This window comes from Pseudofrankia coriaricola, assembly GCF_032027725.1.
Lineage (GTDB): Bacteria > Actinomycetota > Actinomycetes > Frankiales > Frankiaceae > Pseudofrankia.
On sequence record NZ_JASNFO010000002.1, the window covers coordinates 57,672 to 173,014 of the forward strand.

General features: G+C 72.3%; 85 protein-coding genes (2 of these 85 cut by a window edge). 29 read left to right on the top strand and 56 right to left on the bottom strand.

Features of this window, described 5'->3' with window-relative positions:
* The 3 genes in view from QOZ89_RS02365 to QOZ89_RS02375 are tightly spaced (at most 1 nt apart) and all read right to left on the bottom strand, a layout consistent with a single transcriptional unit that may run on beyond the window.
* Nucleotides 1-5: the beginning of a hypothetical protein gene (locus QOZ89_RS02365; protein ID WP_116271769.1), read on the bottom strand. It extends 556 nt beyond the left edge of the window; 5 of the gene's 561 nt are visible here — the first part of the coding sequence; it begins with the start codon at nt 3-5; its stop codon lies off the left edge, out of view.
* On the bottom strand, nt 5-1,651 hold the full coding sequence (locus QOZ89_RS02370) for a hypothetical protein (protein WP_312622869.1): 1,647 nt from the start codon (nt 1,649-1,651) through the stop codon (nt 5-7). Before QOZ89_RS02370 ends, QOZ89_RS02365 begins: the two co-directional genes overlap by 1 nt.
* A gap of 1 nt (nt 1,652) precedes the next feature.
* Nucleotides 1,653-3,038: a serine/threonine-protein kinase gene (locus QOZ89_RS02375; RefSeq protein WP_071052730.1), complete on the bottom strand. Its 1,386-nt coding sequence runs from the start codon at nt 3,036-3,038 to the stop codon at nt 1,653-1,655.
* A 682-nt stretch (nt 3,039-3,720) separates the two neighbouring features.
* Here QOZ89_RS02375 and QOZ89_RS02380 point away from each other — a divergent pair.
* Entirely contained in the window at nt 3,721-5,469 is a 1,749-nt protein-coding gene (locus QOZ89_RS02380) for a serine/threonine-protein kinase (RefSeq protein WP_312622870.1), read from the top strand.
* Between the two features lie 5 nt (nt 5,470-5,474).
* Here QOZ89_RS02380 and upp read toward each other — a convergent pair whose 3' ends face one another.
* Nucleotides 5,475-6,098, bottom strand: coding sequence for a uracil phosphoribosyltransferase (gene upp / locus QOZ89_RS02385; protein WP_071052732.1), 624 nt, complete (start codon nt 6,096-6,098; stop codon nt 5,475-5,477).
* A gap of 143 nt (nt 6,099-6,241) precedes the next feature.
* Between upp and deoC the strand changes: the two genes are divergently transcribed.
* Entirely contained in the window at nt 6,242-7,042 is an 801-nt protein-coding gene (gene deoC, locus QOZ89_RS02390) for a deoxyribose-phosphate aldolase (RefSeq protein ID WP_071052733.1), read from the top strand.
* Nucleotides 7,043-7,499: 457 nt separating this feature from the next.
* Here deoC and QOZ89_RS02395 read toward each other — a convergent pair whose 3' ends face one another.
* On the bottom strand, nt 7,500-8,195 hold the full coding sequence (locus tag QOZ89_RS02395; protein ID WP_071052734.1) for a hypothetical protein: 696 nt from the start codon (nt 8,193-8,195) through the stop codon (nt 7,500-7,502).
* Nucleotides 8,196-8,382: 187 nt separating this feature from the next.
* Between QOZ89_RS02395 and QOZ89_RS02400 the strand changes: the two genes are divergently transcribed.
* Both QOZ89_RS02400 and QOZ89_RS02405 read left to right on the top strand, forming a co-directional pair.
* Nucleotides 8,383-10,716: a sensor histidine kinase gene (locus QOZ89_RS02400; RefSeq protein WP_083419672.1), complete on the top strand. Its 2,334-nt coding sequence runs from the start codon at nt 8,383-8,385 to the stop codon at nt 10,714-10,716.
* Nucleotides 10,713-11,366, top strand: a complete 654-nt coding sequence (locus QOZ89_RS02405) for a response regulator transcription factor (RefSeq protein WP_071052735.1) — start codon at nt 10,713-10,715, stop codon at nt 11,364-11,366. The genes QOZ89_RS02400 and QOZ89_RS02405 overlap by 4 nt, the downstream gene beginning before the upstream one ends.
* Nucleotides 11,367-11,445: 79 nt before the next feature.
* On the opposite strand, the gene QOZ89_RS02410 is transcribed toward QOZ89_RS02405, so the two are convergent.
* Entirely contained in the window at nt 11,446-12,021 is a 576-nt protein-coding gene (locus QOZ89_RS02410) for a TetR/AcrR family transcriptional regulator (protein WP_241842242.1), read from the bottom strand.
* 70 nt (nt 12,022-12,091) lie between these two features.
* Between QOZ89_RS02410 and QOZ89_RS02415 the strand changes: the two genes are divergently transcribed.
* Nucleotides 12,092-12,601, top strand: a complete 510-nt coding sequence (locus tag QOZ89_RS02415) for a GNAT family N-acetyltransferase (protein WP_071052760.1) — start codon at nt 12,092-12,094, stop codon at nt 12,599-12,601.
* A 26-nt stretch (nt 12,602-12,627) separates the two neighbouring features.
* Here the strand turns inward: QOZ89_RS02415 and QOZ89_RS02420 are convergent, their stop codons facing one another.
* Both QOZ89_RS02420 and QOZ89_RS02425 read right to left on the bottom strand, forming a co-directional pair.
* A complete protein-coding gene (locus tag QOZ89_RS02420; RefSeq protein WP_312622872.1) occupies nt 12,628-13,242 on the bottom strand; it encodes a DNA-3-methyladenine glycosylase I in 615 nt (204 codons plus the stop codon).
* 259 nt (nt 13,243-13,501) lie between these two features.
* Nucleotides 13,502-14,611, bottom strand: a complete 1,110-nt coding sequence (locus QOZ89_RS02425; RefSeq protein WP_071052737.1) for an adenosine deaminase — start codon at nt 14,609-14,611, stop codon at nt 13,502-13,504.
* 209 nt (nt 14,612-14,820) lie between these two features.
* Here QOZ89_RS02425 and QOZ89_RS02430 point away from each other — a divergent pair, with 209 nt between their 5' ends.
* Together QOZ89_RS02430 and QOZ89_RS02435 are read left to right on the top strand one after the other, a co-directional pair.
* The gene (locus tag QOZ89_RS02430) at nt 14,821-17,379 is read left to right on the top strand and encodes a serine/threonine-protein kinase (protein WP_312622873.1); all 2,559 of its coding nucleotides are present in this window, start codon (nt 14,821-14,823) and stop codon (nt 17,377-17,379) included.
* Nucleotides 17,380-17,679: 300 nt separating this feature from the next.
* The gene (locus QOZ89_RS02435) at nt 17,680-19,143 is read left to right on the top strand and encodes a serine/threonine-protein kinase (RefSeq protein ID WP_397428662.1); all 1,464 of its coding nucleotides are present in this window, start codon (nt 17,680-17,682) and stop codon (nt 19,141-19,143) included.
* Nucleotides 19,144-19,406: 263 nt separating this feature from the next.
* Here QOZ89_RS02435 and QOZ89_RS02440 read toward each other — a convergent pair whose 3' ends face one another.
* From QOZ89_RS02440 to QOZ89_RS02450, 3 genes are all read right to left on the bottom strand, one after another.
* Nucleotides 19,407-19,775, bottom strand: coding sequence for a hypothetical protein (locus QOZ89_RS02440; RefSeq protein ID WP_312622875.1), 369 nt, complete (start codon nt 19,773-19,775; stop codon nt 19,407-19,409).
* 867 nt (nt 19,776-20,642) lie between these two features.
* On the bottom strand, nt 20,643-21,137 hold the full coding sequence (locus QOZ89_RS02445; RefSeq protein ID WP_071052741.1) for a GNAT family N-acetyltransferase: 495 nt from the start codon (nt 21,135-21,137) through the stop codon (nt 20,643-20,645).
* 55 nt (nt 21,138-21,192) lie between these two features.
* Nucleotides 21,193-23,814 carry a RecQ family ATP-dependent DNA helicase gene (locus QOZ89_RS02450; RefSeq protein ID WP_198543523.1) on the bottom strand — a complete coding sequence of 874 codons (2,622 nt, stop codon included), beginning with the start codon at nt 23,812-23,814 and terminating at the stop codon, nt 21,193-21,195.
* A gap of 154 nt (nt 23,815-23,968) precedes the next feature.
* Here QOZ89_RS02450 and QOZ89_RS02455 point away from each other — a divergent pair, with 154 nt between their 5' ends.
* Nucleotides 23,969-24,592: a LysE family translocator gene (locus QOZ89_RS02455; protein ID WP_312622876.1), complete on the top strand. Its 624-nt coding sequence runs from the start codon at nt 23,969-23,971 to the stop codon at nt 24,590-24,592.
* Here the strand turns inward: QOZ89_RS02455 and QOZ89_RS02460 are convergent.
* The 4 genes from QOZ89_RS02460 to QOZ89_RS02475 form a co-directional block, all read right to left on the bottom strand.
* Complete coding sequence (locus QOZ89_RS02460; protein WP_312622877.1) at nt 24,564-24,839, bottom strand: SCO4848 family membrane protein; 276 nt, start codon at nt 24,837-24,839, stop codon at nt 24,564-24,566. The two genes, QOZ89_RS02455 and QOZ89_RS02460, sit on opposite strands and share 29 nt — an antisense overlap.
* A 241-nt stretch (nt 24,840-25,080) precedes the next feature.
* On the bottom strand, nt 25,081-26,631 hold the full coding sequence (locus tag QOZ89_RS02465; protein WP_312622878.1) for a D-alanyl-D-alanine carboxypeptidase family protein: 1,551 nt from the start codon (nt 26,629-26,631) through the stop codon (nt 25,081-25,083).
* A gap of 108 nt (nt 26,632-26,739) precedes the next feature.
* On the bottom strand, nt 26,740-27,558 hold the full coding sequence (locus tag QOZ89_RS02470; RefSeq protein ID WP_312622879.1) for a DUF1003 domain-containing protein: 819 nt from the start codon (nt 27,556-27,558) through the stop codon (nt 26,740-26,742).
* 574 nt (nt 27,559-28,132) lie between these two features.
* The gene (locus QOZ89_RS02475; RefSeq protein WP_083419677.1) at nt 28,133-29,509 is read right to left on the bottom strand and encodes an NAD(P)/FAD-dependent oxidoreductase; all 1,377 of its coding nucleotides are present in this window, start codon (nt 29,507-29,509) and stop codon (nt 28,133-28,135) included.
* A gap of 300 nt (nt 29,510-29,809) precedes the next feature.
* On the opposite strand from QOZ89_RS02475, the gene QOZ89_RS02480 reads away from it, so the two are divergent.
* Together QOZ89_RS02480 and QOZ89_RS02485 are read left to right on the top strand one after the other, a co-directional pair.
* Complete coding sequence (locus QOZ89_RS02480) at nt 29,810-30,640, top strand: serine hydrolase domain-containing protein (RefSeq protein ID WP_312622969.1); 831 nt, start codon at nt 29,810-29,812, stop codon at nt 30,638-30,640.
* 113 nt (nt 30,641-30,753) lie between these two features.
* The gene (locus QOZ89_RS02485) at nt 30,754-32,064 is read left to right on the top strand and encodes a YhjD/YihY/BrkB family envelope integrity protein (RefSeq protein WP_083419117.1); all 1,311 of its coding nucleotides are present in this window, start codon (nt 30,754-30,756) and stop codon (nt 32,062-32,064) included.
* Nucleotides 32,065-32,155: 91 nt separating this feature from the next.
* On the opposite strand, the gene QOZ89_RS02490 is transcribed toward QOZ89_RS02485, so the two are convergent.
* Nucleotides 32,156-34,378, bottom strand: a complete 2,223-nt coding sequence (locus tag QOZ89_RS02490; protein WP_071050669.1) for an NADP-dependent isocitrate dehydrogenase — start codon at nt 34,376-34,378, stop codon at nt 32,156-32,158.
* A 276-nt stretch (nt 34,379-34,654) separates the two neighbouring features.
* Nucleotides 34,655-35,107 carry a DUF3017 domain-containing protein gene (locus QOZ89_RS02495; protein ID WP_312622880.1) on the bottom strand — a complete coding sequence of 151 codons (453 nt, stop codon included), beginning with the start codon at nt 35,105-35,107 and terminating at the stop codon, nt 34,655-34,657.
* Nucleotides 35,108-35,321: 214 nt separating this feature from the next.
* Between QOZ89_RS02495 and QOZ89_RS02500 the strand changes: the two genes are divergently transcribed.
* Entirely contained in the window at nt 35,322-35,663 is a 342-nt protein-coding gene (locus QOZ89_RS02500; RefSeq protein ID WP_071050670.1) for a hypothetical protein, read from the top strand.
* A gap of 390 nt (nt 35,664-36,053) precedes the next feature.
* Here QOZ89_RS02500 and purH read toward each other — a convergent pair whose 3' ends face one another.
* The 8 genes from purH to QOZ89_RS02540 all read right to left on the bottom strand — a co-directional run bounded on the left by purH (nt 36,054) and on the right by QOZ89_RS02540 (nt 46,944).
* Complete coding sequence (gene purH, locus QOZ89_RS02505; protein WP_312622881.1) at nt 36,054-37,724, bottom strand: bifunctional phosphoribosylaminoimidazolecarboxamide formyltransferase/IMP cyclohydrolase; 1,671 nt, start codon at nt 37,722-37,724, stop codon at nt 36,054-36,056.
* 64 nt (nt 37,725-37,788) lie between these two features.
* A complete protein-coding gene (purN, locus tag QOZ89_RS02510; protein ID WP_312622882.1) occupies nt 37,789-38,397 on the bottom strand; it encodes a phosphoribosylglycinamide formyltransferase in 609 nt (202 codons plus the stop codon).
* 191 nt (nt 38,398-38,588) lie between these two features.
* Nucleotides 38,589-39,110, bottom strand: a complete 522-nt coding sequence (locus QOZ89_RS02515; RefSeq protein ID WP_312622883.1) for a helix-turn-helix domain-containing protein — start codon at nt 39,108-39,110, stop codon at nt 38,589-38,591.
* 268 nt (nt 39,111-39,378) lie between these two features.
* Nucleotides 39,379-40,728, bottom strand: a complete 1,350-nt coding sequence (locus QOZ89_RS02520; RefSeq protein WP_312622884.1) for a cell division protein PerM — start codon at nt 40,726-40,728, stop codon at nt 39,379-39,381.
* 304 nt (nt 40,729-41,032) lie between these two features.
* Nucleotides 41,033-41,842, bottom strand: a complete 810-nt coding sequence (locus QOZ89_RS02525; protein ID WP_083419118.1) for a hypothetical protein — start codon at nt 41,840-41,842, stop codon at nt 41,033-41,035.
* 619 nt (nt 41,843-42,461) lie between these two features.
* Nucleotides 42,462-43,334 (bottom strand): succinate--CoA ligase subunit alpha, encoded by an 873-nt coding sequence (sucD, locus tag QOZ89_RS02530; RefSeq protein WP_071050673.1) that lies wholly within the window; start codon nt 43,332-43,334, stop codon nt 42,462-42,464.
* A 79-nt stretch (nt 43,335-43,413) separates the two neighbouring features.
* Nucleotides 43,414-44,580, bottom strand: coding sequence for an ADP-forming succinate--CoA ligase subunit beta (sucC, locus tag QOZ89_RS02535; protein WP_071050674.1), 1,167 nt, complete (start codon nt 44,578-44,580; stop codon nt 43,414-43,416).
* Nucleotides 44,581-44,991: 411 nt separating this feature from the next.
* Nucleotides 44,992-46,944, bottom strand: coding sequence for a protein kinase domain-containing protein (locus QOZ89_RS02540; RefSeq protein ID WP_312622886.1), 1,953 nt, complete (start codon nt 46,942-46,944; stop codon nt 44,992-44,994).
* Between the two features lie 484 nt (nt 46,945-47,428).
* On the opposite strand from QOZ89_RS02540, the gene QOZ89_RS02545 reads away from it, so the two are divergent.
* The 4 genes from QOZ89_RS02545 (at nt 47,429) to groL (ending at nt 52,857) form a co-directional block, all read left to right on the top strand.
* Entirely contained in the window at nt 47,429-49,075 is a 1,647-nt protein-coding gene (locus tag QOZ89_RS02545; RefSeq protein ID WP_198543369.1) for a carboxyl transferase domain-containing protein, read from the top strand.
* Between the two features lie 100 nt (nt 49,076-49,175).
* Nucleotides 49,176-50,174 (top strand): alpha/beta fold hydrolase, encoded by a 999-nt coding sequence (locus QOZ89_RS02550; RefSeq protein ID WP_083419119.1) that lies wholly within the window; start codon nt 49,176-49,178, stop codon nt 50,172-50,174.
* Nucleotides 50,175-50,696: 522 nt separating this feature from the next.
* The gene (gene groES / locus QOZ89_RS02555) at nt 50,697-51,002 is read left to right on the top strand and encodes a co-chaperone GroES (protein WP_007517139.1); all 306 of its coding nucleotides are present in this window, start codon (nt 50,697-50,699) and stop codon (nt 51,000-51,002) included.
* 211 nt (nt 51,003-51,213) lie between these two features.
* Nucleotides 51,214-52,857 (top strand): chaperonin GroEL, encoded by a 1,644-nt coding sequence (gene groL / locus QOZ89_RS02560; protein WP_071050679.1) that lies wholly within the window; start codon nt 51,214-51,216, stop codon nt 52,855-52,857.
* 1,008 nt (nt 52,858-53,865) lie between these two features.
* Here groL and QOZ89_RS02565 read toward each other — a convergent pair.
* A complete protein-coding gene (locus QOZ89_RS02565) occupies nt 53,866-54,351 on the bottom strand; it encodes a WhiB family transcriptional regulator (RefSeq protein ID WP_083419120.1) in 486 nt (161 codons plus the stop codon).
* 398 nt (nt 54,352-54,749) lie between these two features.
* On the opposite strand from QOZ89_RS02565, the gene QOZ89_RS02570 reads away from it, so the two are divergent.
* From QOZ89_RS02570 to QOZ89_RS02595, 6 genes are all read left to right on the top strand, one after another.
* Nucleotides 54,750-55,157 (top strand): DUF5319 domain-containing protein, encoded by a 408-nt coding sequence (locus QOZ89_RS02570; RefSeq protein ID WP_116271645.1) that lies wholly within the window; start codon nt 54,750-54,752, stop codon nt 55,155-55,157.
* A gap of 240 nt (nt 55,158-55,397) precedes the next feature.
* A complete protein-coding gene (gene guaB / locus QOZ89_RS02575; RefSeq protein WP_071050680.1) occupies nt 55,398-57,038 on the top strand; it encodes an IMP dehydrogenase in 1,641 nt (546 codons plus the stop codon).
* A gap of 477 nt (nt 57,039-57,515) precedes the next feature.
* Nucleotides 57,516-58,640 carry a GuaB3 family IMP dehydrogenase-related protein gene (locus QOZ89_RS02580; protein WP_071050681.1) on the top strand — a complete coding sequence of 375 codons (1,125 nt, stop codon included), beginning with the start codon at nt 57,516-57,518 and terminating at the stop codon, nt 58,638-58,640.
* Nucleotides 58,641-58,716: 76 nt separating this feature from the next.
* Nucleotides 58,717-60,366: a hypothetical protein gene (locus QOZ89_RS02585; protein WP_312622888.1), complete on the top strand. Its 1,650-nt coding sequence runs from the start codon at nt 58,717-58,719 to the stop codon at nt 60,364-60,366.
* Nucleotides 60,367-62,874: 2,508 nt separating this feature from the next.
* Complete coding sequence (locus QOZ89_RS02590) at nt 62,875-64,326, top strand: hypothetical protein (RefSeq protein WP_071050684.1); 1,452 nt, start codon at nt 62,875-62,877, stop codon at nt 64,324-64,326.
* Between the two features lie 165 nt (nt 64,327-64,491).
* Nucleotides 64,492-66,030, top strand: coding sequence for an ABC transporter substrate-binding protein (locus QOZ89_RS02595; RefSeq protein WP_071050685.1), 1,539 nt, complete (start codon nt 64,492-64,494; stop codon nt 66,028-66,030).
* Between the two features lie 194 nt (nt 66,031-66,224).
* On the opposite strand, the gene QOZ89_RS02600 is transcribed toward QOZ89_RS02595, so the two are convergent.
* From QOZ89_RS02600 to QOZ89_RS02615, 4 genes are read right to left on the bottom strand one after another with little or no spacing between them, the layout of a single operon-like run.
* On the bottom strand, nt 66,225-66,821 hold the full coding sequence (locus QOZ89_RS02600; protein ID WP_007518658.1) for a GTP-binding protein: 597 nt from the start codon (nt 66,819-66,821) through the stop codon (nt 66,225-66,227).
* On the bottom strand, nt 66,802-67,149 hold the full coding sequence (locus QOZ89_RS02605; protein WP_035925779.1) for a DUF742 domain-containing protein: 348 nt from the start codon (nt 67,147-67,149) through the stop codon (nt 66,802-66,804). The genes QOZ89_RS02600 and QOZ89_RS02605 overlap by 20 nt, the downstream gene beginning before the upstream one ends.
* Nucleotides 67,150-67,204: 55 nt before the next feature.
* Nucleotides 67,205-67,627: a roadblock/LC7 domain-containing protein gene (locus QOZ89_RS02610; protein WP_071050686.1), complete on the bottom strand. Its 423-nt coding sequence runs from the start codon at nt 67,625-67,627 to the stop codon at nt 67,205-67,207.
* A complete protein-coding gene (locus tag QOZ89_RS02615) occupies nt 67,624-71,472 on the bottom strand; it encodes a nitrate- and nitrite sensing domain-containing protein (protein WP_071050687.1) in 3,849 nt (1,282 codons plus the stop codon). The genes QOZ89_RS02610 and QOZ89_RS02615 overlap by 4 nt, the downstream gene beginning before the upstream one ends.
* A gap of 614 nt (nt 71,473-72,086) precedes the next feature.
* Between QOZ89_RS02615 and guaA the strand changes: the two genes are divergently transcribed.
* Entirely contained in the window at nt 72,087-73,670 is a 1,584-nt protein-coding gene (gene guaA, locus QOZ89_RS02620; RefSeq protein ID WP_312622890.1) for a glutamine-hydrolyzing GMP synthase, read from the top strand.
* Nucleotides 73,671-74,252: 582 nt separating this feature from the next.
* Complete coding sequence (locus QOZ89_RS02625) at nt 74,253-75,533, top strand: threonine ammonia-lyase (RefSeq protein ID WP_083419122.1); 1,281 nt, start codon at nt 74,253-74,255, stop codon at nt 75,531-75,533.
* Nucleotides 75,534-75,794: 261 nt separating this feature from the next.
* On the opposite strand, the gene pcrA is transcribed toward QOZ89_RS02625, so the two are convergent.
* Both pcrA and QOZ89_RS02635 read right to left on the bottom strand, forming a co-directional pair.
* Nucleotides 75,795-78,368 (bottom strand): DNA helicase PcrA, encoded by a 2,574-nt coding sequence (pcrA, locus tag QOZ89_RS02630; protein ID WP_312622891.1) that lies wholly within the window; start codon nt 78,366-78,368, stop codon nt 75,795-75,797.
* A gap of 268 nt (nt 78,369-78,636) precedes the next feature.
* The gene (locus tag QOZ89_RS02635) at nt 78,637-79,341 is read right to left on the bottom strand and encodes a DNA alkylation repair protein (protein ID WP_312622892.1); all 705 of its coding nucleotides are present in this window, start codon (nt 79,339-79,341) and stop codon (nt 78,637-78,639) included.
* 216 nt (nt 79,342-79,557) lie between these two features.
* Here QOZ89_RS02635 and QOZ89_RS02640 point away from each other — a divergent pair, with 216 nt between their 5' ends.
* From QOZ89_RS02640 to QOZ89_RS02650, 3 genes are all read left to right on the top strand, one after another.
* Nucleotides 79,558-81,225, top strand: coding sequence for a hypothetical protein (locus QOZ89_RS02640; RefSeq protein WP_131804099.1), 1,668 nt, complete (start codon nt 79,558-79,560; stop codon nt 81,223-81,225).
* Between the two features lie 43 nt (nt 81,226-81,268).
* The gene (locus QOZ89_RS02645; protein ID WP_312622893.1) at nt 81,269-82,930 is read left to right on the top strand and encodes an NAD(P)H-hydrate dehydratase; all 1,662 of its coding nucleotides are present in this window, start codon (nt 81,269-81,271) and stop codon (nt 82,928-82,930) included.
* Between the two features lie 128 nt (nt 82,931-83,058).
* Nucleotides 83,059-84,279, top strand: a complete 1,221-nt coding sequence (locus tag QOZ89_RS02650; protein ID WP_312622894.1) for an alpha/beta fold hydrolase — start codon at nt 83,059-83,061, stop codon at nt 84,277-84,279.
* Here QOZ89_RS02650 and tsaD read toward each other — a convergent pair.
* The 5 genes from tsaD to QOZ89_RS02675 all read right to left on the bottom strand — a co-directional run bounded on the left by tsaD (nt 84,256) and on the right by QOZ89_RS02675 (nt 87,762).
* A complete protein-coding gene (tsaD, locus tag QOZ89_RS02655; protein WP_071050693.1) occupies nt 84,256-85,341 on the bottom strand; it encodes a tRNA (adenosine(37)-N6)-threonylcarbamoyltransferase complex transferase subunit TsaD in 1,086 nt (361 codons plus the stop codon). The two genes, QOZ89_RS02650 and tsaD, sit on opposite strands and share 24 nt — an antisense overlap.
* Complete coding sequence (gene rimI / locus QOZ89_RS02660) at nt 85,338-85,964, bottom strand: ribosomal protein S18-alanine N-acetyltransferase (protein ID WP_312622895.1); 627 nt, start codon at nt 85,962-85,964, stop codon at nt 85,338-85,340. Before rimI ends, tsaD begins: the two co-directional genes overlap by 4 nt.
* Nucleotides 85,961-86,665: a tRNA (adenosine(37)-N6)-threonylcarbamoyltransferase complex dimerization subunit type 1 TsaB gene (gene tsaB, locus QOZ89_RS02665; protein WP_397428663.1), complete on the bottom strand. Its 705-nt coding sequence runs from the start codon at nt 86,663-86,665 to the stop codon at nt 85,961-85,963. The genes rimI and tsaB overlap by 4 nt, the downstream gene beginning before the upstream one ends.
* A gap of 116 nt (nt 86,666-86,781) precedes the next feature.
* The gene (tsaE, locus tag QOZ89_RS02670; RefSeq protein ID WP_312622897.1) at nt 86,782-87,318 is read right to left on the bottom strand and encodes a tRNA (adenosine(37)-N6)-threonylcarbamoyltransferase complex ATPase subunit type 1 TsaE; all 537 of its coding nucleotides are present in this window, start codon (nt 87,316-87,318) and stop codon (nt 86,782-86,784) included.
* A 138-nt stretch (nt 87,319-87,456) separates the two neighbouring features.
* On the bottom strand, nt 87,457-87,762 hold the full coding sequence (locus tag QOZ89_RS02675) for a hypothetical protein (RefSeq protein ID WP_312622898.1): 306 nt from the start codon (nt 87,760-87,762) through the stop codon (nt 87,457-87,459).
* A gap of 232 nt (nt 87,763-87,994) precedes the next feature.
* Between QOZ89_RS02675 and QOZ89_RS02680 the strand changes: the two genes are divergently transcribed.
* Nucleotides 87,995-89,593 carry a hypothetical protein gene (locus tag QOZ89_RS02680; protein WP_071050697.1) on the top strand — a complete coding sequence of 533 codons (1,599 nt, stop codon included), beginning with the start codon at nt 87,995-87,997 and terminating at the stop codon, nt 89,591-89,593.
* 132 nt (nt 89,594-89,725) lie between these two features.
* On the opposite strand, the gene QOZ89_RS02685 is transcribed toward QOZ89_RS02680, so the two are convergent.
* The 4 genes from QOZ89_RS02685 to QOZ89_RS02700 all read right to left on the bottom strand — a co-directional run bounded on the left by QOZ89_RS02685 (nt 89,726) and on the right by QOZ89_RS02700 (nt 97,105).
* Nucleotides 89,726-92,284: a D-alanine--D-alanine ligase family protein gene (locus QOZ89_RS02685; protein WP_312622899.1), complete on the bottom strand. Its 2,559-nt coding sequence runs from the start codon at nt 92,282-92,284 to the stop codon at nt 89,726-89,728.
* A gap of 479 nt (nt 92,285-92,763) precedes the next feature.
* Complete coding sequence (gene alr, locus QOZ89_RS02690; RefSeq protein WP_312622901.1) at nt 92,764-95,265, bottom strand: alanine racemase; 2,502 nt, start codon at nt 95,263-95,265, stop codon at nt 92,764-92,766.
* 197 nt (nt 95,266-95,462) lie between these two features.
* The gene (locus QOZ89_RS02695) at nt 95,463-96,617 is read right to left on the bottom strand and encodes an aminotransferase class I/II-fold pyridoxal phosphate-dependent enzyme (RefSeq protein WP_071050700.1); all 1,155 of its coding nucleotides are present in this window, start codon (nt 96,615-96,617) and stop codon (nt 95,463-95,465) included.
* On the bottom strand, nt 96,614-97,105 hold the full coding sequence (locus QOZ89_RS02700; protein WP_312622902.1) for an Lrp/AsnC family transcriptional regulator: 492 nt from the start codon (nt 97,103-97,105) through the stop codon (nt 96,614-96,616). Before QOZ89_RS02700 ends, QOZ89_RS02695 begins: the two co-directional genes overlap by 4 nt.
* A 534-nt stretch (nt 97,106-97,639) precedes the next feature.
* On the opposite strand from QOZ89_RS02700, the gene QOZ89_RS02705 reads away from it, so the two are divergent.
* Nucleotides 97,640-98,164, top strand: coding sequence for an SWIM zinc finger family protein (locus QOZ89_RS02705; RefSeq protein ID WP_071050702.1), 525 nt, complete (start codon nt 97,640-97,642; stop codon nt 98,162-98,164).
* Between the two features lie 140 nt (nt 98,165-98,304).
* On the opposite strand, the gene glmS is transcribed toward QOZ89_RS02705, so the two are convergent.
* From glmS to rplM, 4 genes are all read right to left on the bottom strand, one after another.
* Nucleotides 98,305-100,284, bottom strand: a complete 1,980-nt coding sequence (gene glmS / locus QOZ89_RS02710; protein WP_071050739.1) for a glutamine--fructose-6-phosphate transaminase (isomerizing) — start codon at nt 100,282-100,284, stop codon at nt 98,305-98,307.
* 143 nt (nt 100,285-100,427) lie between these two features.
* Entirely contained in the window at nt 100,428-101,795 is a 1,368-nt protein-coding gene (gene glmM / locus QOZ89_RS02715; RefSeq protein ID WP_071050703.1) for a phosphoglucosamine mutase, read from the bottom strand.
* A gap of 490 nt (nt 101,796-102,285) precedes the next feature.
* Complete coding sequence (rpsI, locus tag QOZ89_RS02720) at nt 102,286-102,693, bottom strand: 30S ribosomal protein S9 (protein ID WP_071050704.1); 408 nt, start codon at nt 102,691-102,693, stop codon at nt 102,286-102,288.
* Between the two features lie 216 nt (nt 102,694-102,909).
* Nucleotides 102,910-103,353: a 50S ribosomal protein L13 gene (rplM, locus tag QOZ89_RS02725; protein WP_312622903.1), complete on the bottom strand. Its 444-nt coding sequence runs from the start codon at nt 103,351-103,353 to the stop codon at nt 102,910-102,912.
* Nucleotides 103,354-103,653: 300 nt separating this feature from the next.
* Between rplM and QOZ89_RS02730 the strand changes: the two genes are divergently transcribed.
* The gene (locus tag QOZ89_RS02730) at nt 103,654-105,240 is read left to right on the top strand and encodes a hypothetical protein (RefSeq protein ID WP_312622904.1); all 1,587 of its coding nucleotides are present in this window, start codon (nt 103,654-103,656) and stop codon (nt 105,238-105,240) included.
* 25 nt (nt 105,241-105,265) lie between these two features.
* On the opposite strand, the gene truA is transcribed toward QOZ89_RS02730, so the two are convergent.
* From truA to secY, 11 genes are all read right to left on the bottom strand, one after another.
* Nucleotides 105,266-106,102: a tRNA pseudouridine(38-40) synthase TruA gene (gene truA / locus QOZ89_RS02735; protein ID WP_071050707.1), complete on the bottom strand. Its 837-nt coding sequence runs from the start codon at nt 106,100-106,102 to the stop codon at nt 105,266-105,268.
* A gap of 390 nt (nt 106,103-106,492) precedes the next feature.
* Nucleotides 106,493-107,107, bottom strand: coding sequence for a 50S ribosomal protein L17 (gene rplQ / locus QOZ89_RS02740; RefSeq protein ID WP_071050708.1), 615 nt, complete (start codon nt 107,105-107,107; stop codon nt 106,493-106,495).
* Nucleotides 107,108-107,601: 494 nt separating this feature from the next.
* Nucleotides 107,602-108,654: a DNA-directed RNA polymerase subunit alpha gene (locus QOZ89_RS02745; RefSeq protein WP_071050709.1), complete on the bottom strand. Its 1,053-nt coding sequence runs from the start codon at nt 108,652-108,654 to the stop codon at nt 107,602-107,604.
* A 499-nt stretch (nt 108,655-109,153) separates the two neighbouring features.
* Nucleotides 109,154-109,780, bottom strand: coding sequence for a 30S ribosomal protein S4 (rpsD, locus tag QOZ89_RS02750; protein ID WP_071050710.1), 627 nt, complete (start codon nt 109,778-109,780; stop codon nt 109,154-109,156).
* A gap of 38 nt (nt 109,781-109,818) precedes the next feature.
* Nucleotides 109,819-110,229, bottom strand: a complete 411-nt coding sequence (gene rpsK, locus QOZ89_RS02755) for a 30S ribosomal protein S11 (RefSeq protein WP_071050711.1) — start codon at nt 110,227-110,229, stop codon at nt 109,819-109,821.
* Nucleotides 110,230-110,397: 168 nt separating this feature from the next.
* Nucleotides 110,398-110,778 (bottom strand): 30S ribosomal protein S13, encoded by a 381-nt coding sequence (rpsM, locus tag QOZ89_RS02760; protein WP_071050712.1) that lies wholly within the window; start codon nt 110,776-110,778, stop codon nt 110,398-110,400.
* A gap of 277 nt (nt 110,779-111,055) precedes the next feature.
* Nucleotides 111,056-111,286 carry a 50S ribosomal protein L36 gene (gene rpmJ / locus QOZ89_RS48185; RefSeq protein ID WP_491723638.1) on the bottom strand — a complete coding sequence of 77 codons (231 nt, stop codon included), beginning with the start codon at nt 111,284-111,286 and terminating at the stop codon, nt 111,056-111,058.
* Between the two features lie 204 nt (nt 111,287-111,490).
* Entirely contained in the window at nt 111,491-111,712 is a 222-nt protein-coding gene (gene infA, locus QOZ89_RS02770; protein WP_006541558.1) for a translation initiation factor IF-1, read from the bottom strand.
* A gap of 838 nt (nt 111,713-112,550) precedes the next feature.
* Nucleotides 112,551-113,387 (bottom strand): type I methionyl aminopeptidase, encoded by an 837-nt coding sequence (gene map, locus QOZ89_RS02775; RefSeq protein ID WP_071050713.1) that lies wholly within the window; start codon nt 113,385-113,387, stop codon nt 112,551-112,553.
* Between the two features lie 652 nt (nt 113,388-114,039).
* Nucleotides 114,040-114,693: an adenylate kinase gene (locus tag QOZ89_RS02780; RefSeq protein ID WP_071050714.1), complete on the bottom strand. Its 654-nt coding sequence runs from the start codon at nt 114,691-114,693 to the stop codon at nt 114,040-114,042.
* Nucleotides 114,693-115,343, bottom strand: the 3' portion of a protein-coding gene (gene secY, locus QOZ89_RS02785; protein WP_071050715.1) for a preprotein translocase subunit SecY. Its footprint extends 642 nt past the window's final position; the window shows 651 of its 1,293 coding nt (coding positions 643-1,293); its start codon lies beyond the right edge, outside the window; it ends in the stop codon at nt 114,693-114,695. The genes QOZ89_RS02780 and secY overlap by 1 nt, the downstream gene beginning before the upstream one ends.

The window sequence follows — 115,343 nt, forward strand, 5'->3', positions numbered from 1 at the left end:
GCCATCACTGCCCCGCGGGCTTGGCGCCCGGCTGCCACTTGTCGACGAGCAGCTCCACCAGCGGCGGGAAATGATCCGTCTTGCTTTTGATCGTCATGCGCACCCACATCATGGAGATGAAGAACACGACCACGCCAGCCAGGACGCCCCATCCGGCCGCCCCGAGCACCGTGGCCACCGCGACGATCGCCACGAAGGCCGAGATGCCGCCGAGCCAGGAGAAGATCCGTCGCTCCTCGTGCCCGCGCGCGCAGTCGCGGCAGCGGGGGATGGTCACCGTCGCCGACTGGTAGTGGATCCGCCGGCCGTTCCACGTCGTCTCGGTGTGGCTGACACGGTGCAGCGGGCGCGATATCGAGGAGGCCTTGTCGTAGCGGCGGCGCTGGCAGTACCAGCAGGCGGCGGCGGTGGCCTGGCGCTCGACGATGCCAAGGTTCTCGCTGATGCGCTGGGTGAGGGCCGCCGACTCGACCATCGGGGCGACCCGGCGCAGCAGCTCGCCCATGCGGAAGTGGTCGGGGACCTCGGTGGTCGACGGCTCGCCGGACGCGTCGACGAAGGTCTGGTCATAGAGCAGCACCGCGGTCAGCACCGTCTGGCCGAGCTGGTCGCGGATGCCGATCCGGGTCAGGTTGCCCGGCGGCAGCAGCTCGTCGATCCGGGCCATCGTCGGCTCGGCGTCGGCGAGCAGGCGCTCGGCGATGTCGGGACCGGTCGCCGGCGTCTTCTGGGCCGCCCGGTCGGCGTCCGCGCACAGTGACCGGACTCGGGTAAGCCACGGCTCGCAGGCGGCCCGCAGCGCGGCGTCCAGGTCCCCCGCGCCGAGCTCCCGAAGCGCGGCGAGGTGGGAACGGGCGGCCGGCAGGTCCGCGGCGTCCACGGCGGCGGCGACGAGCGTCGCGCCGCCGGCGAGCAGGGTGTCCGGGAGCGCGGAGCGGATCCCGGCAGCCAGCCCGACACCGAGCCGGGCGTCACCGGCGGCGGCGATGCGCGCTTCGAACGCCTCCCAGCAGGCCTCGTCGCGCAGCACGGCCGCCCACAGCCAGTACACCTCGCGCCAGTCCGGCCGGGCCGGCGCGCCGGCGTTCCCGGAAGCGGCGCTCGGCGGGCCGGTACTGGCACGTTCGGTGTCGAGGGCCTCCAGATGAGCCAGAACGGCCAGGTTGTGCCGAGCGGCGCCGTCGCCGGCGGCCGCCTCGGCCCAGCGGCGCCGAGCCCCGTCGATGTCGCCCGCGGCCAGCGCGGCCAGCGCCGGGTCGTCGGCGGTGGCGACCGTGGCGGCGCCGTCGTCCGCGGACGCATCAGCAGACGTAGCCGCTTCGGCGGGCGTAGCCGCTTCGGCGGGCGCGGGCGACACGGCGGACGGCCAGAACCAGAAGAACTCGTCAACGAGGCGCAACCGGGGATCGCGCAGGCGGTCGAGCGCGGTGGTCAGCGCCGCCGCGGTCACGGGGACCAGCGGGGCCAGCGCATGGGCTGGGGTGGCGACCTCGCCCAGCCGCTCGGCGATCTTCACCCGGTCGGAGACCCGGCGGATGTCGCGGCGGCTCGCCGTCACCGCCAGGCCCGTCACCCGGAACGCGTTGGTGTCGTACAGCCACGGCGGGCTGGTCTGGCCGAGGATCTCCCGTCCCTCGCCGACGGAGGTCACGTCACATCACCACACCCCTGCGCGACAGCCGTTCCCGGTTTCCATGCCGGTCCCGCAGGGCGGGAACCAGGTCGTACGCGGCGGTCAGGCGGCTGGCGGCGGCCATGGACCGGCCCTCCCGCGCGAGCCGCAGCGCCTCGTCGACGAGCTGTGCCGCGGCCCCGGCCACGTCGTCGGCCGCGGCGCGCGCGGGGACGTCGGTCAGGGCGGTGGCGACGCCCGGCTCCGCGGTGCCGAACTCCGCGGCACTGACCGCCGCGGGGCCAGGGCCGCTGGCCGCCTCCCCCCCGTTCCAGGCGTCGGCGTCCACCGTGCCTGCAGTCGCCGCGGCGGCGGTTGCGCCCGGCGGACCGGCGTCGGAGCGCGGGCCCCGCGCCGCGGCGGCAGCGCCCGATGCCTCGGCGAGCTGAGCCGAGCCGTCCGCGGCCGGCCCGGCGCCCTCCGGGCCGGCCCACTTCTCGCGGGGCGACGGCACGCGCGTGTGCGGGCTCTCGGACGCGGCCGGCTGGGCGGACGGGACGGCGGAGGGAGCAGCCGGGGTCCGCCACGCCTCGAGGTCGGCGAGCAGCTCGGGCGCGGAGGCGTAGCGATGAGACGGGTCCAGCGCCAGCGACCGGGTCACGATCTTCTCGAGGTCCTCGTCGACGACGTAGCGCAGCTCACGAGGCGGGATCAGGCGGCCCGTGTACCAGGCACCCGCGAGGGGATCCGCCGCCACCAGCTCCGGGTGCGGCATCTGGGCGGTGAGCAGCAGGTAGAGGACCGAGCCGATGGCCCAGACATCGCCGGCACGGGAGTCGCCGCGCGGGTCGAGGAAGGTCTCCGGCGCCTTGAACGCCATGGTGCCGCGGGTGCTGGCCATCAGCGTCCACGGGTTCACCGCCCGGGCCAGGCCGAAGTCCGAGACGAGTACCCGGGTGGCGTCGCCGTCGTGCCCCATCAGCAGGTTCTGCGGCTTGATGTCACGGTGGATGATCGGCGGGTTCTTCTGGTGGGCGACGGCGATGCCACGGCACACCTGGATGGCGATGTCGACGGTCTCGGCGACCGGCAGGAACCCACGGTGAGCAGCGAGATGGTCGGCCAGCGTGCCACCGGGGACGTATTCCATCGTGAAGTAGCCGAACATCCCGGACGATGTCGAGAGAGTGTTCGCGTCGAAGACACGCACGATGTTGGGATGCCCGAGCCGGGAAAGCAGCACGGCCTCCCCCAGCGCCTTCTCTATGTCGTTGGCCGACAGACCGGGACGACGGAACACCTTCATGGCCTGCCGGCCGAGGAACGGATGCCTGACTCGGTAGACCTCCGCGAAAGCGCCCTCGCCGAGAAACCGTTCCACGCGATAGGTGTCGCGGATGACCTGCCCCTCGCCCAACAGCGGCATATGATGTCCAGACGCGGTCAGGCCTCGGAACCTGACACAGCGGCCGAGGCGCCATCGAGCAAGAACGGCGTCTTCTGGAAAGAACGGGTGATCAGAGACAGCTTACCGCGAATCGACTGCCGCGCAACTTAGTCGGCGTGGAGGCGAGACTGTCGCGCACACGACCATCCGCGCGGCGCTGGTCGGAAAGCGGCGGCCGGCTCTCGACGCGGCAACCTCGGCGTTCCGCGCGCGGAAGCCCTTGACCTCGGCGTTGGCCGTGCCCGTGGCTGTGGCCCGTGAACACGAGGCGGACGGCCGGGCCCGCGGGCGAGGCACCGCGGGTGCGGAGCGCTCCCATGGGCGAGCCCCGGCCGCCCGGGAGGTCGAAGGTCCGGGACGGGGCACGGCGTCCGCGGCCGGGGTTCCTGCCGGATTGGCGACAGGGTTCTTGCCGGATCCGGGGTTCCTGCCCGATTGGCGACAGGGTCGCTGCCGGATCGACGGACGGGGTCCCCGCCGGATTGGCGAAGCCCGGGGTCCCTGCCGGATTGGCGAAGCCAAACTGGGAGGTCTGCTGGGAGGTCGTGATCTGGGAGGTTAGCGATCGGGGAGGTCTGGAAGCCGATTTGGTAGGTCGGCGATCCGGGAGGTCGTAGGGTCGTCGGCACGGGCGATGTGACGCCGCCGGGGGAGCAGACAGATGTCGATCTACGAGGCGGCGGTTCAGGCCGCGGTCCAGGCCGCGCTGCCCGACTACGAGGTCGGCGACGAGGTCGGCGCGGGCGGTTTCGGCGTCGTCCTGGGCGGACACCACCGGGCGATGGGCCGCCGCGTCGCCATCAAGGTCCTCACCCAGCCCAGCCAGCAGGACCGGTTCAGCCTCGAGGCCCGCGTCCTCGCCAGTCTCGACGCCCACCCGCACGTCGCCCGTGTCTACGACTACCGCGTGGTCCCGGGCCAGCGCATCCGGCTGCTCATCATGGAGTACCTCGCCGGCGGCACTCTCACCGCCCGGCGCCGGGCGGGCCTGTCCCCCGAGGAGATCTGCGCCGTCGGCATCGCCGTGGCCGAGGCCCTGCACCACGCGCACGCGTCCCGCATCCTGCACCGCGACGTCAAGCCCGACAACATTCTCTTCGCCGCCGACGGCACACCCAAGGTCACCGACTTCGGCATCGCGAAGATCCTCGAGAACGCCGAGGGTGAGGCGAGCTACGTCATCGGCAGCCCGGTCTACATGGCCCCCGAGCAGCTCCAGGGCGGCATTCTCAGCCCGGCCACGGATGTCTTCGGCCTCGGCGTCGTGCTCTACCGCCTCCTGGCTGGCCGTCTTCCGTTCCCGCAGCGATGGTCCGTGACCGCCGCCGTCCCGCCGGCGCCGCCCGTCCCCGAGCCCCTCGCCCGGGTGGTGATGAAGGCGCTCGAGCGGGAGCCCGCCGAACGCCAGAGCACCGCCCGCCAGCTCGCGCTCGAGCTCGCCGAGGCGGGCGCCCGGGTCTTCGCGCACGACTGGCTCGACTACTGCCGCATCCCCGTCGCCGTCGGCATGTCCGTCAGGGCCGCCGCCCGGGCGGCATCACCCGCGACGCGCCGGATCGACCCGCGTGAGGCCCACGCGCCTGGCTGGGACGACGGGGGTCTCGAGCAACTGAGGGAACGGGCCAGGACGGCGGGAGACCTGGCCGATGCCGGCGACCATCTGGCGGCCCACGCCATCTACGAGGACCTGCTGCCGCGGCTTCGCCGCGTGATCGGGGACGACGATCCCGACACGCTGACCGCCATGGGGCTCGCGGCCCAGAACCTGCGCGAGTCCGGCGACCACACCGCGGCTGCGGCCCTGTTCGACGACCTCGTCCCACGCCTGCGCCAAACACTCGGCGAAAACGAGGCACGGACGTTGTTCTTCTCCGGGGAGGCGGCACGCAACCTTGCTGACTCCGGCAGCCATGAAGCGGCTCGCGGCCTATACCAGGATCTCCTGCCGCGCGCTCGCCAGGTGTTTGGGGAAAACCATCGGACGACGCTGATCGACACCGGGCTGGCGGCGCGGAACCTGCTCGACCACGGCGACCACGAGACGGCCCGGGCCTTGTTCGACGGCCTCGTTCCACGCCTACGCCAAACACTCGGTGAAAACAATCACAACACGCTGTCACTTTCCGGGTTCGCCGCGCGGAACCTCCACAGGTGCGGCGACCGGAGAGCCGCCCGCGCCCTCTACGAGGAACTCCTCCCTCGACTGCGCCAAACACTCGGCGAGGACAACCACACGACACTGACCATCAGCGCCGACGCCGCGCTCAACCTGCTCGACGCAGGCGACCGGCGGGCTGCCCGCACCCTCTACGAGGACCTTCTCCCCCGGGTCCGCCGGGTGTTCGGCGACACCGCTCCCATCACGAAGGCCGTCAGCTCCAACTATCAGCGCGTCCTTTCCGACGAGTAGAGGCGTCAGACGGCGCCGAAGATGCGGTCGCCGGCGTCGCCCAGCCCGGGGACGATGTAGGCGGTGTCGTTCAGGCCCTCGTCGATGGCGGCGGTGACGACGCGGATATCCAGGCCGCTGGCGTCAAGCGCGGCGATCCCCTCCGGGGCGGAGACGACCGACACGACGACGGTTCCCCGTGCGCCGCGGGCGGCGAGCAGCCGCAGCGCGTGCAACGCCGAACCGCCGGTCGCGAGCATCGGGTCGAGCAGCAGCACCGGCCGGCCGGACAGGTCTGCCGGTACCGACTCCAGATAGACCGTCGGCTGGAAGGTCGTCTCGTCCCTGGCCAGGCCGATGAACGCGCTGACGGCGTCCGGCACGAGCGCGTGCGCGGCCGGCAGCATCCCCAGCCCCGCGCGCAGGACGGGGACGACGACCGGCTCGCCGGTAAGCCTGGCCCCGGTGGTCTCGGCCAGCGGCGTGCGCACCTGGACCGCGGCCGTCGGCAGCTCGCGGGTGGCCTCGTAGATCAGCATCGTCGCCAGGTCATGCAGGGCCGCGCGGAAGCCGACTCGGGGCGTCTTCTCGTCCCGCAGGACGGTGAGCGCGACCGCGGCGAGCGGGTGGTCGATGACGTCAACCTGCACGAGAATGCTCCTCGGGATGTACCGCGCTGGCCGCGGGCGGTGGACCGCGCGCAACGCGGGTCAAAGGACGTGTACCACCGTTTCACCGGCATCCAGGGCGCAGGGGTCTCGTCCGCGGGCGAACCGCGCGGAAAGATAGGGCCATGACGACGGCCGACGAACCTGACCAGCCAGCCGGCACCTCGGGTGCGACCAGCCCGCGGGAGTTCCCGCCGGCACCGGAGTCGCCGCCGCTGCCGCCGGTGCCGACGAACCGGAGGGAACTGGCGGCGATCATCGACCACACGCTGCTGCGGCCCGAGGCCACCGACGAGGACGTCCTCAAACTGTGCGCGGACGCGGCGAAGTTCGGAGTCGCCGCCGTCTGCGTCGCCCCGACCCACGTCTACCTGGCGGCCGCCAGCGCCCGCCAGGAGGCGCGGTCCGCGGGCAACAGCGGGCCGCCGGCGTACGCGGTCGCCTCGGTCGTCGGCTTCCCCCACGGCAACCACCTGACCGCGGTCAAGGTGGACGAGGCGCGCCGCGCCGCCGCGGATGGCGCGACCGAGATCGACATGGTGATCGACCTCGCGAACGCGATGGACGAGAACTGGGCCGCGATCGAGTTCGAGATCCACCAGATACGCATCGCGGTGCCGGCACCCGTCGTCCTCAAGGTCATTCTCGAGACGACGCTACTGCCGGACGCGACGATCCGGTCGGCCTGCCGCGCGTCCCTGGCCGGCGGCGCGGACTTCGTCAAGACATCGACCGGCTTCCATCCGGGAGGCGGCGCGAGCCTGCGCGCCATCCGCGCGATGCACGCCGCCGTCGGCGGCCGGCTCGGTATCAAGGCCTCCGGCGGGATCAAGACCGCTTCCCAGGCGCTGGCGTTCGTCCAGGCCGGCGCCACCCGCCTGGGCCTGTCCTCCACAGCCGACGTCCTCGCCGAAATGGAACCTTGAGTCACCTTTCGTTGTTGCGTCACGTTGCGCTTTCGCTTGCGTTTCAGCCATTCGGATAAGGCTGGTACGCAACGCACAGCCCCTCCCAACTCAGGCCCGCTGGCCCCGGGGCCGGGGTGGGCAGGGGCGACCCCGGGGGCGCCTCGCTCCGCTCGTCGAAGGGCGCCACTGGCATCAGCCATCCGGATAGAGCTGGGCCGCAACGCACAGCCCCTCCCAACTCAGGCCCGCTGGCCCCGGGGCCGGGGTGGGCAGGGGCGACCCCGGGGGCGCCTCGCTCCGCTCGTCGAAGGGCGCCACTGGCATCAGCCATCCGGATAGAGCTGGGCCGCAACGCTCTGCCCGGGCCAACTCAGGCCTGGCGCCCGAGAGACGGACTTGCGATCATGGTCCGGGCATGATGCCGGCCCGCCTGGGTGGCCAGGCGGGCCGGGGTGGTCGGTGACTGGGGCGGGGGTCAGGCCTTCGCGGTGCCGGTGAGCTCGTGCTTGCCGAGGCTCAGGCCGGCGAAGGCGATGATCAGCCAGATGGGGCCGACCATGCCGGGGAAGCCCGCGATCGACATGGTGCAGGCCATGAACAGCACCGCGAGCGGCGGGATCAGGCTGACGATGCCCAGCCACTTCGAGACGAGGCGGTCACGCAGCCCGAGCCAGGCGACGGCGCCCGCCGCCACGACGACGCCCAGGTAGCCGATCCAGGGGCCGAAGTCGCAGAGCATGTAGTACACGAACTGTCCCTCGCGGGTGAAGAGCTTCTCATCCATCCCGCCGGGCATGTAGTCGGCGAGCGCCAGCTTCCAGCCATAACCGAACGTCAGGGCCGCGGCCGAGGCGACGAACGCGTCCGCCACCACCCGGGCCGCCACCTTGTCCGGGAACGCCTGAATGATCTTTGAGCGCCAGCAGGCGGCCAGCACCAGCAGGAGCGCGACGGCCACGTACCCGATCGCGCCGCCGATCTGGGTCGAGGTCCGCGAGATCTTGTCGATGACCGCGGGGCCGACCTCCTTGTCGGACACGCCGGTGGCGGTGACCACCGTCGCGACGAAGCCGAGCACGCCGGCGCCGACGCCCAGCCAGGTCCAGCGGGGGCGGGCCACCGCGCCGGCGGTGGGAGCGGCGTGGCGGGCGGGGGCAGTTGCGGTTGTCATGTCATCCGTCCTTTCGTCTGCCGGCGGCCTCGTCGCCATCGGCGTCTGGAAGCAACGGTCGTGCGCCCGCTGTCCCGGATACGAGGGACAGCGGGCCCGCACCCGGGACGCGCAGCCGACACGATTCGGGCCGTCCGCGGCACGACTACCAGCGGTATCGCGCACGATCGTGCGCGATCCTGGGCACATGGGGGCACCGACATCGACGGTCCAGGACCGCGGCACGCGTGCTGGGGACGCCGCTGGGGACCACCGCCTCGACCGGGGTGGCTGGAGCGACCGGGGCGTCCCGGCCGCCGGCCCGCTGGCCCTCGCCCCAGGCACCATGCCGGCGACGCGGGCCGTGGTCGCGGCGTCGGTCATCGCCGTGGGACTGGCGCTGCTGTCGATCGGCTGCGCGGCCGGCGCCATCGCCCTGCACGGTTACGTCACCGGCCGGACCGCGCACCGGACCGTGCTCTCGAACGCCGACCTGGTCCTCGCGACCGCGTTCCCGCTGGTCGCGGCGCTCGTGCTCGTCTACCAGCCGCGTAACCGGGTGGGCTGGGTGCTGCTGTCGACGGCGCTGACCGGGCCATACCTGCTGGCGACCCAGTACGCGGCGCTCGCCCTCGTGCCCGGCCAGGCCGGGCTGCCGGGGCAGGAGGTGGCCACCTGGTTCGCGGTCTGGGGCTACATCCCGTACTTGGTGCTGTGGGGCCTGGTGCCGCTGCTCTTCCCGGATGGCCGGCTTCCGTCCAGACGCTGGCGCCGCGTCGCGGCGATTGTCGCGACGCTCATCGGCTGCCACCTGGCGGCACGGATGTTCTCCCCCACGAGCACGGATGTCTCCCACGAGCTGACGAACCCGCTGGCCATCGACGGCGCCACCTGGCTACTGATCACCACCCTCGTCACCGCCTATCTGATCATGATAGGCGGCGGCCTGGCCGGGCTGGCCGCGGTCGTGACGCGGCTGCGCCGCTCGGCCGGCGTCGAGCGCGCGCGGCTGCAGTGGCTGGTCGCCGGGATGGTGGGTCTCATCGGTGCCACCCTCGTGGGCCTCGTCCTGGAGGGCAGCTCGGACTCCGACGGCCTGAGCATGGGCGTAGGCATGCTGCTGCTGGTCGCGGCGATCGGCGCCGGCGCCGTCCGCCACCGGCTGTTCGACATCGGCGGCGCGCTCAGCCGGACCGTCGTCTACGGCCTGCTCACCGCCTTCCTGCTGTTCGCCTACGCGGCGACGGTCGCCTCCGCCGGGGCGCTCGTCCCCGGGCAGCGCGTCGCCTACGGGGTGCTCGCCGTCGCCGCCCTGGTCGCGGCGGCGGCTCGTGACCAGGTGCAGCGGTTCGTGGACCGTCTGCTGTTCGGCTCCGCGCGTGACCCGTACGCGGTGCTCGCCGTCCTGCAGGGCCGGCTCGACCTGGCCACCGGGCCGATCGACGCGCTGACGCAGCTCGCGGAGGGGGTGCGCGGCGCGCTCAAGGTGCCCTACGTCGCCATTCATCCGGCGGACGAGCGGCTGCCGGTGATCGAGACGGGAACGCCGGTCGACGCGGTCGAGCGCGCCGCGCTACACGCCAGGACCGGGCGGGCCGGCACGCTGGTGGTCGGCTGGCGCCACCCGGCCGACGAGTTCAACGGCGCCGAACGGGCGATGTTCGACGACGTCGCCCGGCGGGCCGGCGACCTGCTCGACGCCGCCGCGCTGCAGCACGACCTGCGGCGCAGCCGGGACCGCCTGGTGACGGCCCGCGAGGAGGAGCGCAGGCGGCTGCGCCGGGACCTGCACGACAGCATCGGCCCGCAGCTGGCGGCCATGGCGATGCAGCTCGACAGCCTCACCGACGGGCTCGAGGAGCGGGCCGACCCCGCCGCGGAGAAGGCGGCTCTGATCCGGGACCGGCTTCGCGGCACCGTGCGCGAGATCCGCCACGTGGTGGAGAACCTGCGCCCGCCGGCGCTCGACGACGGCGGGCTGACCGTCGCGCTGGGTCAGCTGGTGGCGCCGTTCGCGCCGGTCGTGGCGCTCGACCTGCCGGACGGCGCGGCGGGTGGCCTGCCCGACAGCCTGCCCGGCGGCACGCTGCCGGCCGCGACTGAGGTGGCGGCCTACCGCATCGTCGCCGAGGCGGTGACGAACGCGGTGCGCCACTCCGGCTGCGAACGGTGCACGGTCCGCGTTCGCCAGGAGCCGCCGTGGCTGGTCGTCGAGGTGATCGACGACGGCGTGGGGCTTCCCGTGGACGCCGTGCCCGGAGTCGGGCTCCAGAGCATCCGGGAGCGCGCGAGCGAGGTCGGCGGACGCCTCGAGGTCCGCCGGACCGCGGCGGAGGGCGGCGGGACCGTGGTGCGCGCGCGCCTGCCACTCGGCCCAGAGGCCTCTGTCAGGTCGGTGAAGGCCGGGGTTCCTGGTGGGCTGGTTTCGCCGATTCGCCAGGAACCCCGGAAGACCGACCGGGAGAGCGGCGGTCGGGTCTCGGACCTGGCCGGCGTCGCCGCTCGACCGGCCGGTCCGGCGGACGAGCGAGGGGCGGCATGACGCCGGTCCGGGTCGTCATCGCCGATGACCATCCCCTGTTCCTGGACGGCCTGCGCGGCCTGCTGGCCGAGCTGGGGGCGACGGTCGTCGCGGAGGCGGACGACGGCCGCGCGGCGCTGGACGCGGTGCTGCGCCATCGGCCGGCCGTCGTCTTCATGGACCTGCGCATGCCGGGTCTCGGCGGCATCGAGGCGACGGCCCGGATCGCCGAGCAGGCTCCCGAGACGGCGGTCATCGTGCTGACCATGAGCGAGGACACCGCCTCGCTGCAGGCCGCGCTGCAGGCGGGGGCGCGGGGCTACCTGCTGAAGGAGTCGTCGAAGAAGGACGTCGCGCGGGCGCTCGAGGCCGTGGCCCGCGGCGAGCTGGTCATCGGGACGGGTGTGGCGAGCAAGGTCCGCCACGCGGTCGGCGGATTTTCCCCGCAGGTGTTCCCGCAGCTGTCCGAGGCCGAGGTCCGGGTGCTGGAGCTGGTGGCCGACGGGCTGGACAACCGGTCGATCGCCGCCCGCCTCTTCCTCGCCGAGAAGACCGTTCGCAACCGGGTGTCGTCGATCCTCGCCAAGCTCGACGTCACGACCCGAGCCGAGGCCATCGTGCGCGCTCGCGACGCCGGCCTCGGTACTGGCCCGACCAGCCCGTCCGTTTGAACCAGCCCGTCCGTCTGAACCAGCCCAGCCGTCCGGAGCGAGCCCAGCCCTCTGAGCCAGCCCAGCCGTCTGGGAGGCGTCAGCCGTGGAGGGTCTCGAGTTTCGGAGCCGTGAGCGCGTCGACGGCCGACTCGACGGCCGACGTCACGCGTGGCCCATCCCCTGTGCCGAGCAGGTCCAGCAGTCCACCACGGAGCACCGCGAGCACGGCGCTTCGCTGCCGCTCACCGTCAGAGGTGCGGGCGAGGCCGGGATGCTGCCCCTTCTCGAACAGCTCCAGCCAGTCCCGGACGGTGCGTTCGGCGAAGCCGGCCCAGGGCCCGCCTGGCTGGATCAGCGAGTTCGCGTAGGACTCGACCCACAGCCGCAGGATCTGCACGTTGGACGGATCCGCGAGCCAGCGCCAGACGGCCTTCGCGACCACGGCCAGGTCCGCGTCCTTGGGAACGACCTCCATGAGCCGCAGCTCATCGGCGCGCGCCCGCTCCAGAAGGGCCGCCACCAGGCCCTCCTTCGATCCGAACACGAAGCGCAGGACGCCGGTGCTCGATCCGATGGCATCGGCCAGCGGCCGCAATGAGAGGTCCACGAGGCCGTGCTGGAGCACGTAGCCATAGGCGGCTTCGAGCAGTTCCCGCCGGCGAGACGTGGTCACGGTCACCACTCTACTGATACGGTCGTGTCACTGACACGGTCGTATCAGTTGAAAGGAACCACGGGTGGGCATGCCGACGTCCGTACGCGAGATCGACGCGCCGGGTGACCTCGGATGGGTCATTCAGCGCCACGGCGAGCTCTACGCCAGCGAGTTCGGGTGGGACTCCTCGTTCGAGGAGCTCGTCCTTTCCCTGGTCGCCGAGTGGAAGACCCGACGCGCCCCGCGTGACCTGGGCTGGATCGCGGAGGTCGACGGCGAGCGCGCCGGCTGCGTGTTCTGCTTCGAGACGGACGAGCACACCGGTCAGCTCCGGATGCTCCTCGTCGAGCCACGATTTCGGCGTTACGGCGTGGGCCGGGAACTCGTCGGCATCTGCCTGGCGCACGCCCGCGCCGCCGGGTACGAACGGCTGACGCTCTGGACCAACGACGTCCTCGCCGCGGCTCGCGCGCTCTACGAGCGGTCCGGCTTCGCGCTGGTCGCCCGCGAACCGCATCACAGCTTCGGCGTAGATCTGGTCGGGGAGACGTACGCGCTGGACCTCGGACCGTCGAACCCCGACCTCAGCCCGGGCTGACGCTCATTCGGCGCGCGCACCGACGGTCATCCCCCGGCCGCGCCCCGGGCGAAGCAGTCGGCGAGGTGGTCGTTGACGAGGCCGCAGGCCTGCATCAGGGCATAGCTCGTCGTGGGGCCGACGAAGACGAGTCCGGCCTTGCGCAACGCCTTGGCGAGCGCGACGGACTCCGGCACCTGCGCCGGGACGTCGGCAAGCATGCGCGGGACAGGGCGGGCCGACGTGTCCGGCTGGAAGGACCAGATCAGCTCCTCCAGCGGGCGTTCCAGCGCGAGGATGGCCCGCGCGTTGACGACCGTCGCCTCGATCTTGCGCCGGTTGCGGACGATCGAGGCGTCCAGGAGCAGCCGCTCGACGTCGGCTTCTCCAAACGCCGCCACGGCCTCCGGGTGGAAGCCGGCGAACGCCCGCCGGAACCCCTCGCGCTTGCGCAGGATCGTCAGCCACGACAAGCCCGACTGGAACACCTCCAGGCTCAGCCGTTCGAACAGCCCGACCGTGTCCCGCACGGGCCGCCCCCACTCCTCGTCGTGGTAGGCGACGTAGTCCGGGGTCGACATCCCCCAGGGGCAGCGCACCAGCCCGTCTGGACCCAGCCGCCCCCCGCCGACACCGTCGACCGCCGCGACGGGGCCATCCACACCAGTATCAGTAGCCACGGGGACCTTCCCGGACGCTCTCGGACCCGACACCGCGAGGATGGCACCCAGGTCCGACAAGCCGGCGTCCCCGGGTCCTCGGGTCACCGGTCACCGGTCACTAGCAGGGCGTGACGTGAGGAACAGTGGAACCACACTTATATGAAGTGTGGTTCCACTAGGCCTTCACCCACGGACACCACGACCACCAGAATGATCAACGGAGCGAGGAGCCCCACCTGGACCTGGTGGGCGTCGACGGTCAGGTACGCCGGGTGGCGCCGGAGAGGGCGTCGTAGCCGGGCTTGATGACGTTGTCGATGAGGTCGAGGCGTTGGTCGAAGGGGAGGAAGGCGGACTTCATCGCGTTGAGGGTGAACCAGCGGATGTCCGACCAGCCGTAGCCGAACGTCTCCACGAGCGTCGCGAACTCGCTACTGAGCGTGACGTCGCTCATCAGCCGGTTGTCGGTATTCACGGTGACGCGGAAGCGCAGGTCACGCAGCAGGCCGATCGGATGGGTGGCGATACTCGCCGCGGCGCCGGTGTGCACGTTCGACGACGGGCACATCTCCAGCGGCACGCGGGTGTCGCGGACGTAGTTCGCCAGCGGGCCGAGCGTCGCCCGCCCGTCCGGGTCGACGGCGATGTCGTCGACGATGCGCACGCCGTGGCCGAGGCGGTCGGCGTTGCACCACTGGACGGCCTCCCAGATCGACGGCAGGCCGAACGCCTCGCCGGCGTGAATCGTGTAGTGCCCGTTGGCGCGCTGGATGTACTGGAAGGCGTCGAGGTGGCGGGTCGGCGGGTTGCCCGCCTCGGCACCGGCGATGTCGAAACCGATCGCGCCCCGGTCCCGCCAGCGGATCGCGAGCTCGGCGATCTCCAGCGAGCGGGCCTGGTGGCGCATCGCGGTCAGCAGCACACGCGCGTGCAGGCCGGTGCCGCCGGCGCCGACCCGCAGCCCGTCGATCACCGCCTCGACGATCGCGTCCAGCGACAGCCCCCGCTGGGTATGCAGCTCGGGCGCGAACCGGATCTCGGCGTAGACGACACCGTCGGCCGCGAGGTCCTCGGCACACTCACGGGCCACCCTGGCGAGCGCGTCCGTGGTCTGCATCACCGCGACGGTATGGCTGAACGTCTCCAGATATCGCTCCAGCGAGCCACTGTGCGCCCCGCCGCGGAACCACCCGCCGAGCTTGCTGACGTCGGTGGTCGGCAACGCCGTGTACCCGCATGCGTCGGCCAGCTCCACCACCGTTTCCGGCCGCAGCCCACCGTCCAGGTGATCATGCAGCAGCACCTTCGGCGCGCGCCGGATCTCCTCCACGGTGGGAGGCGCCTCACCCGCTGTCGTTGTCGTCGTCATCGTCCCGAGCGTAGGGCAGCGCTGTGACGATTCCGGTTCGCCGATCCGGCGGCGCGCGCGAGCCGGGAGAGTCGGACAATCAGGGCTGGGAACGGCGGGGCCCCGCGTGGGACGCGCCGGGCATCGGGTGTATCCGGGCGGACCGGATGTGCTCGGATGAACCCGGCACGCCGGACGCGGGCCGGGGGCGACGATAGAGGGAGCACGAGATGTCAGGCGAAGGCCGGTCAGCGTCGGGAGCCGGCCAGCCAGGGGTCTTCTCCCCGGGGACAGTCGTCGGCCGCCGCTACCGGCTCGACACGGTGATCGGCGAGGGCGGGATGGGGGTGGTCCACCGCGCCACCGACCAGATCATGCGCCGGACGGTCGCCATCAAGCAGGTCCGGTTGCCCGCCGGCGCCGGGATGGCCGTCGCGCAGGCCAGGGAACGGGTGCTGCGCGAGGCGCGCGCCGCGGGCCGGGTGCACCACCCAGGCGCGGTGGGTGTGCTCGATGTCATCGACGACGGCGAGCTCCCCTGGATCGTGATGGAGCTCGTCGAAGGCGAGGCGCTGTCGGCCCTGACGGAGCGCGACGGCGGCCTGCCCGTCGAGCGGGTGGCCCAGATCGGGATCTCGCTGGCCTACGCCCTGGACGCGGCGCACCGGCTCGGCGTGATACACCGCGACGTCAAGCCGAGCAACGTGATCGTCACCCCCGACGGGCAGGCGCGGCTGACCGACTTCGGGATCGCCGTCAGCCAGGGCGACCCGCGGCTCACCAGGACCGGCGAGGTCATCGGATCGCCCGCGTACCTGTCGCCCGAACGCGCGCAGGGCGACGCCGGCGGCCCGGCCTGCGACGTCTGGGGGCTCGGCGGCACGCTCTATGCCGCCGTCGAGGGCGAGCCGCCGTTCGGCGGTGGCACGCCGGTGGACATCCTCACGTCGGTCGTCGAGGGACTGATCCGGCCACCCAGGCACGCCGGGCCGCTCTGGCCGGTTCTGCGGACGATGCTCGCGCAGCGCGAGGCCGACCGGCCCTCGCTCACCGTCGTGCGCTCCCGGCTGCGCGACTTCTCCGGCGAGACGGCGTCCCGTACCGCGGGCACCCAGCCCAGGACGCCCCGCCCCGCCGCGGCCGGTACCGCACCAGCAAGGCCGGCACCGGCGTCCACACCCCGGCCAGCTCCGTCGCGGCCGGTAACGCCGTCGCCAGCGCCGTCAGCGTCAGTGCCGCCTGCGCCCGTGCCGCCGGCGCCCGTGCCAGTGCCACCACGGACACCCGCGGCCTCCACCAGGCCGCCGGGCCCACCCGCGCCGTCACGCCCAGCCGAGGCGGCAGCCACGCCGCCGCCTCCGGCCGAGGCGATACCCGCGCCGCCGCTCCCCACCGCCGTGGCCGCGGCGGGCTCCACCGATGTCATGGCTGCGACGGCCGGTCCCGCGGCTGGTGCCGCGGTGTCGACCGAGGCAGGCCCGACCCGCGTCCTCGAAGACGTCCCCGACGTGTCCGGCGACGCGGAGAGCGACGCGACCGCGACGGCCCTCATGGCCGCGGCGGTCCCCGAGGCCGACACGACCGACTCGCCCGACACGACCGACTCGCCCGGCCCCGCCAGTCCGCCCGGCCCCGCCAGTCCGCCCGGCCCCGCCAGTCCGCCCGGCCCCGCCAGTCCGGCCGGTCCGGCCAGCCCCGCCGAGGCCGAGGCGCTGGCAGATGTGACCGTCCTGAGCGGTGGGCCCGCCACCAGCCCGCCGGTCACGCCGCCGGCGGCCGTACCTGTCTCCTCCTCGGTGCCCGCGGAGCCGGTCGGCTCGACGAGCACAGCACGGCCCGCACAGCCGGCGGCCGTCGCCACGGGCAGGAACTCGGACACGGGCACGGTTGCCATGGCCGGCTCGGCTCCGGGCACGACGGTCGTCGAACGCGCTTCCACCCCAGCTCCGTTCCTGGGCTCCGCCAGGTCCGAGGACGCGCCGGCTGGCCAGGCCGGGGCCGGGGAACTCGCCCCTGACCACCCCGCGGACCCCGATGCCACCAGCAAGCTGAACGGGGCGCAGCGGTCGCACCGCTCGACGCCGCGCCCGCCAGCGCGGCCGGACCCCGCGCCACGGTCCGCGCGGTCGCACGCGGAGCGACGAGCCGTGATCGTCCTGGTGGCGATCATCGTGGTGCTCGCGGTGGCGCTCCTGCTGGTACGGCTCTCGTCCTCGGACGACGACAAGCCGGCCGTCCAGTCGACGGCCACCGTCCCCGCGTCCGCCGTCGTCGACGGTGCCAGCCTCGGCGCCGAGCCGGCGCTGGCAACCGGCTCGACGCCGATGGTCGCGCCGCCCGGATGGGTCTCCTATGTGGATCCGAGCGGCTGGTCGGTCGCCTATCCGGCACTGTGGCAGCGCCAGGTGGGCACCGGTGGTCCGGGAATGGTCGACTTCGTCGATCCTGGCACTGGTACGTTCTTGCGAGTCGGTAGTCTCACGGCGGCGCCCCGATCCGTCCTCGATGACTGGCTCAAGAGCTTCGAGGCGGCCTTTCGTGGCGATGCCCAGCACTACCCGGGCTACCAGCGGGTGCGTCTCGCGCCGGCGGACGGCAACAACGGCACGTCCGAGGCGGACCTGGAGTTCACGTACCGCACGGACAGGGGGAAGGTCCATGTGCTCGACCGAGGCGCCAGCCGCGGCGGCCACGGGTACCTGCTCTACTGGCAGACCGGGGAAGAGCGATGGACCGTCGACCAGTCGCTGAGGCAGCAGATGTTCGCCTCGTTCCGGCCGGCGCCATGATGAGCCCGCGCCCCCCGCTGGCTGGCCGCCAGCCAACCTCGGGGCGTGCCATGGCAGCTACCCGGGCCGGCGGCACCCCGATGCCACACCTCGCGCGGGCCGGCGAAGACGGCTCCTGTCGCCCCGCGAATCCCCCGTCACGGGAGGGCTCCGTGCGCGTCAATCACCCAGTCTGTCAGACTTGACAGGATGGCCAGATCGGCGAGCGTGCCACCCGAGACTTCTCGGAGCGGCACCCCCAGCATCGTCGCCGGACGTTACCGCCTAGACGCACCGATCGGTCGCGGCGGCGCCGGCGTCGTGTGGCGTGGTGAGGACGAGGTCCTCCAGCGTCACGTCGCGGTCAAGGAGATCCTCGTCCCCCTGGCTGGAGCGCAGAACGAGCGGGACGCGATCCGTGCCCGCGTGCTGCGCGAGGCGCGCGCGCTCGCGCGCCTGAACCACCCCTCCATCGTCGCGGTCCACGACGTGGTGGAGGAGGCGGAGCGTCACTGGATCATCATGGAGCTGGTCGACGCGGAGAGCCTGGGCGACGTCATCCGCAACCACGGCCCGCTCCCGCCGAACCAGGTCGCGGCGATCGGTCTCGCGCTCATCGAGGCACTCGGCGCCGCTCACCAGAAGGGCGTCCTGCACCGCGACGTCAAGCCGGGCAACGTGCTGCTCGGGCGGGACGGCCGGGTTCGCCTGACCGACTTCGGCATCGCCGCGACCGAGGGCGACATGACGCTCACGGGTACCGGCGCGCTCGTCGGCTCGCCGGCCTACATCGCGCCGGAGCGGATCCGCGGGTCGTCGGGGACTCCGTCGAGCGACCTGTGGGGCCTCGGCGCGACGCTGTACTCGGCCGTGGAGGGCTCACCGCCGTACGAGGGCCCGGAGACCTATGCCGTGCTGTCGGCCGTCGTCGAGGGCCGCCGCCGGCCGTTCCGCAACGCGGGGCCGCTGCGCCCGCTGCTCGCCGACCTGCTCGACAAGGCCGCCGAGGAGCGCCCCAACGCCGGCGAGATCCGCCAGCGGCTGGTCCCGATCGCGCGCAACAGCGAGCCGGTGCCCACGTTCGTGGTCAACGGCCCAGCGGTCGCCGCGTCCGAGGGCGGCGGGGACGACGACGCCGGGCTGGAGAACGTCAGCGGCACGGACGGCGACGGGACGGAACGCGACGGCGCGGGCCGGCCGGCCGGCTCCCCACTGGCCGCGGCCCATCTCCGCGCGCTCGAGGAGGAGATCTCCAGCACCAACTCGGACGAGTTGTCCGGCCTCGAGGCGGTGTCGGAGGAGCCGTTCCCCGGGGCGCGCCACCAGGGCGGCCGGCGTCGCTCCGGCGACAACAGGCGCTCGCTGGTGATCGCCGCGATCGCCGCGGCGGTCGTCGTCGCCGCCGCGATCGCCGTCAGCCTGCTGCTGACCAGCCGAAGCCAGCCGTCCGACCTGCCCCATGTCACCGTGGATGACACGTCATCGGTGTCGCCCACGCCGACGGCCACGTTTTCGCCGGCCCCCGCCGTGGTTCCGACGGCGGACGGGCCGACCGCCTCGCCGACCAGGCGCGGCACGGTGCCGCACACCAGCGCGCCGCGGACGCCGACCGGTCCGCCGGTGGCGAGCACACCGGTGTCCACGCCGCCCTCCCCGCCGCCCACCACCCCGGCGTCCCCCACCAAGTCACCGACCGGAAAGCCATCCGGCGGCAGCACCCCGACACCGACGGGAACGACGCCGTCGCCATGTGAGGTGCCGGTGTTCTGCCCGGCCGCCAGGTAGAAGCGGTGACGGGAACGGGGCGGACGAAGGGAACGGGCGGACAAAGAAGGAACCAGACGCCGCGACGCGCGTCGCTCGCGGCGCCGGCAGCACGGGCCCGCCACGTGACGATCAAGGAACCTGACTCGCCTGGAGCGCGCTGAGCCCATCAGGACTCGACTGTCTCCGGCCGTACGCGACGATCGCGGAGCCGCGCGCGGCCGGGAGACATCGACAGGTCCTGAGAACTTCCCAGCGAGCGGTGGGGGCCGCCCGTCGGCCAGCTAGCTGGCGCGGGGCATCAGGTCCTGGGCGCGCAGTACCCGCAGCAGGTCCTCAGGGTCGACGATCAGGCGGCCGGTCGGCGGATGGGTCGGCTCGGCTTCCTCGTACTGGAGGTCAACCGGCAGGCTGTAGAAGTCGGCAAGGTGGCGGCACAGCTCCCACAGGCGCCGTTCGGTGGCCTTCTGGTCGCGCCAGCGGCGCTCCGCCTCGGCGTCGGTCTCGGGGCTGCCCTCACGCTCGAGCCGATGCGCCCGGCACAGGCCGTCGGGGTCGCCGTGCAGCGCCCGCTTGCCGCACCGGTGCGCGACATAGCCCCGGCCGCCGCCCATGACCGTCGCCGTGCAGCGGTTGTCCTCTTCCCACACCATCCCGTCCTGCCGCCTTCCTGTCCGCGAGCCAGAAGAAGCCGTGGAACCAGGCTAGGGACTCCCGGTCAGATGTCCACGTTGCCCCCAGTAAGTTCACATTGCCGATACATAGGCATCCCGACGTCACGCCGCCGCCCGCAAACGATCGCCATACGCCGGATTCCCGCTGGCCAGACGCGCGCGGACGAGCACGCTCGGCACCAATTCAAGGACCAACGAGTGACAACCTGAAGACCAGTCGCGGACAACACGACGTGACCGGCGACACGTCGCCGATTGAAGCCGGCCGGAAGGATGTGATCGATACCACTGAGAGGCTGGCCGAGACCGTTCTCGCTCCGGCGAGCGGGCAGGCGGGCCCACACGGGGCGACGCGCGGCGACGCCAGGCTGGCCCGCCGGGCCGCCGGGCCGCCGACGTCGGTCTACCGCGATTCCGCCCGCCGCGCAGCCGATCCCATCACCCGCTCAGGGACCCGGCGCATGCCGGGGCGGCGAGACTCGGGGCACGAGGCCGGGCCGCCGACGCCGCCGAAGCCCCGCATTCGCCATGCCCGCGTCGTCCCCGGGCGTCCCGAGCCGTTTCCGACCGCTCTCCGGCGGCGACGAGCCTCGTCTCGGAAGTCGGAACCTGATACCGGCGATCCGTCCGGCATCTCTTCAAGAATCGGCGCCTCGCGTCCGCGAGGCGCATATATCCTTCTAGGAAAGCGGGGCGCGGGTCATCCCGGTCCCCGTATACGGCCGAGGCCCACACCGCCCGTCGGCGGTGACGTCAGCCAGTGCCGGGCCGACAGGTCAGGAATTTCGGCAAAGACCGGGGCGCGGGGCGTCGACATCGAAACGGTGCATGTCGGGATCACTCCGGTCAAAGGAACCGATGCATGATGTGCATATCGACCTCACCGCGGACGGCGTGCCGAAAGCCGCGGGGGACGGTGCCGACGATGATGAAGCCGAGCGAGCGCCACAGCTGTAGCGACGCGATGTTGGTGGTCACCACCGCGTTGAACTGCATCGCCCGGTAGCCGAGCGCGCGGGCCGCGTCCAGGCAGTGCACACCCAGCTGACGCCCGACGCCCATGCCACGTGCCTCGGGCGCGACCATGAAGCTCGCGTTCGCGACATGGTCGCCGAGCTTGCGCTGGTTCGGCGTGAGCTGGTACGTGCCGACGAACTGGCCGTCCGGGGTGACGGCGACCCACGTAAAGGCCGGCGGCGCGGCGAACCACATCGCCCGGCCCTCCTCGCTCGTCGTCTCCGGGTCATAAGGGTAGGTCTCGCCCGCGGCGACCACCGCATGCCACAACGGCCATACCCCAGGCCAGTCGTCGTCCTCAGCTGGTCGGATCAGCACGCCCATGCCCACCAGTCCATTGTCCCGCTGTCCCGCCTCGCCACGATTCGCCGGGCCCACGTCACCCGGTCTCCAGCGCGAGGGCGAACGGGAGGACGGCGGTGGCGCCGGCCTCCCGGAGCACGCGGGCGGCCACCGTCATCGTCCAGCCGGTGACGATGAGGTCGTCGACCAGGAGAACCGGGCCGCCGGCCCGGCCGAGGCCGGCGGCGACGGCCGGCGGGACCGCGAGGACGTCTATCAGGCCGGCGAGACGGTGCGCGCTGTTGTGGACGGTGCCGGCGGGCGGCGAGTCGGCGATCCGGTCGAGGGCGCCGAGCAGCGGCAGCCGGCCGATCGCGGCGATCCGGTCGGCGAGGCTCGCGGCGAGCTGGGGCCTGGACCGCGACGGCATCGCCACCACGGCGGCGGGGCGGCGCGACCAGTCCCAGGCCTTGAGGGTGGCGACGACCGCGTCGACCAGGTCGTCGGGCACCGGCCCATCCGGGCTGCCCGGGGTGAACATCGGGCGCAGCCGGTTGCCCCAGCCGATGTCGTTGAGCCGGGCCAGCGCCCGGCCCGGCTCCGCGGCGACGCCGGCCGGGATCCGCCCCGACAGGCTCACCCCCAGCGTCTTCATCCCGGTCGGCCACATCTTGCGTGGCTCGACGACGACGCCGGGGCGGCGCAGCTCGGCGCGCGCCAGCTCCCGGGCCGCCTGCGACACCGCGGTGTCCCAGGACTGACCGGTGCACCGGTCGCAGCGCCCGCAGGCCGTGGCATACGGGTCGTCGAGCTGGCGGCGCAGGAACTCCATCCGGCAGGCGGTGGTGGCGATGTAGTCGAGCATCGCCCGCTGTTCGGCGGCCCTGGCGGCGGCAAGCCGCGCGTAGCGCTCGGCGTCGTAGTGCCACGGCCGCCCGGTCGCCTCCCAGCCGCCCTTCACCCGGCGGACCGCGCCATCGACGTCGAGGACCTTCAGCATCGATTCGAGCCGGCCCGACCCGATGTTCACCGCGGCCAGGAGCGCCTGCGTGGACATCGTCCTTCCCGCCCGCCCGAGCGTGGTGAGCACGTCGCGCACGACCGGCTCCGGCGGGAAGGAGGTGTCGGCGAAGTACTTCCAGATGTCACGGTCCTCGGCGGCCGGCAGGAGCACGACCTCCGCCTTCTCGACAGCGCGCCCGGCCCGGCCGATCTGCTGGTAGTAGCTGATCGGCGAGCTCGGCGCGCCGACGTGGACGACGAAGCCCAGATCGGGCTTGTCGAAGCCCATCCCGAGCGCCGAGGTCGCGACCAGCGCCTTCACCCGGTTGGCGAGGAGGTCCTCCTCCGCCGCGATGCGCTCGGCCGCCTCGGTGCCGCCGTGATAGACGGCGACGGCAAAGCCTCGGGCACGGAGGAAGACGGTCAGCTCCTCGGCGGCCGGCTTGGTGAGCGTGTAGACGATCCCTGAACCGGGCAGCTGGTCGAGATGCTCGGCGAGCCAGCCGAACCGGGCCTCGGCGGATGGCAGCTCGACGACCGCCAGCCGCAGGCTTTCCCGGTCCAGCGAGCCCCGCAGCACCAGCGTCTCGCTCTCCCCCGCCCGGCCGCCCCCGCCGGTGGCGACGCCCCCGCCAGCTCCGTCCCGCCCGGCGGTGGCGCCGAGCTGCTCGGCGATGTCGTCGACGACCCTGCTGTTCGCCGTCGCGGTCGTCGCGAGGACCGGCACACTGTCGCCAAGGCCCGCGATGAGCGTGCGCAGCCGGCGGTAGTCGGGGCGGAAGTCGTGGCCCCAGTCGGAGATGCAGTGCGCCTCGTCGATCACCAGCAGGCCGGTGGTGGCGGCGAGCCCTGGCAGGTAGTCGTCCCGGAAGGACGGGTTGTTGAGCCGCTCGGGCCCGACGAGCAGGACGTCGAGCTCGCCGGCGCGCAGCGCCGTGTACACCTCGTCCCACTCGGTCACGTTGCCGGAGTGGATCTCACCGGCCCGGATGCCCAGCCGCGCCGCGGCCTGGGCCTGGTTACGGATCAGCGCGAGCAGTGGCGAGACGATGACGGTGGGCCCGACCCGGCCGGACGAAGCACGGATCTGTTCCTCCGCCGCGCCGCTTTCGGCTCCCCCGGGCGTGTCGCCGCGCACCGCCGCGGGCCGCGCCGGCCGCCGGGCCGCGCCAGGCTCGCCGGCGGCCCAGCCCGCCGCCAGGCCGTCCGGTGCCTCGGGAACGGAGCTCTCGTCGTAGTCGGCCGGCCCGGCGTCGTCGTACCCGGTGTCATACGCGGCGTCATAGCCGCCGCCCTCGTAGTAGTCGTCCGGGTCCGCCGGCTCGTCCGGCCAGGGCACGTCGGGCCTGTCGGGCGCGTCGGCCGGCGCGGCGCCGCGGGGGGCGAGGGCGCCCCGTTCCCGCAGCAGCGCGGTGGCCAGGAAGTACACGGCGGACTTTCCCCACCCGGTGCGCTGCACCAGCAGCACCCGCTGGCGCCCGTTCACCAGCGCGTCGATCGCCTGCCACTGGTCCTCGCGCAGCCGGGCGTGCGCGCCGGCGAGCTGCCGCAGCAGCTCCTCGGCCCGCTGCCGCCCACCCGGGGCACGGACCTCCCCGGTCGCCTCGGGGCCGGCCGGCGGCGTACCCGCGGCCGTGTCACTCGTGGCCGTGTCAGCGTCCGTACTCACCGGTGTGCCCGGCTCCGTGCCCGCCGCGGTGCCCGCCTGTGCTGGCATCGTCATCACCTCGCCCGTCCCGGCCTTGTCTATCGCATGCGTGCGACAGCCCACCGCCGGCCACCCGCGGGTCCTGGACGTACACGGGTTGACCGGGGCGGCTCGGCGGAAATCGCTTCGACACCGCCGGAAGCGGCGGCCAGGGTATGACGGCATGCACGCATTGCTTGTCGGGCTGGCGCTGGGACTGCTGGTCGCGGCGCAGATCGGGCCGATGTCGTTGTTCCTCATCCGGTCCACGCTGCGCGGCGGTTTCACGACCGGACTGGCGATCGGCGCGGGAATCGCCACGATGGATCTGCTCTACGCCGCCGCGGGCGCGGCGGGGGCCGCTCCCGTACTGACCATCACCAGCCTGCGGACCGTGCTGGGGCTGTGCGGGGCGGTCGTGCTCGGCGTGCTCGGGCTGCGCACCGTGTGGAGCGCGCTGCGGGTCCGCGCCGGCGGTGAGACGGAGCTGGAGGTCGCCGCGCCGCGGCGGGCGTTCGTGACCGCGCTGGGCGCCACCGCGTCGAACCCGCTGACGATCGCGTCGTGGGCGGCGCTGTTCGCGGGAGCGTCGGTCACCGGGGCCGCGGCGACAACGAGCGGGACGGTCGCCCTGGTGGCGGGCATCGGCCTCGGCAGCCTGACCTCGGTGAGCCTGCTGGCCGGGGTGACCGCCCTGACCCGCCGGCGGTTGTCACCGGGCGCGGTGCGCGGGATCGACATCCTGGCGGGTCTGGGCATGCTCGGCTACGCCGGCCTGCTCACCGCCCGGACAGCCGCCCACGACTGATGTCGAGGGCGGCGTCGGCCGCGGCGCGGGTTGAGCCGCGCAGACCGCGGACACCGAGCCAGCCGACGGCGGTCCCGACGGCGAGGGACACGACCGTCAGGACGAGGTGGACCAGGAAGAAGCTGGTTGGGCCGTCGTGCCAGGAACGGTCGTCCTTCCAGATGTTGCGCAGGAAGGTCGGCCAGATCACCCACGACCACACGCCCACCGCGACCAGGAACCAGGACGCACGCTTCGACAGAGTCACCCCTCCACCTTCGCAGCCGCCAGGTCACGCCAGCAGGGGTGCCGGCCGTCGCCGCTGGTGACGGCCACCACTCCGCTCAGCACCCGGATCACCTGATCACAGGGCTCGACGACGACCAGAGCTCTCCGTCCGCCACGCGGAACACGATAAGGACGCGCTCGCGGCAGGGCGTCGGGGGCCGCGCGTCGACCCGCTGGGAACGCCGCGAGTGATCTGTGCCCATCCCTGAGGCTCATACCGCTCAGGGATGGGCGCCCGGTTCCCGATGCCGGCGGCGGGCCGGTCCGTCGTTCGTCTCGGCGGGTGGGCGCTGGAGTGGCGTCGGCTGCGCGGGCGGCGGGCGGTGCCGGTCGCGTTGGGCGTGCCCGCGCTGGGCCTGCCGGTGGCGGGCCCCGTCCTGGTGGGCCAGGTGACGGGGCCGGCGGGCGCGTGGGGTGTGAAGGCGGGCCCTGGCCCGGCGGCGGCGATGGCTGAGCGCCGTGAGCACGCTGGCGAGAATGGTCAGGCCAAGCGCCATCCAGGTGACCCAGCCGATCCCCCGGCCGGCCGCGTGCCCACTGCCGGGGCGACCGTCGGCGGCCGGCGCCCGGCCCATGTCCTCGCGCCCGCCGCCTGCGAGCGCGCCGCCCGCCCGGGCGCGGTCGGCACTCGGGCGAGCGCCCGTGGCGCGGGCTGGCAGGGTGCCGACAGGGCGGACCAACCCGTCGTTCGCGAAGCCCCAGTCGAGCAGGGCGCGGGCGTCGATGCCGTAGTTCGGCGCGGTCCGCAGCAGAGCCACGACCAGGGTCCGGCCGCCTCGGCGGACGGCGCCGACGTAGGTCGCGTCGGCGGCGACCGTATAGCCGTTCTTCACACCGAGGGTGCCCTCATAGCTGCCGAGCAGAAGATTGTGGTTCTGGATCTCGAAGCGGCCGCCGTCGCGGGTGGGCAGCGAGGCCCGCGGGATGGTGAGGTACCGGCTCACCGCGGGCTCCGCGATCGCGGCCCGCCCCAGGACGGCGAGGTCGCGCACCGAGGTGAGCTGCCCCGGCGCGTCGAGGCCGGTCGGGTCGACGGCCACGGTGTCGGTCGCGCCGAGCGCGGCGGCCAGCGCGTTCATCCTGGCCAGCACCACATCCCGCCCGCCGGCCGCGTCGACCAGGGCGAGCGTGGCGTCGTTGCCGCTCGCGATCATCATCGCCGTGGCCAGGTCGTGAACCGAGTAGCTCTGGCCGGGGACGAGCCCTACCTTGGTGCCGTCGACCTCGGCGGCGCTCTTGCTCACCGTGACCATCAGATCGGGTGAGAGGGCCGGAAGCACGACGAGCGCGGTGAGGATCTTCATGGTGCTGGCGGGCAGGTCGCGGACACGCGCGCCCCTGGCCGCCAGGATCTCCCCGGTGCCGGCGTCGGCGACGAGCCAGCTCGCGGCCGTAAGGGTCGCCGGCAGCGGGCTGGCGGCCTGGGGCGGCTGGCCGGTCGCCATCGGTGTCGCCGGGGCCGGGGTCGCCGTCAGGGCCGCCGCGGCCGCGAGCGGGGCGGCACCGGCCGCGCGCGGCCCAGCGTCCCTCGGCCTCGTACTCGCCGCGGCGGGCCCGCTGCCGAGCAGGTCCAGGCCGAGCGCCGCCAGGAGCACGACGACGGCCGTGACCGCCGCGGCCGCCGTTCTGGTGGCCACCTTGCCGGCTGTCGCCGCGGTGAGAGCTGGCGACGTCGACGACGCACGCCGTGCGGCCGCCGAGGCCACGCGGTGAGCCGACCTGGCCAGCCAGATCGACGCCGCCATGGGCACGGCGACGAGACGCACGCTCACCGAAGGTGATGGGGAGCGCTAGCAACATTCACACTGTTACGTTACGTGATGTGATCACCACAACGAGACAAGGGGGTGGTGTCGCCCCCGAACGCGATCGACCTCACGTCACCTAGCGTGGTCGGATTCGCCAAACGGCTCGCCGCCGGATCCACAGCCGGTCGAGCGCGACACCCTCATGGCGGCGGTGACCGCCTGGCCGCCGGGCACCGCCCGATGCCGCTCGCCGCCCGCGCGGCGGCCACCACCGCGGCCAGCCGTTGCCCGGTCGGCGCCGCGTCCGCCGCGGCGTCCCTGCGTTCCGTTCGCCAGGGCGTCGGCCGGCTCGAGGGCGGCGTCCAGCTTGCCCCGCGGCCCCGTGCCGGCCGGGACGGGATCGGGCGAGGACAGGGTGGCGCGCACCGCCTCGAGGACCAGGCCGCGCAGGTCGTCGCGCAGGTCGTCGAGCTGGTGGGCGAGCTCGCCGCGCAGGTACTGGCGGGTCGCCGCGTCGCTCTGGGCCAGCCTCAGCGACGCGACCTCGCGGGCGAGGAACTCGGTGTCCTCCCTGGCCCGCAGCGCCGCCGCGCGGTCCTCGGCGAGCCCCGCCCGGTCCCGGTCGTCCTGGCGGTTCTGCGCCAGCAGGATCAGCGGGGCCGCGTACGCCGCCTGGGTGGAGAAGGCGAGGTTGAGCAGGATGAAGGGGTACGGGTCCCAGCGCATCAACGGGATCGCGATGTTGAGCCCGATCCACACGATCACGAGCACCGTCTGGATGGCGAGGTAGCGCCCGGTCCCGAGGTACCGGGCGATGCGCTCGGCGCCGCGGCTGAACGCCTCACGGTTGACGGGGCGAGGCAGCAGCGCGACGCGGCTGGCCACCGGAATGTCAAGACGCTCCGCCGCTCGGCGGGAGACGACGCGGTTGGCGGTGGTGGTGATGCTCATGGGGGTCCCCGTTCCGCGCCGAGCCGCCGGCCGGAGCCGGTCAGGCGCGCATGTCGAGAGCAGGCCGCGCGGAGGCGGCCCGGGGCCGAACTGTGATCAGGTCGGCCAACCCCACCCAGGGAGGACGCTTGACGTTGCTGGGGCGTGCGGCGTCGGGCGCGAGCAGTCGCACCCGGAGAAGAACGGGAGCCGGGCCTCGTCACACCTGACGGGCCCTGGCGGCTGCCGCTACGCCGCGCACCCTTCGTCGAGCGTCGGGCGGAGGTGGCCGTAACTAGAGCACCCGCTAGAACTCACAGCGGCCACCTCCTCGCGGTCGTCCTCGTTAGAGGATCCGACAGGTCTTTGTCAAGGATAACGGCCGACTGCTTGCTTCCCCACCCGGGGTCACCGTGATATTGGTCTTCTATCCGATGTCGACCGGTCATCGCGACCGGTCCCAGGGTGCCCGATGCGGCGGGGATGCGCGACTGGAGCACCGCTCCGAGGGCCCCCACCGACTCCCCGCGGGCCGCCCTCGCCGGCGGCTCCCGCCTCGAACACCGGCGGTTCGGGCGTTCCGGCCCGAGCGGTATCAGACAGGCCCAAGCCCTGGCTCAGGCGCGGCAGAGCGGTGAGGAAGCAGCCGCCGGGCGGCGAGCCGAGCGAGCGATGCGGTCGGAATGGTGCCTCGACCCAAGCCGATCTCGACAAGGGTGTCGTAGAGCTCCGTACGCCGGCTCGCGGAACGCACGGCCGCGTCCATGAGCGCGCGATGCCGGCCGGCAAGGCCCGCGAGCAGCGCGGTGTGCCGCAGATGGCGGCCGAGCTCCCCCGCGAGCGCGCGCCGGTAGGCGGCGCCGGCCCTGGCCGGTCGCCCGGTGAGGACGGCCCGCATCGCCGCGTCGCCGGCGAGTGAGCCGGACAGCAGCGCGTAGTAGATCCCCTCGCCGGTGAGGGGGTTGACCAGCGATGCCGCGTCGCCGGCGAGCAGGACCTGGCCGTCGGGCTGGCGGGGCCGCCAGGTCGACATCGGCAGATGGTGCGCGCGCACCGTGCCGGGATGGGCCGGCTGCTCGGGCAGGACCTTCGCGAGCGTCCCGTGCAGCACCGCCCGGCCCGACGCGGCCGTGTCGCCGGCGGCGCCGCGGGCGGCGGCGGTCGCTCCCAGCTGGGAGCGCAGCATCCCGAAACCGATGTTCGCCCGCCCGTCGCCGATCGGGAACGACCAGGCGTAGGCCGGCCAGCCCTCGTCGGTCATCTCGATGTACTGCTCGGGCGGCACGTCGGCCTTGGGCGCGTCGGCGTAGGCCCTGACCGCGATCGCCAGCGACTCCGGCGGGTTCATCCCGATGCCCAGCGCCCGGCGCACCACCGAGTTGGCGCCGTCGGCGCCGACGAGCACCCGGGCGGCGAGCACCCCGCCGTCGACGACGACGGCCGGAACGCCGTCGACCGTGGTCACCGTGATCTCACGGACCCGGTGCCGGATGACATGCGCGCCGCGGGCGGCGGCAGCCGCGACGAGGCGGGCGTCGAAGACCATCCGCGGGATGACATGGGTGGCCCGCGTCGACGGAGTGGCGACCTCCGCGCCGCCGGGAGTGCGCAGGCGCATCCGGTCGACCGGCCGGAACCCGGCGGCGGCGTCGGGCACCCCGAGCTCACGCAGCACGTCGAGCCCGTGCGGCGCGATGCCGTCGCCGCAGGTCTTGTCACGCGGGAAGGCGGCCAGGTCGGCGATCACCACGGTGGCATCCGGGCGGTGGCGCAGCGCCGCCAGCGCCGCGGCCGCTCCGGCGGGGCCGCCGCCCACGACCAGCACGTCGACCAGGCGCTCACGCAGTGCCGCCGGGTGGCTGACCGGCACCGCCGGCACCGCGAGCGCGGGCACCGCGGCGGGTCCGGCCGGGCGGCGCGGGAAGGCGAGAGCCGCGGGCTCGCCTGCGGTCGTGGCGGCTGGGGCGCTCATCGGATTGTCCTAGCGGTCTGGACGGCGGCTGGGGCAGCAAGATCGGTGAGGGCGGGCGCCGCGGCGACGGCCCGGGCGGGCACCGGGACGACGACAGCGGTCAGGCGGGCCGTCATGGCGCGATGGGCACGAAGGCGGCGCATCGGTCCAGTCTCGCAGCCGGGGCTCCCGCCCGGTCTCGCGGCCGGAGCTCCGCCCGACGTCGCCGGTGCCAGCCGACGTTGTCCTGTGATCCCCGAAACAGCCGGGACCGACCGCCAACCAGCCCGCTTTGCGAGTCCTGTTCGTAGAGTGCGCATCGTGGAGGCGCTCAAGCAGGTTTCCGGCTGGCCCGTTCCCACTGTCGCGGCGGTGGTTCTCGCGCGCGCGGCCGACGGGTCGGTGCGCCGGGTGGCCGCGACCGGCGATCTGGCGGCCCGGTTCCGGCTGGCGTCGGTGTCGAAGCCGCTGTCCGCCTATGCGGCGCTGGTCGCGGTCGAGGAAGGCGCCTTCGCCCTCGGCGACCCGGCCGGCCCGGAGGGCTCGACCATCGCCCACCTGCTCGCTCACACCTCTGGCCTCGCCTTCTCCGAGACGCGGGTCCTCGCCCGCCCCGGCACCCGCCGGATCTACTCCAACACCGGATTCGAGGAGCTCGGCCGGGCGTTGGAGGCCGCGACCGGAATCGGGTTTGCCGCCTATCTCGACGAGGCGGTGTTCGCGCCGCTCGGGATGACCTCGTCCGTGTTGGAGTCGTCACCCGCCTATGGCGTCCTCTCGACGGCCGACGACGTCGCCGCGTTCGCCGCCGAGCTGCTCTCCCCGACGCTGCTCGCGGCGGAGACGTTCGTCACGGCGACGACGGCCGCCTTCCCGGGACTGGACGGCGTGCTGCCGGGTTTCGGGATGCAACGGCCGAACGACTGGGGGCTGGGTTTCGAGCTGCGCGGCCACAAGACGCCGCACTGGACCGGGGCGACGAACTCGCCGGCGACATTCGGTCATTTCGGCCGGTCGGGCACGTTCCTGTGGGTGGACCCGGTCGCCGGGGTGGCGTGCGTATGCCTGACGGACCGCGACTTCGGCCCCTGGGCCGCCGAGGCATGGCCCCCCTTCTCCGACGCCGTCCTCGCCGAGACGCGCCACCGCTGAGCGCTCCCGCGCCGGGCTTCTGGCGCCCGGCCCGGGTGTGGAGGGTGGCTCTGGGCCTGTCTAGTAGCCGAAGGAATGGTTGCGTATCGGCGTCGCTGGGGTATGCACGCTGAGTGACAGACATCCGCGGGGCGTTCGGCGCGACCTGGCGCGGGGTGTCCGGCGGAGTCTCGACGACGCGTCGGCGGATCCCCGTGCTGGACCATGCGATCCGTGCCTATGGGCGATACGCCTCCGACGGCGGCGACCGGTTGGCCGCCGGCGTCACCTACTTCGCCTTCCTGTCGTTCTTTCCGATCATCGCGTTGGTCTACGCGGCGATCGGCTTCGTCGTCGACGCCTATCCCGACGCCAAGCAGGAGATCGTCAAGCAGATCAACGGCTACCTGCCGGGGCTCGCCGACAAGCTGAACGTGGCGAACCTGGGCTCGGCGAAGTTCGGCGTCGGGCTCATCGGTCTCGTCGCTCTGTTGCTCGCCGGCGTCGCGTGCGTCTCCGCGCTGCGCGACGCGATCCGGCTCATGTGGCACCAGAGCACCGACGCGGGCAACCTCGTCACCCGGCGGCTGCGCGACGTCAGCGTCCTGCTCGGTCTGGGCCTGCTGCTCATCGTGTCGCTGGTGCTCACCAGCTTCGCGACCTCGGCCAACGGGGTGCTGCTGCGGGTAACCGGCTTGGAGGGCAGCTCCGCGGCGGCCTGGCTGGCCGGGCTGCTGGGCTTCCTGCTGGCGTTGATCGCCGACACGATGGTCTTCCTGTACCTGTTCTGGCGGCTGCCGAAGGAGACGAACCGGCGCGCGGTCGTCCGGGCGGCGCTGCTCGGCGCGGTCGGTCTCGAGGTGTTCAAGCTGCTTGGCACCTGGCTGGTCGGCAAGGCGACCGGCAACCCGGTCTACGGCACATTCGCCGTCATCGTCGGACTACTCATCTGGATCAACATCCTGATGCGCTGGATACTGTTCGCCGCGGCATGGGCGGTCACCGCCCCGGGTAACTCGGACATCCACCCGTCCGGCACCGCCAGCCAGCGTCCCGACGCCGGTCAGCCGGATCACGCGGACCAGCCGGATCACGCCGGCCAGCCGGACAACGCCGGAGGGGGCGGCGCCGGGGAGGAGCGGGGCGAGACCGGCGGCCGGAGCGAGACGGACGAGACGGAGAAGTCCGGGCCGCCCAGCCCTGACGAGACGCCCGGCCAGGACGGCGGGCCTGGACAGCCCGAGCCCGACAACGAGCCCGAGCCCGACAACCGGCGCTGGGTCGCGGACCGCTTCCGCCGGGTCGTTCCGCGCCGTCATCCCGGCCGTCCCCCCGGCCAGGAGGTGCCCAGCCGCCGCGAGCAGGGCGACGGCCGGGCGGACGCGACCCCGGAGAAGACGTCGGCCGCCCCCGCCCCGGGACAGGGCGAGAGCGGCCGGCCGTAGACCGTTAGGCGCGGTCCGACCGTTAGTGATCCTGGGGACAACGGCCGCCGGGTGTGCGAAGGAAGATCATTTTCGCACACCCTTTGGCCCCCTAGACGGTCAGTGCCGCGAGGGTCTCGTTGAAGGTCACCGAGGGGCGCATGACGGCGCTGGCCTTGGCCGGGTCGGGCTGGTAGTAGCCACCGATGTCGGCCGGCGAGCCCTGTACGGCAAGCAGCTCGGCGGCGATCGTCGCCTCCTGCTCGGCCAGGGTCTTCGCGAAGCCCGCGAAGGCGGCGGCCAGCTCCTCGTCGGCGGTCTGTGCCGCGAGCTCCTGGGCCCAGTAGAGCGCCAGGTAGAAGTGGCTGCCGCGGTTGTCGATCCCACCGACGCGGCGGGCCGGCGACTTGTTCTCGTTGAGGAACGTGCCGGTCGCCCGGTCCAGCGTCTCGCCGAGCACCTTGGCGCGGGAGTTGCCGGTGACGTTCGCGAACTGCTCGAAGCTGACGGCGAGGGCCAGGAACTCGCCCAGGCTGTCCCAGCGCAGGTAGTTCTCCTTGACCAGCTGCTGGACGTGCTTGGGCGCCGAGCCGCCGGCACCGGTCTCGAACAGGCCACCACCGGCCATCAGCGGGACGACCGAGAGCATCTTGGCGCTGGTGCCCAGTTCCAGGATCGGGAAGAGGTCGGTCAGGTAGTCCCGCAGCACGTTGCCGGTGACCGAGATCGTGTTGAGGCCCCGCCGGATCCGCTCGAGCGAGTACGCGGTGGCCTCGACCGGCGGCAGGATCTCGATGGTCAGGCCCTCGGTGTCGTGCTCCGGCAGGTAGGCCTGAATCTTCTTGATCATCTGGGCGTCGTGCGCACGGTTCTCGTTGAGCCAGAACACAGCCGGGTCGCCGGTGGCACGGGCGCGAGTGACAGCGAGCTTCACCCAGTCCCGGATCGGGGCGTCCTTGACCTGGCACATCCGGAAGATGTCGCCCTTGGCGACCGGCTGCTCCAGGATCACGGCACCGGACAGGTCGACGACCCGCACGGCGCCGTTCGCCGGAATCTCGAACGTCTTGTCGTGACTGCCGTACTCCTCGGCCTTCTGGGCCATGAGGCCGACGTTCGACACCGATCCCATCGTCGCCGGGTGGTAGGCACCGTTCGCCCGGCAGTCGTCGAGGACGACCTGGTAGACGCCGGCGTAGCTGCTGTCCGGCAGCACGGCCAGCGTGTCGGCCTCGTTGCCGTCCGGCCCCCACATGTGACCGGAGGTCCGGATCATCGCCGGCATCGAGGCGTCGACGATGACATCGCTCGGCACGTGCAGGTTGGTGATGCCGCGGTCGGAGTCGACCATCGCCAGCGCCGGGCCATCTGCCAGTTCGGCGTCGAACGAGGCCTTGATTGCCTCACCCTCGGGCAGCGCCGCGAGGCCGGCGAGAACGGCGCCGAGGCCGTCGTTCGGGTTCAGGCCCGCGGCCGCGAGGGTGTCGCCGTGGGTGGCGAACGTCTTCGGGAAGAACATGCGCACGGCGTGGCCAAAGACGATCGGGTCGGAGACCTTCATCATCGTGGCCTTCAGGTGCACGGAGAACAGCACGCCCTCGGCCTTGGCCCGGGCGATCTGCTCGGTGAGGAAGGCGCGCAGCGGGCCGACGCGCAACACGGCGGTGTCGACGACCTCACCGGCGAGAACCTTGACGTTCTCCTTCAGCACGGTGGTGGTGCCGTCCGCGCCGGCCAGCTCGATGCGCAGTGCGCCGTCGGAGCCGATGACAGCCGACTTCTCGGTGCTGGCGAAGTCGTCGTGGCCCATCGTCGCGACGTTCGTCTTCGAGTCGGCGCTCCAGGCCCCCATCCTGTGGGGGTGGGTACGCGCGTAGTTCTTCACCGATGCGGGAGCGCGCCGGTCGGAGTTGCCCTCGCGCAGCACCGGGTTGACCGCGCTGCCCTTGATCTTGTCGTAGCGGGCGCGTACGTCCCGCTCCGCGTCCGTCTTCGGGTCGTCCGGGTAGTCCGGCAGCGCGTAGCCCTTGTCCCGCAGTTCGGCGACCGCCGCCTTCAGCTGCGGGATCGAAGCCGAGATGTTCGGCAGCTTGATGATGTTCGCCTCGGGCCGCAGCGCCAGCTCGCCGAGCTCGGCCAACGCGTCGCCGACGCGCTGGGACTCCTCGAGGTAGTCCGGGAAGGTGGCGATGATCCGACCGGCCAGGGAGATGTCGCGACTGTCGACGGGGACGCCAGCGGTGGCGGCATAAGCCTGGATCACCGGGAGGAACGAATACGTCGCCAGGGCCGGCGCCTCGTCGGTGAACGTATAGATGATTGTTGACTCTGTCACCGCTACTCCGCTTCGCGTCTGGTGCGTCTGGCTACCCAACGGTAGTCCCGCTCGCTTCGACCTGGCCGGGCGCTCAGGGCCGTCGCGGGCAGGTCGAGGGGCGAGCCCTGTCAGGGCACCGGCTCCGGTCTGATCGTCGCCGAGCGGCGTGGCCTTCGGCCAGGTGAGCGTCGCGGTGGTGAAGGATCGGGCGCAGGCGAGGCTACCGTGCGCGAGCTGCTCGCGGCCCGGCAGTGTGACGGGACGCTCCGCCCCGTCTGTCAGCGCGGAGCGCGGCTATGTGCCGGGGATCGGGATCGGGACCGTCAGGGTGAGGCCAATGACGGAGAGGCCCAGTACCAGGAGCGTGACCACGTCGAACAGGCGGCCCCGCACCGCGAGCATCCCGACGCTGCGCGTGGGCAGGGCGAGACGCGCCAGGGCCATCACCAGCAGAACCGCGCCGACGCCGAACAGGCCTTGCCGCCACCGCTGCTGCGTGACCATGGCAAGGCCCAGCGTCACGCCGGCCAGCGCCGCCGTCAGCACGAGCTGCCGGATGAACCACGGCGAGCGGCTGCGGCGCTCGGCTGCCCGCCGCGCCTTCGCGTGGGCTCGTGAACCGGGCCGCGGGGTGGGGCCACCAGCCGTCGGATGGCGCGGCGCGGGCGGCGGCCGCTGACCTCGCGTCACGCCCGGTCCGGCCACGTTCACAGTGTAGGGAGGGATGCCACGGCCGGGCACGCGCACCCGCGTAGTGCTTCTGAGAACGGGGCCGCCGGAGGCGCGAAGGAAGAACATCGTCGCGCCTCCTTTGGCCCAAGTGCTTCTGGGACGGGCCGCCGGAGGCGCGAAGGAAGAACATCGTCGCGCCTCCTTTGGCCAATAGGCACCCCCACCGCACAGCGCTCACCCGGACTAGGGCAGACTGCCCCGTCAGGTCCCACAGCAGGAGGAGCGTGACGTGGCAGACGAGTCGCCACACAGCAAGAAGCTTCAGGAGCTGATGTTCCGGGCGTGGGAGACGTTCGGGGACGCCCGGCACCTCGACAGCGACGACCGCGTGTTCGTCCAGGCGCTCGCGCGCCAGACCGCGGATCGAATCTCGGTCCTCTACGGCGCCTCGTGGCGCGAGGCGCTCGACTGGGTCTCGCAGCGCTACGTGCCGAACAGCGACGTGCCCGGCGGCCAGGCCAGCGCCACGGCGAGCACCAGCACCACCGCGGCCACCGGCACGACCACGACGACCGGCGCGACAAGCGCGGCTCGGCGGGGTACGGCTGCCGCGGAGTCGACAAGCGTCTGAAGCTCTGGCGCCGACCGCCCCCTTCTCCTCGACCGGCCGCCGACCGCCCAGCGCCCTCTTGCGGGCCCGGCGGCCAGTCCAGGAGAACCCCACGCGGAACCAGGCCGGGAGCGGGAGCCTCCGCCGGCCGGTGCCAAAGACCAGCGCGACGCGGCCCCTGAGTCTCCTCACCCGAACGGGGAGACAGATGACGGCCGCGCCCTGCCCCCTGACGCCCGCACGAGGCGGGAACGCCGCGCCGGCCGGCGCGGCGGCGGCAACGGGCGCGGCGGCCAGAACCGACGCCCCGGCTCCGGCGCGGGCCGGTGAGGCCGAGACCCGCCGCCCTTTCCGGCGCGTCTCGCTCCGCGATGGCGCGGCCCGCGCCCGAGTCCCTCCCTGTTCCAGGGCTCAGTGCGCGAAGTGGCGCACGCCGGTGAAGTACAGCGTGACGCCGGCCTCCCGCGCCGCGGCGACCACGAGCTCGTCGCGAACCGATCCGCCCGGCTCGACCACGGCCCGCACCCCGGCGTCGGCCAGCACCTGAAAGCCGTCGGGGAAGGGGAAGTACGCGTCGCTGGCGGCCACCGCCCCCTTCGTCCGGTCCCCGGCCCGGGTAACCGCGAGCCGGGCCGCGTCGACGCGGTTCACCTGGCCCATGCCGACCCCGACGGTCGCGCCGTCGGCGGCGATCAGGATCGCGTTCGACTTGACGGAGCGGACCGCCCGCCAGGCGAACCGCAGGTCGGCAAGCGTCGCCTCGTCGGCCGGCGCGCCGGCCTCCAGCGTCCAGGCCGACGGCTCGTCCCCGGCCGCGTCCAGCGCGTCGCGGGACTGCAGCAGCAGCCCACCGGATATCGGGCGTAGCTCCACGCCGCGCTGGTGCGGCGGAGGCGCGCACTCCAGCAGCCGGATCGACGGCTTGCGGGACAGGACGTCCAGGGCGCCCGGCTCGTAGCCCGGCGCGACGACGACCTCGGTGAAGATCTCCGCGATCTGCTCGGCGAGCTCGACGGTGACCGGCCGGTTGGTCGCGATCACGCCGCCGAAGGCCGACACGGGGTCGCAGGCGTGCGCCTTGCGGTGGGCCTCGGCGATGTCGTCCGCGATGGCGATCCCGCACGGGTTGGCGTGTTTGATGATCGCGACGGCCGGCTCGGCGAAGTCGTGGACGGCGCGGCGGGCCGCGTCGGTGTCGGTGTAGTTGTTGTAGGACATCTGCTTGCCGTGCAGCTGCTTCGCCGTCGCCAGCCCCGGGGTCCGGTCGTCGGTGGCGACGTAGAGGGCGGCTCGCTGGTGCGGGTTCTCGCCGTAGCGCAGCACGTCCGAGCGCCGCCACTGGGCCGTCAGCACGTCTGGCCAGCCGGTCTGGCTCGCGGTCTCGTCCGGAGCGACGACGCTCGCGAACCAGGACGCGACCGCCGCGTCGTAGCCGGCGGTGTGGGCGAACGCTCTGGCGGCGAGCCGGCGGCGCGTGCCGAGGTCGAAGCCGGCGCCTCCGACCGCCTCGATCAGCGCCGGGTAGTCGTCCGGCTCGACGACGACCGCGACCGACGCGTGGTTCTTCGCCGCGGCCCTGATCATCGCCGGGCCGCCGATGTCGATCTGTTCGACCGCCTCGTCCTCGGTCGCGCCGGCGGCCACCGTCTCCCGGAACGGGTACAGGTTGACGACGACCAGGTCGAACGGCTCGATGTCGAGCTCGGCCAGCGCCTCGGCGTGCTCCGCCTGGCGCAGGTCGGCCAGCAGGCCCGCGTGGACCCGGGGGTGCAGGGTCTTCACCCGGCCGCCGAGAACCTCCGGGAAACCGGTCAGCGTGCTCACCGGGGTGACGGCGAGGCCGTGTTTGGCCAGTACCTCGGCCGTGGAGCCCGTCGACACGACCTCCACCCCGGCCGCCTGGAACGCCTCGGCGAGGTCACCCAACCCCGACTTGTCGTAGACGCTGACCAACGCCCGGCGCAGCCGCCGACGCCCGGTGGCGACGACCTCGGCACCCGCCGCGGCACCGGCGGCCGAGGACTCCGCCGCCGGGCCGTCGGCCCCAGCTGGGACCGTCGTCGGATCCTGCGGCCTCGTCATAGTTCCTCCTTGTTGGCCATGCATTCCACGCGGTCTCTACGCCGCCAGAAGACCCCTCGCGCGCTTACTGGCGGCGGGGGACGTCCTGGCGGATCGCGGCCTCCGACGGCCGCCCTCGCGCGATCTCACCGATCGTGGTGACGTACAACCCGCGTTCGACTGCCTGGATCCGGGTGCGCAGGATGTCCTCGGTATCGCCTGGTAGGACGTCCACCGCCGTCTGGGCGATGATCGGCCCGGTGTCGACCCCCTCGTCCACCCAGTGCACGGTGACTCCGCTGACCTTCACGCCGTGTGCCAGCGCCTCGCGGATCGCATGGGCGCCCGGAAACGACGGCAGCAGGGACGGATGGGTGTTGACCGTGCGGAACCGCCCGACGACCTGCTTGTCGAGAATCTTCATATACCCGGCGAGCACCAACAGGTCGGGACGCTCGGCCGCGATCCGGTCCGCCGTCGCGGCGTTGAACGCGTCCCGGTCGGGGTGGTCCGCCAACCGGACGGTGAACACCGGCACGCCAGCCGCCAGTGCGCGGCGCTCGGCGCCGGTACCCGTCCGATCCGTGCCGACCGCGACGACCCGCGCACCGTAGGCCGGGTCCTGACAGGCGTCCAGGACCGCCTGCAGGGTGGTGCCAGCGCCCGACGCGAGAACGACCAAGCGGGCAGGCACAGGACCCTCCGGAGGCAACAGGGGCGGGGCGCGAAGCGCCCCGTCATCGGCGCTTCGCGCCCTCTTGACGTGGTCAGGGACCGGGTAGCCAGGAATCGGGTGCATTGCCGACCGGTCCGCCAGCGCGGCCCGGGGCGGTGACTCGACCCCCGACTGTACTGACTTGCCCCCTCCAGACGCGGCCATCCGCGCTACCCGCGCAACGCGTCGGCGGGGTACCAGAACTGCTGGCCGAACGAGAGGCCCAGGTCCAGCTCGAAGTCCGGGTCGGGCGGTCCCGCGCCGTCGCGGCGGCCGTCAGGGGCCAGGCAGCCCTGGTCATGGCGGTCCCGGTGGCGGCAGCCGCCCAGCCCGCCGCCCGCGTCCACGCCCGGGTCGAGGACGCCGTGGTCGAGGCCGTCCAGCAGATCGCCGGGGCGGCACAGGTACAGCTCGGCGAGGCGGGCCAACGCGAGCGGCGACGGCGCACGGCCACCGGGCGCGGGCCAGGTTTCCCAGTAGCTGAAGGACTTGCCAGTCTTCGGGGAGTCCGGCCACCGCTCGTTCCAACGCCGAGCCGCGTCCTCCTGCGTCCAGCCGTGCGCCAGCCGGAACGCGAGCCGGGCGCCCAGGCCCTGGGCCAGCTGCCAGTGCGCGGCGATCCGCCGGTAGGACCAGCCCAGGGCACGCAGGTCGGTCGACTGGGCACGAATCTGTGCCGCGGTGGGTGCCATGACGGCCTCCCCGGACTCCAGGCGGGCATCGCGGGCCGGCCGCGCCGCCCGCTAGCCGGTCACAGGCGGCGAGCCCCGCGAGCTCCGGTGGGCGGCTGGCCTCTCCGGGCGTCCGCCCGGACAACGATCACACCGTAACGACCAGCTACGACACCCGCGGTGCTCTCCGGCGCGCGGTCACGAGGCCCGACGCGGGACGACGCGGGAAGGGCGAAGCCGCGCGCCGCGCGGGGCCCTGGGCCAGGCGCGGCCAGGCGCGGTACGGATGCTAGGGACGACGGCGGACGAGCTCGGCGACGCTGGTCACCAGAGCGCCGGCCATCCCGACCTCCGCCGCGGCCGCGAGGATCGCCCAGCCAGGCGCGGGCCCGAACGTGGATGCCGCCTGGGTACCTATGCCACCGCCGGACAGCGCCGCGAGCAGCCCGACCAGCAGCGCGCAGGCGGCCGCGCCGGTGAGCACCATGCCGAGGCGGCCGAACAGGGTGGCGCCGGGGATGGCCCGGCGCACCGACAACGCGAGCGCCGTCCCGGCCGCGAGCGGCGCCACGGCGAGCACGAGCCAGGCCCAGCCGGGGAGAGGGGCTGAGGGCAGCAGCCGCAACACCGGCAGGTCCGGCAGGGTGGTCGGGGCCGCGGACGTCGGGGTCACGGTGACGGTGGGCCCGGCGGCGAATCCGGTGCCCAGCGCGTAGGAGCACGCCCAGATGGCCAGGTTGGGCAGCAGTACGAGCTGGACCGCGAACAGCCCGACCCCCCCGACCAGGCCCGGGTCCAGCCCGCTGGCGACGCCGGACACCCTGCCCGCCCGGACGAGCAGGAGCACGCACAGGCCCAGCGCGCCGACCGCCACGAGCGCGGCCGTCGCCGCGAGCCCGCCGGCCAGGGGCACTCGCAGCATCACCGGCACCCGCCGCCAGGCCGTGCCGAGACGGCGGTAGCCGGCCAGCACGCCGATGGTCGCGCCCAGGCCCGACAGGCCGGCCGCGCCCAGCGCCGCCGAGCTGGGCACCGGCCGTGCCATCGGGCTCGACGCGGCCCAGCAGACCACGCAGACCAGCGCGGTCTGCGCGAACACCACCGCCACGATGTCCAGGAGCACCCGGCGCGGCCGGACCCGGCGGCGCGCCGCCGTCGAACGCGCGCCGCCGGGACCGGCCGGCAGCGGCACGAAGTCGGCGAGGCCGGGAATCCGGGAGCGCAGACCCGACCCGACCCGGCCCGCGAGACCCGCGGCGACGTCGACCTCCCGCGGCGCGCGCGAGACGGCCCCGCCCGCCCGGGCGGCGGCCAGCCGGTAACCGGACGAGGCCGCGAGCAGGACGGGCAGAGCGGCCAGCCCCAGCGGGAGGACGCGGACGTCGCCGTCCGGGAGCCGCAGGGTCGCCCCGTGCGCGAGCAGCCAGAGGTCGGCGCCGACCCGCAGCGCGGCGCCGGCACCGGCGCTCGACCTGGTGTCAGCTCCCCACGCGACCAGCACCAGCAGCTGCACGGCGACCAGCCCTGCCGCGCAGGCCACCGCCGGCCCAGGCAGCGCGACGCCGAACGCGTGCGCGAGCCTGGCGAGCCGGGTCAGCCGAAGCGCCGCGGCACCGCGCGAGGCGACAGGATGGGCCACGGGACGACGCTCGCACGCTCACGCCGCCACACCGGGCCAACACGCCGGGGCATAGCCGGAAATGACCGATCCAGCCGATATCACCGCATGGCGGGCAGTCCACGCCCCACGGTCAAATCGTCCAGGATGGGCCGCTGGGCCGTCCTCCCAGCTGGTCGATCTTCGGCGGTCTTCAGCACGTTCCGGGGCTTTGGATGACTGGTGTCACCGACGAGCTTCCGGGCGCCAAGGCCCGCCGCCGCCGGGGGGAGCGCAAACGACCTGCCTGCTGCCGCGGATCGCTCGTGAGAGGGCCTCGGCTGGGCTAGCTGGGCTGCTGACCATAAGGGGCGCCGGCCTGCGGCGGCTGCTGCCGCCCCGGGTCGTACCCAGGTGCCGGGGCCTGGCCATAACCCGGCGCGGGAGTCTGCGGCGGCTGGCCGTAGGGCGACGGCTGACCATACGGCGCGGGCGGCTGGCCGTAGCCCGGCGCGGGCGTCGGCGTCGCTGTGGGTATCGGTGTCGGCTGGCCGTAACCGGGAGCCGGCGTTGGCTGGCCATAGCCCGTGGCCGGTGGCTGGGGGTAAGGGGCGGCTGGCTGCGGCCCGTAGGGCGCCGGCGCCGCGCCCGGGTGTCCATAGGGCCGCCCATAGGGCTGGCCGTAGGGAGGCCGCTGCTCCCAGGGCGCGCCGGTCACCGGCCCGCGGCCGGGGATCTGCTCGCCGCTGGCGAGCAGTCCGACGACGCTGAAGCCGGTCAGCGCAGCGGCCCCGATCAGGCCGAAGTACAGACCGAAACGCGAGTCCCAGGGGTGGACGGTGACCAGCCGGATGAGGATGAAGAGGGTCGCGATGGCGCCCAGGATCACGGTGAGCAGCGCTGGGCCCACCGGACCGATCGCGGGCAGCCTCAGGTTGGCGACCATTCGGGCGGCCACCAGGCCCGCGGCGGCAAACGAGAGCACGATCGCGAACACGGCGAGCGGGCCGCTGGCCCAGCCCATGTGGATGCTGCCCCGGTAGTAAAACCAGTCGATCCCCATCCACGGCAGGAAACTGGAGATCAGCACCACCAGGCCACCGGCCACGACGCCGACGTCACTGGTGACGACGTCGCGACCAGCGATCTTCACCATCGGGACCAACCCCACTTCGTCCGGAATGCCCAAGCGCCGGACCCAAGTTCATCAAGCACCGCCGCGGAAGTCTTCTGTATTCTCCCCGCGCCGTCGCCGCCGCGCCCGGGCAGGCCCGCTTCCCACTGCCGGGGCGAGGCGCTGGGCGCGCTCGCCCCGTGTCGGGCGCTGAGCGCCCTCCTCGCGTGGTACCGGGCCCTGGCATATGGCGGTGGTAGGGCTTGGACCGGGCTGACGACGCGGCTGGGCTGGCGCCGCGCCGATGCGCCGTCACCAGTTGTGGCCGAGTTGCGCTTACTGGTCGCTGGAACAGCGTCGCGACCCGCCGCGGCTAGACATTCGAGCTGATGGATGTCTGTTGCCGCGCTGGGAGCGCACATGGACGAGCCGATGCCCAACGGCGCCTCGCCAGCTCGCGCACCGTCACAGCCAACGGGCCCAGTTCAGGGATGCCGCCAAGGGGACACTGCCGGCCCAACCCGCCTCACCCGCTGGGACCGGCGCGGGCCACGGCCACATGCGCTGGGTCCGCGACCAGACCGGTCGGGTGTGGCGGGGGCCTGGGGCGCCCCGCCACACCCGACGGTTGTTGTGGAGACGAGGCGCTCCGCGCCGTGCCCTACAACGACCGCATGATGTCGGCCATCAGACGAGCCGTCTCCGACGGCGTCTTGCCGACCCGCACGCCCGCCTTCTCCAGCGCTTCCTTCTTCGCCTGCGCGGTGCCGGATGAACCGGAGACAATCGCGCCGGCGTGCCCCATCGTCTTGCCCTCCGGCGCGGTGAAGCCCGCGACATAGCCGACGACCGGCTTGGTGATGTGCGCCTCGATGTGCGCGGCCGCCCGCTCCTCGGCGTCGCCACCGATCTCACCGATCATCACGATCGCGTCGGTCTCGGGGTCGGCCTCGAACGCGTCGAGGGCGTCGATGTGAATGGTCCCGATGACCGGGTCACCGCCGATGCCGACGCCGGTCGAGAAGCCGAAGTCGCGCAGTTCGTACATCATCTGGTAGGTCAGCGTGCCGCTCTTGCTGACCAGGCCGATCCGCCCTGGCGGCGTGATGGTGGCCGGGATGATGCCGGCGTTCGACTTGCCGGGGCTGATGATGCCGGGGCAGTTCGGGCCGATGATGCGGGTCTTGCCCTTGCCCTGCGCGTAGGCGAAGAACTCGGTGGTGTCGTGCACCGGGACGCCCTCGGTGATGACGACCGCGAGCGGGATCTCCGCGTCGACGGCCTCGATCGCGGCGTCCTTGGTGAACTTCGGCGGGACGAAGATGACGGAGACGTTGGCCCCGGTCTTCTCCATAGCCTCGGTGACGGACGCGAACACCGGCACGCCGTCCTGGGACTGGCCTGCCTTGCGTGCGTTCACGCCAGCGACGATGGCGGCGCCGGACGCCGCCATGCGCTTCGCGTGCTTGCTGCCTTCGGAGCCGGTGATGCCCTGCACCACGATGCGGCTGTTCTCGTCGAGCCAGATGGCCATTGCGAGCGGTTCCTTTCACCCAGGCCGAAGGGGTGCGGTCGGGTTCTCCGTCGCGCCCCGGAAGCCTGCCGGGTAATTGTCAGGCCGCGGCGGCGGCGAGCTCGGCGGCGAGCTTCGCCGCGCCGTCCATGGTGTCCACGGGCTTGACGACCGCAAGGTTGGCCTCGGCGAGGATCCGCCGGCCCTCCTCGGCGTTGTTGCCGTCGAGGCGGACCACCAGCGGGGTGGTCACCTCACCGACCAGTTCGAGGGCCTTGATGATGCCGTTGGCGACCGCGTCGCAGGCGGTGATGCCGCCGAAGATGTTGACGAAGACGCTCTTGACCGACGGGTCGGAGAGAATGATCGACAGGCCGTTCGCCATGACCTCGGCCGAGGCGCCGCCGCCGATGTCGAGGAAGTTCGCCGGGCGCTGCCCGCCGAACTCCTCGCCGGCGTAGGTGACGACGTCGAGGGTCGACATGACCAGGCCCGCGCCGTTGCCGATGATGCCGACAGAGCCGGTCAGCTTGACGTAGTTGAGGCCCTTTTCCTTGGCTTTCTGCTCCAGCGGGTCGACCGCCGAGACGTCGACGAGCGCCTCGTTCTCCGGGTGGCGGAAGTCGGCGTTCTCGTCCAGGCTCACCTTGCCGTCGAGCGCGATCACCTGGCCATCGCCGGTGAGGATGAGCGGGTTGACCTCGACCAGGGTGGCGTCCGCCTTGACGAAGGTCTCCCACAGCTTGACCAGCAGCTCGGCCGCGCCGTCGAGGGCGGCCTCCGGGAGCTTGGCGGCGACGGCGATCTCGCGGGCCTTCGCGAGGTCGACGCCGGTCAGCGGGTCGAGGTGGATCCGGGCGAGGGCCTCGGGCTTGGTCGCCGCGACCTCCTCGATCTCCATGCCGCCTTCGCGCGATGCCATCGCCAGGAAGGTGCGGTTCGCGCGGTCCAGCAGGAACGACGCGTAGTACTCCTCCGCGATGTTGCTGGCCTGCTCCACCAGCACCGAATGCACGGTGTGACCCTTGATGTCCATGCCGAGAATGGCGGTCGCCTTCTCGTACGCGTCCTCCGGCCCGTCGGCTACCTTGACGCCGCCGGCCTTGCCGCGGCCACCGGTCTTGACCTGGGCCTTCACGACGACTTTGCCGCCCAGCTCCGCGGCGATCGCGCGGGCCTCGTCGGGGGTTGTGGCGGTCTTGCCGGTGGGCACCGGGACGCCATGCTCGGCGAAGAGTGCCTTCGCCTGGTATTCGAAGAGATCCACGGTCCGTCCAGTCGGGTGCGGTCGGTCAGGGGATGCACGGAACGGATGCGAGCCTACTGACGCACCTGCCGTGACGCGCGCCTGCGCGGCGCGGCCCACAAATGACTCCGCACCATCCAGGTGACGCTGTGGCGCCGTGAGTGAGCCGAGCCGCGCGGTACGGGGCGGCCCCGGACCGGCTCCATGACCGCTCACCGATCATCCGGGGCACCGGAGCTGCCCGCGCGCGCGGCAGAACCGTACAAAACCGCCCGCGACGCCCCCGCCGGGGTGTCCGCGGCGGCGGGGGGCACCTGCCAGCAACCGCAGGCATCAACCGACGGCGCGCCGCCGAGAGCCGGCGCATATGTCCGATCTCACACGGTGTGATTTGTAATGGGCGTGGCGCCCGATGGGCGGACGCCGCCGGCCTCAGCCGTGCCCCGCGGCGTACCCCAGAAACAGCACCGCCAGGACGAGGCCCGGCCAGCCGAGCACGATGCCCACCGCCGCGAGGCGGTCGCCGCGCCGCGGGCCGCCCTGGGTGACGGCCCGGGCGCGGTAACCGAGATAGATACCGGCGACGCTGCCAACCCCGAACAGCCACAGGACGGCGAACACCGCCGAGAACACCGCGGGAAGGTTCCACCCCGGGCTGGCCGGGCGACGGCTGGCCCTGCGGCCCCCTGCCGGCCGGCCGGTCGACGGCCCCGGCCGAGGGCTCACCGCCCCCAGGACGGCCCCGGCCGGGTACCGCTCAAGCTCCGCTCCGGCCGCCCGCTGACGGCCCTGCTGGCCGCCCGGTGGGTGATCCGCTGGCGGCTGTGGCCACGCGCGCGGTGCCGGCGGCTCGCCGCCCTCCGATGGAAGCACCGGCGGCGGCGACGGGCGGAACGCGTCGGCGGGCGGTGGCATGCCCAGCGAGCCGGCGCGGGCCGATCGCCAGTCCCCGTCGGGCGTCCGCGGGGCCGGCGGTGGCGTCGGCCCGGGGCTCGCACCGCCCCCGTGGGCGGCCTCCGAATACGGCGGCTCCCTGTACGGCGGCTGCGCGAGCGAGCGTTCAGAGTCGGAGTACGTGGGATCCGCGTACGGAGCCTCGGCACCGGCGGAACCGGAGTGCGCCGGACCCGGGTACGAAGTGTCCGGGTACGGAGCGCCGGAATAATAAGGAGGTTCGGAGTGCCGCGACTCCCGGCGAGGAGCCTCCTCGTATGACGAGGGCGGGTCGTACCGGTGGTCCAGCTGGGACGGCCGCCAGTCCCCCGGATGTCGTTCCAGCGGCTGGGCGGGCACCGGCCATGCCGGGGCCGGCGGCCAGGCCTCGTTCGCGTACGGACGTCGCGACGGCATCGGCTCCGGAGCGGGTGACGGCCGGGGCATGGGCGCCGGCGGCAGGGCTGGTGTCGGCGGGGGGAAGGACACCGGCGGCGAGACAGGCACCGGCGACGCCGAGGCCGCTCGCTCTCCCTCGCCCTGGTGCCCAGCCGAGCCGCGCTGTCCACCGGCGCCGGGTAACTGCCCGGACCAGTCACGTTCCAGCACCGTCTCGATCGCGCGGTGCGCGTCACTCCTGCTGCGCACCGGCTGGCCGCTGAGCACGGCGAGCAGCGCCACCGCCGACGGGCGAAGCCGTGGCTCCTTCTCCAGCGCCGGCACGACGGTGTCGGACAGGTAGCCGGGCAGGTGCTCCAGGTCCGGCGGGTCGCGCTGGATGCGGAACGCGAGCGCCTCGGCCCGGTCGGCGTGGAAGGGGTGCCGGCCTGTCGCCGCGTAGGCGACGCAGCAGCCCCAGGAGAAGATGTCTGCCGTGGGGCCGGCCTGCTCGCCACGCATCTGCTCGGGCGCCATCCAGGCCAGCGTCCCGACGACATGGCCGGACCGGGTAAGCGTCGCGTTGCCGTCCAGTTGCGCGATCCCGAAGTCGATGACCTTGGGGCCGTCCCAGGCGAGCAGGATGTTCGACGGTTTGAGGTCGCGGTGAACGACGCCCGCCTCGTGGATCGCCACCAGCGCGTCGGCGAGCCCGGCGGCGAGTCCCCGTACCAGGCGCTCGGGCAGCGGGCCGCGCCGGCGGACCGCGTCGGCCAGGCTGATGCCCTCCACGTACTCGGTGACCATCCATGGCCGGTCGGCGGCGGTGTCGGCGTCGAGCACCGTCGCGACCGCGCCGCCGCGGACCCGCTGCGCGGCCCTGACCTCCCGTTGGAAGCGGCGGCGGAACTCCACGTCCTCCGACAGCTCGGCGGAGGCGACCTTCACCGCGACCGGCTGCTGCCGGTCGGTGAACGCCAGGTAGACGCTGCCCATGCCGCCCTCACCGATCCGGTTCTGCAGCCGGTACGGACCGATGGCGATGGGGTCGTCGTCCGTGAGCGGTGTGAGCATGGCCCCCCTCGCGCTGACCGGAGCGGCGGCGGCGTGTGGACGCCCCGTCGGACCAGCGGTGCCGGCCGCCTCGCGGGGCCGGCCTCCGGCCGATGTCCGCCGCCGAATGCCGACAGCACCGGCTACCAGGGCATGGACCCCGCGACCAGCTGGCTGGACCGCTTCCAACCGGCTGGACAGCCCGGGCCGAAGTAGGCATCCGGACGCTACCGGCATATAGCGACTCCGGACAGTATGCACGCCCCTCCACAGCCCCACGCGCGCACATCGCCACGGAGGTGGGGCGCGGCATCACGCCCCGCCGTACGCCGCGGGGCCGGGCGCGGGTGCCTGGCTTGTTTTGCGGGGCGGGCGGGGGTTGGGGGCGGGCCGCGGCCGGCCCAGAACGGGACGGCGCGAACATCGCGCACCGCAGGATGGTGCGCGCAGTGACATTCCGCTCCGTGCGACGACACAGCACCTCGGTGGGTCCGACGATGCGGACATGCCCGATCACGCCGCGTCGCCGACAGGCCCGTCCCGCCCGCCCGGGCAGGAGCTCGCCGGTGCCACTGCCGACGCCACTGTGCCGCCCCGGTTCGCGCACACCGACTGGCGCGCGAAGCTCCTCGCCAGCGTAACGCCATCGCCACGCAGCGATCCGGCACCGAACCGTCTGCGCTGGCCCGGCTACGCCGGTATCCAGGCGGTCTGGTGGGGCGAGGGCCCGGTGGCCGGCGTCGACTGCGTTGTCGCGGTCTGGGAATTTGGCGTGTACGGCGGGAGCTTCGGCGAGGTCGACGCCGCCGCGTTCGCCGCCGCGGCCGAGCACGCCGCCACCACTCGTCGGCCGTTGCTGTCCTTCCTGCGCAGCGGCGGCACGCGCCTGCAGGAGGGGGTAGCCGGACTGGTCGGGCTGCCGAGGGCGACGCTCGCCGCCGCCGGGCTCGACGAGGCCGGCGTGACCCACGTGGCCGTGGTCGACCACCCGACCACCGGTGGCGTGTGGGTGACGATCGCCTCCAGAGCCGACCTGCGCTGCGCGGTGGCCGGGGCGACGGTCGGCTTCGCCGGCCCGCGGGTCGTCGAAGCCGTCACCGGCGCGCCGCCCGGCGCCGACAGCCACACCGCCGAGGCCGCATGGCGGGCCGGGCTGGTCGACGCCGTCGTCGAACCGGATGACATGGGCGCCTGGCTCGCGGCCGCCCTCGTCGCGGCGGCCGCCAAGCCCGCGGTGGACGCCACCGCGCCCGCCGCGCGCGATGACGCCCGTGCCGGCGACGCCGCCACCGGCTCTTCGGACGGTCACGCGGCGATGGACATCCGGGCGACGGGCGGCGGCGTCGCCGCGGGAAATGGGAGCAAGGCCGCCGACGGCGGGCTGGGCTGGGCCCAGGTGCTCGCCGCCCGAGCGGCGGGCCGGGCGGGCGGCGGCGCGGCGCTCGACGCGGTGGCGGTGTGCGGGGTCGAGCTGGCCGGCGGTGACCCCGCCGTGCGGGCTCGGCTCGGCCTGCTCGCCGCCGCCCCGGCGCCCGGCGTACCGGACGGCGCGGGACCGGACGCCCCGGGGCGCTCAGCGGCACTGGGTGTCGTCGGGGTGGCGGTCGCGGCCGAGCCGCGGGGTGCTCCCGGCCCGGCCGGCTACCGGCTGCTCGCGCGGGCGGCTCGGCTCGCTGGGAAGCTGGGTCTGCCGCTGGTCCTGTTCGTCGACACCCCGGGGGCCGACCCGAGCCCGCCGGCCGAGGCGGGCGGCGTCGCGGCGGCGATCGGCGCCGCCATGGAGGCGGTACTGCGCTGCCCGAGCCCGACCGTGTCCGTCGTCGTCGGTGAGGGCGGCTCCGGTGGAGCGCTCGCGGCGGCCTGCGCCGACGCCGTGCTGATGACGCCGGACAGCTATCTGACCGCGCTCTCGCCGGAGGGAGCGGCCGCCACGCTGCGCATCCCCGCCGAGCGGGCCGCGGGCCTCGGTGGCCTGCGGCCCACCGACCTGCTGCGGCTGGGCTTCGCCGACGAGGTGCTCCCTTCGAGCGACCCGGCCGCCATCGTCCGCGGCGTCGCCACGACGCTGGCCCGGCTCACCCCCCTTGACCAGGGCATTCGCCTGTCCACCCGGCAGAGGAAGTGGTCGACAGCACTACCCGGCCACCTGTAACGTCACGGTCCCTCCCACCCCGACTACTCGCCATACGGATCATGATTATTTGTTCCCGGCTTGGCCTCCTCGCGGGGCCGGCACCAACGGACTGCCTGGCGTGCGACCGGACACCGAGCTCCCTCTAGAGGGCCGCGAGGGCACCCGGCCGTGGCTGCGCCAGCTCGGAACGGTCGCCGGCCGGTACACCCGCGACGTGGCAACGGCCCCGCTCGGCGTCGGCCGGGTGCTGACGCGGCGCATCGGCGCGGCTCCAGCCGCCGTGCGCGGCCTCGTCACCGAGGCGGCGAGCATCGCCACACACGCCGCCTTCTACCCGGCCGGCGTCCGCGCGGGCCGCGCCCCCGTGGCCGACCGGTACAGCCTGGCCAGGCTCGGCCCGCTGCAGCGCGGCCTGCTGGTCGGCCACCCGGCCGCCGCCGGCATGCCGATCCTGCTGGTGCACGGGCTGGTGGACAACCGCTCGATCTTCACCCGGCTGCAGCGCACACTGCGCCGACGTGGGTTCAGCCGCGTCGAGACGATCAACCTTCCGCTGTACGCGACCGGTGTCCCGCAGGCGGCCGTCATGCTCGAGGCCGCCGTGGGCGATGTCCTTTCCAGGACCGGCTACCAGCAGGTCCACATCGTGGCCCACTCGCTCGGCGGGGTGGTGGCCCGCTACTACGTGCAGCGGCTCCGGGGCGACGAGCAGGTCCACACGCTGGTCACGCTCGGCACGCCGCACGCGGGCACGAGGCTCGCCCACCTGGTGCCCCGGGCCGTCCCGTACCGGCTGATCGCCTCGCTGCGGCCCGGCTCGCCGCTGCTCACGGAGCTCGCCCAGCCCGCGCCGGGCTGCCGCACCCGCTTCCTCGCGATCGGCGGCGGCCAGGACTCGGTGGTGCGCCCCGAGTCGGCGGCGCTGAGCCATCCCGATCTCGCCACGCGCAATGTGACGATCCCCGGCCTCGGCCACCACGCGCTCCCGTTCAACGGAGACGTCGCCCACGGCATCGCCGTCGCCCTCGCCCGGCTCGACGGCCCGGTCATCTGGCCATACGAACCACCCACCCAACGGACCGCACCACAGGCCCGAAAGCCCTCGGCGAACTCCTAGGACACCGCCCAACAGGCATCCCCGGGTTTCGAGGTCATGCCCTGCGGCGGGCACGACGTCCAAGCGAGCAACACATGCGACCCAGCCACAGCTCGCGACAGCGCCCCAGCGCCGGCGCCAACCGGTCCTGTTGGGTGAGGTCGTTCTGGCGAGCAATGCGCGTAACCCGGCCGCAGCCGGTGACGGCGCATCGGCAACCCAGCTACCTCGCCAGCCCGGTCCCAGCCCTACCACCGTCATATGCCAGGGCCCGGAACCACGCGGGGAGGGCGCCCAGCGCCCGACACGGGGCGAGCGCGCCCAGCGCCTCGCCCCGACAGGCCGCGCCCGGTGGCGGGCGCGAAGCGTCCGTCACGGGACGGCCACAGATGTGACCGGGTCGGTTGACGAGTTCGACACTGATGCTAAGTTGGCACTCGGCACGTGAGAGTGCCAACGATAAGCGACAGAGGCGCCTGTTCACCCGCGACGGCAGGCCGCCAGGGTCGCTCTCTCATCCAGCGCAGGAAGGGGAGGTCGATCGTGACGACCGCCACCAAGGTTGCCATCAAGCCACTCGAGGACCGCATCGTGGTCCAGCCGTCGGACGCGGAGACGACCACCGCCTCGGGCATCGTCATCCCGGACACGGCCAAGGAGAAGCCGCAGGAGGGCACCGTCCTCGCGGTCGGCCCCGGCCGGTTCGAGGATGGCAAGCGCGTCCCGCTCGACGTGAAGGTCGGCGACGTGGTGCTCTACAGCAAGTACGGCGGCACCGAGGTCAAGTACGCCGGCGAGGAGTACCTGGTCCTCTCCGCCCGCGACGTGCTCGCGGTCATCGAGAAGTAGTCGAGTGGGGGGTGTGCCCGCGATCGGGACGGTCCTGTTCGGCGGCCTTCGGCCGCCTCCCGGGCTCCCGCGCTATGTCTGCCCAGGGGGGCGACCCCCTGGAACCCCCGTGCCGGCCTGTGGCCGGCGCGACGGGAAGACACAGTGACACCGCTCCGGCACACCCCCTCGACGTTGTGCCGGTAACGGCAGCGGGAGGACCCCCAATCACATGAGCAAGATCCTCAGTTTTCGCGAGGACGCGCGCCACGCACTCGAGCACGGGGTGAACACCCTGGCCGACGCGGTCAAGGTGACGATCGGCCCGCGCGGTCGCAACGTCGTCCTCGACAAGTCCTACGGCGCGCCCACGATCACCAACGACGGCGTGACGATCGCCCGCGAGGTGGAGCTCAACGACCCCCACCAGAACCTTGGCGCGCAGCTCGTCAAGGAGGTCGCGACCAAGACCAACGACGTCGCCGGCGACGGTACGACGACGGCGACGGTGCTGGCGCAGGCCATGGTCCGCCAGGGCCTCAAGGAGGTCACCGCCGGTGCGGCGCCGGTGTCACTGAAGGTCGGCATCGAAGCGGCCGTCGAGGCCGTCTCGAAGGCGCTGCTCGACTCGGCGATCGAGGTCAGCTCCAAGGAGACGATCGCGCAGGTCGCCGCCATCTCGGCGCAGGACACCCAGGTGGGCGAACTGATCGCCGAGGCGATCGACAAGATCGGCAAGGATGGTGTCATCACCATCGAGGAGAGCCAGACCATGGGTCTGGAGCTCGAGCTCACCGAGGGGATGCAGTTCGACAAGGGCTACATCTCCCCGTACTTCGTCACCGACCCGGAGCGGATGGAGGCGGTCCTTGAGGACGCCTACGTCCTGCTGCACCCCGGCAAGATCGGCGCCCTGAACGACCTGCTCCCTGTGCTCGAGCTGGTGGTGCAGTCCCGCAAGCCGCTGCTGATCATCGCCGAGGACATCGAGGGCGAGGCGCTGTCGACCCTGGTCGTCAACTCGGTGCGCAAGACCTTCCAGGTCGTCGCCGTCAAGGCGCCCGGCTTCGGCGACCGCCGCAAGGCGATGCTGCAGGACGTGGCCGTGCTCACCGGCGGCCAGGTCGTCGCCGAGGAGGTCGGCCTGAAGCTGGAGGCGGTGACGCTGGAGGACCTGGGCCGCATCCGCCGGGCCGTCATCGACAAGGACAGCACCACCCTGGTCGACGGCGCGGGCGACAGCGAGTCGGTCGCCGCGCGGGTCAAGCAGATCCGCCAGGAGATCGAGGCCAGCGACTCCGACTGGGACAAGGAGAAGCTGCAGGAGCGGCTGGCGAAGCTCGCCGGCGGCGTCGCGGTCATCCGGGTCGGCGCGGCCACCGAGGTCGAGCTCAAGGAGAAGAAGCACCGCTTGGAGGACGCGGTCTCGGCCACCAGGGCCGCGATCGACGAGGGTGTGGTCGCCGGTGGCGGTTCCGCCCTGGTACACGCCTCCTCGGTGCTCGACGGTGGCCTGGGCAGGACCGGCGACGAGCGCTCCGGGGTCAACCTGGTGCGGTCCGCGCTGTCCGCTCCGCTTTACTGGATCGCGCGCAACGCCGGTCTGGACGGCCCGGTCGTCGTCTTCAAGGTCGCCGAACTGCCGGTCAACCACGGCTTCAACGCGGCGACGAAGACCTACGGCGACCTGCTCGCGGACGGCGTCATCGACCCGGTCAAGGTCACCCGCTCGGCCGTGGCCAACGCGGCGTCGATCACGGCGCTGCTGCTGACCACGGAGGCGCTGGTCGTGGAGAAGCCGGCCGAGCCGGTCGCCGCCGGCGGCGGTCACGGGCACGGTCATGGGCACGGGCACAGCCACGGCCCCGGCTTCTAGCCCTCGCACGGACGAAGGAGCCCGACCGGTCCCACCGGTCGGGCTCCTTCGTTGCCCTGGCCTTCGTCGCCTGGCCGGACCCGCTCTGCCCGGATCCGTCTTGGCGTGCTCTCGTGCGGTCGGTCCGGTACGGGCCTCTTCCTCGTCGTCCCCGGCGACGGGCCTGGCCTCCCACAGCCCGTGAGCGGCGGCATGCCCGCCGAGCAAAGGCCGGGAGCATAACCGCTCCGGTTTCCCGTCGCCATGCTCACGGCGCCTACCTGCCGCCGGCACCCGTCGCGGGTGACCCGCCCTCCGCGCGGGCGATGTCAGCATCTGACACCACTGCCCGTCTGTCGAGGCGAGGCGCTGGGCGCGCTCGCCTCGTGTCGGACGCTGAGCGTCCTCCCCTGCGTGGCGCCGGATACAGGCGCATGGCTGCGGTCCACCTGATGCCGGGCCGAGGACGGAGCCAAGTTGGCACTGCGCCAATGCGCCGTCACCTCCTGTTCGGACACCGAGGGTCCTCCCCTGCGTAGTGCCCGATACAGGCACATGGCCGTGGTCCACCCGATGCCGGGCCGAGGACGGAGCCAAGTTGGCACTGCGCCAATGCGCCGTCGCCTCCTGTTCGGACACCGAGGGTCCTCCCCTGCGTAGTGCCCGATACAGGCACATGGCCGTGGTCCACCCGATGCCGGGCCGAGGACGGAGCCAAGTTGGCACTGCGCCAATGCGCCGTCGCCTCCTGTTCGGACACCGAGGGTCCTCCCCTGCGTAGTGCCCGATACAGGCACATGGCCGTGGTCCACCCGATGCCGGGCCGAGGACGGAGCCAAGTTGGCACTGCGCCAATGCGCCGTCGCCTCCTGTTCGGACACCGAGGGTCCTCCCCTGCGTAGTGCCCGATACAGGCACATGGCCGTGGTCCACCCGATGCCGGGCCGAGGACGGAGCCAAGTTGGCACTGCGCCAATGCGCCGTCACCTTCTGTGGCTGAGCCGAGCGGCGCAACGGCGTCAGCCGGCCTCAGGCGACACTCGGCGTCTGGTGGGCCATCGAGCCCGCGGTGGAGCCGGCTGGGACAGGGGTCTGGCGGGTGCCCGGACCCCCTCGATCTCCGACCTCCCGGACCGGCTCCCGGACCTCCCCGATCGGCTCCGCAAGCTCCGCCAATCCGGCAGGAACCCCGGATCGAGCAGGAACCCCCTCGACGAGCGGGGAGGAGCCCCGACGGCGCGTGCGGCCGGTCAGGATCGCCTCACGCTCCGATTCGCTCATTCCGCCCCAGACTCCGTAGGGCTCGCGCGCGGACAGCGCGTGTTCGCCGCACTCCTTGATGACACAGCAGCGGGAACAGACGGCCTTCGCCGCCGCCTCGCGGGCGGCCCGCGCCGGGCCGCGTTCTCCCTCGGGATGGAAGAACAGTTCGGTACTCTCACCCCGGCAGGCGCCATGCAGCTGCCACTCCCACTTTTCCGCGCCGGGACCTGGTAGACGTCGGACGTCGGTCATCGGCCTGAGCCCCCCCTTGCGACGAGCCGAAGGCACACGCGGGTACGCGCTCGCCCCGGGCGGCGACCCGCGCCGCCCGCACACCGTAGGCCGGCTCACCCCTTCAATCGATCTTGGAAATTCACCCCCCGGTGATGCCGCGCGCCGCGCGCGGCCACGGCCGCGCACCGCGCTCGAGGGGCGGCCAGACCCGCGGGCGACAACCCGTCCTGGCGTCACCAAGCCCAGAAAACGGCCCCCGAGAGCAACGGTCCTGTCGCTACCCCCCTCCGACCTGCCCAATCGGCGAGCCGGGAGGGAGTTTTCCCAGATCAGGGCGCATCCACGGGCGAACCGCCCGGCCACCTACCGATCAACGCCGCCCGCGGCCGCTACCCAGCCAGAGATCTGGGCGTAGCGTGGGCGAGGTGAGCGACGAGCCCATCGACCCGTTCGCGGGCGACCCGGAGGACCCGGCGTCCGAGCTCTCCCGGCTGGACCCGGTCGAGGACGTCGACCTGCTCGAGCCACTGTCGCTGCACGAGCGGGAAGAGGTCCTCGCCGAGCTCGGGGATCTGGACGTGTTCAGGACGCTGCTGGAGCCGCGCGGCTACCGCGGCCTGGTGGTGGACTGTGAAGGCTGCGCGGAGCCGCACTTCTTCGACTGGGACCTGCTGACCGGGAACCTGCGCCAGCTTCTCAACGAGGGGCGAACCCGGGTACATGAGCCGGCGTTCGCCCCCGACCCGAGCTGCTACGTCTCCTGGGACTACGCCCGTGGCTACGCGGACGGCGTCTGCGAGGCCTCCGAGGCATCGGAGGCGTGATCCCGAGGGCCGTCACCGTGAGTGATGGCCAGGGGGGACGACGCCAGCGGCCGGCATGGGTGATGTTCCCCATGTTGTTGCCGCCGGGTAACGCCGTATCCCCAGCAGGCACTGGGTGTGCCGAATGGAACCCTGTGGTCTTGCCTGCCTACCTGGCGTGGAGGGCCCCGCCGGGGGCCATGATGTCTATGCGGGGTCGGCTCCCCGCCGCTGGTCGGCGCAACCAGAACGGAAGGTGCCATGGACGTTCCCGTCGCCACCCCGACCCCGATCGCGGCCTCGGCCTCGACCGCGCCGGACACGGCCCGGGACTCGCTCCCGCCCGCCGTCGCGGACTCGATGTTCGCCGTACAGCTCGACGGCGAGGCCGTGGGCATCCCGGCGCCGAAGCTCGCCATGCTCGGCCTCACCTATGACGACGTCCTGCTGCTGCCCGCGGCATCCGACGTCGTGCCGGCCGAGGTCGACACCTCTACCCGGCTGTCACGCAACATCCGGCTGGCGATCCCACTGGTCTCCTCCGCGATGGACACGGTGACCGAGCACCGGATGGCGATCGCGATGGCCCGCCAGGGCGGCGTCGGCGTGCTGCACCGCAACCTCTCGATCGAGGACCAGGCGCAGCAGGTCGACATGGTCAAGCGCTCGGAATCCGGCATGATCACCGCCCCGATCACCTGCGGCCCGGACGCCTCCATCGAAGAGGCGAACGCGCTTATGGCCCGCTACCGGATCTCGGGCGTGCCCGTGACCGCCGAGGACGGAACACTGCTCGGCATCGTCACCAACCGCGACATCCGATTCGAGCGTGACTACTCCCGCTCGGTCAGGGCGGTGATGACACCGATGCCGCTGATCACCGCGCCGGTCGGCGTGAGCGCCGACGAGGCCCTGGACCTGCTGCGTCGGCACAAGATCGAGAAGCTGCCGATCGTCGACGACAGGGACCGGCTGCGGGGCCTGATCACCGTCAAGGACTTCACCAAGCGGGAGCGCTACCCGCTGGCGACCAAGGACGCGGACGGCCGTCTCGTCGTCGGCGCCGCGGTCGGCGTCGGCGAGGACGCGTTCAAGCGGGCCCAGCTGCTGGTCGCCGCCGGGGTGGACTTCCTGGTCGTCGACACCGCGCACGGGCATCAGCGGGCCGTCCCCGAGATGGTCCGGCGGATCAAGACGGAGATGCCCACCGGTCCGGACGGCCGCCCGCTGGACGTGATCGGCGGGAACGTGGCCACGGCCGCCGGCGCGGCGGCGCTGATCGCCGCCGGCGCCGACGCCGTCAAGGTCGGCGTCGGGCCGGGCTCGATCTGCACCACCCGGGTCGTGGCCGGCGTCGGCGTGCCGCAGATCACCGCCATCTACGAGGCTGCGCGGGCGGCCCGGCGGGTGGGTGTGCCGGTGATCGGCGACGGCGGCCTGCAGCACTCCGGCGACATCTCCAAGGCGATCGCCGTCGGCGCGGACACCGTCATGCTCGGCAGCCTGCTCGCCGGTGTCGACGAGAGCCCTGGCGAGCTGATCTTCATCAACGGCAAGCAGTACAAGTCCTACCGCGGCATGGGCTCGCTCGGAGCGATGCGCAGCCGCGGCGGCGCGCGTTCCTACTCGAAGGACCGCTACTTCCAGGACGACGTTCTCTCCGACGACAAGCTGGTCCCCGAAGGTATCGAGGGCCAGGTGCCCTACCGGGGGTCACTCGCCGCCGTCGCCCACCAGCTGGTCGGCGGGCTGCGCGCCGGAATGGGTTACGCCGGCGCGCAGACAGTCCTCGACCTGCAGGAGCACGGCCAGCTCGTTCGGATCACGACCGCCGGGCTGATCGAGAGCCACCCACACGACATCCAGATGACCGTAGAGGCGCCGAACTACACGGGCAGGTAAGGCGGGCGGGCGCTGGACGCGCCACCCGCCGGTCGGACGCTGAGCGTCCTCCGGGCCTGGTTCCGGATACAGGTGTATGGCTGTGGTGGAGTGGCGCCGACCTGGGACGTGGTTGCGTTGGTGCAGCGCTAAAGGCGCCGTCACCCGTTGTGGTTGCTTTACACGTTCTAGTTGCTTCTGCGAAGCCCACCACGAGCGAAGCGAGGTGGTCCCACGGTCCCCGCTGTTTCGGTTTGGTGAGGCGCGGCGGTGGGTGACCACGCTGGCCCGGAGGCGCGCCTCGCGGAGGCCCGGCCCACGAGCGCAGCGACGTGGGCTGGGCCGCAGCGAGGTCGCCGCAGGGCACGTGAGCGCAGGAGGACACAGCCCGGAGGTAGCCTGCGAGCCCCCAGGCGAGCAGGCTGCCGGAGGGCTGTGCCCGGACGGAGCGAACCAGAGAAACAGCCCGGACGGAGCGAACCAGAAAGAGAGCCAGCGTTGGCTGAGGTTGAGATCGGCATCGGTAAGAGCGCGCGGGTGGGGTACGACCTCGCGGCGGTCGGCATTGTCCCGTCGCGGCGGACCAGGGACCCAGCGGACGTCTCACTGGCCTGGCAGGTGGACGCCTACCACTTCGACCTGCCCATCGTCGCGGCGGCCGCCGACGCTGTCAGCTCGCCGGACACCGCGATCACCATGGGCAAGCTTGGTGGCCTCGGGATTCTGCACGTGGAAGGACTCTGGACCCGGCACGAAGATCCGCTGCCCCTGGTCGCCGAACTGGCGGAACTCCCGGCAGAGGCCGCTACCCGCCGGCTGCGCGAGCTCTACCAGGCGCCGATCCACCCAGAGCTGATTGCCAAGCGGCTCGGGCAGGTGCGCGACGCCGGGCTGGTCACGGCGGCCGCACTGCGGCCTCAGAAGGTCCGGGCGCTGTTCGGTGACATCCTCGCCGCCCAGGTGGACCTGTTGGTCATCCACGGCCCGGCCGTCTCGGCCGAGCACCAGTCGACGCGAACCGAGCCCCTGAACCTCAAGCGCTTCATCGGCGACATCGACATCCCGGTACTGGTCGGTGGCTGCGCGTCGTTCTCCACCGCGCTGCACCTCATGCGCACCGGTGCGGCGGGCGTCATCGTCGGCGTCGGCACCGGCGGTGGCGACGCGAACCGCGCGGAGCTCGGAATCGGCGTGGGGCTCGCGACGGCGATCGCCGACGCCGCCGGGGCCCGGATGCGGTACCTCGACGAGTCCGGCGGCCGGTACGTCCATGTCATCGCGCACGGCGATCTGCGCACCGGCGGGGACATCGCGAAGGCCGTGGCCTGCGGCGCCGACGCGGTGATGATCGACGGCGCGCTCGCCGCCGCCGCCGACGCCCCAGGGCAGGGTGGCCTGTGGTCGATGGACATCCTGCATTCCGACCTGCCTCGCGGCCGGTGGGAGCCGGTGGAGCGGGCTGGCACGGTCGAGCAGATCCTGGTCGGGGCGGACCCGCCCGGAGCCGTCGGCGGGGTCAGCCTGGCCGGCGCGTTGCGGGCCGCCATGGCCACGACCGGCTATGCCACCCTAAAGGAGTTCCAGAAGGCCGAGATCATGCTCGCCTCCCCGCCCATCGGCTAAAGGGAAGCCCCCAGCGCTGGACTCGCACCCTTCGTGGCACCCTTGGAGGGTCCGTCTCCACTCCGAAGGATCACAAATGCGCCTCGACGAGCACGGCCGCTGGGTCAGCGACGACGGCGCCTACGTGTGGGACGAGAGCGCCCAGACCTGGCAGCCCACGTCCCGCGCGCCAGGCGGTGCGGCGGCCTCCGGAGCGGTCAACCCCGCGGCCCGCCCGGGCGGCGCCACTGGCGTGACCGGCGCCTATGGCTCCGCCGACCCCGGCCAGCGACCGGCCACGCAGGCGGACGCGGGCGGCTACGGCGGACGGCCGGGAGCGGGCCAGCAGGCCTACAACGAGCCGAGAACTGGCAGCTTCCCCCTGTTCGGCGCCGAGGAGCGCACCGGCAGGGACCGGGAGGCGACCTGGTCTCCCGTCACCGGCCCCTACCCCCAGCCGGGCCGAACTGGCGGCTTCGCGGCCGACAGCCACCCGCTGGACGCTGGCACCGAGTGGCGCGGCGGCCCGGCCCCGGCCAGAGGCGGGACGCCGGCACGCGGCGGATCTCCCGCTGACCACGAGCCGGGCGGGCCGCCTTCCCCCGGCTCAGTGGGTGGCGGCGTGGGCTCGACCGGCCAGTCCCGTGCCTGGCCGGCCCGGGACCCGTTGGGCACCGGGCCTTATGACCGGCCCGACCCGCTCGCCACCGGCACAGGTCGCGGCTACGACCGCGCCGACCCGTTGACGGGACCCTTCGGCCGTGCCGACCCGCTCGGCACCGGGTCCAGTACCGGCAGCTGGTCGCGCGACACGAGCCGGGGCGGCCCCGGGCGAAGCGGGCCTGGTACCGGTCCGGGGGCAAGCCGAGGCGGCCCGGGCACGGGCCCCAGCGCGAGCCGCGGTGGCGCGGCACTGACCGGGCCGCTCGACAGCCCCGGCACCGAGGCGATGAACCGGCCGACCATTCCCGTGGTCGGCCGGCAGGGCATGACCGATCCGTTGCCGGAGGATCCGGCACGCACCGGCGCTCGAGGTTCTTCCCGGCTCGGCGACGCCAGTTCGGGAGGTTCGGGCCGGTTTGTCGCGGCGTCGCCCGCCAAGACCGGCGTCGGCACCGGCCCGCGCGCAGCCTCTCCCCCCGAGGGACGCACGCTCGACCGAGGCCGCGCCCGCGACCTGGACCGCGACGCACCCGGTCTGCTCGATGACGACGACCACGACGAGGACGTCGACCCAGCGGACGGCCCCGCCTGGCGGGGCGCGCGCGACCGGCTGCGGGGCCTGACCGGTGGGCGGCTCGGCTCCGCCCGCGATGAGGACATTCTCGACGATGAGGATGACGAGGACGACGACGAGGTCGGCCAGGAGAACCGCGGTGGCCTCGCCGGGAAGCTGAAGACGGGCCGTGGCCGGACTCTCGTTTTCGGCGCGGCGGCGCTGGTCGTGGTGCTGGTCGCTGTCATCCTGCTTCTGAAGGTGACCGGCGGTGGCGACAGCTCACCCAAGGGGGACAGCGGCACGTCCACCACGGCCGGCCGCAAGTACGACGACTCGGTCCGCAAGACCTACCTCGACACCTGCGTCGGGGGCAACAACGGGATGACGAACTACTGCAACTGCACCCTGGACAAGCTCGAGGCTGGCTACAGCCAGGACGATTTCCTGCGACTGAACGCCGACGTCCAGTCGGCCGCCGCCCAGCGTGTGATCAAGGATATTCGTCAGGCCTGCGAAAAGCTCAAGTAGGGCTGGGGCGCGGAACGCCTCAGCCGTCGGACACTCCGCCCGACCGATCTGGTTACCGGGCCGGTGTAGACAGCGGGGCAACCTTGATCAGGCTCGCCTGGGCGGTGGAGGTGGCCGGTCAGGTCATGAGGACCCCGCACGGGAGCGCTCCGTCCGGTATCGGTCGGGATGTTCCCAGCGTGCGGTGGTGGGATGCGGGGCGCCCGGTGGGTCCGGGTTCGGGCGCTGGACGGGGCAGGTCATACTGGTTAATGACCTTTAGTCGGCTTCGCCGGGACTCGTGACGTTCCCGCCTTCGAGAGATACGACATCCGCGCTCCACGGCCGCTAGACGGGTCGTGGCACTGAGCAGGGGGGCAGGGGTTGCCCACCGACGACCACGGCCGCTTGCTGAGCGATGACGGTGTCTGGGCCTGGGATGCCGCGTCCCATCAATGGGTTCCACGGGCGCAACAGCCTGCCGTCCCCGTCGTACCGGTGACCGCGAGCCGCGACGACTTCTTCGCGGTCGAGCGGGTCAACACGCCCGAGCCGTCCTCCCACACCAGCCCGGCCGCGACGCCCGACGCCACGGGCGCGGCGACGTCCGAGTGGAATCCGCGCGCGGCAAGCCATCCGGCCCCCGCCGCGCAGCCCGGCGCCGCTTGGAGCGGGACGCCCTCGCCCATCGAACCGCGCGCGGACCTCGACCCGTTCGCGGTCGACTCCCCCTGGAACGGCTCCTACGGCAACAGGGACACGGGGCTGTCCGTCACGGCAATCGACGTCGGACCGGACACACCCGCCGCCGTCCCACCGCCGGTGGCGGCGAGCCAAGGCCCCCAGCCGGCCACCGGCCATCAGCCAGGCCCAGCTCATCCTGAAGCGCTGGGCTACGGAGCGCCGGACTATGGCCGGCTGGACTATGGCCAGCCGGACTACGGCGGGCCGGACTACGGCGGGCCGGACTACGGCGCGCGGGCCGCCCCGGCGCCATACCTTCCACCGAGGCCGTCGCCGACCGCGACTCCCTACCAGTCATCGACCGCCGCGCCGTCGCCGACATCGCCGTCCGCGCCGTCGTCATCGCCCTGGTCGGCGCGGCCTGGTCAAGGGGAAGCATCGGCCAGCGGCGCGGCCGCGGCGGTACCCGGTCCCCGCCCGGCGAGCGGTCCCTTCCAGCTGGGGCCGTCTCAGACCTCCTGGCAGACCTCTCGGATCGCCGACCTTCCAGCAGACCTCCCGGCAGACCTCCCAGATCGGCTTCGCCAATCCGGCAGGGACCCCGGGCTTCGCCAGTCCGGCAGGGACCCCGGGCCTGGCCGCTCCGGTAGGGACCCGATCGCGGATCCGGGAGCGACCCCGAATCTCGCCGGCCAGCCAGGCACCCCAGGCCTCGCCGGCCCGGGAGGGACCTCGGGGTCCGTGCGCGTCGGCGGCGACCCGCGCGGCCGGCCAGCCGGCACGCCAGGTGGCGGCTACCCGGCCGCGGGGAGCGCCTCGCCCTGGGAGCCCGGACCGCGGGCCGCCGGAGCGCCCGTTCCGGGAACCCCGGCCACGGGCGTGGTCGCTGTCAGCGGTCCGGCAGGGGCGGGCGCTCCGCGGGCGCGGGTGTCCCCCGTGTCCACGGCTCCCGCGTCCCCAGCGGGCGCCGGCCTTGGTTCCCGGCCACCGGGCGCGGCGGGCGACGAACGCCCGCCGAACATCTTCTTCACCCCGGCGCGGGGGCTTCCTCGGCCGACGACCGGGACGCCCGCTCCCGGCGCGCCAGGCTTCCCTGGAGCGGGTATGCCGGTCGGCGCGCCCGGCGGTCCGCGCACCCACGGCGGTCCTGAGGAGGGCCGCTCGCCTTACGGCGGCGGCCCGGGCGACCGCGCCGCCGGGGCACCACCGTCGTCCCCCTGGAGGGCACCAGGGGCGGACCCCACTTCCTCCGGGGCATCCGCGCCCGTGAGTGGCACCGGGTGGGCAGCGCCGTTCACCGGGACACCGCCGGACCCAACCGGGCGAGGCTCCGAAGGCCCGCCAGGCACAGGCTGGCGCTCGCCAGCCCCGCCGGTCACCGATCGGACCGGTACGCGGGCACCGGTGCCACACGCACGCGCCGCCAGCACGCCGGCGGGCAGGCCCATCATCGACCCACGCGACCCCTTGGGCACCGGCGACCTCGCCGGCCTGCCCCGGCGCCCTTCCCATGCCACCGGCGCGCCGAGCGGCCCGATGCCCAGCCGCCCGGCCGCCGGCGGTCCGCTGCCCGGCGGCCAAATCCCTGGCGGCCCAGTAGCCGGTGGCCCCGTCCCTGGCGGTCCGGCTCCCGGCGGACCGCCGCCCGGCCGGCGGATCGACGGACTCAGCGGGGCCCAGAGCGCTGGAACGCTTCGTCCTGGCGCCGGGCCGGCGGAGCGGGGGCTGCCGCCGGGAGCGGCCGCCCCGGCGCCGCGGGGACGGACGGGCGGCGAGATCGCGCCGGCCGCGCGGGACGAGGCCCAGTCAGGCAGCGGACGACGGCGAGCCCGCCGCCGTGAGGGAGTGACAGGCCCCCGGGGAGCGGCGGAGCCGACGGGGTTCCCGGCGCCCGAGCGGGCCGGGACGGGGCGGCAGCCCACACCGCTGGCGCCGCGGGCCGACGGATCCTCGGCAGGCGCCTCAGCGGTCCCGCGGGAGGCTCGAGGCGGCGGGGGCAGTCCGTCGACGCCGACGGGCGAGCGGGCGACGGCGTCGCGGCGGCTCGCGCCGGTCGAGACGACGTCGATCCTGTCCAGAACGGCCGGCAGTCTGCCCCGCCGCGGCGCGACGCGCAGCGTGCCGGCGGACCGGCGCCGGACGCCGAACCCGATCACCGACTCCATGAGCCTGCAGGCGGTCACGCCCGAGGCGCTGGCCGATGCTCCCGAGCGCTCGGGGGGCCGGCGGGCGCGCGGTGGCCAGGACCAGAGCGGCACAGCGACCGGGTCGAGGCCCGGCCCCAGAACCGGCCCGAAGGCCGCCCGCAGGACGCGCGACGCCGGCGGGTCCGACGAGCCGCTCGCCGACCGAGGCCCCGCGGCCGGTCTCACCGGGGAGCCCCGCGGCCCAAAGCCCGGTGCTGACCCAGGTGGCGCCCGGGGCGGGCAGCACGAGGACGGGCCGCGGTCGCGGCTCAGCGGCCCCGCGGCGGGCCTGGATCCACTCACCGGCCCTGAGGGCAGAGGCGCCCAGGAAGCCGTTGGTTCCGGTGATGGCGCGCGGCTGGCGAGCCGGGGGCGCTCCCAGAGCGGCACGGCGGACTCGAAAGGTCGACCGGGCGGTTCTGGGCGTCGCTTCGCCGCCGACGGCATCGAGGACGCGTTGGAGCTGGGCGAGGCCGAAGACGAGCGCCCGCCGACATCGCGGCGGGGGCCCGCCGCGGATGGTGACGCCGCGGCGGACGATCGACTGGCGTGGTTCCGGCACGGCTGGCTCGGTCCGCTCGCGGTCGCGGTCATCGTGGCGCTGGTGTCGTTGGGGATCTACGTACTGGTCATGGGACGCGGGGGCGGCGGCCGTTCGGGCGCGAGTGACACCGCGGCAAGCGCCACGCTCTCGCCCGCCGGAACCAACCCGGACGCGAGGGTCGGCAAGGCGCTGGCCGACGGCACCTACAGCTGCGTAGCGGGTGCCGCTCCGGCCGCCCCCTCCGCCAGCACGGCCGCGTCGACGGGCACGACCCCGGCCGCCGCGGGGCCGTCAGCCGCCGCCGGGCCCGCGCCAGGCGCTCACGCCGGCGTCCTGGTCGTCCCGACCACGAATGGGAAATACCAGTGGAACGGGCAGCAGGGCGACTACACGATCGCCACACCGACGTTCGATGACGCCTCCAATGTCATCGCCGCCGTGGCATTCACCAGCGGCCCGCTCCAAGGGCAGGTGGGTAACAGCATCGCCGTCTGGCCCGTCGGCGGCCGAGCGCAGGCCACCGTGTACGTCACCAAGGGTGGCAACATGTCCTGCGCTCTCAACTAAAAGGTGTCCAGGGTCACCACCCCTGTGCGATACGTCAGACGTGGCTGCGACACGTTCACTCCGCACCACGCAGCGGATCTGCTCGTTCGAGCGTAGCCCGCGATAGCTGCACCGAAATGGACCCAGTTGACGAGTTTGGACCGGGGTGCGGCAGGATCAGAGGCCATGCGCAGGTCTGACCGTTCGACGGGCAAGAAGCGGCCGATCTTCCAAGCGGCCGGTGGCAACGACGCCGCAGCCCGTCCTCAGCTTGCTTCGTCCCCCACGACGGCGGCCGACACCGATCACGGCCTCGCCGCACCCGCCGCCACTGGCCGGGAGGAGCCCGCCGCGGCAAGCGGCCAGGGTTTCCGGTTCGTCGACCGGCGCGCGCTGCTGCGGCTCGCGGGCACCGCCGCCCTCGCCGCGCCGGCCGGTGGCCTGCTCGCGGCGTGCAGCGGCTCCGGATCATCGACGAGCTCGAAGATCCGGCCCGTGCGCATCGGCCTCGTGACGCCACAGTCCGGTGCGCTCAGCAGCTTCGCTGACGCCGACCTCTTCGTGACCGACGTTCTGAAGGACTTCTTCGCGAACAACGGCGGACTGTCGGTCGGCAGCACCACCCATCCGGTCGAGATCTACATCCGGGACAGCCAGTCGACCTTCGCCCGAGCGGCCAAGGCGGCGAGCCAGCTGATCTCCGACGACCAGGTGGACATCGTCCTGGTGGGCTCGACGTCGGACACCGTCAACCCGGTCGCCGACCAGTGCGAGGTCAACAGCGTCCCATGCATCTCCACCATGGCGCCCTGGGAATCGCGGTATGTCGATCCCAGCGGAAACCTCAAGACCTCCAACTGGACCTACCACTTCTTCCCCGGTCTCGCGGAGTACTTCAACGCCTACTCCTCGATGTGGGGGCAGACCGCCGAGGTTCCGAACAACCACACGGTCGGCGCGCTGTGGCCGGATGACACCGACGGCCGGACCTTCGCGAACCCGAAGCTGCGGTTCCGCCAGGGCCTCGCGGCCACGAACCTCGAGCTGGCCAGCGCCGGGACCCCGGTCGGATTCTCGGACTACCTCCTGTACACGCCGGGCACGAAGTCCTTCGTCGACATCATTGCCCAGTTCCAGGAGCAGAACGTCCAGATCGTCACCGGCATCGCGCGCGCCGCGGATTACATCCAGTTCCAGCGGGACGCCATCAACCAGAAGTTCTTCCCGCGGATCATCACCCTGTCCAAGGGGCTGCTGTTCGAGAGCGATCTGAAGGTCCTTGGTGGCACCGTGGCCGACGGGCTGACCACGGAGATGTTCTGGTCGAACAAGCGCCAGACCCGCAGCTTCCTGACCAACTGGACGTCGGCACAGCTCGCCGACCAGTACCAGAAAGCGAGTGGTCCGAGCGGGTCGCAGCAGCTCGGCACTTCGCTCGCGCTGTTCGACGTCGCGGCGCAGGCCCTGGCCAAGGTGAACTCGCTCGACGACCGGAAGGCGATCGCGGACGTCCTGAAGACCCTCACGGCCCGCACCATCGTCGGCGACGTGAAGTTCGGCGCCCGCAAGGACCTGCCGCAGAACGTCGCGACGATTCCGCTGAACGGCGGGCAGTGGCGTTGGCACGCGGACACGTTCACGTTCGACCTGGAGCAGGTCAACAACTCCGGCGACGGGAACATCCCGAACACCGGCACCCTCAGGCAGCTCAACCAGGACGCCTAAGCCCCCCCCGCACGAGAAAGCCGTCCCCGGCGAAGTTCGCCGGGGACGGCTTTCTCGTGACGCTGACGGGCTGGCTGTCGCGGTCCGCGCGCGACGACTTCGCACGGTGACGCCGGACACCCCGCGCCTACCAACAATGAAGGGGAGGGCACGATGCCCTCCCCTTCATCCTTCCGGCCGCGTCGCCCCAGGCGCTAGGCGCGCAGGGCGGCCCGGGACATCGTGTGCTCGACCACCGCGATCAGCGCGCTCTTCGTCGAGTCGCGGTTGCGCGCGTCGCAAGTGATGATCGGCACCGACGGGCCGATCTGCAGCGCCTCCCGCACGTCCTCGATCGAGTGCCGCAGCACCCCGTCGAAGCAGTTCAGACCGATGACGAACGGCAGCTGGCGCTGCTCGAAGTAGTCGACGGCGGCGAAGCAGTCCGCGAGCCGGCGGGTGTCCGTGAGCACGATCGCGCCGATCGCACCGCGGACGATGTCGTCCCACATGAACCAGAACCGGTACTGTCCCGGCGTCCCGAACAGGTAGAGGATCAGGTCCTCGTCGAGCGACACCCGGCCGAAGTCCATCGCCACCGTGGTCGTCGTCTTGTCGACCAGGTGAGTCAGATCGTCGACGTGCGCACCGGCCTCGGTCATGACGGCTTCGGTGCGAAGCGGGACGATTTCCGATACAGAGCCCACGAAAGTGGTCTTCCCTGCGCCGAAACCGCCGGCAACCACGATCTTGACCGAGGTGGTCGCGACCGAGGAGTTGACCCTTCTGTTGTCAGAGCTTTCGTAGGCCACTGAGAACCCTTTCGAGCAACGCGAGATCCGGTGCCTCGTCGCGGTCCGGCTGCTGGTGTACGCGGACGAAGCCCTCGTCCGCCATGTCGCCGACCAGCACCCTCGCGACACCGAGGGGCACCCGCAGGCCGGCGGCGATCTCCGCCACAGACCGGACCTGACGGCACATGGCGGCGATGGACTGCTGCTCAATGCTGAGGCCGATCGCGCGTTCCTCGCCGTACTGGGTGGTGATGACGAGCGCTTCGATGGCGAGCTCGTAACGCGACCGGGTCCGCCCGCCGGTCATGGCGTACGGCCGGACGACAGGCCCGGGCGGGCCCCCCATGTCGCTCACGTTGACTTCCCCCTAGGCCCGGAGTGATCTGGGGTGGTACCCGCGCTCATCGAGGAAGCGTCCCTTGCAGCTCCTGGCGCAGCTGCGGCGTAAGGACGTCCTTCGCCCGGTGCACGAGCAGTGCCATCTCGTAGCCCACGAGGCCGATGTCGCACGACGGCGCTGCCAGCACCGCCATGCTCGCCCCGTCACTGATCGCCATGATGAACAGGAACCCGTGCTCCATCTCGACGACCGTCTGGGTCACCAAGCCGGCCTCGAAGACCCGGGCCGCACCCTGCGTCAGGCTGACGAGCCCGGAGGACACGGCCGCGAGCTGGTCAGCCCGGTCGCGTGGGAACCCGTCCGACACCGCGAGCAGCAGACCGTCGGCCGACACGACGACCGTGTGCGCGACACCCGGAACCCGGTCGACGAAATTGTTGATCAGCCAGTTCAGGTTCTGCGCCGCTGCGCTCACCGGTCTCACCGTTCCTCCTGCCCGTCACGGCGGGCGCTTCTTGTCTCGGCACCCATGTCCCGTCCCTGCCGAACACCCTGGTAGAAGCTGGCGAGACGCCCACCAACCGCCTCAGGGGACCTGGTTGTCGCGTCGGCTGGCCGCGGCTGCTGGGGCTTGCGATTACTGGCTGGCTCGGCGGTGCCGGGGACCAGGTTGCTCATCGGCACCCGCACCGGAAGTCCGGCCCTGGTCGTGGACGAGTCCTGCCCACCGGGCTCGCGCAACGCCTCGGCTGCCCGCCAGCCGGCATCGCCGGCCGACTCCCAGCCGTTGTCCGCGCCGCCGCCGCGCTTCGGCAGCGGCTCAACGGGCGCCTGGACGGGCCGAGGGCCAGTCGCGGAACCGTTCGAGACGTTGTCGCCATATGCGGCGGGCTGGCGGTACCCGGCGTCCGGACCGGGCCCGGGCGCCGGTGTCCGGACGGCCGCGGCCGGCCGGACCGGCATGGCGGCTGGCGCCGCCTCCTGCCGTTGGACCGGGTGCTCCGCGGTGCTGCCACCCGCGCCGCTGCCCATGATGCGCATGCCGGCCGAGGCCCGCGGCGCGGTGAACGCGGCCGGCGGCGTGACCTCGACAACCGGGTCCGGCGCGGCGGCGACAACCGGGTCCGGCGCGGCGGCGGCACGGGGCTCGTCGCTGGGCGAGCGGCGCTGGAACCAGGCAGAGACGGAGTCGAAGATCGGCGTGGTGTCCAGGTCCTCGCCGTCACCGAGGTAGATCTCGCCGGTGTCGTCGGCTTGCGGCCGCGGGTAGCCGCCCGTCGCCGGCTGCTCGTCCCAGCTTGGCTGGGGCACGTCCACCGGCGCCGGCTCAGGCCGGTGGGCGGGCCTGGCGAACACGTTCTCCTGCGGGCCCGAGTAGTCCGGCTGGCCCGCGTAGTTACGCGTGTCCGCGTAGTTCGGCGGCTCGGCGTAGTTCTGGCCGGGCTGCCCCGGTGCCCGGTAGCTACCCGCGCCGTTCGGCGCGTAGCCGCCCTGGCGGGGCATCGGGCCGGTCTGGTCCAGGGGCTCCGGCCCGTCCGGACGCTGGAAATCGCCGCTCCAGTCGTCACGCGGGCCGCGGGTGTCCGGCTGGCCGGTCCTCGGCCCGCCGGCCGGCTCGGCGTAGGCGGGCCCGTCGGGGCCCGGCTGCTGGCCGGACCTGGCGACTGGCTGCCCGCCGCTGAACGGGCTTGGGCCGAGCCGCTGCGTGTCCTGCTCGGTATAACGGCTGACCGTCTCCCGAGTCGGCAGCGGGCCGGTCATCGGGGCCGGCGGTGTGCCCTCGCGCTGACCGCCAGCCGGGCCGATCGCCAGTGGCGGCGGCCCGAACCGTCCGGCGTCCTGAGTTGTTCCCGGACCTGGATGGTCGGCGGGGCCAGGCTGGGGGGTCTGCCGGGAGGTCAGGGCCGGTAGGGGGCCGCTCGGCGGCCCGAACCGGTTCTGGTTCTGGTCGGTCATCTCCTCCAGCAGGTCGTCCGGACGCTGCCGAGGACCGCCACGTCCACCCTCGGCGCCGGACGGGGGGCCGTACTGCTGTGGCCCGCTGAAGGACGGCTGGCGCGACGGGCCGGTCAGCGCGCCCGGGATGGGACCGCTGCCAAGCTCCGGCCGGCCGCCCTGCCCGGGGCCGAAGGCGCCGAAGGCCTGGACCGGCCGGGCCGGAGCCTCGCCGCCGGGCCGGCCGATCGCCGCCGGTCGGGCTGCCCCCGCGGGGCTGGTGCCGCCGGCGCCGTCGCCGGTGACCAGCTTGGCTGGCAGCCGGATGACGGCGGTGATGCCGCGGGTCGGCGACTCGCGCAGCTGGACGCGGATGCCGTGCCGGCTGGCCAGCCGGCCGACGGCGAACAGGCCCATCGTCCGGGACACGGAGACGTCCACGACCGGCGGGTTCGCCAGCCGCTCGTTGATCCGCTCCAGGTCCTTGGCCGGCATGCCGATGCCCTGGTCGACGATCTCGATCATCGCGCCGGCGCCGGGGCCGAGGGAGTGGCTGGTGACGACGACGTCCGTCGCCGGCGGGGAGTACGCCGTGGCGTTCTCCAGCAGCTCGGCGATGAGGTGGACGACGTCGCTGACACCGTTACCGGCGATCGACACCGACGCGGCGGTGGTCTGCTTGACCCGGGTGTACTGCTCGACCTCGGAGATGGCCGCGAGGACCACCTCGTTGAGCGGGACGGGGTGGGTCCAGCGGCGGGCGGTGTCGGTGCCGGCGAGGACCAGGAGCGACTCGTTGTTCCGGCGCATACGGGTCGCGAGGTGGTCCAGCTTGAACAGGTTGGACAGCTGGTCCGGGTCCTGCTCGCGGTTCTCCAGGTCGTCGATCAGCCGGAGCTGCCGCTCGACGAGGCCCTGGCTTCGCCGGGAGAGGTTGACGAACATCGCGTTGACGTTGTTCCTCAGCACCGCCTGCTCGGACGCGAGCTTGACCGCCTCGTGATGGACCTGGTCGAACGCCCGGGCGACTTCGCCGATCTCCTCGTCGGTATCGATACCGACGGTTTCGATCTCGTCGTCGATCACCTGTTCGGACGAATCTCGGATCCGGCGGACGGCCTCCGGCAGACGCCGCTCGGCGATGTCGAGCGCCGCGGTCCGCAGCGCGAACAGCGGGCGGATCAGCGACTGCGCCACGACCAGGGTGATGACGAGGGCAGCCGCCAGGATCAGGACGGTGAACAGCGCGGACAGGAGCGCCCGTCGCTGGATGTCGCCACGTAGGCTGTCGACCCGCTTGTCGATCTGGCTGAGCAGCTTGTCCACGACGTCGTAGTTCAGCTCGATGGTGGCGCGGGTGTTCTGCAGCCATTTCGTCGGGTCGATGCCATTGACGCCGGTCAGCGTTCCCTGATCGCCGGTGAGGGGCCTGTCCGGCAGGGCGTTCAGCACCAGGGCGGTGTACTGCTGGGTCTTGACGACGTCGCGGTTGGTGCGCTGGTTGACCGTCGTCGCGTACAGCGCCAGCTGCTCGGGCGTTGCGATCTTGGCGAACTGGTCCAGCTCGGTGCTGCGCTGGGAGTCGAGAGTCAGCGCCGCGCGGAAGTCGTCGCTGCTGAACGGCTGCTGCGACGCGAGGTAGATCTCGATCTGCGACTGCTGCTGGGCCAGCAGGTCGGTGGCAAGCACGAGGTGGGAGGTCGCCTCGACCGAGCTGTCGAGCTCACGGTCGTCGTTGCCCTGCGGGATGACGGCGACCAGGTCGAGGAGCGGCTCGATGATGGCGTCGTAGGCCTGCATCACGGAGACCGGCTCGGTCATCTTGATCAGCACGTCGCGCTTGGTCTTCAGGTCGTCCATGTGCAGGGCGACGGCGTCGAGCGCCTCGTTTACCTGGTCACCGAAAGTCCCGCGCTTGCCCTCGGCCACATCCTGGTATGCCTTGAAGTCGCTGTCGACGGTCCCACGAATGGTCTTGATCGATTCGAGACTAGCCGTCGTCGACTTGCGCGGGCTGAGCTGCAGCGCGACATAGTCGACCGTGAAGGTGCGCTCGCGCTCGAGCTCGTAGGTCAGCTTGACGGCCGCCTGGTTGATGGTGACCAGGCTGGACACCCGGTTGATGTCACGGGTGCTGGTGAGCACCGAGCTCGCGTCGATCAGCGCGTTCACGATGATCGCAACGACCGGGATCGCGAGGATCGCGATCAGCTTGGTGCGGACCCGCCAACTCGTCGGGCTGGTCAGGACGCCACCGCGCGCACGCGTCCCGTTACCGTCGTCGGGGGGGCGGGCCGCGGCGGGCCGCTCGCCGTGGCCCCCGTCGTCCACGACGGGGGATCCCGGTGCCGGCATCGGCATCGAGTCCGCGGCGATGCCCGTGCTGCTGGCCATCGGTTGTCTGCGCACGTACTTCGCAACCTCTCCGCCGGCCTCCCGGAACAGGGCACTCCCAGGATGGTTCGGTATCGGACCGGATGTCCCTCGGTCGGCACCATAGCGGTACCGCGTTAGTGCGTGAAAGGCGGCTACCTTACGCCATGTACTAGGAAGCCACGAGTTGTGCCCCTGATGCGCGCCTCATGAGGCCCGGAGACGCGCCGGACACCCCCGAGATCCGAGGACGATGTCGCACGCGTCACCGCTCGCTTACCCACAGGTCATCCACGAAGCGACCCTGGTCGCCGACCGTGGCGCATGTCGGTAACGGTACGGGGCGATCTGGGCGCCACAGGAACTTCCCCTCCATCAATCCCCCTATGTGGTCGCCGAACGTTCCAAGTCAGATACAGATTGTCGGGATTTGTCAATCCCGAAAATTCGGCCCGGCTCTTCGCCGCGGCCGCGGCCGGCCCTCGAGCATCTCGGCGGCACGCCAGCGCGGCCCCGCCATGGGCGCGTCTCCGTAGACTTGGCAGGTGAGCGCTCCCCACAGGCCGACATCGCCGCCTTCAGGTCAGTCGCCGCCTTCAGGCCAGTCGCCGCCTTCAGGCCAACCGGCAGGACCCGTGCCAGGAGGCCCCGCCGGCCGAACCGGCTACGACACCGCCCTGGTCATCGACTTCGGCGCCCAGTACGCGCAGCTGATCGCCCGCCGAGTGCGGGAGTGCCACGTGTACTCCGAGATCGTGCCGTGGAACACGCCGGTGGCGGACCTGCTGGCCCGCCGCCCGGCAGCCGTGATCCTCTCCGGCGGCCCCAAGTCCGTGTACTCCCCCGGTGCGCCGCGGGTGGACCCGGCGCTGTTCGACACCGGCATCCCCGTGCTGGGCATCTGCTACGGCCACCAGGTGATGGCGCAGGCCCTCGGCGGCACCGTCGAGCGCACCGGGACCGCCGAGTACGGCGCCACGGAGCTGGCCGTCACCAGCCCCGGGGTGCTTTTCGACGGCCTGCCGGTCCAGCAGCAGGTCTGGATGTCACATGGCGACGCCGTCACCGCGGCGCCCGCCGGTTTCGAGCTCACCGCGGCGACACGGTCGACTCCGGTCGCCGCGTTCGAGGACGTCCGGCGCGGGCTGTTCGGTGTGCAGTTCCACCCCGAGGTGCTGCATACCGAGCACGGCATGGATGTGCTGCGGCGCTTCCTGCTGCACGGCGCGGGTGCCCGCCCGGCGTGGACGATGGTCAACATCGTCGACGAGGCGGTCGCCGCGGTTCGCGCCCAGGTCGGCGACGCGAAGCTGATCTGCGCGCTGTCCGGCGGCGTGGACTCCGCGGTCGCGGGCGCGCTCGTGCAGCGGGCCGTCGGCGACGCCCTCACCTGCGTCTTCGTCGACCACGGCCTGCTGCGGGCCGGCGAGGCCGAGCAGGTCGAGCGCGACTTCGTCGCGTCCACCGGCGTCGAGCTGGTGCACATCAAGGCCGCCGACCGCTTCGCCGCGGCGCTGGCCGGGGTCACCGACCCGGAGCAGAAGCGCAAGATCATCGGGCGCGAGTTCATCCGGGTCTTCGAGGAGGCCGCCCGCGAACTGGAGGCCCGCGCGGAGGCCGCCGGCAGCCGCATCGAGTACCTCGTCCAGGGCACCCTGTACCCGGACGTGATCGAGTCCGGTTCCCCGGACGCCGCGAAGATCAAGTCGCATCACAACGTTGGCGGCCTGCCGGAGGACCTCCAGTTCGGCCTGGTCGAACCATTGCGGATGCTGTTCAAGGACGAGGTGCGCCGGCTCGGCGAGGAGCTCGGCCTGCCCGAGGAGATCGTCTGGCGCCAGCCGTTCCCCGGCCCGGGGCTCGCCGTGCGGATCATCGGCGAGGTCACCCAGGAGCGGCTGGACATCGTGCGCGCCGCCGACCAGATCGTCCGCGACGAGATCCGCCGCGCGGGGCTCGAACGCGAGATCTGGCAGGTGTTCGCCGTCCTGCTGGCCGACGTGCGCTCGGTCGGCGTCCAGGGCGACGAGCGCACGTACGGCCATCCCGTCGTGCTGCGCGCGGTGACCAGCGAGGACGCGATGACGGCGGACTGGGCGCGGCTGCCGGCGAACGTCCTGGAGCGCATCAGCAACCGCATCGTCAACGAGGTCCCCCAGGTCAACCGCGTCGTCTACGACATCACCTCCAAGCCCCCGGGCACCATCGAATGGGAGTGATGGGGCGCTGGACGCGCCATCACTCTGTCGGGCGCTGAGCGCCCTCCCCGCGTTGGTTCCGGGTCCAGGTATATGGGGGTGGTTCGCGTGGACCCGGCGGACCATGTGGCTGGGTTGGTACTGCGCTGAAGGCGCCGTCACCGGATGTGGCCAGGTCGCGCGACTCGCTCACCACGACCACCCCATAGCCCGACCGCCACGTAGCTGGCGGTGGCCGGGCTGGACCCGGCGGACCATGTGGCTGGGTTGGTACTGCGCTGAAGGCGCCGTCACCGGATGTGGCCAGGTCGCGCGACTCGCTCACCATGACCACCCCGGCACGGGACCACGGGTCGAACTTGCCGCTACTGTAAACGGTTATAGTAGCCGTTATGCGACGATGAGTAGTCGGTTTGACGGGGGTAGGGGTGGCGGAGCAGGCTGGAGAGGTGCAGCAGCACCTCATGGCCATTACGTGGGCGCGCGACTAAGATCGTCACGACGATCAGGCCGCGCGCCCAGCCTTCCGCGTCTGCGGGGGGCTTTTTTGTTTGCCGCGGCCACGGCGCACAGGTGGCCGCCCAGCCACCAGGAGCAGCCCCGATGACCAAGCCAGCAGCGACAACGCCGTCGCCGCGCGCCTCCGACGCCGCCAGCAAACCGGGCGCGACCAGGGCATCCCGGACCTCCCAGCAGACCTGCTCGATCGGCTCCGCCGATCGAGCAGGAACCCCGGGCTCCGCAAGCTCCCAGACCTCCCCGATCGGCTTCGCCGATCGAGCAGGAACCCCGGATCCGGCAGGAACCCCGGCCCAGGCGTCGCCCATCGACCAAGCCGACGACGTAGAGGGAACTACAAGCCAGCCGGACGATGACGCCGAGGTCGTCGATGCCGCGGCCCTGCTCCGGACGGTCGACGTCGAGCGAGCCGCCGCCACTCTCGCCGGCGTCTCCCGGCTCACCAGGGTCGTCCGGCACCCGGGACTCGGCCTGCGCGCGGGCGCGCCGATCTGGCTGAAGTGCGAGAACGAGCAGCACACCCGGTCGTTCAAGCTGCGCGGCGCCTACAACCGGGTGGCGCAGGCCGACCCGGCGCGGCGGGCCCGCGGCCTGGTCGCGGCCAGCGCCGGCAACCACGCCCAAGGTGTCGCGTACGCGGCGGCTCAGTTCGACGTCGAGTCGACGATCTTCGTCCCAAGCGGCGCGAACCCGGTCAAGGTGGCCAGGACTCGCCGCTGGGGCGCCCGCGTGGAGCACGTGGACGGCGGTGTCGAGGCGGCGCTCGCCGCCGCCGAGGCGTTCGCCGCCGACGGCGGCCGGCTGATGGTCCACCCCTTCGACGATCCGGCCGTGATCGCCGGCCAGGGCACGGTCGGGCTGGAGCTCCTGGAGCAGGTACCCGGTCTGCGCACCGTCATCGTCGGCATCGGCGGCGGCGGGCTCGGGACCGGGATAGCGGCGGCGCTGGCAGCCCGCGACGCGGACACCAGGGTCATCGGCGTGCAGGCGCGGAGCGCGCCCGCGTTCGCCGACTCTTTCCACGCCGGCCGGCTGCTGTCGGTCGCCGCCGACACCGTCGCCGACGGGATGGCGGTGCGCACTCCCGGCCGGCTCACGCTCGCGCTCGCCGCGTCCCTGCTCGACGACGTCGTGACCGTCGACGAGGACGCGTTCTGGGAGGCGATGGTGCTGCTGCGCCGCACGGGCGGGCACGTCGTCGAGCCAGCCGGCGCCGCCGGCGTCGCCGCACTGCTGCGCCACCCGGACCTCGCGCAGGGCCCGACCGCGGTGGTCCTCTCAGGCGGCAACCTCGATCTCGCCACCGCCGACCGCGTCACCTCCCTGGCCACCGCCGCCACCATCCCCGTCGCCCGCACCTGCTGAGGCGTGCGGCGCTGGACGCGCGCCCTGCCTGTCGGACGCTGAGCGTCCTCCCAGCGTGGTACCGGATACAGGCGTATGGCCGTGGTTGATGTGGTGCCGGACTGAGGACGGGGCTGAGTTGGCGCTGCGCTGAAGGCGCCGTCACTTGCAGTGCTGGCGCGGGTGGACCGCCCGCCCGTTCGGCACGTCCCGGACCTGCCGGATCGACGGAGCTTACGGAGCTTACGGAGTCAATCCGGCAGGGACCCGGGCCCGCCCGCCTCAGAGCTTGGTGAGGGGGGCGTAGCGCAGGAGGAGGTCCTTGGTGCCGGTGCCCTCGCCGAAGTCGACCTTCGCCTGGGAAGACTCGGCGACGCCGCTGGTGGCGATAACCACGCCCAGGCCGAACACGTCGTGGGTGACCCGGTCGCCGGCCGAGAGCTGGATGATCGGGCGGCTGGCCGGACGGGAACGGGCCTGCCCTGCCGGGGAACCGGCGGGCGAGCCGCTCCTGGCGCCGGCGGTCCCGCCCGCGCCGCGGCCGGCGCCACCGAACCCGCCGCCGCCCGAGCCGAAGCCGCCGCTGGGGCTCGCCGGGGCGGGGGCCAGGCGGCGCCAGTCCAGCAGGTGCTCAGGGACCTCGGTGAGGAAACGCGACGGCGGGTTGTAGGCGGGCTGGCCCCAGGCGCTGCGGACCAGCGAGCGCGTCAGGTACAGGCGCTGGCGGGCCCGAGTGATGCCGACATAGGCGAGCCGGCGTTCCTCTTCCATCTGTGTCGGGTCGCCGAGCGTGCGCATGTGCGGGAAGATGCCATCCTCGAGCCCGGTGAGGAAAACCACCGGAAACTCCAGGCCCTTGGCGCTGTGCAGGGTCATCAGTGTGACGACGCCGTCCGAGCCGTCGTCGGACGGTATCTGGTCAGCGTCGGCGACGAGCGAGACCTGCTCGAGAAAACCGGCGAGCGTGCCCTCGGGGAAGCGCTGGACGTACTCCCGGACGACCTCGACCATCTCCTGGAGGTTCTCCACCCGGCCCTGGGCCTCGATGGTGTCCTCGGCGACCAGCTCCGCGAGGTAGCCGGTTCGCTCCAGGATGGCCTCGGCCGTCTCGACCAGGTCGCCGGCGGCGGTCTCGCGCAGCTCGTCGAGCAGCGTGGCGAACTCGCGGATGGCCTTGGCGGAGCGGGTCGCCAGCCCCGGCACCTCGCCTACCCGGCCGAGCGCCTCGGCGAACGGGATGCGCTCCCGCTCGGCGAACGCGGCGAGCATCGCCTCGGCCCGGTCACCGATCCCGCGTCGGGGCACGTTGAGGATGCGTCGCAGGTTGACCGTGTCAGACGGGTTCGCCAGCACCCGCAGGTAGGCGAGCAGGTCGCGGATCTCCTTGCGCTCGTAGAAGCGCACACCGCCGACGACTCGGTAGGGCAGGCCGACGCGGATGAAGATCTCCTCAAAGACCCGGCTCTGCGCGTTGGTCCGGTAGAAGACGGCCACGTCGGCGGGGCGGGCGTGGCCGTCATCGGTGAGCTTGTCGACCTCCTCGGCGACGAACGCGGCCTCGTCGTGCTCGTTGTCGGCGACGAAGCCGACGATCTTCTCGCCGTCGCCGGCGTCCGACCACAGCCGCTTCGCCTTGCGCTGGCTGTTGCGGGCGATGACGGCGTTGGCCGCGGACAGGATGGTCTGGGTGGAGCGGTAGTTCTGCTCCAGCAGCACGACCCTCGCGTCCGGGAAGTCCTGCTCGAACTCGACGATGTTGCGGATGTCCGCGCCGCGGAACGCGTAGATCGACTGGTCGGCGTCGCCGACTACGCACAGCTCGGCCGGCCCCGGCATGCCCTCGTCGGCCGCCCGGCCGGCCGTCGAGACCGAGCCGTGCCCCGGGTTCACTCCGTCGCCGCCCTCGCTCCGCGGCCGTCCTCCTTCGTCGGACGTCCACTCCGCGAGCTTGCTCCTGCGCTCACTGCCGACGAGCTCGCGGATGAGCGTGTACTGGGCGTGGTTGGTGTCCTGGTACTCGTCGACGAGTACGTGGCGGAACCGGCGGTGGTAGTGCTCCGCGACGTCGGGGAACGCCTGCAGCAGGTTCACCGTCGTCATGATCAGGTCGTCGAAGTCCAGCGCGTTGGCCTCGCGCAGCCGGCGCTGGTAGAGCGCGTACACCTCGGCGACGGTCCGCTCGGGGTGGCTGGCGGCCTTGGCCTGCGCGGTCTCGTGGTCGATCAGCTCGTTCTTGAGCGTGCTGATCTGGGCGGCGAGCCCCCGGGCTGGGTGGCGCTTGGCATCGAGGTCCAGGTCGCGGCAGACCAGCGTGATCAGCCGCTGCGCGTCGGCTGCGTCGTAGATCGAGAACGAGGAGCCGAACCCGAGCCGCTTCGACTCGTTACGCAGGATCCGCACGCAGGCCGAGTGGAAGGTGCTGACCCACATGGCCCGCACCCGGCCGCCGACGAGCGCGCCGACCCGCTCCTTCATCTCGTTCGCGGCCTTGTTGGTGAACGTGATCGCGAGGATCTCGCCGGGGTGCACCTTGCGGGCGGCGAGCAGGTAGGCGATCCGGTGGGCGAGCACCCTGGTCTTGCCGGAGCCGGCACCGGCGACGATCAGCAGCGGCGAGCCCTCGTGCACCACGGCGGCGCGCTGCTGCGGGTTCAGCTCGGCCAGCAGCGCGTCCGGGTCCAGGCGCGGCGTCGGCCGCCGTCCCTCCGCGGCTGGCGCGGTGACCGGGGCAGCGGCCAGCACGGCGGGGGCGAACATGTCGTACGGGTCGTACGGCTCGTAGGCCGCATCGCCCGCCGGGACACCCGCACCGGGGGCACCCGCGCCAGGGGTCATGTCGTCGAAAAGGGTGCTCATGATTCCTCGATCGTACGTTCGAGAGGCCGTTCGCCGGGGCCGCCAGGGAATGGGGGGGTGGGCCGCTGGCGAACTAGGCATAGCCCCGTGGATTCGATCCGCCGGGGCGGATCGAATCCACGGGGACCCCAGCGGCTTCTGACTGAACTAGGGCACCACGCGGCGACCTCGGGGCGCTCAGCACCGCTGGGCGCGATGCAAGCGATGCCATCTGTCGACACTACGTAGCTTTGGAGCCGTCAAGTAACTACGGCTCACCATTGCGTGACTAGGGACCGACATTGCGCAGCGCCTCCCGCCGGGAGAGCGGGGAGAGCCGGTCCGCCCGCGTGGCGACGTAGCGGCGGACCTCGTCGGGGTCCGTCCAGGCATACTGCCGCAGCGCCCAGCCAATGGCCTTGCGGAGGAAGAAGTCGGGATCGTCGAGGTTCACCTCGATACAGGCGTAGAGCAGGTCCAGGTCCGTGCTCTTCTTCGCGCCGAGCTGGCAGATGATCGACGTGCGGCGCAGCCAGCGGTCGGGGTCGCGGCTCCAGCGCAGCATCACCGGCCGCAGGATCTCGGGGCTCGCGGCGAGCAGCGGCCCGACGCGGCGCGAGGCGACCTCATCGACGTAGTCCCACCAGGCGCCGGTGACGATCATCTCCTGATAGAGGGGCAGCACGTCAGGGGTCCAGTACGCCAGGTAGGGCCGGTGGCCGGTCAGCGCGATGGCGGCGTAGCGCTCCTCGCGGAACCCCGCCTCCCGCCAGAGCCGCAGCACCGCCGTCTGCCAGTCCGTCACCGTCTCCAGCCGGTGCGCGGCGAGGACGGGCCGCAGCGCCTGCTCCCTCGGCGGCTTCGGGACACCGAGGTAGGGCATCGACGACTTCATGTAGGCCTGCATCTCCGGCGCCTTCGCCGGGTCCGCCGCCGCGGCCAGGGCCGCTCGTACCGCGTCGACCAGCCGGTCCACCACCGAGGAGGATTCCACGGCCGAATTGTCGTCCACGAGGTGGACGGGCCAGGTATCGGCAGGCCGCGGACCCGCGCCGAACAGGGCGCCATACCTCCAAACGGCGGCACCCAACGCAAGCCCGCCTGCCCGCGCCCGCCTCGGCGGAAGGCGAGCATGCGCGGCGTACACGGCGTACCCGGCGAAGCGCCATACTTGTCACGGATCTCTGACAAAGCGTGATGGGTGGGCCGCATGGGGAGCTGGCGTCGGCTGTGGCGGGTCGGCGGGAGTCCGAGCGTCGACGACGGCCATGCCGACGACGAGATCCCGGCAGGGATGGACCCGTCGGCGCGCCCGACCTCGTCGTGGCCTCCTGGAACAGGGACCTGGGACGAGATCGGGTCGGCGCGGCAGCCGACCAGGCCGCCGCGCAACTGGGTTGGTGGGATACCTGCCTGGGTTCGAACGCCCACCTGGGTCCGAATGCCCACCTGGGCACGCCCACGCGCCCGCACGCTGCTCGGGGCCGGGACAGCCCTCGCACTGGTGGTGGCGACGACGACCGCCCTCACGGTCACGCCCGCCGGCAGGGACTGGGCCTGCGACCAGCTCGATCTGGGGTGCCCCCCACCGTTCCGGATCGCGGTACAGGCCGACCCAGGCTCGGTTGGGCCCAGCGATACCGACGCCCCGGGGACCGCCAGCTACGTGTTCAGCGGTGAGACGCGTGACCTCGGGCCGCCGCCGGACGGCCGGGAGGACTGCCGCGGGTGGGCCGCCTGGGCGGCCTCGATCGGCGCGGCATCGGCGGGCGCCACGCCGTTGCGCCTCGACGTTGCCGCGACCGGGCAGGACCAGGTGCGCGTGGTCGGCTTCACGCTCCGAGTCGGCGAGGACATCAAGTCTCCCTCCGCTGATGCCTCTCCCGCCAGACTTTCGTTGACCTGCACCACATCGCCGGACGCGGAGCGGCCGACGGCGCGGCAGCCTGGCACGGAGCGGCCGACCTCGGAGCAGCCGACCGAGGTGATACCGGCCGAAGTGACGACGTTGGACCTGGACAGCCGCCTGATCACCTCTCAGGATCCGGTCGTCGCCACGTCAGGAGAGCAGGCTCTACCGATCGCGCCCGGCATAACCACATCGTTCGCGGTCACCACGACGACATCGACCTGTGACTGCCGCTGGCGGGTCGAAGTCGAACTGCTGGTCGGCGACGAGCGGCAGGTGGTCACCGTCGGCCCGGACGGCGCTCGCCCCGGCACCGCGGCCGACAATCCCGACCAGCCGTCCTTCGAGACGACGACAGCGGATTACACCGGTCTCCCTGTCCACTACGTCGCCGGACGGTGGCAGTACGACCGGGGGAACGAGCCGACCACGTCATATCCGTATCCGTCCACTCCCGTGTGCCCGCTCGCGTCCACCTCCGAGGTCATCGCGGCACTGGACTCGGTGGGCGTGACGGCGAGAAGCACCACCCGGTTCAGCGCCGGAGCAAACCAGGACACGGACGACCCTGGCACGCGGGAGACGGCGGTCTGCTCGTGGCGGCTCCCCTCCGCGTCGACGGATCTGGGCGCCGTCATCCTCGTGGGCGCCACGACGGTGGACGAAGCGGCGGCACGTACCGTGTTCGCCGCGTGGAAGCAGGCATTTTCATTCTCGGACGCCATCGTGGATCAATGTGGCTTCCTGTCCAGCAACCCTCCGGTCGGCCTCGCGGCGGTCGGGGATGTCGGCGACGAGGCGGCCGGTAATCCTGGCTGGCTGGTCGCCCGGGCCGGGAACCGGATCGTCCGCGCCAGCGTGTGCGCCCCCGCGGGCGGCGACGGCGATCCGGCTCGCGCGCCGGCGGCGCCCGGCGACCTGGCGGGGCTGCGCATGGTGACGCAGGCGGTCCTGGGCAGCACGTGGTGACGTGACGAGCGCCTGAAGGGTGCTGGCGCGGGAGGATGACGGCATGCGTGCTGCTCATACCGTGGCCCAGGTACGCGCCGCCGAGGCGCCGTTGCTGGAAGGCCTGCCGCCCGGGGCTCTTATGCAGCGGGCGGTGCACGGGCTGCTCGGTCACGCCGTGCGCCACCTCGGCCGCCGGGTCTACGGACGACGCGTCGTCGTGCTCGCGGGCGGCGGGGACAACGGCGGGGACGCGCTGTGGGCCGGGGCGCGCCTGGCCGCGCGCGGCGCCCGGGTGGACGCGCTGGTCCCTGGTCGGACCCACCCGGAAGGTACGGCCGCGTTGCTCGCCGCCGGCGGCCGGCTGCACCGCGTCGTCGCGCCGGGCGACGTCCCAGCCGAGCCGGCCGAGGACGGCTCAGAGGCACTGCCGGATGACGCGGCCGCCGCGCTGCTGGCAAGGGCCGACCTCGTGCTGGACGGGCTGCTGGGGATCGGGGGTCGGGCCGGGCTGCGCGGGGCCTACGCCCGGCTCGCGGAGCTGGCCGCGCCGGAGCGGACGATCGCCGTCGACGTGCCGAGCGGGGTCGACGCGGACACCGGGGCCGCCCCGGGCACCGCCGTGCGGGCGGCCCTGACCGTGACGTTCGGGACGTACAAGCCCGGCCTGCTGCTCGGCGACGGTGCCGCGCACACTGGGGAGCTGGCACTCGTCGACATCGGCCTGGACCTGCCGGCCCCCGACCTGGTCGCGCTCGACGACGCGGACGTCGCCGCGCTGCTGCCGGAGCCAGGGCCGGCGGACTCGAAGTACACGCGCGGCGTGCTGGGCCTCGTCGGCGGCAGCGACCGGTACCCCGGAGCGGCCGTGCTCGCGACCGGCGGGGCGCTGCGCGGTGGCGCCGGCTACCTGCGGGTCGTCGCCGAGGCACGGGCGGCCGAGCATGTGCGCGGCGCGCATCCGGAGACGGTGGTGACCGTCATCGAGCCGGGTGACGCCGACGCGATGCTCGCGGCCGGGCGGGTGCAGGCCTGGGCGTTCGGCCCGGGAGTCGTGCCCGACGCGGCGGCGCGCCGCCTGCTGGACGCCCTCGTCGCCACCGACCTGCCGCTGCTGCTCGACGCCGGCGCTCTCGACCCGTTCGCCGACGCGTTCGCCGCCGGCTTCCCCGCCCGGGCCGGCGCGGGCGTCGGCGTCGGCGTCGGTTTCACCTCCGGCTTCGCCGGGGGCGGCGGCGCGACGGGCAGCGGCACCGGCGCGTCGACCGGCCGCGACGTCCTGGCCCGGCGCGCCGGGCCGGTGGTGCTGACGCCGCACGAGGGCGAGTTCGCCCGGCTCACCGCGACGGCGCTCGGCTGGGATGCCGCCGAGACCCGGCGGGAACTGGCCGGCGACCGGCTCGGCACGGCCCGCCGCGCGGCCGCGGCGCTGGGCGCGACGGTGCTGCTCAAGGGCAACCGGACGCTCATCGTCGACCCGGACGGCGCCGCCCGGGTGAACACCACGGGCACGCCCTGGCTCGGCAGCGCCGGCACGGGCGACGTCCTCACCGGCCTCGCGGGCTCCCTGCTCGCCACCGGTCTCGGCCCGCTCGACGCGGCCAGTGCCGCCGCCTACCTGCACGGCGTGGCCGGCCAGCTCGCCCCCCGCCCGCTGTCGGCCTCGGACCTTCCCACGACGCTTCCCGCCGCGATCGCGCACGTCCTCGCCGGCGCCGCCGGGTAGGTATCACGCCGATGGGCATGGTTGATGCTCCGGTGGGCGGATAACTGGATACTCGCCGGTGCATCATCGGATGAGGCCGGTCGCGACCGGCTGGTAACCAGCTGGGTCGGCGAGCGGCGAGGTGGGCGGTGGCGGGCGCGGCAGCGGGAGTCGGCGGTCTCGTGCGGGGCGCCGCGACAGGCGCCGCGGATCTGGTGGGCGCGGCGGCCGGCTCGAAGGCCGTCAGGCGGACGGGCGGCGGTCTGGGCCTGGCCGGGGCGGTGATCGCCGCCGGCCTGATCGCCGAGCGCCACGCGGTCAAGCGGGCGAGAGCTCTACCGGACGTCCCCGTCGAGCAGCGGCCGGGCCCGGTCACCGGCCGCGCCACGACCGTGATCGCGACCGACGGCGTTCCCCTGCACGTCATCGTGAGCGGCCCGGATGACGTCAACGCGCGCCGCGCCGGCCGCCTGGCGCCGGACAGCCCGACGCTCGTGTTCGCGCACGGGTTCTGCAACACCTCCGCGTCGTGGTGCTTCCAGCAGCGGGCGCTGGTGGACCTCGGCCCGATGGTGTTCTACGACCAGCGGGCGCACGGCCACTCCGGGCCGTCCGAGGTGTCGCGCTGCACGATCGACCAGATCGCCGACGATCTGTACGCCGTGCTCGAGGCGACGGTGCCGACCGGACCGGTGGTGCTGGTCGGCCACTCGATGGGCGGGATGACCATCCTCGGCCTGGCCGAACGCCACCCGGAGTTCTTCGACGACCGCGTCGTCGCGGTGGCGCTGCTGTCGACCAGCGCCAGCGATCTGGCGCGGGTGACGTTCGGTTTCCCGGCCGGGGTGACGGCGGCGGTCCGTCGGGTGCTGCCCGGGCTCGCCGTAGGCATGCGCCACACCCCGTCGTTGTTCGAGCGCGCCCGGTTGCGCGGCACCGACCTGGCGTACTCGATCACCCGGCGGGTCGGCTTCGGCACCACCGACGTCCCGCCGTCCGTGGTCGAGTTCCTGGAGGGCGAGATCGCCGGCACGCCGATCTCGGTCATCGTGTCGTTCCTGCCGACCCTGCTCGCCCACGACAAACTGGCCGCCGCGGCCGTGCTGCGCCACGTCCCCACGCTGCTCATGGTCGGCGACCACGACCTGATGACCCCGCTGCCGCACAGCCGCACGCTCGCCGACGCCCTGCCCGAGGCCGAGCTCGCCGTCGAGGAGGGCGCGGGGCACGCGCTGCCGCTGGAACGACCGGACGCGGTCAACGAAAAGATCCGGGCCCTCATCGCCCGCGCGCACCCGGCCCGCCCCTCTCGACTGCCCCGGCTGTGGCAGCGCGCCGCTGGCTGGTCAGGCTCCCAGCGGGAGGGTTGACGAGGCGGGCAGGTCCAGCGGGGACGGGGCGACGCCGGCAGCCGCCTTCAGGGAGCCGAGGGCGGCGACCATCGCGCCGTTGTCGGTGCAGAGGCCGGGCCGCGGCACGCGCAGCGTGATGCCAGCCGCCTCGCAGCGCTCGGCGGCGAGCACGCGCAGCCGGCTGTTCGCGGCCACGCCGCCGCCGATGACCAGTGTGTCGACGCCGTGCGTCCTCGCCGCCGCGACCGCCTTCGCGGTCAGCACGTCGACGACGGCCTCCTGGAACGACGCGGCCACGTCGGCGACCGGTACCGGCTCGCCCGCGCGGCGCCGCGCCTCCACCCAGCGGGCGACGGCCGTCTTCAGCCCGCTGAACGAGAAGTCGAAGGTGCCGTCGCCGGCCTTGCCTCGCGGGAACGGGATCGTCGGTGTCCCGTCGCGGGCCGCGCGGTCGATCGGCGGGCCGCCGGGAAAGGGCATCCCGAGCAGCCGCGCGACCTTGTCGTAGGCCTCGCCGGCCGCGTCGTCGACGGTGGCTCCTAGCGAGACCACCGGTGCGGCCGCGAGGTCCTCGACGAGGAGCAGCGACGAGTGGCCGCCGGACACCAGCAGCGCGACCGACGGCGACGGCAGCGGGCCATGTTCGAGGGTGTCGACGGCGACGTGCGCGGCGAGATGGTGGATGCCGTAGAGCGGCACCCCGAGAGCGAGTGCGTACGCCTTGGCGGCCGCTACGCCGACCAGCAGCGCCCCGGCGAGGCCGGGGCCGGCGGTGACGGCGACGGCGTCGATGTCGGACGCCTTCGCGCCCGCCGTCGCCAAGGCCCGCTCGATCGTCGGCACCATCGCCTCCAGGTGCGCCCGGGCGGCGATCTCCGGGATGACGCCGCCGTAGCGGGCGTGTTCGTCGACCGACGAGGCGAGCGCGTCGGCGAGCAGCACACCGTCGCGCACCAGCCCGACACCCGTCTCGTCGCAGGACGTCTCGATCCCCAGGACCAGCGGGGCCGGTGTGCGCGAGACCGGCGTACGCGGGACCGGAGTGCCCGAGGCCGTCCCGTTCGGTGCCGGCCGAGTCATGTCGCTCCTTCCGTGGGTCTGCTCGCCGACGTGCCGCCGGCGCCCACCGCGTCCGCGCCCGTCGTCTCGGCCGGCGCGGCGCCGTCCTTCTCGGCAAGCGCGGCCCAGGCCGCGTCAAGCTGGGCGCCGTATCCGGGGGTGTCGATAGGGCGGGCCCGCATGACGTAGGCGTCGCCGCCGGACGGCTGGTAGTAGTTGCGGCGCAGCCCGATGTCGACGAAACCGAGCCGGGTGTACAAGGCGCGGGCGGCCAGGTTGTCGGTACGCACCTCCAGTCCGCAGCTGCGTGCCCCTCGCCGGCGTGCCTCCAGCAGCAGCGCGACCATCAGCCGGGCACCGAGCCCGCGGCCCCGGCAGGCCGGGTGTACACCAACGGTCTGGATGTACGCCTCGTCGTCGGCGACCGCGAGCCCGGCATAGCCGACGATCCGGCCATCCACCAGAGTCGCGAGGTAGTGCCGGCTCGCTCCCTGGGCCAGCTCGGACCAGAACATCTCCGGCGTCCACGGGTCGACGTCGAAGACGACCCGCTCCATCTCGGCGACCTCGGCGAGGTGCCACCAACGCAACGGCGCGAGCTCGACGGCGGGCCCGCCCGGGGGTGGCCCACCGCCGGCGTTCACCCGGTCACCGCCTTGGCCGGGTGCGGCTCGGCCACGTCCGGCCGCCGCAGGTAGATCGGTGTCAGCGGCGCGGGGGCGCGGCCGGCGAGCAGGTCGGGCGCCGCGAGCGCGGCGAGAACCGCGGGATCCGGGTACTGGGCCGCCGCCACACCGGCGCCGGCGCCGGCCGCGACGACGTTCGGGAACACGTCCGGGTAGAGCGCCAGCCCAGGCCCGACGACAACGTCCACTCCATCGGCGCGCAGCAGCTCGGCGGCACGGCCCGGCCGGTCGACCGCCGGGCCGGCGATCCGCTCGCCGTCGGCGTAGCCCGCCCAGAACACCTCCCGGCGACGGGCATCGGTGACCACGCCGGTTCGTCCGCTCGTCATGGCGCCGATTCCGTCCAGCGAGCAGACGCCGTGACAGGTCAGGCCCAGAGCGGCCGCGAAGGTCGCGGCCGTGACGATCCCGACCCGGAGGCTGGTGAACGGGCCGGGCCCCAGCCCGACGACCACGCCGGCGAGATCCGCCGGCTTGACGCCTGCCTCGACGAGCGTGTCCCGCATGAGCGGGCTGAGCAGCTCCCCGTGCCGGCGAGCGTCGACGACCTGAGGGGAGGCCAGTGGACGCATCGCTCCAGGTCGAGGAGCCGCGTCCGGTATCTGGACGAGCGCCACCGAGCAGGCCGGCGTCGAGGTGTCAAGGGCGAGCACCAACACCCATCCAGCCTACGGACCGCGACCGGCGAGCTCCGCACCGATCCAATGGCCCCACGGGTCGGCTAGGTCCGCCGGTCCGCCGGTCCGCCGGTCCGCCGGTCAGCCGGTCAGCCGGGTCAGCCGGTCGGGTTAGCGATAAGCACGGCGGAGAGGCGGGTCGACCAGTCGGGGCCGGTGGGCGTCAGGCGGACGCGGCGGGCTTCGCCGGCCTCGTCGCCTTCGGGGCGTTCGATGTCGACGCGCAGGTGCTCCTGCGCGAGCTGCTCGACCCGGCCCGCGCCCCATTCGACGACGGTCAGCGCCACGTCGGTGTCCGCGTCAAGGTCCAGGTCGTCCACCTCGGCCACGCCGCCGAGCCGATAGGCGTCGACGTGCACCAGTGGCAGCCGGCCGCCGGCGTGGACCCGGGCGAGCACGAACGTCGGCGACGTCACCGGCCCGCGCACGCCGAGCCCGGCGGCGATCCCCTGCACCAGCACGGTCTTGCCCGCGCCGAGCGGACCGGCCAGCACGACCAGGTCCCCCGGCCGCGCGGCATCCGCGACCCGGGCGCCCAGCGCCCGCATCTGTTCTGGCGTCTCGACCACGAGCGGGTCCGCCCAGGCGGGTGGCGCGGTGCCCGGTGACGCGTCAGACGAGCGTGAGGTCGTCATCAGCCCATCATCCATCCGCCCGTGCCGCCAGCCGGCCGGGGCCGCCCCGCGGTCGGGGTCAGCGGGCGGATGACGGCCCGCCGGCGCGGCGGAACACCCAACGCCCCGCTGGCCGGCATACCCGGCGGCCAGGGGTGGTCAGTGGGAGCAGCCAGGCCCGCAGCCGCCGCCACTGGCGACGCCGCCGAAGGCGCCGCGGCCGGGACGCACCCTGATCACCTTCGGGGCGGCCTCGGCCACCGCGACCTTCTCGATCTGCTCACGGGTGGTCAGCGTGAGCATCACCGGCGCGCCGGCCCCGCCCGGCCCACCCACCGCCTCGGGCTCGTCGAACTCATCGAGCCCGTCGAGCCCGTCGAGCCCGTCGAGCTCCTCAAGGTCCATCCCACCGGCCGGGCCGGTCGCCGTGGTCGGGTGCCGGCCGTCTCGTCGCCAGAGCCTCACGTCGCGCTACCTCCGCCTTCTCGTCCCGCTACGGACTTTTGTCCAGCTATGACTCCCGGCCCCATCGCCCGTCGGACCGGGCGCACTTCCAGCTCGACGGTAGGTCACTTCCACCGCCTCGTCTCGCCGACCTCGGACGCCGCGGCGTTCCGCCACAGATCTGGCGAACCGTGCGCGGCCCGGAGATGCTGATCGGGATGCTGATCGCGTCCTTCCCGGAAGGAGGGATCACGTGGCGGGCACGGACGGTCACTGGCGGCCCGACGACCCGGCCGGCGCTCCTGAACGGGATCACGTCGGCTCGGCGCGAAACCCCGACGACCCGGACGGCCCACTCACACGCCTGCTGACCGCCGCGTCCGGGGCGGCGCGCCGGCTGCTCGCCCGGCCGGGCGGCCGGATCCTGGTCACGGTGGGCGCCGTCGTGCTGCTCGCGGGCGCGGGCGGCGCCGTCTGGTTCGCCACGGCCGACCCGCCGCCCACCGGCCCCAGCTGCGACGGAGCCGGCGTCGTCTGCTCCCGCACGGCGCGGTTCGCCGCCCAGACGGACCCTGACCGCGCCATTCTGAACCTGTCCGGCGCCCCCGCCGTCGCCGGCGCCGGCGCCGTCGGCGAGAGCTACGTGACCACCCGTCCGGTCGACTCGCTGCCGCCGCCGCCCTCCGGCGGCCGGGACGACTGCGCGGGACGGGCCGCCTGGGCCGCATCGGTCGGCGCGGCCCAGGCCGACATCTCGCCGGTGCGACTGGACGTCAGCGCCCGCCGGGATGTGCCGGTCGAGGTGCTCGGCTTCGCGGTCCACATCGACGCCAGCCGTGTCGACGAGCCCGAGGGCGCCCTGCTCACATGCACGGGTGCGGCGCGGCCGGACCGGTACTCCCACCCTGTCCATCAGCTCCCGCAGGCGCGGGCGCTGGCCCGGTCCGAGGCGGTGCTGCTCGACCTCGCGCGCACCACGTCCGAGCTGATCCCGCCGCGGCCGGACGTCGCCGCCGTCACCGTCCCGCCATCCCCGCGCACGGTCGAGGTGGCGCCGGGGCGGACCGAGTCGATCCTCGTCGCAGGCCTCGCCGGCGGCTGTGACTGCCGGTGGCGGTTGGAAGTCTCGCTGGTGGTGGACGGTGAGCGGCAGGTGGTCACGGTCGGCCGGGATGGCGCCCGTCTCGGCCCGGCGGATAGCAACCCGGGGCAACCGCCGTTCCGGACGGTGTCGTCGACGATGCTCACCCCGTACCGCTACCTCGAGGGCCGCTGGCAGCCGGCCGAGCTTCCCCTGGGCGCCGCCCAGCCGGTCTGCCCGCTGCTGCCGTCCACCGAGATCGCGGCCGCGTTCGGCTGGCAGACAGCCGACTCCGTCCCGTTCTTCCAGACCAACGCGTTGGAGAGCGACGCCGTGGGCGCCTCCGGCCGGCTGGCGCGCGGGGTGTCCTGCGCCTGGCAGGCCGACCCGGACCGTTACGGCCGGGGCAATCTCGACGTCGCCCTGCTGGAGCTCGGGGACGTCGACGCCGCCCGCGCCGAGTTCGAGGCCCAGCGGGCGCTGCTCACGAGCGAGCCAGCCCTGTTCGACTGCGACCCGGGGTCGGCCGCCGGGAGCCTGGCGCCGGTCCCGGTCCCGGTCGCCGGGCTGGGCGACGACGCGGTCCGCACACCGGGCAGGCTCATCGCCCTGGCCGGTATGAAGGTCGTCCACGTCGAGCTGTGCTCCGCGCCGCTGCCCGACCCGAACCAGCCCTCGCCGTCCACGCCGACGCCGCCGTCGACCACCTCGGGAGTGGTCGGCGACCCGGCCGCCCTCGCCCGCCTGGCCCGTGTGGCCCTCGCCGCATAGCGGCAGGTGCCGCGCGGTTCCGCGGGCTGGCGACCCGGTCGGCGACGTACCCGTGTCGCTGTCGATCGTCTACGTCGCCGGCGCGCTTGCGGCGTGGCGGCCACCATGCTCGCCCAGCTCACGCGAGTCGTGTCAGTGGGTCACCGCCGTGTGACGGTCCGGCTCAGCCGGCGCCGATGACGGGCGAGGCACCCGCCCCGCCTGTGCGCCGGACGGCTCATGCGCCACCGCAAGATCAAGGATGCGCTCCAGCAGCTCGCGCGGCGTGGCCGGCTCCTCCTCCGCCAGTCCCTGGTGGTAGAAGACCGTCGCCGGGGTGAGGCCGGGCAGGCTGTTCGCCTCAATAACGATGATCTCGCCGGTCTCCCGGTGCATGAACGCGTCGATGCGGCCGTAACCCGCCATCCCAAGAGCATTCGCGACGCGCGCGATGCGGGTCTTCGCCGTCTCGACGGCCTCGGGCTGGACCCGTCCCAGCGGAGCGGTCGGCGGTGGAGTGATGTTGATGCCCGTACCGCCCATGAACTTCTCCTCCAGGCTGAGGATGCCCAGGTCGGCGATCGCCAGGCTGGGATTCATCGCGGCCATGTGTCCCTCGGGCCCGATCACCCCGACGGTGACCTCGATCCAGCCGGTGTCCCGTTGCCGGCCCCAGGTCAGCCTGCTCGCGCCCGTGCCGCCCGTGCCGCCCGTGCCGCCCGTGCCGCCCGTGCCGCCCGTGCCCGTGCCGTCGGTGCCGTCGGGGCCGTCGGCCACGCGCACGTCGTCCGTCTCGATGAATTCCTCGAAAAGGAGATGGCCGCCTCGCTGGGTCGGAAGTTCGATGATCTGCCCAGAGGTCAGCAGGGAGAACTCGTCGCCGCTCAGGCGGGTGGCGCCCGCGTTCAGGAGCCGGAGATACCGGCCGAGATCGGCCGCCGTGCCGAGCGGGACGACCCCGGCCGAGCAGCCGTCGTCGAGCGGCTTGACAATAACCCGCTGACCGCCGCAGTGATCGAGGATTTCGCCCCACAGCGCGGCCACCGCCTCGGCATCCGCCGCCGCGGGAGTCTCCATCCGCAGCCTGCGCGCGGTGTAGATGCCCTCGTCAGCAAGCTCGCCGACGATCTCCCCGGTCGCGTATTTGTCCATGCAGCGGCGGGACGCCTCCGGGCCCGAGCCGTTGTACCGGACCCCGCGGCGGTCGAGCATCGCCTGCAGGGTGCCGTTCTCGCCCATTCCGCCGTGCAGCGCGATGAAGACCAGGTCGTTTCGGTCGAGGAACTCGTCCATGGTCATGCGCTCGGGCGGGCTCGCGGGCGCGTTCAGGGCCGCGTCCGCGAGTCCGAGACGCTTGCGGATCGGGTCCGCGAGCGCGTGCCGCTTCGGTTCGTCCCGCTGCCCGCTCCGGCACGCCTCAAGAATCTCCTCGACGGAATGACGCAGCGCCGATGAGTACGACAGCCGCCAGACCGAGCCGTCGGGGTCGAGCAGGTGGGGCCGGGGCAGGTAGCGGCTGGAGCCCAGAAGCTTGAGCCAGACGTTCGTCCCGCTCAGGACCGAGACCTGCCGCTCGGCCGTCGCACCGCCGAACAGGACCGCGACGGGACGCCGCTGGCCGGTCGCGGCCGCATCGGGTGGTTCCGGCTCCTCCCAGGTAAATCCCGCACGCCTGGCGGCCGTACGCAGGACGAGCCGAAGGATGTCGCCGTGGGTCAGCCCGATCTGAGCGGCCTGGACGAACAGGAAGCTGTTCTGCTCCATCCCGCTGATCAGATTCACATCGGAAACCACCAGCGTGCCGTCGGGCTGCAGCCAGCCGTCGATCCGCGCGAAGTCCCGAAGGCCGAGCACCCGGAAGACGTCCTCCGAGAGGCCTCGCACCTCCGCGGTGACGTCCAGGCCCCAAGACGGCGGGCAGCGGTAGTGGACGTCGTCGCTGGCCAGGTATTTCCGCCGGTAGTCGAAGATCTCGTCGTCACTCGACATGTTGTTGAGCTGGATCTCGACCGGGATGAGAGCGACCGGTCCGGACAGCCCGTCGACCACGACGGTCGTGACCTCGGTCCCCGACATCCACGGCTGCGCCAGGACCCGCTCGTACCGCCCGAGCAGCATACGGAGAACCCCGCCCGCGGCGGCCAAGCCGGCGACGACGTGAACGTCGATGCTGGACCCGCCCTGGGCGGGCTTCAGGACCAGTTTCCCGGACTGCTCGAACGCCGCGGCCAGGGTGGCGTCAACGTCCGCGTCCGGCATGTCACGGGTGAAGAGCGTGGATGGCACGGTCCTGATGCCATGGGCACCGAGAGCCTGGCAGGCGCGGAACTTGTCGAAGGCCACCTCACATGCGGCGGAACCCGAGCCGACGAACGGGACGCCGACCTCTTCCAGGAGCGCCTGCAGCCGCCCGTCTTCGCCGAAGGCGCCGTGCATCGCCGGGAACACCAGATCGACCGTGCGCAGCCTGTCCGCCAGCGCCTCCGGCGAAAGCCTCGAGCCGGGGTCAAGCTTGAAATCGAAATCCGACGGCGTGTTGCAGTACAGCAGGCTGGGCGATATCGCGTACGGGTCACAGCGGCGGTCGAAATAAATGACCTCACCCAGACGGACGGTCCCGTCGGCCAGATGGTCAGCCACCGAACGTGCCGAGTTGAGCGAGATTCCGCGCTCCTCGGACGGACCACCCAGAAGCAACGCGACGTTGATCATCTTTCCTCGTCTCGAGTGTGGCCCTGGGGCCGTCCATCCGCTCGGGGTCAGTCGCGTGAGATCGGCCTAGGCCAGCTCACAGGCGTCCCAGCTCCCAGGTTCACACCCCCGGGCCCGCTCGCACGATCCTAGGTCCGCCAGATGAAGACCGCTCCGACACCTTGCGGGAGTGCGCTACTTCCGTTACCGATGGTAACGGACCTCTCAAAGCGGCTCGGGTCGTCGATGTCGAAACGTGCCCGCGAGTGGCAGCGGTACAGCACGGTTTCAAGCACCGAGGGCCGATCCCGTTCAGGTTGATGGAGATCTACGCCAAGCCGTGCACCGCGTACCGTTCAGAAAGACCGGGTAGCACTGCACGGTGGATGGATACGGAAACGAGGCAAAAGGTGACAGCGGACACCTTCGGCGTTCTCCAGCTCGAGATGGTGCCGCCCCGGTTTGGCGCTGTCCGCCACGCCTGGACGGAGCCCGGCTGACTAGTGCTGTGTGAAGACCCGCTGCACCCGCGGACCGACGCCGGTCAGCAGTTCGTGCGGGACGGTCCCCATCGCCTCGGCCGCCTGTTCGATTGGAAGCGAAAATCCAGCGTACTGGCCGAAGACGAGGACGTCGTTGCCGAGATGGGCATCGGGATGTTCGGAGATGTCGATCGCCATGGAGTCCATCGACACCGAGCCCGCGATGTTGCATCGCCGGCCGTTGACCAGGACGAACCCGACGTTGCTGAACGACCGAGGCACCGAGTCGTAGTAGCCCGCCGGAATGAGGGCGATACGCCGTCCGGGCACCGTGGCGCGGTACCGACCGCCGTAGCCCGCCCAGTCACCGGGCTCCATGTCGTGGATCTCGACGATCCGACTCACCAGGCCGATCGCCGGCGTGAGACTGACCATCGACGCGGTCGCCGCCGACGGATGGATCCCATATAGGCCGAGACCGATGCGGACCATGTCGAGCCGCGCCTCGGGAAAGCGCACCGTGCCGGCCGTCGCCGCCGCGTGTCGCAGCACGTTACGGAAACCGAGCTCGGAGGCCGCCGCCCACACTTTCTGGAACTTGTCGAGTTGCTCCTGGGTGAGCCCGTCGTCCTTGGGGTCGTCGGCGCATCCGAGGTGGGTCATCAGGCCTGTCAGACGCAGACCACTTCCGCTGATGCGCTTCAGGGCGTCGATGGCCAAGTCCGGGTGAAGACCGGTGCGGTGCATCCCGGAGTCGACCTCCAGATGCACCTCGATGGGGCGGCCAAGGCGGCCCGCCGTGCTGACGACCGCGTCCAGCACCTCCTGGGAGTAGACCAGCGGCGTCAGGCCGTGCCGCACCATCTTCTCGATCTCCTCGGGCAGCCCGAGGAAAACAAGGATGGGCATCTGGACCCGGGCCCGGCGCAGCGTGATCCCCTCATCAGTGGTCGCCACGCCCAACCAGTCGACACCCGTCTCGCGCAGGCAGTGCGCCAGGCTGACCGGATTGGTGCCGTAGGCGTCGGCCTTGACCACGCCCATGAGCCTGGTGTGCGAGCCGACCATCTGGCGGAAGGCGGCGACGTTGCTTCTTACCGCCGCGAGGTCCACGAACATTCGGGTCGGCGCCGTGTTCTCCACCAGCCGGCGCCATACTCCGGTGACGAGGGTCTCCCGCACGGCGTACACGAATGCGACGTCGTCCGGTGTGAGCTCGGTTGCGACGAACTCCCTCATCCGGTCCGTGTCGGCGAACAACCGCGCCCGGGGGCCGCCGGTCTCGGTTCCGAGCCCGGCTGTCACGGCCTCGTGCGCCTTGGCCTGGAGACCGCAGACAACGTCCACCCGCTCCGCGAGCAGGATAGATCCCACCCGGCGCAGGTCTTCCTCGGCGACCTCCCGGTCGAAAGGGTCGGCCAGCAGAACGAAGAGACGGCCCGTCGCGCCCAGCAACGTTCGCGCGGTCCGGATCGCGCTGCTGAGCGCCAGCGGGTCGATGGTCGCCACGTCACCGACGACCGTGGCGCCATCGGCGCGACGCCACATCTCCATCCGCGTCGACGTCGGTGTGTAGTCCGCAAACGTGTCGAGCAGCGAACGAGGCTCGGCGCCCAGCAGTGTCGCGGCCGACATGGCGAGCCCGATGTCGCCGAGCACTTCGCGCGAAGGCGTTGGCACCACGAGATCGCGCGACAGCCCATCAGGGAGGGTGGCCGTGACCAGCAGGCCCTGCCGGACATGCGTGGGCTGGGACAGCCTTGGCAGCTCGGGGGACTCGCCGGCCACCACGACGGGAACCCCGGCCGACGCCTCGGCCCAGCCCCGCAGCTCGGCGTCGTCGGCCCCGAGCAGCACCGACCCGCCGGCCGGCAGCTCCGTCACCATGGAGAGCAGCTCGCGCGCGTAGGACTCGCGGTCCCCGAAGTTCTGCAAATGCCGCGTTCCCAGGTTGGTGAGAACGGCCATGTCCGGCCGCACCATCCGTCGGAGGCGTTCCATCTCACCAGTGCGGGTGGCGGCAGCCTCGAACACGGCGATCTCGGCATCCGGCGGACAGTCGAGCATGGCGAGCGCCACTCCAAGCTGGCTGTTGTAGCTGCCCGAACTGCCGTAGACGTGCCGCGTCGCGCCGATGGCGTGAACCAGGGCATCCTTGGTCACCGTCTTGCCGTTGCTTCCAATGACCGCTACCACTGTCGCGGCCAGCCTGGAACGCCACCAAGCCGCCAGCCGCTGCAGCGCGGCGAGCGGGTCCGGCACCACGATCAGCGGACCGGACACAGGGTCGGGAAGGTGGAACCCGGCCGAGACGACCGCGGCGACCGCGCCGCCCGCCAGCGCTCTCGACACGAACTGGTGCCCGTCCAGACGGCCCCGCAGGGCGAAGAACACGCTGTCCGACTGAAGCCGCTCGGAATGGATCGCCACGCTGTTGATGGACAGGTCGTCGTCATCGCCGGCGGCGAGCAGCTCACCCTCGACGATCGAGACCAGCATTCCCAACGGGATCCGATCCATTCGCCCTCCTTCACCCTCTACCGCAAGACTAGAGCGCGTCCACGAAGGTGGCGACTCAGCCTCCGCGACGAAGCAACGGGTGGCACGGATCAACCACGGGTAGTAGTCACCTGCAGGCAACCGATGAGGAAAGCGGCCCCTCGACGACCGCGGTCGGCAGCAGGGCGGTAGTCGCCACGACGGATGGCGGCCGTGATTCAGCGCAACGTGCTCAGAAAACGATCCATCCGTTCCAGGGCTTCCTCAATCAGCGGCAGGGCCGTCGCGTAGCAACAACGGACATGCCCCTCGCCTGAGGGACCGAAGACATGGCCGGGCACGACGGCCACCCGCTGCTCAACCAGCAACCGCTCCGCGAACTCGTCGGAGCTCAGTCCCGTCGACGCCACCGATGGGAACGCGTAAAAGGCGCCATGCGGTTCTTCGCAGCTCAGTCCGAGATCATTAAGGCCCTTCACGAAGAACCGTCGGCGGCGGTCGTAGTCGACCACCATCTCGGTCACCTCTTCACGGCCACCGCGCAGTGCCTCGAGAGCCGCCAGCTGCGACACGTGCGGGGCACACAGCATCGTGTACTGGTGGATGCGGCCCGCGAGCTCGACGATCTCGGCTGGCGCGCAGAGGTAGCCGACGCGCCACCCGGTCATGGCGTAGGCCTTCGAGAAGCCGCCGAGCAGGACGGTGCGGTCACGCGCGCCCGGCAGGCTGGGGACGCTGACATGGGGAACGCCGTAGACCAGCTGCTCGTAGATCTCGTCCGAGACGATGTAGAGATCATGGCGCACCGCGAGCTCGACCAGAGCGGTCAGCGAGTCGATGGTCTGGACCGCGCCCGTCGGATTGGCCGGGGACGCGACGAGGATCGCCTTCGTCCGCTCCGTCACAGCCGCCTCGATCGCGTCCACGTCGACCTGAAAGGCGGAGTCGGCGGACGGCACCAGCACCGGCACGCCCCCGGCGAACGAGACGCACGGACCGTACGCGACGTAGCAGGGCTCCGGGATGATGACCTCGTCGCCGGCGTCCAGCAGCGCGCGCAGCGCGATATCGAGGCCCTGAGAGACACCCGAGGTGATGAGGCACTCTCCGTCGGGCTGATAGCTCGCGCCGCACCGCCTCTCGAGGTCGAGGCAGACAGCCTCTCGGAGCTCGATCAGACCGGCATTCGACGTGTAGTTCGTGTAGCCGTGCTCGAATGCGTAGATGGCCGCTTCGCGAACATTCCACGGTGTCGTGAAGTCGGGTTCGCCGACGCCGAGCGAGATCACCGAGTCCATGTTGGCCGCGATGTCGAAGAATCGACGGATACCCGACGGCGGGCAGGCCGCCACGATCGAGTTCAGCGGTTTCATGGAATGACCGGGAGGCGACGGTCGGGCTCGGGATCAAGGAAGAGCTCGCCGTCGTCCTTGTACGTCTTCAGCACGAAGTGAGTCGACGTCGATCTCACTCGTTCGATCGTCGCGAGCTTCTGCGCGACGAAGTCCGCCACCGTGCGCATCGTGTTTCCCGACACGATGCACCGCAGGTCCTGGGTACCGGAGATCAAATATACTGCCCGCACGTCAGGGAACCGCGATATCCTGGCCGCGACATCGTCAAAGCCCACACCCCGCGACGGGGCGACGGAGACGTCGATCAGAGCCGTGACCGTGTCCGTGCCCTCGAGCTCCCGCAACTTGTCATGGTCGATGACCGTCTTGTAGCGACGGATCACACCGCTCTGCTCCCACGACGCGATCTGGGCACGAATCTGTTCGACTGGCAGACCCGTGAGATCGCTTATCCGCTCGGGGCTTGCCTGCGCGTCGGACCGCAGAATCTCCAACACTTCCAGCACCGGACCAGCGTACTCCGGAGCCCACGACGGCGGCCCACACGCGGGACGGCTGGCCATGGAGCACGGACGACCCCGCGCGCGGCCCGAGCTGGGCTTCGCGGACAGGGTCATCCGGCCATGGGCGACTGACCATGGAGGGCGCCGCCCAGGCCAGCCATCGAAGGTGCGCGTTTCTCAGCGCCCTGCCGGCCGCCCTCCGGCAGCCCCGGTCCCAACGATCCCCCAGACGGTGCGCCCCATCCGGCCCGCCCTGCTCTTAGGGACCTCCCATGGGCTCGGATGCCCAGCCGCGCGGCAGCCCGCGACGCCGTTCCATCGACCAGTAAGCGCAACTCGGCCACAACTGGTGACAGCGCATCGGCGCAGCACCAGCCCGACCACGTCGTCAGCCCGGTCCAAGCCCCACCACCGCCATATGCCAGGGCCCGGCACCACGCGAGGAGGGCGCCCAGCGCCTCGCCCCGGCTCGAGATCGTGTCGCCGAACGAGTAACCCACGGAAACGGACCGTGCGGCAGGTGCGTAGGATTGGGCGGTGATCATCAGGGTTTCCGGGGACGGTCCGCACGACGAGGTCATCCTCACGCCGCTCGAGGCGGCCTTCACCGAGACCGCCTGCGCGGAGCTCGCGGGCGCCGAGACCTTCAGCCGCGGGGTCGGGCTCGCGCTCCTGGGCAGGGTCGCAGACCTGCGGATCCGGCCGAGCGACGCCTCCGGAACCGTCGATGACAGCCGCGAGTTCACCGTCAAGCTGTCGGTGGGCGAGGACGGGGCGCACCAGGACTGCACCTGCGAGCTCGCGTCCGCGACGGCGCTGTGCCAGCACGGTGTCGCGGTCGCGCTGGCCGCGACCGGCCTGATCCAGGCCGACGACGACGAGGACGACCAGGACGACTACGTGCGCGCCGCCGTCGGCGTGTTCCTGGAGAGCCTGCCCAAGGCAGAGCTCGTCGATCTCGTGCTCGGCCTCGCCGACGACAACGAGGAGCTCGCGGACGCCCTCTGGGACGAGACCGTCCGCTGGTACCACGACCGAGCCACCAGCGAAGCGGCCGACTAGCGACCAGCCCAGGTCGGGCCCGCGGCCGAGGGCGGCGGGCCGGGGCGCCCCGGCCCCCGGCAGGGCCGCGCCGAACACCGCCCGGACCCCCGGGGGCAGGGTGAGGGCGGGCGCTCCGCGCCCGGCCGCGGGACCGCGCCTTACTCGACCGTGACCGACTTGGCCAGGTTTCGGGGCTGGTCGACGTCGAGGCCGCGAGCGAGCGCCAGCTCGCAGGCGAAGACCTGCAGCGGGATCGTCGTCACCAGGGGGGCGAACAGGGACGGTGTCGCTGGCACCCGGATCAGGTGGTCGGCGAACGGCTCGACCTGGTGGTCGCCCTCCTCGGCGATCACGATCATGCGGGCGCCGCGGGCGCGGACCTCCTGGATGTTCGAGACGATCTTGTCGTGCAGCACTGCCCGCCCGCGCGGCGACGGCACCACGACGACCACGGGCACGCCCTGCTCGACCAGGGCGATCGGCCCGTGCTTGAGCTCCCCGGCAGGGAAGCCCTCGGCGTGCATGTAGGCGAGCTCCTTGAGCTTGAGCGCGCCTTCCAGAGCCACCGGGTAGCCCACGTGCCGGCCCAGGAAGAGCACCGCCTTCGCGCCGGCCAGGCTGCGCGCGAGCTCGCGCACCGGGCCGACGGTGCTGAGCGTCCGGGCGACCAGGTCGGGCATCTTCTGCAGCTTCTCCACGTAGGCGCCGACCTCGTCGCCATAGAGCACACCGCGGGCCTGCGCGAGGTAGAGCCCGACGAGCAGGCAGGCGGCGACCTGGCCGAGGAACGTCTTGGTCGCGGCGACGCCGACCTCGGGGCCGCAGCGGGTGTAGAGCACCGCGTCGGACTCGCGTGGGATGGTCGACCCGTTGGTGTTGCAGATCGCCAGGACCCGGGCCTTCTGCTCGCGGGCGTGCTTGACGGCCATCAGCGTGTCGAGCGTCTCGCCGCTCTGGCTGATCGCCACCACGAGCGTCGAACGGTCCAGCACCGGGTCGCGGTAGCGGAACTCCGAGGCCATCTCGACCTCGCAGGGCAGCCTGGTCCAGTGCTCGATCGCGTACTTGGCGATCAGCCCGGCGTGGTAGGCGGTGCCGCAGGCAACGATGAACACCTTGTCGATGTCGCGGAAGTCCTCGCCGGAGAGACGTTCCTCGTCGAGGACGATCGCCCCGTCGGGCGACAGCCGCCCGCGCAGGGTGTCGGCGAGCACCGCCGGCTGCTCGCTGATCTCCTTGAGCATGAAGTACGGGTAGCCGCCCTTCTCGGCGGCGCTCGCGTCCCAGTCGACGTGGTACGGGCGGCCCTCGACCAGCTCACCGCTGAAGTCGATGACGCTCACACCGTCGCGGCGGGCCTCGACGATCTGGTCCTGCCCGATCTCCAGCGCGTCGCGGGTGTGCGCGATGAAGGCGGAGACGTCGCTGGCGAGGAACGTCTCGCCCTCGCCGAGCCCGATCACCAGCGGGCTGTTGCGCCGGGCGCCGACGACCACGTCCGGGAAGTCCCGGTGCAGCACCACCAGGGTGAACGCGCCGGACAGCCGCTGGCAGACCCGGCGCACCGCCTCGGTGAGCGGGTGGCGCCCGCCGTCGGCGCCCTCGGCCGCCGCGGCCATACCGTTGGAGCCCCGCGCCGACTGGCCGATGGCCAGCCTGCCAGCCGACGCGGCGAGGTTCGTCTCGCCCGAGCCCGGCCGGCCGAGCTCGGCCTCCAGCAGGTGCGCGACGACCTCGGTGTCGGTCTCGCTGACCAGCTCGTGCCCGGCGGCGAACAGCTCGGCGCGCAACGCGGTGAAGTTCTCGATGATGCCGTTGTGGATGACGCCGATGGCTCCGGTGCAGTCGGTGTGCGGGTGGGCGTTCACGTCCGTCGGGCCGCCGTGCGTCGCCCACCGGGTGTGGCCCATGCCGGTCGTGCCGGCCATGCTGTCGCCGACGACGGCGCCGTCGTCGCTCTCAGCGAGTGCTTTCTCGAGGTTGGCCAGCTTCCCGGCGCGGCGGACGACCCGCAGCGCGCCCGCGCCGACCACGGCGATTCCCGCCGAGTCGTACCCTCGGTATTCGAGCCGGCGCAGTCCACCGAGGGCGACCTCGAGAGCGGACTGCTCCCCCACGTAGCCGATGATCCCGCACATGCGGCTCAGCGTACGCAGCCTGGCCGCCGCCGCGCCGACGGACCCGCGAGTCTGCGAGCTGTTCCACGAACAGTCCGGACCAGAAGCGGCGAAGACCCCAGTCGTGTCCGTCACTTTTCTTACGGCTCCCGCCGCCATAGCCCCTAGGCGATGATCGCGAGTTCCCGTTCGACCGCTTCGGCGAGGTGGGTGGCGATCGCGCGGGCCTGGGCATCGGTGGGCGCCTCGACCATCACCCGCACCAGCGGCTCGGTGCCGGAAGGGCGAAGCAGCACCCGGCCCTCGTCGCCCAGTTCCGCCTCGGCGGCACGGACCGCGGCGGCGAGTCCGGGGGACGTCGACGCGCGGGCCCGGTCCACCCCGCGCACGTTGACCAGGATCTGCGGCAGCCGGGTCATCGTCTTGGCCAGCTCGCCGAGCGGCTGGCCGGTCTCGCGCATCCGCCCGAGCAGCACGAGCGCGGTGAGCAGGCCGTCGCCGGTGGTGGCGTGGCGCAGGAACACCACGTGGCCACTCTGCTCGCCTCCCAGCGCGATGCCCTGGCGGCGCATCTCGGCGAGGACGTACCGGTCGCCGACCGGGGTGGCGAGCACCTCGATCCCGGCCTCCCGCATAGCGTGGTGGAAGCCCAGGTTGGACATGACGGTCACGACCACCCGACGGTCGGCCAGCTCGCCGCGCTCGGCCAGCGCCAGCGCGCACACGGCCATGATCTGGTCGCCGTCGACGACCTCGCCCAGGGCGTCGACGGCGAGGCAGCGGTCCGCGTCGCCATCGTGCGCGATACCGACGTCCGCGCCGTGTTCCAGCACGGCGGCCCGCAGGCTGTCGAGGTGCGTGGCGCCTGAGCCGTCGTTGATCCGCTCGCCGTCGCCGTCGGCGTGCAGCGCGACGACCTCGGCGCCGGCGGCACGCAGCACCCGCGGCGCGAGCGCCGACGCGGCTCCCTGGGCGCAGTCGACGACGACCCGCAGGCCGCCGAGCCGGACTGGCAAGGTGGACAGCAGGTGCTCGACATAGCCGTCGACGACCTTGGCGATGTAGCCGGGCTCGTCGCGGACGCGCCCGACGGCGGCCCCGGTCGGGCGCCGCGCTGGCGGGGCCGCGAGCCGGGCCTCGATGGCGTCCTCGACCTCGTCGGGCAGCTTGTGCCCTTCCGCGGCGAACAGCTTGATCCCGTTGTCGGGCATGGGGTTGTGGCTGGCGGAGAGCATCACGCCGAGGTCCGCGCCGGTCGCGGCGACGATGTGCGCGACCGCCGGCGTCGGCACTACGCCGACGCGGACGACATCCGCGCCTCTGGACGCGAGCCCGGCGACGACCGCCGCCTCCAGGAACTCGCCCGACGGCCGGGTGTCGCGCCCGACCACCACCACGGGCCGGTCCGCGTCCGGCGCCCGGTGTTCCGTGAGTACCTCGACCGCTGACTCCGCCAGCCGCAGGGCCAGCTCCGCGGTCAGGTCCGCGTTGGCCACGCCACGAACGCCATCGGTACCGAACAGCCGCCCCATGGGGGTCCCCCAAAACCAGTCGCACATCGCCGAGCACCTTCAAGGACACCGGCGGCGCGCGGGCTGCCGCATCCGTGGCAGCGCCCGCGCCTCTCGCCGGCCCGTCCCGAAGCCCGGCCCGCCCCGTCGGGCCCTGACGTCAGGGCCCACGCTGGAACCGTGGGCGGAACCAGGCTCGCCACATCTTCGCCGACCTGGCTCCCGCTTCCTACCGAGCCCCGCCACGAGTCGCGTCACGCGGGCAGACCCGGTGGCAGGCATAGCAAAACCGCCCGTCGAGCGACGGGCGGTTTTGCCGTGCCTGTAGACCGTGCCGCCTGCGTCCCGGCCGATCCGCGCCCTGCCCGTCGAGCGAGACTCGGCGGGATCTGGGTGTCCTGTCGATCCCAGCCTCGAAACCGACGGGAACGAACCCTCGGAGCGAACACCCAGCAAGCGATATGGCCACAAGCCCGCCGAAGCGCCTCTCAGCGCGACGAACAGGCCGGGCTCAGCGCTTGCTGTACTGCGGGGCCTTGCGGGCCTTCTTGAGGCCGTACTTCTTGCGCTCCTTGACCCGGGAGTCGCGGGAGAGGAAGCCCGCCTTCTTCAGGGTCGGCCGGGACTCCTCCTCGGCGAGGAGGAGCGCCCGAGCCACCGCGAGCCGCAGCGCGCCGGCCTGGCCGGAGATGCCACCACCGTGCAGCAGGGCGACCACGTCGTACGTCTCGGCCCGGTCGAGAGCCTTCAGCGGCTCGTTGACCAGCTGCTGGTGCACCTTGTTCGGGAAGTAGTTCTCGAGGGTGCGCCCGTTGAGGGACCATTTCCCCGTGCCTGGCAGCAGGCGTACGCGGACAACGGCCTCCTTGCGGCGGCCGGTCGCCCGCGGGTTGCCCTGGACGTCGGTCACGACAGCCACGTCGCGTTCCTTCCTTACGATTGGTGGTCGCGCGAGGCGCGACATCGGGGGTCCGGGGTTCCGGGGATCCGCGCTAGCGGATCTCCGGGGGAGGTGCTCCCCCGGGCAGACATTGCGGCCCCCCGCGAAACTGACCGCGAGCGTTCCCCAACAGATCAGCTTCGCTGATCAGCGGGGACCCCTTCGGCGAACAGGGCAGGCCGGCTCGGTCCGCGGTTACTGCGCGACCTGGACGATTTCGAACGGCTGCGGCTGCTGCGCCTGGTGCGGATGCGTCGGACCCGCGTAGACCTTCAGCTTGCGCACCTGGGCGTGGCCGAGCTTGCTCTTCGGGAGCATGCCCCTGATGGCCTTCTCGACCAACAGCTGCGGCCGGGTGTCGAGGAGCTCACCGTAGCTGGTGCTACGCAGACCGCCCGGGTAGCCCGAGTGGCGGTGGTACTGCGACTGCTCCCGCTTCGCCCCCGACAGCGACACCTTGCCGGCGTTGATGATGATCACGAAGTCACCCGTGTCGAGGTGCGGGGCGTAGTACGCCTTGTGCTTGCCACGCAGCAGCTGGGCAGCCTGGCTCGCCAGCTTGCCGAGGACGACGTCGCTGGCGTCAATGACATGCCACGCACGCTGGACATCCGCGGGCTTGGGCTGGTACGTGCGCACAGATCTGCCTTCTTGGTCGGGACGACACTCGCGATATCCACCCGGGTCCGACCCAACTGGATCTGCCGCCCCGGCGGCGAGCGCGTCGAGAATGTGAGGAACGGACACGTCGACAGTCATGTCACGCGTCGCAGTCTTTGAGGTTACCAGGCTTCGGACATCTCCTGCCGGCGGCGTCTCCCGCGCCGCCCGTTCCGGTGCTCGATCCGGTGCTCGATGGCCGGCGCGAGCCATCGCCGGACATGTCCGGCAGCGGAACCGACGTCTGAATGATCAGAATCGTCAGCTACCGTCAGTCGAATGAGCGGCACGGATCCATGGCCGGACGCCGATCGGTACGACAGCGCGAGACCTGTCGGTCACGGCGGCGGGACCTACGACACGGCGGCCTCCGCGGACCAGAACCCGATGGGCGGGCCGTCGCCGCGCGGCGGCCGGGCCTCGCGGGACGCCCGGCGAGACAGGTGGGTGGCGTCTCAGGGCCACCAGGCTCCGCCCGGCGGCTGGACGCCGGGCGATGACCCGCTGTTCGGCCCGATGCCCTCAGGACCCACCACGGGCGGCCTGCCCAGGACGCCCGGCCGCTTCGGCGGCGACGCGGTCGCCGGCGGGGACCGTGCCAGGCCCGACGGACCGCGCGAAGCCGGCCCCGGCTTCGCCCGTGCCTGGCACAACCGCGGCGGCCTCCGCCGAGGCGACGAGGACCAGGACGACCAGGCGAGCCTCGACGAGGGGTTCGCTGACGACGGGCCGGGCGGCGACGGCTTTGGAGACGACGGTTTCGATGAGGACGGCTTCGGTGACGAACCGTTCGCCAACGAGGAGTTCGACGGCGAGACAGCCTCGCGCGTAACCGGTTTCGACGAGGGTCATGACGAGGACGAAAACCCGTACGTCCGAACAGGCGGCGGGAGTCTCGGTGGTCGGTCCAGGACCGGCGGCCGGTTCGGCGCCCGTGGCGCGCGTTTCGCGGCCCAGCGCTCGTCGGACGGCCCGTCCGACGAGGACTCATATGGCGACGCGGATGAGCCGCGTGCCGAAGGGGCCGGCGGGAAGCCGCGGCGGAAGTGGCAGCTCCTGTTCATCGCGGCCGCTGTCCTGGCGGTGGCCGGCGTGACGTACCGGACGATGACGGGCTCCCAGGGCGATGACACCCCGGCGGCCCCGATTCCCACGGCCAAGGCGGTTCCCGCCGACTTCCTGAACTCCGCCGCGACGGATGCCGACCCCGTGACCGAGAACGAGTTCTTCCGGGACGCCACGGTCACAGCTGGAAGCCACACCTACACCAGGATCGCCCGCAAGCTCGACGCCGGCTGTCCCGACCTCACCGGCCAGCTCGGGAGCGCGCTCGACCACCCGGCCGCGCCGATGCCGGCCGCCGCCCCGACCCCCGGGCCCACCTCCGTGGCCGCCGCAGCGGCACCCGCCTCGTCGGCCGGGCCGGCGTCGGCCGCGCCGCCCTCGGCGGCGCCCACGCTCACGGGGCCGGCCTGCCGCCAGGAGGTCCGGGCACTCTACCTCGGTGAGCCCGACAAGAACGGGCGGCGGCTGCTCGCCGGCGTGAGTGTCCTTGTCGTCGACAACGCCGACACCGCGAAGCAGACCGCCCAGATGCTCGGGACGCGCCAGGGCGGGGTGAGCCCGTTGCCGCTGCCCGACGGGGCGCTGCCCGGCGCGAAGATCACCGGGCCGAACGGTGACAACGAGCTGCGGGCCTCGTACGGGGACGGCCACTACGCGATCATGGTTCAGCTGGCCTACTCCGACGGGAGCCAGGGCGCGGCGAACGACAAGCAGCCATCCGACGCCGCCACCGCCCTGCACGCGCTGGCGAAGCAGCCGCTCGACGAGCGGATGCTGCTCGGCCGCGGCTACCGAGGCTGACCCCGCGCCCTCAGCCCCCGCGCCCTCAGCCCGACAGGGTCGGCGAGACGCGGAACGCTCGGGTGGCCTCCGCGCGGGCCGCCAGCGCGGAGTCGGGCGGGTAGCGCACCTCGACGAGCGTGAGCCCGTGCGCGGGGAGGACGGTGACGCCCGGGTCGCGCACGGCCCTGGCCAGCACGTGGGACACCCAGACGGGTGGGTGCCGCCCCTCACCGACGGCGACCAGGGCCCCGACGAGGGCCCGGACCATCGAGTGGCAGAAGGCGTCCGCCTCGACGTCGGCGATCACGACCCCGTCCGCGGCGCGGCGCACGTCCAGGCGCAGCAGGGTCCGGATGGTCGTCGCCCCCTCTCGCCGGCGGCAGAACGCGGCGAAGTCATGCTCGCCGAGCAGCACCAGGGCGGCCCGCCGCATCCCGTCGGCATCCAGCGGGCGCGGCCAGGCCAGCGTGTCGTGCCGGCGGAGCGGGTCGGCCCCGTAGGACGCATCGCTGATCCGGTAGGCATAGCGCCTGGACAAGGCCGAGAACCGGGCGTCGAACCCGCGTGGCGCCGGCGCCAGCCCCGTGATCCGGACCGCGCGGTCGAGCACCCCGTTGAGCCGGCGGGCAAGACCGCCGAGCGGGACCTCCGCGGGGATGTCGACGTGTGCCACCTGCCCGACGGCGTGCACCCCGGCGTCCGTCCGACCCGCGACGGTGAGCCGCACGGCGGGCAGCCGGGCCACCCGCATCAGGGCGTCCTCCACCTCACCCTGCAAGGTCCGCTGTCCCGGCTGGCGTGCCCACCCAGCGAAGAGCGTCCCGTCGTAGGCGATGTCAATCCGCAGCCGCTGGAGGCCGTCCGCACTGAGACTCGTCAAGGCGGCTCGTATCTCCTTGCTTCCCGCGCTTCCCGCGGCTGTCCGAATGATCCGCGTATCTATTGGCGCGCAGGACTCTGTGGACTTGGTGCCCGCATTGATCACAAACAGCTCGCCGGGACCTGGGAGGTGCTCATGGTCGCACCTTCGGCCGCTCTCTGTCAGCCGGGACCGCGTCCGCCAGCACTACCCGCACCCGGTGCCTACCCAGGGCCCCGCCTACCGGTCAGCGGGCACCGACGCGGGACGGGCGCGAAACGGCGAGAGCCCGTCTCCCTCGCGGGTGACGGGCTCCCAGAGCCGTCAAGGTTGGCCCCAGACGGGCTGCCCTGGTGCCAGGCCGTCCGCCAAGGACCCTGGCGGGCGGCCTGGCCGAGACGGCGGTCGCGCTCAGGCGTCCTTGGCGTCGCCCTCGGCCGTGTCCTCGGTCGTCTCTACCGTGGCGGGAGCCTCGGTCACCTCGGACTCGGCGGTCGTGGCTTCCGCGGTCTTGGCCTCCTCGGCCTCGACCGCGACGGCCGCCGCGGTCGGCGATTCCTTCGCCAGGTCGGCCGCGGCCTCGGCGGTCGCGCCCGTCGGCGCCTTGCGGTCGGCGAACTGGGTGCCGCGGGCACGCTCGGCCTCGGCGACGGCCGACTGACCGACGGTCAGCGCCTCGACGAGCTCGATGCGGGCCAGCTGGGCGTTGTCACCCTTGCGGAAACCAACCTTGGTGATGCGGGTGTAGCCACCGTTGCGGTTCTCGTAGCGCGGGCCGATCTCGGTGAACAGCTCGTGCACGACCGACTTGTCCCGGATGACTTGCATCACGTGCCGGCGAGCGTGCAGGTCGCCGCGCTTCGCGAAGGTGATCAGCCGCTCGGCGTATGGGCGTAGCCGCTTCGCCTTCGTCTCGGTCGTGGTGATCGCGCCGTGCTCGAACAGCGCGGTGGCCAGGTTCGCGAGCATCAACCGCTGGTGCGCCGGGCTACCACCGAGCCGAGCGCCCTTTGTCGGAGTGGGCATCGAGTTCCCTCGTTCCTTTCACGGTGCTGAGCACCCTCGAAAGACCTCCCGATGCGAGCCGGAAACCCGATCTCGCATCGTTCGGCCACGACCGGGACGGACATTCCACGGCCACCGGCTGTCTCCCGACGAACCGGCGACATCGGTCTGCCTGAGGCGAACGCACCGCCTTAGACGGACCGGGTCGGTCTGGTGTCCCGGCGCCCCGGTCGGCTCCGGAACACCATCCGACGTGGATCCCTGCGAACAGGTCCAGCTGGTGAAGCAGTTCTTGCTGCTTGCTGGTGGAGCTGGTCTTACTGGTGAAGCTGTACCCAAGGTCTTCGCGTAGTCAGGTGTGCCAGGACGCCGCGAGCGAAGCGACGCGGCGTCACTGGCACACCTGACTACGCGAAGACCCGTTCGTGGCGGAGGACACGGGCCGGAGGTCCCGACCGGAGCGCTAGCGGAGGTCGGGGCCGGAGGCCCGTGCCTTCCGCCACGAACAAAGAGTTTCAGTACTGCTCGGTCTCGACGTACTCGGTGCCGTCCTCGTCCTGGCCCGCGGAGAACGGCGGGTTGTAGGTGTCGGTGCCGTAGGTGTCAACCGCCTGCCGCGGGTCGAACCCGGGCGGGGAGTCCTTCAGCTGCAGGCCCATGGCCCCCAGCTTGGTCTTCACCTCGTCGATCGACTTCTGGCCGAAGTTGCGGATGTCGAGCAGGTCCGCCTCGCTGCGTGAGACCAGCTCGCCGATCGTGTGGATGCCCTCGCGCTTGAGGCAGTTGTAGGAGCGGACGGTCAGGTCCATCTCCTCGATCGGCAGGGCGAGATCGGCGGCCAGCTGCGCGTCCTGCGCGGACGGGCCGATGTCGACGCCCTCCGCCTCGGCGTTGAGCTCCTGGGCCAGCCCGAACAGGCCGACCAGGGTCTTGCCGGCGCTCGCCATCGCGTCCCGCGGCGAGATCGACTGCTTGGTCTCGACGTCGACGATCAGCTTGTCGAAGTCGGTCCGCTGCTCGACACGGGTCGCCTCGACCTTGTAGGTGACCTTGAGCACCGGCGAGTAGATCGAGTCGATCGGGATGCGGCCGATCTCCTGGCCGGGCTGCTTGTTCTGCGCCGCGCTGACGTAGCCACGGCCGCGCTCGACGGTCAGCTCGATCTCGAGCTTGCCCTTGTCGTTGATGGTCGCCAGGTGCAGGTCGGGGTTGTGCACCTCGACACCCGCCGGCGGCGCGATGTCCGCCGCGGTGACCTCACCGGGGCCCTGCTTGCGCAGGTACATCACCGTCGGCTCGTCGTTGTCCGAGCTGACGACCAGTTCCTTGAGGTTCAGGATCAGGTCGGTGACGTCTTCCTTGACTCCGGGAACCGTCGAGAACTCGTGCAGCACGCCGTCGATCCGGATGCTCGTCACCGCCGCGCCCGGAATGGACGACAGCAGGGTGCGACGCAGCGAGTTGCCGAGGGTGTAGCCGAAGCCAGGCTCCAGCGGCTCGATCACGAACCGGGACCGGAACTCGGCGATCGGCTCCTCAGCCAGAGTGGGACGCTGAGCGATCAGCATGTGCTACTTCCTTCCAACCACGACGCCCGCCATATGACGCCGTGCAAGTGCTCCCCTCGGAGCCGTCCAGCGGCTCCGAAGGAGCGGCAGCGGGGTACGGCCTCTGTCCGCCCGCCCCACCGTCTCGCGCGTCGCGGCCATACCACGACGCGCCGCCTTCCATTGTGCTCCTGCCCCGACCCGCCAACCGGGCCGACCCGGAACACAGCCATGGCCGCCGGGTCCCCCCGACGGCCGATGACCACTCAAACCAAGCTTTCACCACAACCAGGGAGCCCGGGCCATGCCCACCAACCTGGTACGGCGTGGCCCCGGGGCGCCCCGGCCGAAGCTAACGGCCCCAGGCTCCCCGGCAGCCACCGCCAACGCGACCAAGCTCCCAACCCCCGACCAGCACGGGCCCCGGACATACCCAGGAACCCGGAACCACGCTGGGGAGGGCGCTCAGCGCCCGACGGCAATCGGCGACCGGGCGCTCCGCGCCCGTTGAGCCGATGCCTTACTTGGAGTAGAGCTCGACGATCAGCTGCTCCTGGACCTGGGTGTCGATGGCGGCCCGAGCCGGCAGCGAGTGAATCAGGATCCGCATCTGGCTGGAGATCACCTCGAGCCAGCCGGGAACGGTCCGCTGACCGGCGGTCTCCCGCGCGATGATGAACGGGGTGAGCTCCCGCGCCTTCGGCGCGATCTCGACGATGTCGCTCTCGCTGACCCGATAGCTGGGGATGTCCACCTTGTGGCCGTTCACCTGCACGTGTCCGTGCCGCACCGCCTGGCGGGCAGCGTCCCGGGACGGGGCGAACCCCGCGCGGTAGATCACGTTGTCCAGCCGCGACTCGAGGATCTTCAGCAGCTCGTCACCGGTCTTGCCGGTGCGGCGGTTCGCCTCGTCGTAGTAGCCGCGGAACTGCTTCTCCAGGATGCCGTAGATCCGCGCGCACTTCTGCTTCTCGCGCTTCTGGAGCAGGTACTCGGAGTCCTTGGTGCGCCCACGGCCGTGCTCACCCGGCGGGTAGGGCCGGATCTCGATCGGGCACTTCGGCGACTCACACTTGCTGCCCTTGAGGAACAGCTTGGTCTTCTCGCGACGGCAACGCTTGCAGTCCGGGCCGACGTAACGGGCCATTCGTCCTTCTTCTCTCTGTCTCGTCCGGCTCGGACTGGTCAGACCCGGCGCCGCTTCGGCGGGCGGCAGCCGTTGTGCGGAGTGGGGGTGACGTCCTGGATCGTGCCGACCTCGAGGCCCGCCGCCTGCAGCGACCGGATCGCGGTCTCCCGGCCGGAGCCTGGGCCCTTCACGAACACGTCCACCTTGCGCATGCCGTGCTCCTGCGCCTTGCGCGCCGCGTTCTCGGCGGCCATCTGCGCGGCGTACGGCGTCGACTTACGGGAGCCCTTGAAGCCGACATGGCCGGCGGAAGCCCAGGAGATCACGTTCCCGGTGGGGTCCGTGATCGAGACGATCGTGTTGTTGAACGTGCTCTTGATGTGGGCGTGCCCATGAGCGACGTTCTTCTTTTCCTTGCGGCGTACCTTCTTGACGCCGGCGCCGCCGGCGCGAGTCTTGGGAGGCATGTGCTGTCGTGGTCTCCGTCTGCGAGGTCGTCGGTCGGCCCGGATGAGCGCCGCCCTGGCCCGGCCAGGGTCCTGAGGTGTCCCGCGGGGTCAGAACGAGCCGCCGTGAAGCCGACCAGAAGCCGGCGAGAAGGCGGCCCGCCCCGGTTGGGGCGGCGCGACCGGTGACTACTTCTTGCCGGGCTTCTTCTTGCCGGCGATGGCACGGCGCGGGCCCTTGCGGGTGCGGGCGTTGGTGTGCGTCCGCTGGCCGTGCACGGGGAGGTTGCGCCGGTGCCGGAGACCCTGGTAGCAGCCGATCTCCATCTTGCGCCGGATGTCCTGCTTGATCTCTCGCTGCAGGTCGCCCTCGACGCGGTAGTTCGCGTCGATCCAGTCACGCAGCTTGACGACCTCGTCTTCGGTGAGGTCGCGGACCCGGGTGTCCGGGTTGACCCCGGTAGCCACCAGGGTCGCCTTGGAGCGGGTGCGCCCGATCCCGAAGATGTAGGTCAGGCCGATCTCGACCCGCTTCTCGCGGGGCAGGTCAACGCCCGAAAGGCGTGCCATGAAGGTGGTTCCTTCCTGCTTCGGAGGTATCTGGGCGTCGCCTCCCCCATCGGCTCTGTGACCGACTAGGCCCCGGCCTCCGACCGGGGGTTGCGACGCGGGCTGCCGGCCGCGCGTTCCGCGCGAACGGCCCCACCGCGCCCTGACGACGCTTCTACTCGATGAGCCTTCTCAGAAGATCTCACCAAGGGCAAGGACGAGCTTACTCCCCACCCGACCGGCTCTCCCGCACCGTGCCACGCAGGCTCCGGTCATCCACCCAGCGGACAGGTGTGACTCAGCCCTGGCGCTGCTTGTGGCGAAGATTGTCGCAGATGACCATCACGCGCCCGTGACGGCGAATGACCTTGCACTTGTCACAGATCTTCTTGACGCTCGGCTTAACCTTCACGGCTGCCGCTACCTCCCGCGCGCAGCCGCGGGCCGCGCATAGGTGACGATGTGGAACGTTGCGCCCGCCTGATCGAGCGGAACTCGACCTCGGGGCCCGGGACCAGGGGGTACCCACCGATCCGCGCCAGCGGACCTGTGGTGAGGTGCCTCCTGAAACACTTGTGCGGCCTGGCAAAGCTGACCACCGGTCAGCGACCAAGCGTACTCGCCTCGCGGCTCGGCTTGACCATCGCCGCCGCCGCTACCTCCCGCGTGCGGCAGCGGGCCGCGCGCGAGCGGGAAACGCACCCGCTCGGAGGGAGGATGCCTCCGATGCGGCCTACTTGTAGCGGTAGACGATGCGTCCGCGGGACAGGTCGTAGGGCGACAGTTCGACCACCACCCGGTCCTCCGGAAGAATCCGGATGTAGTGCTGGCGCATCTTGCCGCTGATATGGGCGAGAACGCGGTGCCCGTTCTGGAGCTCCACCCTGAACATCGCGTTCGGAAGCGGCTCCACTACCCGGCCCTCGATCTCGATGGCCCCGTCCTTCTTCGGCATGTCCTCCACTGTCCTGACGTCTGCAACCAACGGAATCCGGGGATGTCCCCCGGACCAATATCCCGGGCCCCCGGGGAAGCCGGCCTCGGCCGGCAACCATGGCGGGCGCCGTGGTAGCCCCTGCAACCACGCCCGATCAGGAACGCCCAGCACCACCAGCCGACGGCGACTGGGCGATCAAGAGATCCGCCCGTCGCGGTCGCGGTACGCGATCCGCACTGATAACCACTCGCACCCGTGGTCACCCAGACGGCGGCCATCCACGCGAACGATCAGGCGAACCTGCGCCACGGCACAACAGATCGATGGACGTGAGAGACCACCGCCTTGTAAGTCTACGCGCCGCCTTCGTCAAGGGCTAATCGAGCTGACTGCGTTGATGGTTCGCTCCGTGCTCTGTCTCTGGTTCGCTCCGTGCGGGCACGGCGCTCCGGCCCCGTACTCGCTTCGCTCCCACGGGACCTCCGCGCCGTGTCCTCCTCCGCTCACGTGCGCTGCGGCGACCTCCGCTGCGGCCCAACCACGTCGCTTCGCTCGTGGCCGGGCCTCCGCGGAGGCACGCCTCCGCGCCCAGCTCGGTTGCGTCCCGCTGTGACGTCACCAACCCGAAGCCGCAGCGTTCGCGGGGGCACATCGCTTCGCTTCGCTCGTGGCCGGGCCTCCGCGGAGGCGCACCTCCGCGCCAGCTCGGGTGCGTCACGCTTGAACGGTGCGAGACCAGGTCCGGCCTGATGCGGGACCCACATCGCTTCGCTCGTGGTCGGGCCTCCGCGCCAGTTCGGTCGCGTACCTTCGTGCCTGCTTGGGCGCGAAGAGGGCGGTCCCGGCCGGCGTGGGCTCAGGTGGACGCCCCGGCCGGCTGACCGCAGGCGACTCCGAGCGTCGCGAGTTTGGCGGCGCCGCCGTCATGGGCGGTCAGGACCCACGGGCCGCGCGGCGTGATGGCGACGGTGTGCTCGGTGTGCGCGGCCAGGGAACCGTCGACGGTCGAGACCGTCCAGTCGTCCGCGAGCACCATCGTGTCCGGCGAACCCATCGTGATCATCGGCTCGATCGCGAGCGCCAGCCCCGCCACCAGCTTGATCCCGCGGCCCGGCCGACCATGGTTGAGGATGTGCGGCGGCTGGTGCATCTCGGTACCTATGCCGTGACCGCCGTAGTTGTCCACGATGCCGTAGCCGGACGGGCGGATGTGCTGCTCGACCGCCGAGGAGATGTCGGTAAGCCGGCCGCCGAGCTGGGCCGCGGCAAGCCCGCGCCACAGCGACTCCTCACAGACCCGGATCATGTCGAGCACCTCGGGCGCTACCTTGCCGACCGGCACGGTGATCGCCGCGTCGCCGTGCCAGCCGTCGACGATGGCGCCGCAGTCGATCGAGATGATGTCGCCGTCGCGCAGCACCCGACGCTTGTTCGGGATCGCGTGCACCACCTCGTCGTTGACCGAGCTGCAGATCGACGCCGGGTACGGCGGGTGGGCGTAGCCCTTGAAGGAGGGGATGCCGCCGCCGGCGCGGATGGTGCGCTCGGCGACCGCGTCCAGGTCGGCCGTCGTCGCGCCTGGCACCGCGGCCTCGCGCAGCCGGTCAAGCGTCTGCGCGACCAGCAGGCCGGCGATCCGCATCTTGGCGATCTCGGCCGCCGTCTTGATCTGGACGTGTTCTCGTCGCGCCATGCTCAGCCCCGGTCTCGCCTCTCGATGCTGCCTCCGCCGACCCCGCCCGTGGAGCGAAGGCGCTCACCACCCGAACTGCCCAGCACACCCGACGTACTCAGCAACCCGACCATAAGCCCACCGAGCGGGAACCTCGCGCCGGGACCGGGCGGTTCGTCCAGATTCACCCGGTTTGTCCCATCACGCGATGCGGCCCATTCAGAAGACCATAGCCCGCCACGTGCGGATGGGCGCCGAATAGATCTTGTCTACCCCGACGCAGTGTCTCTGGTCCGCTCCGTCCGGGCGCCGCACTCCGGCCCCTTCCTTGCTTCGCTGCGGAAGGGACCTCCGCGCGGCCGGGGTTCCTGCCGGATCCGGGGTTCCTGCTCGATCGGCGAAGCCGATCGAGGAGGTCTGGGAGCTTGCGGAGCCGATCTGGGAGGTCCGCTCCTCCGCGGACGTGCCCTCCGGCGACCTCCGCTGCGGCCCAACCACCTTCACGACCTCCGAAATCGGCTTCGCCGATTCCGCAGGGACCCCGTCGCTCGGTGGCCGGGCCTCCGCGGAGGCACGCCTCCGGGCCAGCGCGGCTGCGTTGCGCTTGAACGTTGCGAACCGGGGATGCTGGGGGAGCTACATATCTCCTGGGCTGTAGCTCAATTCGTCACGTTCAAGCGCCGTGGTGACGCAGCGCGTCCAAGGCTCGCTCAGTGACGTTGTCGACCGGGCCGGTGGCGTCAATACCGATCAGCACCCCGCGCTCCGCGTAGTAGGCCACGAGCGGGGACGTCTGCTCGGCATAGACCTCGAGACGGTGCCGGACGGTCCCCGGGCGGTCGTCGTCCCGCTGGAACAGCTCGCCGTTGCAGCGGTCGCAGACGTCCTCGACGGTCGGCGGGTCGAAGTCGACGTGCCAGATGTGCCCACACGAGCGGCAGGTACGCCGTCCAGACAGTCGCCGGACGACCTCGTCGTCGTCGACGACGAGCTCGAGCACCACGTCCAGCTGGGTGCCCATGGTGTCGAGCATCCCGCCGAGAACCTCGGCCTGGGGGACATTGCGCGGGAACCCATCGAGCAGGAAGCCCTTGACGGCGTCGTCCTCGGCCAGGCGGTTGCGGACCATGCCGATCGTGATCTCGTCGGGGACGAGGTCGCCGGCGTCCATGTAGTTCTTCGCCGCGACACCCAGCTCCGTGCCTTCTCGGACGTTCGCACGGAAGATATCACCGGTGGAGATCTTGGGGATCGACCGCGCCGTCGCGATGAACGCGGCCTGCGTGCCCTTGCCTGCTCCCGGTGGTCCGACCAGTACGAGGCGCACTACCGGAGGAAGCCTTCGTAGTTGCGGAGCATGAGCTGGCTCTCGATCTGCTTCACGGTTTCCAGTCCCACCCCCACCATGATCAGCACCGACGTCCCGGCGAAGGGGAAGGGCTGGTCCTTCGTCAGGTTCAGCAACGCGAGCGGAAGAACGGTGATCACCCCCAGGAACAACGAGCCCGGCAGGGTGATCCGGGAGAGGACGTGATCAAGGTACTCGGCCGTCGGCCGGCCGGGCCGGATACCCGGGATGAACCCGCCGTACTTCTTCATGTTGTCGGAGACCTCGGTCGGGTTGAACGTGATCGCGACGTAGAAGTACGTGAAGAAGATGATGAGCAGGCCGTAGGTAGCCAGGTAGAGCGGATGGTCACCTCGAGAGAGGTAACGGGACTCGAAGTCCTGGAAGCCCTGGTTGTTCCACACCTGCCCAACCAGCTGCGGCAGCTGCAGCAGCGAGGAGGCGAAGATGACCGGGATGATGCCGGCCTGGTTCACCTTGATCGGGAGGTAGGTCGAGGTCCCGCCGTACATGCGCCGACCGATGAGCCGTTTGGCGTACTGCACCGGGATGCGTCGCTGGGACTGCTCGACGAAGATGACGAAGACCACGATCGCGAGGCCCAGCAGGCAGACCAGGGTGAAGACGAC

Excerpts from the sequence above, each read along its gene's own strand:
- sucD (WP_071050673.1), bottom strand. The coding sequence starts at position 43,334 with ATGGCCATCTGGCTCGACGAGAACAGCCGCATCGTGGTGCAGGGCATC.
- deoC (WP_071052733.1), top strand. The coding sequence starts at position 6,242 with ATGACGACGGCCGACGAACCTGACCAGCCAGCCGGCACCTCGGGTGCG.
- QOZ89_RS02430 (WP_312622873.1), top strand. The coding sequence starts at position 14,821 with ATGTCAGGCGAAGGCCGGTCAGCGTCGGGAGCCGGCCAGCCAGGGGTC.
- QOZ89_RS02615 (WP_071050687.1), bottom strand. The coding sequence starts at position 71,472 with ATGGCCAGCAGCACGGGCATCGCCGCGGACTCGATGCCGATGCCGGCA.
- infA (WP_006541558.1), bottom strand. The coding sequence starts at position 111,712 with ATGCCGAAGAAGGACGGGGCCATCGAGATCGAGGGCCGGGTAGTGGAG.
- rpsD (WP_071050710.1), bottom strand. The coding sequence starts at position 109,780 with ATGGCCCGTTACGTCGGCCCGGACTGCAAGCGTTGCCGTCGCGAGAAG.
- rpsM (WP_071050712.1), bottom strand. The coding sequence starts at position 110,778 with ATGGCACGCCTTTCGGGCGTTGACCTGCCCCGCGAGAAGCGGGTCGAG.
- QOZ89_RS02565 (WP_083419120.1), bottom strand. The coding sequence starts at position 54,351 with ATGACCGACGTCCGACGTCTACCAGGTCCCGGCGCGGAAAAGTGGGAG.
- QOZ89_RS02405 (WP_071052735.1), top strand. The coding sequence starts at position 10,713 with ATGACGCCGGTCCGGGTCGTCATCGCCGATGACCATCCCCTGTTCCTG.
- QOZ89_RS02745 (WP_071050709.1), bottom strand. The coding sequence starts at position 108,654 with ATGCTGATCGCTCAGCGTCCCACTCTGGCTGAGGAGCCGATCGCCGAG.
- QOZ89_RS02545 (WP_198543369.1), top strand. The coding sequence starts at position 47,429 with ATGCCCGATCACGCCGCGTCGCCGACAGGCCCGTCCCGCCCGCCCGGG.
- QOZ89_RS02515 (WP_312622883.1), bottom strand. The coding sequence starts at position 39,110 with ATGGCACCCACCGCGGCACAGATTCGTGCCCAGTCGACCGACCTGCGT.
- rpsK (WP_071050711.1), bottom strand. The coding sequence starts at position 110,229 with ATGCCTCCCAAGACTCGCGCCGGCGGCGCCGGCGTCAAGAAGGTACGC.
- QOZ89_RS02425 (WP_071052737.1), bottom strand. The coding sequence starts at position 14,611 with ATGACGACGACAACGACAGCGGGTGAGGCGCCTCCCACCGTGGAGGAG.
- QOZ89_RS02445 (WP_071052741.1), bottom strand. The coding sequence starts at position 21,137 with ATGGGCGTGCTGATCCGACCAGCTGAGGACGACGACTGGCCTGGGGTA.
- tsaD (WP_071050693.1), bottom strand. The coding sequence starts at position 85,341 with ATGACTCGGCCGGCACCGAACGGGACGGCCTCGGGCACTCCGGTCCCG.
- QOZ89_RS02470 (WP_312622879.1), bottom strand. The coding sequence starts at position 27,558 with ATGAGCATCACCACCACCGCCAACCGCGTCGTCTCCCGCCGAGCGGCG.
- QOZ89_RS02540 (WP_312622886.1), bottom strand. The coding sequence starts at position 46,944 with ATGCTCACACCGCTCACGGACGACGACCCCATCGCCATCGGTCCGTAC.
- QOZ89_RS02450 (WP_198543523.1), bottom strand. The coding sequence starts at position 23,814 with ATGCCAGCACAGGCGGGCACCGCGGCGGGCACGGAGCCGGGCACACCG.
- pcrA (WP_312622891.1), bottom strand. The coding sequence starts at position 78,368 with ATGAGCACCCTTTTCGACGACATGACCCCTGGCGCGGGTGCCCCCGGT.
- QOZ89_RS02380 (WP_312622870.1), top strand. The coding sequence starts at position 3,721 with ATGTCGATCTACGAGGCGGCGGTTCAGGCCGCGGTCCAGGCCGCGCTG.
- QOZ89_RS02625 (WP_083419122.1), top strand. The coding sequence starts at position 74,253 with ATGACCAAGCCAGCAGCGACAACGCCGTCGCCGCGCGCCTCCGACGCC.
- QOZ89_RS02645 (WP_312622893.1), top strand. The coding sequence starts at position 81,269 with ATGCGTGCTGCTCATACCGTGGCCCAGGTACGCGCCGCCGAGGCGCCG.
- QOZ89_RS02730 (WP_312622904.1), top strand. The coding sequence starts at position 103,654 with ATGAGCGGCACGGATCCATGGCCGGACGCCGATCGGTACGACAGCGCG.
- QOZ89_RS02685 (WP_312622899.1), bottom strand. The coding sequence starts at position 92,284 with ATGATCAACGTCGCGTTGCTTCTGGGTGGTCCGTCCGAGGAGCGCGGA.
- QOZ89_RS02375 (WP_071052730.1), bottom strand. The coding sequence starts at position 3,038 with ATGCCGCTGTTGGGCGAGGGGCAGGTCATCCGCGACACCTATCGCGTG.
- guaB (WP_071050680.1), top strand. The coding sequence starts at position 55,398 with ATGGACGTTCCCGTCGCCACCCCGACCCCGATCGCGGCCTCGGCCTCG.
- QOZ89_RS02695 (WP_071050700.1), bottom strand. The coding sequence starts at position 96,617 with ATGAAACCGCTGAACTCGATCGTGGCGGCCTGCCCGCCGTCGGGTATC.
- QOZ89_RS02595 (WP_071050685.1), top strand. The coding sequence starts at position 64,492 with ATGCGCAGGTCTGACCGTTCGACGGGCAAGAAGCGGCCGATCTTCCAA.
- glmS (WP_071050739.1), bottom strand. The coding sequence starts at position 100,284 with ATGTGCGGGATCATCGGCTACGTGGGGGAGCAGTCCGCTCTCGAGGTC.
- QOZ89_RS02395 (WP_071052734.1), bottom strand. The coding sequence starts at position 8,195 with ATGACAACCGCAACTGCCCCCGCCCGCCACGCCGCTCCCACCGCCGGC.
- groL (WP_071050679.1), top strand. The coding sequence starts at position 51,214 with ATGAGCAAGATCCTCAGTTTTCGCGAGGACGCGCGCCACGCACTCGAG.
- map (WP_071050713.1), bottom strand. The coding sequence starts at position 113,387 with ATGGCGCGACGAGAACACGTCCAGATCAAGACGGCGGCCGAGATCGCC.
- QOZ89_RS02605 (WP_035925779.1), bottom strand. The coding sequence starts at position 67,149 with ATGGGGGGCCCGCCCGGGCCTGTCGTCCGGCCGTACGCCATGACCGGC.
- QOZ89_RS02585 (WP_312622888.1), top strand. The coding sequence starts at position 58,717 with ATGCGCCTCGACGAGCACGGCCGCTGGGTCAGCGACGACGGCGCCTAC.
- QOZ89_RS02455 (WP_312622876.1), top strand. The coding sequence starts at position 23,969 with ATGCACGCATTGCTTGTCGGGCTGGCGCTGGGACTGCTGGTCGCGGCG.
- QOZ89_RS02475 (WP_083419677.1), bottom strand. The coding sequence starts at position 29,509 with ATGAGCGCCCCAGCCGCCACGACCGCAGGCGAGCCCGCGGCTCTCGCC.
- purH (WP_312622881.1), bottom strand. The coding sequence starts at position 37,724 with ATGACGAGGCCGCAGGATCCGACGACGGTCCCAGCTGGGGCCGACGGC.
- QOZ89_RS02400 (WP_083419672.1), top strand. The coding sequence starts at position 8,383 with ATGGGGGCACCGACATCGACGGTCCAGGACCGCGGCACGCGTGCTGGG.
- alr (WP_312622901.1), bottom strand. The coding sequence starts at position 95,265 with ATGGATCGGATCCCGTTGGGAATGCTGGTCTCGATCGTCGAGGGTGAG.
- QOZ89_RS02525 (WP_083419118.1), bottom strand. The coding sequence starts at position 41,842 with ATGGTGAAGATCGCTGGTCGCGACGTCGTCACCAGTGACGTCGGCGTC.
- QOZ89_RS02440 (WP_312622875.1), bottom strand. The coding sequence starts at position 19,775 with ATGGTGTGGGAAGAGGACAACCGCTGCACGGCGACGGTCATGGGCGGC.
- tsaE (WP_312622897.1), bottom strand. The coding sequence starts at position 87,318 with ATGACGACCTCACGCTCGTCTGACGCGTCACCGGGCACCGCGCCACCC.
- rplQ (WP_071050708.1), bottom strand. The coding sequence starts at position 107,107 with ATGCCCACTCCGACAAAGGGCGCTCGGCTCGGTGGTAGCCCGGCGCAC.
- QOZ89_RS02415 (WP_071052760.1), top strand. The coding sequence starts at position 12,092 with ATGCCGACGTCCGTACGCGAGATCGACGCGCCGGGTGACCTCGGATGG.
- glmM (WP_071050703.1), bottom strand. The coding sequence starts at position 101,795 with ATGGGGCGGCTGTTCGGTACCGATGGCGTTCGTGGCGTGGCCAACGCG.
- QOZ89_RS02640 (WP_131804099.1), top strand. The coding sequence starts at position 79,558 with ATGGGGAGCTGGCGTCGGCTGTGGCGGGTCGGCGGGAGTCCGAGCGTC.